The 109,063-nt window shown below is 64.2% G+C and carries 115 protein-coding genes, 2 tRNA genes, 1 other RNA gene and 1 riboswitch (2 of these 119 running past the window's edge); of the genes, 41 read left to right on the forward strand and 77 right to left on the reverse strand.

Annotation, left to right across the window (positions count from 1 at the left end):
- Window positions 1-339, forward strand: partial view of a diguanylate cyclase gene (locus FIU91_RS15735; RefSeq protein WP_172975032.1) — the end only. The gene continues 1,095 nt to the left of window position 1, outside the view; 339 of the gene's 1,434 nt are visible here — the last part of the coding sequence; its start codon lies beyond the left edge, outside the window; the stop codon is at window positions 337-339.
- 17 nt (window positions 340-356) lie between these two features.
- Here FIU91_RS15735 and FIU91_RS15740 read toward each other — a convergent pair whose 3' ends face one another.
- From FIU91_RS15740 to FIU91_RS15755, 4 genes are all read right to left on the reverse strand, one after another.
- Window positions 357-821 carry a periplasmic heavy metal sensor gene (locus FIU91_RS15740; RefSeq protein WP_152463204.1) on the reverse strand — a complete coding sequence of 155 codons (465 nt, stop codon included), beginning with the start codon at window positions 819-821 and terminating at the stop codon, window positions 357-359.
- Window positions 822-824: 3 nt separating this feature from the next.
- Window positions 825-1,187 carry a hypothetical protein gene (locus tag FIU91_RS15745; RefSeq protein WP_152463205.1) on the reverse strand — a complete coding sequence of 121 codons (363 nt, stop codon included), beginning with the start codon at window positions 1,185-1,187 and terminating at the stop codon, window positions 825-827.
- A complete protein-coding gene (locus FIU91_RS15750) occupies window positions 1,174-1,758 on the reverse strand; it encodes a sigma-70 family RNA polymerase sigma factor (protein ID WP_254701984.1) in 585 nt (194 codons plus the stop codon). Before FIU91_RS15750 ends, FIU91_RS15745 begins: the two co-directional genes overlap by 14 nt.
- Before the next feature lie 62 nt (window positions 1,759-1,820).
- Entirely contained in the window at window positions 1,821-2,264 is a 444-nt protein-coding gene (locus FIU91_RS15755; protein ID WP_172975033.1) for an EF-hand domain-containing protein, read from the reverse strand.
- Between the two features lie 218 nt (window positions 2,265-2,482).
- Here FIU91_RS15755 and FIU91_RS15760 point away from each other — a divergent pair, with 218 nt between their 5' ends.
- On the forward strand, window positions 2,483-2,875 hold the full coding sequence (locus FIU91_RS15760) for a DUF983 domain-containing protein (protein WP_152463207.1): 393 nt from the start codon (window positions 2,483-2,485) through the stop codon (window positions 2,873-2,875).
- 27 nt (window positions 2,876-2,902) lie between these two features.
- Window positions 2,903-3,613, forward strand: a complete 711-nt coding sequence (locus FIU91_RS15765; RefSeq protein WP_152463208.1) for an NUDIX hydrolase — start codon at window positions 2,903-2,905, stop codon at window positions 3,611-3,613.
- 18 nt (window positions 3,614-3,631) lie between these two features.
- Here FIU91_RS15765 and metK read toward each other — a convergent pair whose 3' ends face one another.
- The 8 genes from metK to miaB all read right to left on the reverse strand — a co-directional run bounded on the left by metK (window position 3,632) and on the right by miaB (window position 11,489).
- On the reverse strand, window positions 3,632-4,810 hold the full coding sequence (gene metK / locus FIU91_RS15770) for a methionine adenosyltransferase (protein ID WP_093015256.1): 1,179 nt from the start codon (window positions 4,808-4,810) through the stop codon (window positions 3,632-3,634).
- Between the two features lie 6 nt (window positions 4,811-4,816).
- Window positions 4,817-4,864: riboswitch (SAM-SAH riboswitch) on the reverse strand.
- 15 nt (window positions 4,865-4,879) lie between these two features.
- Window positions 4,880-6,397, reverse strand: a complete 1,518-nt coding sequence (gene lnt / locus FIU91_RS15775) for an apolipoprotein N-acyltransferase (RefSeq protein WP_152463209.1) — start codon at window positions 6,395-6,397, stop codon at window positions 4,880-4,882.
- A complete protein-coding gene (locus FIU91_RS15780) occupies window positions 6,390-7,316 on the reverse strand; it encodes a transporter associated domain-containing protein (RefSeq protein WP_093015262.1) in 927 nt (308 codons plus the stop codon). The genes lnt and FIU91_RS15780 overlap by 8 nt, the downstream gene beginning before the upstream one ends.
- Window positions 7,317-7,343: 27 nt before the next feature.
- Window positions 7,344-7,850 (reverse strand): rRNA maturation RNase YbeY, encoded by a 507-nt coding sequence (ybeY, locus tag FIU91_RS15785; RefSeq protein ID WP_152463210.1) that lies wholly within the window; start codon window positions 7,848-7,850, stop codon window positions 7,344-7,346.
- Between the two features lie 7 nt (window positions 7,851-7,857).
- A complete protein-coding gene (locus FIU91_RS15790) occupies window positions 7,858-8,832 on the reverse strand; it encodes a PhoH family protein (RefSeq protein ID WP_093015268.1) in 975 nt (324 codons plus the stop codon).
- A 151-nt stretch (window positions 8,833-8,983) separates the two neighbouring features.
- Window positions 8,984-9,307, reverse strand: a complete 324-nt coding sequence (locus FIU91_RS15795; RefSeq protein WP_093015271.1) for a hypothetical protein — start codon at window positions 9,305-9,307, stop codon at window positions 8,984-8,986.
- 14 nt (window positions 9,308-9,321) lie between these two features.
- Window positions 9,322-9,927 carry an OmpA family protein gene (locus FIU91_RS15800; RefSeq protein WP_371418193.1) on the reverse strand — a complete coding sequence of 202 codons (606 nt, stop codon included), beginning with the start codon at window positions 9,925-9,927 and terminating at the stop codon, window positions 9,322-9,324.
- Window positions 9,928-10,166: 239 nt separating this feature from the next.
- Window positions 10,167-11,489, reverse strand: coding sequence for a tRNA (N6-isopentenyl adenosine(37)-C2)-methylthiotransferase MiaB (gene miaB, locus FIU91_RS15805; RefSeq protein ID WP_152463211.1), 1,323 nt, complete (start codon window positions 11,487-11,489; stop codon window positions 10,167-10,169).
- A 109-nt stretch (window positions 11,490-11,598) separates the two neighbouring features.
- Here miaB and FIU91_RS15810 point away from each other — a divergent pair, with 109 nt between their 5' ends.
- Window positions 11,599-12,468 (forward strand): hypothetical protein, encoded by an 870-nt coding sequence (locus FIU91_RS15810; RefSeq protein WP_152463212.1) that lies wholly within the window; start codon window positions 11,599-11,601, stop codon window positions 12,466-12,468.
- A 7-nt stretch (window positions 12,469-12,475) separates the two neighbouring features.
- On the opposite strand, the gene FIU91_RS15815 is transcribed toward FIU91_RS15810, so the two are convergent.
- The 5 genes from FIU91_RS15815 to fabA form a co-directional block, all read right to left on the reverse strand.
- On the reverse strand, window positions 12,476-13,150 hold the full coding sequence (locus tag FIU91_RS15815) for an FAD-binding oxidoreductase (protein ID WP_152463213.1): 675 nt from the start codon (window positions 13,148-13,150) through the stop codon (window positions 12,476-12,478).
- Window positions 13,151-13,205: 55 nt separating this feature from the next.
- Window positions 13,206-13,631: a thermonuclease family protein gene (locus tag FIU91_RS15820; protein ID WP_152463214.1), complete on the reverse strand. Its 426-nt coding sequence runs from the start codon at window positions 13,629-13,631 to the stop codon at window positions 13,206-13,208.
- Window positions 13,632-13,805: 174 nt separating this feature from the next.
- Window positions 13,806-14,597: an enoyl-ACP reductase gene (locus tag FIU91_RS15825; RefSeq protein WP_093015286.1), complete on the reverse strand. Its 792-nt coding sequence runs from the start codon at window positions 14,595-14,597 to the stop codon at window positions 13,806-13,808.
- 25 nt (window positions 14,598-14,622) lie between these two features.
- Window positions 14,623-15,852, reverse strand: a complete 1,230-nt coding sequence (gene fabB / locus FIU91_RS15830) for a beta-ketoacyl-ACP synthase I (protein WP_152463215.1) — start codon at window positions 15,850-15,852, stop codon at window positions 14,623-14,625.
- Window positions 15,853-15,892: 40 nt separating this feature from the next.
- On the reverse strand, window positions 15,893-16,402 hold the full coding sequence (fabA, locus tag FIU91_RS15835; RefSeq protein WP_093015293.1) for a bifunctional 3-hydroxydecanoyl-ACP dehydratase/trans-2-decenoyl-ACP isomerase: 510 nt from the start codon (window positions 16,400-16,402) through the stop codon (window positions 15,893-15,895).
- A gap of 180 nt (window positions 16,403-16,582) precedes the next feature.
- On the opposite strand from fabA, the gene irrA reads away from it, so the two are divergent.
- Both irrA and FIU91_RS15845 read left to right on the forward strand, forming a co-directional pair.
- Window positions 16,583-17,005 (forward strand): iron response transcriptional regulator IrrA, encoded by a 423-nt coding sequence (gene irrA / locus FIU91_RS15840; RefSeq protein ID WP_152463216.1) that lies wholly within the window; start codon window positions 16,583-16,585, stop codon window positions 17,003-17,005.
- Window positions 17,006-17,236: 231 nt separating this feature from the next.
- Window positions 17,237-18,469, forward strand: a complete 1,233-nt coding sequence (locus tag FIU91_RS15845) for a GAF domain-containing protein (RefSeq protein ID WP_152463217.1) — start codon at window positions 17,237-17,239, stop codon at window positions 18,467-18,469.
- A gap of 25 nt (window positions 18,470-18,494) precedes the next feature.
- On the opposite strand, the gene FIU91_RS15850 is transcribed toward FIU91_RS15845, so the two are convergent.
- From FIU91_RS15850 to FIU91_RS15860, 3 genes are all read right to left on the reverse strand, one after another.
- A tRNA-Leu gene (locus tag FIU91_RS15850) sits at window positions 18,495-18,580 on the reverse strand.
- A gap of 48 nt (window positions 18,581-18,628) precedes the next feature.
- Window positions 18,629-19,168 (reverse strand): tetratricopeptide repeat protein, encoded by a 540-nt coding sequence (locus FIU91_RS15855; protein ID WP_152463218.1) that lies wholly within the window; start codon window positions 19,166-19,168, stop codon window positions 18,629-18,631.
- 31 nt (window positions 19,169-19,199) lie between these two features.
- Window positions 19,200-19,676, reverse strand: coding sequence for an Lrp/AsnC family transcriptional regulator (locus FIU91_RS15860; RefSeq protein WP_093015444.1), 477 nt, complete (start codon window positions 19,674-19,676; stop codon window positions 19,200-19,202).
- Between the two features lie 105 nt (window positions 19,677-19,781).
- Between FIU91_RS15860 and putA the strand changes: the two genes are divergently transcribed.
- From putA to FIU91_RS15875, 3 genes are all read left to right on the forward strand, one after another.
- Window positions 19,782-23,204 carry a bifunctional proline dehydrogenase/L-glutamate gamma-semialdehyde dehydrogenase PutA gene (putA, locus tag FIU91_RS15865; protein WP_152463219.1) on the forward strand — a complete coding sequence of 1,141 codons (3,423 nt, stop codon included), beginning with the start codon at window positions 19,782-19,784 and terminating at the stop codon, window positions 23,202-23,204.
- A gap of 82 nt (window positions 23,205-23,286) precedes the next feature.
- Window positions 23,287-24,066 carry a rhomboid family intramembrane serine protease gene (locus FIU91_RS15870; RefSeq protein ID WP_152463220.1) on the forward strand — a complete coding sequence of 260 codons (780 nt, stop codon included), beginning with the start codon at window positions 23,287-23,289 and terminating at the stop codon, window positions 24,064-24,066.
- Window positions 24,063-24,437 (forward strand): GFA family protein, encoded by a 375-nt coding sequence (locus tag FIU91_RS15875; RefSeq protein WP_152463221.1) that lies wholly within the window; start codon window positions 24,063-24,065, stop codon window positions 24,435-24,437. The genes FIU91_RS15870 and FIU91_RS15875 overlap by 4 nt, the downstream gene beginning before the upstream one ends.
- Here the strand turns inward: FIU91_RS15875 and FIU91_RS15880 are convergent.
- The 5 genes from FIU91_RS15880 to thyX all read right to left on the reverse strand — a co-directional run bounded on the left by FIU91_RS15880 (window position 24,434) and on the right by thyX (window position 28,025).
- Window positions 24,434-25,225: an inositol monophosphatase family protein gene (locus tag FIU91_RS15880; RefSeq protein WP_093015317.1), complete on the reverse strand. Its 792-nt coding sequence runs from the start codon at window positions 25,223-25,225 to the stop codon at window positions 24,434-24,436. The two genes, FIU91_RS15875 and FIU91_RS15880, sit on opposite strands and share 4 nt — an antisense overlap.
- Window positions 25,226-25,292: 67 nt before the next feature.
- Window positions 25,293-25,622 (reverse strand): hypothetical protein, encoded by a 330-nt coding sequence (locus FIU91_RS15885; RefSeq protein ID WP_152463222.1) that lies wholly within the window; start codon window positions 25,620-25,622, stop codon window positions 25,293-25,295.
- A 180-nt stretch (window positions 25,623-25,802) separates the two neighbouring features.
- The gene (locus FIU91_RS15890; RefSeq protein WP_254701985.1) at window positions 25,803-26,417 is read right to left on the reverse strand and encodes an outer membrane protein; all 615 of its coding nucleotides are present in this window, start codon (window positions 26,415-26,417) and stop codon (window positions 25,803-25,805) included.
- A 196-nt stretch (window positions 26,418-26,613) separates the two neighbouring features.
- A complete protein-coding gene (locus tag FIU91_RS15895) occupies window positions 26,614-27,009 on the reverse strand; it encodes a DUF2177 family protein (protein WP_152463223.1) in 396 nt (131 codons plus the stop codon).
- Between the two features lie 104 nt (window positions 27,010-27,113).
- On the reverse strand, window positions 27,114-28,025 hold the full coding sequence (gene thyX / locus FIU91_RS15900) for an FAD-dependent thymidylate synthase (protein WP_152463224.1): 912 nt from the start codon (window positions 28,023-28,025) through the stop codon (window positions 27,114-27,116).
- 198 nt (window positions 28,026-28,223) lie between these two features.
- On the opposite strand from thyX, the gene FIU91_RS15905 reads away from it, so the two are divergent.
- The 4 genes from FIU91_RS15905 to FIU91_RS15920 all read left to right on the forward strand — a co-directional run bounded on the left by FIU91_RS15905 (window position 28,224) and on the right by FIU91_RS15920 (window position 31,870).
- On the forward strand, window positions 28,224-29,252 hold the full coding sequence (locus FIU91_RS15905) for a thymidylate synthase (protein ID WP_152463225.1): 1,029 nt from the start codon (window positions 28,224-28,226) through the stop codon (window positions 29,250-29,252).
- Between the two features lie 25 nt (window positions 29,253-29,277).
- The gene (locus FIU91_RS15910) at window positions 29,278-30,633 is read left to right on the forward strand and encodes a lipopolysaccharide assembly protein LapB (protein WP_152463226.1); all 1,356 of its coding nucleotides are present in this window, start codon (window positions 29,278-29,280) and stop codon (window positions 30,631-30,633) included.
- Window positions 30,634-30,719: 86 nt separating this feature from the next.
- A complete protein-coding gene (locus tag FIU91_RS15915) occupies window positions 30,720-31,154 on the forward strand; it encodes a VOC family protein (RefSeq protein WP_152463227.1) in 435 nt (144 codons plus the stop codon).
- Window positions 31,121-31,870: a DUF1194 domain-containing protein gene (locus tag FIU91_RS15920; protein WP_152463228.1), complete on the forward strand. Its 750-nt coding sequence runs from the start codon at window positions 31,121-31,123 to the stop codon at window positions 31,868-31,870. The genes FIU91_RS15915 and FIU91_RS15920 overlap by 34 nt, the downstream gene beginning before the upstream one ends.
- A gap of 10 nt (window positions 31,871-31,880) precedes the next feature.
- On the opposite strand, the gene FIU91_RS15925 is transcribed toward FIU91_RS15920, so the two are convergent.
- From FIU91_RS15925 to FIU91_RS15935, 3 genes are all read right to left on the reverse strand, one after another.
- Window positions 31,881-32,378 carry a MarR family winged helix-turn-helix transcriptional regulator gene (locus FIU91_RS15925; protein ID WP_093015340.1) on the reverse strand — a complete coding sequence of 166 codons (498 nt, stop codon included), beginning with the start codon at window positions 32,376-32,378 and terminating at the stop codon, window positions 31,881-31,883.
- A 76-nt stretch (window positions 32,379-32,454) separates the two neighbouring features.
- The gene (locus FIU91_RS15930; protein WP_152463229.1) at window positions 32,455-32,754 is read right to left on the reverse strand and encodes a succinate dehydrogenase assembly factor 2; all 300 of its coding nucleotides are present in this window, start codon (window positions 32,752-32,754) and stop codon (window positions 32,455-32,457) included.
- Window positions 32,751-33,146 carry a helix-turn-helix domain-containing protein gene (locus FIU91_RS15935; protein ID WP_093015346.1) on the reverse strand — a complete coding sequence of 132 codons (396 nt, stop codon included), beginning with the start codon at window positions 33,144-33,146 and terminating at the stop codon, window positions 32,751-32,753. Before FIU91_RS15935 ends, FIU91_RS15930 begins: the two co-directional genes overlap by 4 nt.
- Window positions 33,147-33,240: 94 nt before the next feature.
- Between FIU91_RS15935 and FIU91_RS15940 the strand changes: the two genes are divergently transcribed.
- The gene (locus FIU91_RS15940) at window positions 33,241-34,452 is read left to right on the forward strand and encodes a pyridoxal phosphate-dependent aminotransferase (protein ID WP_152463230.1); all 1,212 of its coding nucleotides are present in this window, start codon (window positions 33,241-33,243) and stop codon (window positions 34,450-34,452) included.
- The gene (locus tag FIU91_RS15945) at window positions 34,449-34,853 is read left to right on the forward strand and encodes a hypothetical protein (RefSeq protein WP_152463231.1); all 405 of its coding nucleotides are present in this window, start codon (window positions 34,449-34,451) and stop codon (window positions 34,851-34,853) included. Before FIU91_RS15940 ends, FIU91_RS15945 begins: the two co-directional genes overlap by 4 nt.
- Window positions 34,854-34,942: 89 nt before the next feature.
- Here FIU91_RS15945 and rpoC read toward each other — a convergent pair whose 3' ends face one another.
- The 8 genes from rpoC to rplK form a co-directional block, all read right to left on the reverse strand.
- Complete coding sequence (rpoC, locus tag FIU91_RS15950; protein WP_152463232.1) at window positions 34,943-39,184, reverse strand: DNA-directed RNA polymerase subunit beta'; 4,242 nt, start codon at window positions 39,182-39,184, stop codon at window positions 34,943-34,945.
- A gap of 95 nt (window positions 39,185-39,279) precedes the next feature.
- Complete coding sequence (rpoB, locus tag FIU91_RS15955) at window positions 39,280-43,422, reverse strand: DNA-directed RNA polymerase subunit beta (RefSeq protein WP_152463233.1); 4,143 nt, start codon at window positions 43,420-43,422, stop codon at window positions 39,280-39,282.
- Between the two features lie 252 nt (window positions 43,423-43,674).
- Window positions 43,675-44,055 (reverse strand): 50S ribosomal protein L7/L12, encoded by a 381-nt coding sequence (gene rplL / locus FIU91_RS15960; RefSeq protein WP_093015361.1) that lies wholly within the window; start codon window positions 44,053-44,055, stop codon window positions 43,675-43,677.
- A gap of 72 nt (window positions 44,056-44,127) precedes the next feature.
- Window positions 44,128-44,646, reverse strand: coding sequence for a 50S ribosomal protein L10 (gene rplJ / locus FIU91_RS15965; RefSeq protein ID WP_152463234.1), 519 nt, complete (start codon window positions 44,644-44,646; stop codon window positions 44,128-44,130).
- 373 nt (window positions 44,647-45,019) lie between these two features.
- Window positions 45,020-45,199 carry a hypothetical protein gene (locus FIU91_RS15970; protein ID WP_152463235.1) on the reverse strand — a complete coding sequence of 60 codons (180 nt, stop codon included), beginning with the start codon at window positions 45,197-45,199 and terminating at the stop codon, window positions 45,020-45,022.
- Window positions 45,200-45,203: 4 nt separating this feature from the next.
- A complete protein-coding gene (locus FIU91_RS15975) occupies window positions 45,204-45,935 on the reverse strand; it encodes a glycosyltransferase family 2 protein (RefSeq protein ID WP_152463236.1) in 732 nt (243 codons plus the stop codon).
- 170 nt (window positions 45,936-46,105) lie between these two features.
- On the reverse strand, window positions 46,106-46,804 hold the full coding sequence (gene rplA / locus FIU91_RS15980; RefSeq protein WP_152463237.1) for a 50S ribosomal protein L1: 699 nt from the start codon (window positions 46,802-46,804) through the stop codon (window positions 46,106-46,108).
- A 1-nt stretch (window position 46,805) separates the two neighbouring features.
- On the reverse strand, window positions 46,806-47,255 hold the full coding sequence (gene rplK, locus FIU91_RS15985) for a 50S ribosomal protein L11 (RefSeq protein ID WP_093015372.1): 450 nt from the start codon (window positions 47,253-47,255) through the stop codon (window positions 46,806-46,808).
- 212 nt (window positions 47,256-47,467) lie between these two features.
- Between rplK and FIU91_RS15990 the strand changes: the two genes are divergently transcribed.
- Complete coding sequence (locus FIU91_RS15990; RefSeq protein ID WP_152463238.1) at window positions 47,468-48,088, forward strand: YdeI family protein; 621 nt, start codon at window positions 47,468-47,470, stop codon at window positions 48,086-48,088.
- 10 nt (window positions 48,089-48,098) lie between these two features.
- On the opposite strand, the gene nusG is transcribed toward FIU91_RS15990, so the two are convergent.
- A complete protein-coding gene (nusG, locus tag FIU91_RS15995) occupies window positions 48,099-48,632 on the reverse strand; it encodes a transcription termination/antitermination protein NusG (RefSeq protein ID WP_093015378.1) in 534 nt (177 codons plus the stop codon).
- A gap of 146 nt (window positions 48,633-48,778) precedes the next feature.
- Complete coding sequence (secE, locus tag FIU91_RS16000) at window positions 48,779-48,979, reverse strand: preprotein translocase subunit SecE (protein WP_093015382.1); 201 nt, start codon at window positions 48,977-48,979, stop codon at window positions 48,779-48,781.
- Between the two features lie 307 nt (window positions 48,980-49,286).
- On the opposite strand from secE, the gene FIU91_RS16005 reads away from it, so the two are divergent.
- Window positions 49,287-49,871, forward strand: coding sequence for a hypothetical protein (locus FIU91_RS16005; protein ID WP_152463239.1), 585 nt, complete (start codon window positions 49,287-49,289; stop codon window positions 49,869-49,871).
- Window positions 49,872-49,958: 87 nt separating this feature from the next.
- Here FIU91_RS16005 and FIU91_RS16010 read toward each other — a convergent pair.
- Window positions 49,959-50,034: transfer RNA gene (locus tag FIU91_RS16010), tRNA-Trp, on the reverse strand.
- Between the two features lie 484 nt (window positions 50,035-50,518).
- Between FIU91_RS16010 and FIU91_RS16015 the strand changes: the two genes are divergently transcribed.
- The gene (locus tag FIU91_RS16015) at window positions 50,519-50,746 is read left to right on the forward strand and encodes a hypothetical protein (RefSeq protein ID WP_152463240.1); all 228 of its coding nucleotides are present in this window, start codon (window positions 50,519-50,521) and stop codon (window positions 50,744-50,746) included.
- 56 nt (window positions 50,747-50,802) lie between these two features.
- Here the strand turns inward: FIU91_RS16015 and FIU91_RS16020 are convergent, their stop codons facing one another.
- From FIU91_RS16020 to FIU91_RS16050, 7 genes are all read right to left on the reverse strand, one after another.
- The gene (locus FIU91_RS16020; RefSeq protein WP_152463241.1) at window positions 50,803-52,041 is read right to left on the reverse strand and encodes a CoA transferase; all 1,239 of its coding nucleotides are present in this window, start codon (window positions 52,039-52,041) and stop codon (window positions 50,803-50,805) included.
- A 323-nt stretch (window positions 52,042-52,364) separates the two neighbouring features.
- Window positions 52,365-53,540, reverse strand: a complete 1,176-nt coding sequence (gene tuf, locus FIU91_RS16025; RefSeq protein WP_152463242.1) for an elongation factor Tu — start codon at window positions 53,538-53,540, stop codon at window positions 52,365-52,367.
- A gap of 98 nt (window positions 53,541-53,638) precedes the next feature.
- Complete coding sequence (locus FIU91_RS16030) at window positions 53,639-54,331, reverse strand: hypothetical protein (RefSeq protein ID WP_371418194.1); 693 nt, start codon at window positions 54,329-54,331, stop codon at window positions 53,639-53,641.
- A gap of 108 nt (window positions 54,332-54,439) precedes the next feature.
- Complete coding sequence (locus FIU91_RS16035; protein WP_152463243.1) at window positions 54,440-55,012, reverse strand: cob(I)yrinic acid a,c-diamide adenosyltransferase; 573 nt, start codon at window positions 55,010-55,012, stop codon at window positions 54,440-54,442.
- Window positions 55,013-55,015: 3 nt separating this feature from the next.
- Window positions 55,016-55,219 (reverse strand): twin transmembrane helix small protein, encoded by a 204-nt coding sequence (locus FIU91_RS16040; protein ID WP_093008766.1) that lies wholly within the window; start codon window positions 55,217-55,219, stop codon window positions 55,016-55,018.
- An 84-nt stretch (window positions 55,220-55,303) separates the two neighbouring features.
- Entirely contained in the window at window positions 55,304-56,137 is an 834-nt protein-coding gene (locus FIU91_RS16045) for an SDR family NAD(P)-dependent oxidoreductase (protein WP_152463244.1), read from the reverse strand.
- Window positions 56,138-56,174: 37 nt separating this feature from the next.
- A complete protein-coding gene (locus FIU91_RS16050) occupies window positions 56,175-56,762 on the reverse strand; it encodes an SH3 domain-containing protein (RefSeq protein WP_152463245.1) in 588 nt (195 codons plus the stop codon).
- Window positions 56,763-56,923: 161 nt separating this feature from the next.
- On the opposite strand from FIU91_RS16050, the gene FIU91_RS16055 reads away from it, so the two are divergent.
- The 5 genes from FIU91_RS16055 to FIU91_RS16075 all read left to right on the forward strand — a co-directional run bounded on the left by FIU91_RS16055 (window position 56,924) and on the right by FIU91_RS16075 (window position 63,398).
- Window positions 56,924-59,245 carry a DNA topoisomerase IV subunit A gene (locus FIU91_RS16055; protein ID WP_152463246.1) on the forward strand — a complete coding sequence of 774 codons (2,322 nt, stop codon included), beginning with the start codon at window positions 56,924-56,926 and terminating at the stop codon, window positions 59,243-59,245.
- A 70-nt stretch (window positions 59,246-59,315) separates the two neighbouring features.
- The gene (locus FIU91_RS16060) at window positions 59,316-60,425 is read left to right on the forward strand and encodes a DUF898 family protein (protein WP_254701986.1); all 1,110 of its coding nucleotides are present in this window, start codon (window positions 59,316-59,318) and stop codon (window positions 60,423-60,425) included.
- A complete protein-coding gene (locus FIU91_RS16065) occupies window positions 60,422-61,543 on the forward strand; it encodes a M48 family metallopeptidase (protein ID WP_152463247.1) in 1,122 nt (373 codons plus the stop codon). The genes FIU91_RS16060 and FIU91_RS16065 overlap by 4 nt, the downstream gene beginning before the upstream one ends.
- Window positions 61,544-61,713: 170 nt before the next feature.
- On the forward strand, window positions 61,714-62,472 hold the full coding sequence (locus FIU91_RS16070) for an electron transfer flavoprotein subunit beta/FixA family protein (protein WP_093008771.1): 759 nt from the start codon (window positions 61,714-61,716) through the stop codon (window positions 62,470-62,472).
- Entirely contained in the window at window positions 62,472-63,398 is a 927-nt protein-coding gene (locus tag FIU91_RS16075) for an electron transfer flavoprotein subunit alpha/FixB family protein (protein ID WP_093008772.1), read from the forward strand. The genes FIU91_RS16070 and FIU91_RS16075 overlap by 1 nt, the downstream gene beginning before the upstream one ends.
- Window positions 63,399-63,448: 50 nt before the next feature.
- On the opposite strand, the gene FIU91_RS16080 is transcribed toward FIU91_RS16075, so the two are convergent.
- Window positions 63,449-64,273 (reverse strand): DUF6473 family protein, encoded by an 825-nt coding sequence (locus FIU91_RS16080; protein ID WP_152463248.1) that lies wholly within the window; start codon window positions 64,271-64,273, stop codon window positions 63,449-63,451.
- 152 nt (window positions 64,274-64,425) lie between these two features.
- Here FIU91_RS16080 and FIU91_RS16085 point away from each other — a divergent pair, with 152 nt between their 5' ends.
- The gene (locus FIU91_RS16085) at window positions 64,426-65,301 is read left to right on the forward strand and encodes a 3-hydroxybutyryl-CoA dehydrogenase (RefSeq protein WP_152463249.1); all 876 of its coding nucleotides are present in this window, start codon (window positions 64,426-64,428) and stop codon (window positions 65,299-65,301) included.
- A gap of 51 nt (window positions 65,302-65,352) precedes the next feature.
- Here the strand turns inward: FIU91_RS16085 and FIU91_RS16090 are convergent, their stop codons facing one another.
- The 15 genes from FIU91_RS16090 to ruvC form a co-directional block, all read right to left on the reverse strand.
- On the reverse strand, window positions 65,353-65,940 hold the full coding sequence (locus FIU91_RS16090; RefSeq protein ID WP_152463760.1) for an MOSC domain-containing protein: 588 nt from the start codon (window positions 65,938-65,940) through the stop codon (window positions 65,353-65,355).
- A 5-nt stretch (window positions 65,941-65,945) separates the two neighbouring features.
- Window positions 65,946-66,725: a methyltransferase domain-containing protein gene (locus FIU91_RS16095; RefSeq protein ID WP_152463250.1), complete on the reverse strand. Its 780-nt coding sequence runs from the start codon at window positions 66,723-66,725 to the stop codon at window positions 65,946-65,948.
- Window positions 66,722-68,635 carry an ATP-dependent zinc metalloprotease FtsH gene (gene ftsH, locus FIU91_RS16100; protein WP_093008776.1) on the reverse strand — a complete coding sequence of 638 codons (1,914 nt, stop codon included), beginning with the start codon at window positions 68,633-68,635 and terminating at the stop codon, window positions 66,722-66,724. Before ftsH ends, FIU91_RS16095 begins: the two co-directional genes overlap by 4 nt.
- Before the next feature lie 77 nt (window positions 68,636-68,712).
- Window positions 68,713-69,975 (reverse strand): tRNA lysidine(34) synthetase TilS, encoded by a 1,263-nt coding sequence (tilS, locus tag FIU91_RS16105; protein WP_254701987.1) that lies wholly within the window; start codon window positions 69,973-69,975, stop codon window positions 68,713-68,715.
- Window positions 69,972-70,886, reverse strand: a complete 915-nt coding sequence (locus tag FIU91_RS16110; RefSeq protein ID WP_152463252.1) for a tetratricopeptide repeat protein — start codon at window positions 70,884-70,886, stop codon at window positions 69,972-69,974. The genes tilS and FIU91_RS16110 overlap by 4 nt, the downstream gene beginning before the upstream one ends.
- A 4-nt stretch (window positions 70,887-70,890) precedes the next feature.
- Window positions 70,891-71,421, reverse strand: coding sequence for a peptidoglycan-associated lipoprotein Pal (gene pal, locus FIU91_RS16115; protein WP_093008778.1), 531 nt, complete (start codon window positions 71,419-71,421; stop codon window positions 70,891-70,893).
- 152 nt (window positions 71,422-71,573) lie between these two features.
- Window positions 71,574-72,896 (reverse strand): Tol-Pal system beta propeller repeat protein TolB, encoded by a 1,323-nt coding sequence (gene tolB / locus FIU91_RS16120; RefSeq protein ID WP_152463253.1) that lies wholly within the window; start codon window positions 72,894-72,896, stop codon window positions 71,574-71,576.
- 89 nt (window positions 72,897-72,985) lie between these two features.
- On the reverse strand, window positions 72,986-74,164 hold the full coding sequence (locus FIU91_RS16125; protein ID WP_152463254.1) for a cell envelope biogenesis protein TolA: 1,179 nt from the start codon (window positions 74,162-74,164) through the stop codon (window positions 72,986-72,988).
- Window positions 74,165-74,175: 11 nt separating this feature from the next.
- Window positions 74,176-74,655 carry a protein TolR gene (tolR, locus tag FIU91_RS16130; RefSeq protein ID WP_093008781.1) on the reverse strand — a complete coding sequence of 160 codons (480 nt, stop codon included), beginning with the start codon at window positions 74,653-74,655 and terminating at the stop codon, window positions 74,176-74,178.
- Window positions 74,656-74,658: 3 nt separating this feature from the next.
- Entirely contained in the window at window positions 74,659-75,354 is a 696-nt protein-coding gene (gene tolQ / locus FIU91_RS16135; protein ID WP_093008782.1) for a protein TolQ, read from the reverse strand.
- A 126-nt stretch (window positions 75,355-75,480) separates the two neighbouring features.
- Window positions 75,481-75,870, reverse strand: a complete 390-nt coding sequence (ybgC, locus tag FIU91_RS16140; RefSeq protein ID WP_152463255.1) for a tol-pal system-associated acyl-CoA thioesterase — start codon at window positions 75,868-75,870, stop codon at window positions 75,481-75,483.
- 9 nt (window positions 75,871-75,879) lie between these two features.
- A complete protein-coding gene (locus FIU91_RS16145) occupies window positions 75,880-76,515 on the reverse strand; it encodes a hypothetical protein (RefSeq protein WP_152463761.1) in 636 nt (211 codons plus the stop codon).
- 183 nt (window positions 76,516-76,698) lie between these two features.
- Window positions 76,699-77,724, reverse strand: coding sequence for a Holliday junction branch migration DNA helicase RuvB (gene ruvB, locus FIU91_RS16150; protein ID WP_152463256.1), 1,026 nt, complete (start codon window positions 77,722-77,724; stop codon window positions 76,699-76,701).
- A gap of 4 nt (window positions 77,725-77,728) precedes the next feature.
- Window positions 77,729-78,400, reverse strand: a complete 672-nt coding sequence (ruvA, locus tag FIU91_RS16155) for a Holliday junction branch migration protein RuvA (protein ID WP_093008785.1) — start codon at window positions 78,398-78,400, stop codon at window positions 77,729-77,731.
- Complete coding sequence (gene ruvC, locus FIU91_RS16160) at window positions 78,397-78,945, reverse strand: crossover junction endodeoxyribonuclease RuvC (RefSeq protein ID WP_152463762.1); 549 nt, start codon at window positions 78,943-78,945, stop codon at window positions 78,397-78,399. Before ruvC ends, ruvA begins: the two co-directional genes overlap by 4 nt.
- Before the next feature lie 229 nt (window positions 78,946-79,174).
- On the opposite strand from ruvC, the gene FIU91_RS16165 reads away from it, so the two are divergent.
- Window positions 79,175-79,387: a DUF1127 domain-containing protein gene (locus FIU91_RS16165; RefSeq protein WP_093008786.1), complete on the forward strand. Its 213-nt coding sequence runs from the start codon at window positions 79,175-79,177 to the stop codon at window positions 79,385-79,387.
- A 76-nt stretch (window positions 79,388-79,463) separates the two neighbouring features.
- On the opposite strand, the gene FIU91_RS16170 is transcribed toward FIU91_RS16165, so the two are convergent.
- Together FIU91_RS16170 and FIU91_RS16175 are read right to left on the reverse strand one after the other, a co-directional pair.
- On the reverse strand, window positions 79,464-79,805 hold the full coding sequence (locus tag FIU91_RS16170; RefSeq protein ID WP_152463257.1) for a hypothetical protein: 342 nt from the start codon (window positions 79,803-79,805) through the stop codon (window positions 79,464-79,466).
- A gap of 101 nt (window positions 79,806-79,906) precedes the next feature.
- Window positions 79,907-80,776 (reverse strand): 50S ribosomal protein L11 methyltransferase, encoded by an 870-nt coding sequence (locus tag FIU91_RS16175; RefSeq protein ID WP_152463258.1) that lies wholly within the window; start codon window positions 80,774-80,776, stop codon window positions 79,907-79,909.
- A gap of 98 nt (window positions 80,777-80,874) precedes the next feature.
- On the opposite strand from FIU91_RS16175, the gene FIU91_RS16180 reads away from it, so the two are divergent.
- Entirely contained in the window at window positions 80,875-82,470 is a 1,596-nt protein-coding gene (locus FIU91_RS16180) for a sodium:solute symporter (protein WP_152463259.1), read from the forward strand.
- Between the two features lie 4 nt (window positions 82,471-82,474).
- On the opposite strand, the gene FIU91_RS16185 is transcribed toward FIU91_RS16180, so the two are convergent.
- Complete coding sequence (locus tag FIU91_RS16185; RefSeq protein WP_152463763.1) at window positions 82,475-83,704, reverse strand: MFS transporter; 1,230 nt, start codon at window positions 83,702-83,704, stop codon at window positions 82,475-82,477.
- Between the two features lie 145 nt (window positions 83,705-83,849).
- On the opposite strand from FIU91_RS16185, the gene FIU91_RS16190 reads away from it, so the two are divergent.
- Window positions 83,850-84,911 (forward strand): YeeE/YedE family protein, encoded by a 1,062-nt coding sequence (locus FIU91_RS16190; protein ID WP_152463260.1) that lies wholly within the window; start codon window positions 83,850-83,852, stop codon window positions 84,909-84,911.
- Window positions 84,912-84,917: 6 nt separating this feature from the next.
- Here the strand turns inward: FIU91_RS16190 and FIU91_RS16195 are convergent, their stop codons facing one another.
- From FIU91_RS16195 to FIU91_RS16205, 3 genes are all read right to left on the reverse strand, one after another.
- On the reverse strand, window positions 84,918-85,376 hold the full coding sequence (locus FIU91_RS16195; protein ID WP_152463261.1) for a cupin domain-containing protein: 459 nt from the start codon (window positions 85,374-85,376) through the stop codon (window positions 84,918-84,920).
- 97 nt (window positions 85,377-85,473) lie between these two features.
- Window positions 85,474-86,235 carry an ABC transporter permease gene (locus FIU91_RS16200; RefSeq protein WP_152463262.1) on the reverse strand — a complete coding sequence of 254 codons (762 nt, stop codon included), beginning with the start codon at window positions 86,233-86,235 and terminating at the stop codon, window positions 85,474-85,476.
- Window positions 86,232-87,173, reverse strand: coding sequence for an ABC transporter ATP-binding protein (locus tag FIU91_RS16205; protein WP_093008793.1), 942 nt, complete (start codon window positions 87,171-87,173; stop codon window positions 86,232-86,234). The genes FIU91_RS16200 and FIU91_RS16205 overlap by 4 nt, the downstream gene beginning before the upstream one ends.
- A 145-nt stretch (window positions 87,174-87,318) precedes the next feature.
- Here FIU91_RS16205 and FIU91_RS16210 point away from each other — a divergent pair, with 145 nt between their 5' ends.
- Window positions 87,319-88,293 (forward strand): DMT family transporter, encoded by a 975-nt coding sequence (locus tag FIU91_RS16210; RefSeq protein WP_152463263.1) that lies wholly within the window; start codon window positions 87,319-87,321, stop codon window positions 88,291-88,293.
- A 6-nt stretch (window positions 88,294-88,299) separates the two neighbouring features.
- On the opposite strand, the gene hemE is transcribed toward FIU91_RS16210, so the two are convergent.
- Window positions 88,300-89,334, reverse strand: coding sequence for a uroporphyrinogen decarboxylase (hemE, locus tag FIU91_RS16215; protein ID WP_152463764.1), 1,035 nt, complete (start codon window positions 89,332-89,334; stop codon window positions 88,300-88,302).
- A gap of 95 nt (window positions 89,335-89,429) precedes the next feature.
- Here hemE and hemC point away from each other — a divergent pair, with 95 nt between their 5' ends.
- Complete coding sequence (gene hemC, locus FIU91_RS16220) at window positions 89,430-90,386, forward strand: hydroxymethylbilane synthase (protein ID WP_152463264.1); 957 nt, start codon at window positions 89,430-89,432, stop codon at window positions 90,384-90,386.
- 16 nt (window positions 90,387-90,402) lie between these two features.
- Here hemC and FIU91_RS16225 read toward each other — a convergent pair whose 3' ends face one another.
- Together FIU91_RS16225 and nudC are read right to left on the reverse strand one after the other, a co-directional pair.
- Entirely contained in the window at window positions 90,403-90,867 is a 465-nt protein-coding gene (locus FIU91_RS16225; RefSeq protein WP_093008796.1) for an SRPBCC family protein, read from the reverse strand.
- Between the two features lie 54 nt (window positions 90,868-90,921).
- The gene (gene nudC / locus FIU91_RS16230) at window positions 90,922-91,884 is read right to left on the reverse strand and encodes an NAD(+) diphosphatase (RefSeq protein WP_152463265.1); all 963 of its coding nucleotides are present in this window, start codon (window positions 91,882-91,884) and stop codon (window positions 90,922-90,924) included.
- A 171-nt stretch (window positions 91,885-92,055) separates the two neighbouring features.
- On the opposite strand from nudC, the gene FIU91_RS16235 reads away from it, so the two are divergent.
- Together FIU91_RS16235 and ffs are read left to right on the forward strand one after the other, a co-directional pair.
- A complete protein-coding gene (locus FIU91_RS16235) occupies window positions 92,056-93,789 on the forward strand; it encodes a bifunctional UDP-sugar hydrolase/5'-nucleotidase (RefSeq protein WP_172975034.1) in 1,734 nt (577 codons plus the stop codon).
- Window positions 93,790-93,828: 39 nt separating this feature from the next.
- Window positions 93,829-93,925: signal recognition particle sRNA small type (ffs, locus tag FIU91_RS16240), an RNA gene on the forward strand.
- Between the two features lie 5 nt (window positions 93,926-93,930).
- On the opposite strand, the gene FIU91_RS16245 is transcribed toward ffs, so the two are convergent.
- On the reverse strand, window positions 93,931-94,440 hold the full coding sequence (locus FIU91_RS16245) for a protein-tyrosine phosphatase family protein (protein WP_093008798.1): 510 nt from the start codon (window positions 94,438-94,440) through the stop codon (window positions 93,931-93,933).
- 250 nt (window positions 94,441-94,690) lie between these two features.
- On the opposite strand from FIU91_RS16245, the gene FIU91_RS16250 reads away from it, so the two are divergent.
- Entirely contained in the window at window positions 94,691-94,933 is a 243-nt protein-coding gene (locus tag FIU91_RS16250; protein WP_093009241.1) for a DUF3253 domain-containing protein, read from the forward strand.
- A 72-nt stretch (window positions 94,934-95,005) separates the two neighbouring features.
- On the opposite strand, the gene FIU91_RS16255 is transcribed toward FIU91_RS16250, so the two are convergent.
- Window positions 95,006-95,845, reverse strand: coding sequence for a prephenate dehydratase (locus FIU91_RS16255; RefSeq protein WP_152463267.1), 840 nt, complete (start codon window positions 95,843-95,845; stop codon window positions 95,006-95,008).
- Window positions 95,846-95,964: 119 nt separating this feature from the next.
- Here FIU91_RS16255 and FIU91_RS16260 point away from each other — a divergent pair, with 119 nt between their 5' ends.
- The 6 genes from FIU91_RS16260 (at window position 95,965) to FIU91_RS16285 (ending at window position 103,797) form a co-directional block, all read left to right on the forward strand.
- The gene (locus FIU91_RS16260) at window positions 95,965-96,507 is read left to right on the forward strand and encodes a cytochrome c family protein (protein WP_152463268.1); all 543 of its coding nucleotides are present in this window, start codon (window positions 95,965-95,967) and stop codon (window positions 96,505-96,507) included.
- Window positions 96,508-96,599: 92 nt separating this feature from the next.
- Window positions 96,600-97,808, forward strand: a complete 1,209-nt coding sequence (locus FIU91_RS16265) for an MFS transporter (RefSeq protein ID WP_254701988.1) — start codon at window positions 96,600-96,602, stop codon at window positions 97,806-97,808.
- A gap of 144 nt (window positions 97,809-97,952) precedes the next feature.
- A complete protein-coding gene (locus tag FIU91_RS16270; RefSeq protein ID WP_152463269.1) occupies window positions 97,953-99,887 on the forward strand; it encodes an extracellular solute-binding protein in 1,935 nt (644 codons plus the stop codon).
- A gap of 28 nt (window positions 99,888-99,915) precedes the next feature.
- Complete coding sequence (locus tag FIU91_RS16275; RefSeq protein WP_093008802.1) at window positions 99,916-100,995, forward strand: microcin C ABC transporter permease YejB; 1,080 nt, start codon at window positions 99,916-99,918, stop codon at window positions 100,993-100,995.
- Window positions 100,996-101,059: 64 nt separating this feature from the next.
- On the forward strand, window positions 101,060-102,208 hold the full coding sequence (locus FIU91_RS16280; protein ID WP_254702118.1) for an ABC transporter permease: 1,149 nt from the start codon (window positions 101,060-101,062) through the stop codon (window positions 102,206-102,208).
- The gene (locus FIU91_RS16285) at window positions 102,205-103,797 is read left to right on the forward strand and encodes an ABC transporter ATP-binding protein (RefSeq protein WP_152463271.1); all 1,593 of its coding nucleotides are present in this window, start codon (window positions 102,205-102,207) and stop codon (window positions 103,795-103,797) included. The genes FIU91_RS16280 and FIU91_RS16285 overlap by 4 nt, the downstream gene beginning before the upstream one ends.
- Before the next feature lie 17 nt (window positions 103,798-103,814).
- Here FIU91_RS16285 and FIU91_RS19505 read toward each other — a convergent pair whose 3' ends face one another.
- Both FIU91_RS19505 and FIU91_RS19510 read right to left on the reverse strand, forming a co-directional pair.
- The gene (locus tag FIU91_RS19505) at window positions 103,815-103,961 is read right to left on the reverse strand and encodes a hypothetical protein (protein ID WP_172975035.1); all 147 of its coding nucleotides are present in this window, start codon (window positions 103,959-103,961) and stop codon (window positions 103,815-103,817) included.
- Window positions 103,958-104,095, reverse strand: coding sequence for a hypothetical protein (locus tag FIU91_RS19510; RefSeq protein WP_172975036.1), 138 nt, complete (start codon window positions 104,093-104,095; stop codon window positions 103,958-103,960). Before FIU91_RS19510 ends, FIU91_RS19505 begins: the two co-directional genes overlap by 4 nt.
- 99 nt (window positions 104,096-104,194) lie before the next feature.
- On the opposite strand from FIU91_RS19510, the gene FIU91_RS16290 reads away from it, so the two are divergent.
- Complete coding sequence (locus FIU91_RS16290) at window positions 104,195-105,076, forward strand: LysR family transcriptional regulator (RefSeq protein ID WP_093008805.1); 882 nt, start codon at window positions 104,195-104,197, stop codon at window positions 105,074-105,076.
- A 67-nt stretch (window positions 105,077-105,143) separates the two neighbouring features.
- On the opposite strand, the gene FIU91_RS16295 is transcribed toward FIU91_RS16290, so the two are convergent.
- Both FIU91_RS16295 and FIU91_RS16300 read right to left on the reverse strand, forming a co-directional pair.
- The gene (locus tag FIU91_RS16295; protein ID WP_371418195.1) at window positions 105,144-106,709 is read right to left on the reverse strand and encodes a D-alanyl-D-alanine carboxypeptidase family protein; all 1,566 of its coding nucleotides are present in this window, start codon (window positions 106,707-106,709) and stop codon (window positions 105,144-105,146) included.
- Between the two features lie 243 nt (window positions 106,710-106,952).
- Entirely contained in the window at window positions 106,953-107,648 is a 696-nt protein-coding gene (locus tag FIU91_RS16300; protein ID WP_152463272.1) for an HAD family hydrolase, read from the reverse strand.
- A 99-nt stretch (window positions 107,649-107,747) separates the two neighbouring features.
- Here FIU91_RS16300 and clpS point away from each other — a divergent pair, with 99 nt between their 5' ends.
- Together clpS and FIU91_RS16310 are read left to right on the forward strand one after the other, a co-directional pair.
- Window positions 107,748-108,113, forward strand: a complete 366-nt coding sequence (clpS, locus tag FIU91_RS16305) for an ATP-dependent Clp protease adapter ClpS (RefSeq protein WP_093008806.1) — start codon at window positions 107,748-107,750, stop codon at window positions 108,111-108,113.
- Window positions 108,114-108,138: 25 nt separating this feature from the next.
- Window positions 108,139-109,063: the 5' portion of a class I SAM-dependent methyltransferase gene (locus tag FIU91_RS16310; protein ID WP_152463273.1), read on the forward strand. It continues 65 nt past the right edge of the window; only the first 925 of its 990 coding nucleotides appear in the window; its start codon is at window positions 108,139-108,141; its stop codon lies off the right edge, out of view.

A 109,063-nucleotide genomic window follows, 5' to 3' on the forward strand; every position in this document is an offset into this window, starting at 1 on the left:
GTTGCGCGGCTCGGCGGAGAAGAATTCCTTATCGCAATGCAGGATACCGGCAGCGCCGAAGCGATTCAGGCTGCCGAAGGCCTGCGGCGTGCCGTCGATGCATGCGGTGTGCTTGCCGATTTCGGAGCCGAGCCGGAGGTTGTGCGAGTGAGCGTCTCTATCGGATGCGCGATTTTGACAGTCTCTGACGCAGCCGACGTCGACACCGGAACGTTGATCTCGCGCGCGGATGACGCGCTTTACGCGGCAAAGGATGCCGGGCGCGGGCGCGTCGTCTGCATGTCGATGGCGGATGCGCGCGACCGGGCGTTCAGGCGGCTGCCGACGGGCACGGGCTGAGGAGGCGAACCCAATACTCATTTCCGTCGATCGCGCCGCGCCTCCATCGCTGCTTCCAGCCGGTCGGCATATTCGTTGCGTTCTTCCGCGCTCATCGCCGAGATCCTGTCGATCAAGGCCGATTGGCCGATCTCGCGCAATTGGTCGCCGCGGGCATTCTGCGCCTCGATGACGTCCGCGAATGCCGCGGAGTCGAACGGCTCCGCTCGCAAGATCGACAGCGCGCCGGAGGCATCGCGGATCGACGGACCGTCGATCTCGCGCCGGGCGGCCCGCAGTTCGCTGAAGATCGCGCGTCGATCTGCATGATCCAGCGCACGCGCATAGGCGAAACTGTCGAGCCGGTCGCTCGGGCCTGGCGGGCCGCGCTTGGCGAACGTTCCGACGACGGTGCCGACGATCAGGAGGTTGAGCCCCAGTGACAGCACGAGCAGGACTTTCATCCAGCGCGGCACCGAGCGTGTTTTTTCCGTCCCTGCCATCGCTCAGCCCTCCTGATCCAGGTCGTCGAACCCGAGCGCCGGATCGAGATAAACGGCCATATCGGCCTCACCCCACCACAGCGCATCAACCGACGGCGCCAGCGTGGCGGGCGGGGACACGCCAATCCAGAGCCCCACCACAACCGTCGCACCAAGTGCCGCCACGGCACGCCAGCCGCCGAGCGCCTCGAGGACGCGCTGGAGGAACGGCTCACGCGGACCGGGTCTCGGGCGCGTCAGAACCTCCCGCTCGGCGTCGTCCGTGAGCCGCGCGAGGAAATCGGGATCGATCTCGGGCGGCGTCGCGCGGGCGGCCTCGAGATGGTCCTCGAAGAGATCGTCATCGGGCGTCTCAGTCGTCTTCATACCCCAACTCCTTCCGCCGTCCTGCCAGGCGCGCGGTCAGCGCTTTACGGCCTCGCGCAATCAGACTTTCCGCAGCCCTCGGGCCTATGTCCATGATCCGCGCCACCTCTCCGGTGGGCATGTCGTCCAGATGCTTCAACACCATGGCCTGCCGCTGCCGCGCGGGAAGCGTTGCGAGTGCCGCCTCGAGCGCGGCAACCCGCTGTGCGTCGGTCATCCGCTCCCCGACAGGGGGTGCATCGTCCGAGATCTCAGACGCGTCCTCGAGATCCGCGCTGCGCCGTCGGCGGATGCGGTCGATGCAAAGATTGGCGGTCACGCGGTAGAGCCAGGTTCCGACCTGCGCCCGTCCCGGCTCCCAATCTGGCGCGATGCGCCAAAGCTTCATCAAGGCATCCTGCGTAGCATCCTCCGCCTCGGCCCGGTCGCCAAGAAGCCGGACCGCATGGGCGAAGATCCGGGGGGCGAGACGCAACGTCAGCGCGCGCGCTGCCGAAGCATCGCCAGAGGCGACCCGCGCCATCAGCTCGTCTTCGCTCTCGTCGTTCATCGCGTCCAGTGCCACGGGCAAAGATCCGGCCTTGGGATTAGAGCGCCCTCACCCGCCGGGCAAGGGCGCTTGGCGTGCGCGCTTCAGTTGCGACGCGGGCCACGCTTACGGAGCTCGGCGAATTCTTCCGCCGAAACCTCGCCGTCGCCGTCACGGTCAAGCCGCTCGATCATGCGGTCGGGGTTGGCACGGGCAGATATTTCCTCGAGGCTGATCGCGCCGTCTTTGTTGGTATCGAGGCGGGTCATCATCCGCGCCTGCCGCTTGTCGGCGCGATCGGCGCGTGCAGCCTCAAGCTCTGCCGCGGTCAGCTTGCCGTCACCGTCCGTATCGGCGCGCGCGAAGCGTTCGGTGCCAAAGCGCTTCAGCTCCTCCGCGCTGAGCCCGCCGCTGCCATCGGTATCGAGTGTCTCGAAGGCGGGCATCGTTCCGCGCGGGCCGTCCTGGGCCGTTGCGATCTGCGGTACGACGAGGCCGAGTGCGATGAAGGTTGCCGTCAGAGCGGCGGGGGCTGCGATGCGTTTCATGCCTGTTTCCTTGAGTTTGAACCAATCCGCGACGCCACTTCCGAGCGGCGCATGTTCGTTACACGCACCGCCCCCGCGCAATCCGTCGATTTTTTTCGGCGCCACGCGACCCGCCAGCGGCATTGCGCGACATCCAGCCGCAACAACGGAATGGCACCTTTATATAGCGACGCCGACAGTCCATCTTGTGCAGGTCACACAAGCCCGAAGGAGCGCGCATGTCTGCCGCGCAAGACCACGCCCAGGAACGCGATACGATGCCGGCCCTCATCAAGGGATGGCGCCGGAAATGCCCGAGTTGCGGCAACGGCCCGCTGCTGTCCGGCTACCTCAAGGTCCGTCAGAGCTGCACGGTCTGCCGCGAGGAGCTGCATCATCATAGGGCGGATGACGGGCCGGCTTACCTCACGATCCTGATCGTCGGGCACCTGATGGCACCGCTGCTGCTCATCGTGTTCGAAACCTGGCGGCCGCAGCCGCTCACGCTCTTCACCATCTTCGCGGTTGGCTGTGTCGGGCTTTCCCTCTACCTTCTGCCCCGGCTAAAGGGGGCGATCGTCGCCTTCCAATGGGCGCGCGGGATGCACGGTTTCGGACAGGATCCTGTCTGAGGGCCGAGGCCGCGCAGACAGGGCAGAATGAGCGACAGCAGCACGACCGACCGAACCGACAAGACCGCTATCCGCGACGCCGCCACCGTGATCGTGCTGAGAGACCGCGCGACACGGCCGAGCGTCCTGATGGGACAACGCGGCGCGAAGGCAGCCTTCATGCCGTCGAAATTCGTCTTTCCGGGCGGCGCGCAGGATCCTGGCGACCGCGACGTCCCGCTTGCGGAAGACCTGCCCGCAGGGTGCCGCGCCCGGCTTCTGGAAGATACCGAGCACGCGCATGTCGCCGAGGCACTTCCGCTGACCGCCATCCGCGAGCTCTTCGAGGAAACCGGTCAGGTTCTTGGCACGCCAGCCCCGTGGGAATCCCCGCCGCCCGACTGGCAGGGCTTCGCCGCGACGGGGCATCGGCCATCCGCCGCAGGGCTTCAATTCGTCTTTCGCGCGATCACGCCGCCGGGCCGGCCCCGGCGCTTCGATGCGCGGTTCTTCCTGGTGGACGTGGATGCGCTTGCGAGCGATCCCGATGATTTCTCCGCGGCATCGGACGAGCTCAGTCATCTCAACTGGGTGGCGCTCGACGAGGTTCGGGCGCTCGATATGCCCTTCATCACCGAGGTGGTCCTGGCCGAGATCACAGCGCGCGTCCATGACACCGCGCCGCCCGCGTCAGTGCCGTTCTTCCGCAATGACGACGAGGAGAGCCTCTTTCTGAGGCTGAGGGGCCGCGCGCTCTAGCCCGCGGCCCGTCTCAGTTCAGATTTCCTTGGCGAGCGCGTCCGCGAGATCCGTCCGCTCCCAGGAGAACCCGCCATCCGCATCGGGCTCCCGCCCGAAATGCCCGTAAGCCGCGGTGCGCTCGTAGATCGGTTTGTTGAGATCGAGATGCGTGCGGATGCCACGCGGGGTCAGGTCCATGACCTTCGGGATCGCGCGCTCGATCGCGGCGGCATCCACCTCGCCGGTGCCGAACGTGTCGCAATAGATCGAGAGGGGCTTCGCGACGCCGATCGCGTAGGAGAGCTGGATCGTGCAGCGCTCCGCGAGGCCCGCAGCCACAACGTTTTTCGCAAGGTATCGCGCCGCGTAGGCCGCCGAGCGGTCCACCTTGGTCGGATCCTTGCCCGAGAACGCGCCGCCGCCATGCGGGGCCGCGCCGCCATAGGTGTCCACGATGATCTTGCGGCCCGTCAGGCCCGCATCGCCGTCGGGCCCGCCGATGACGAACGTGCCGGTGGGGTTCACCCACCATTCGGTGGCATCGTCGATCCAGCCCTCGGGCAGAACCTCGCGGATATAGGGCTCCACGATGGCGCGGATGTCCTCGGAGGTCTGCGCCTCGTCCGCATGCTGGGTCGAGAGCACGATCTGCGTCACGCCAACCGGCTTGCCGTTCTCGTAGCGCACCGACAGCTGCGACTTCGCGTCGGGCCGCAGGAGCGGTTCCGCGCCCGATTTGCGGGCCTCGGCCAGCCGCTTCAGGATCGCGTGGGAAAAGAGGATCGGCGCGGGCATGAGCGCGTCGGTCTCGTTCGTCGCGTAGCCGAACATGATGCCCTGATCGCCCGCGCCCTCGTCGCCGCGCTCGCCGGTCACGCCTTGCGCGATATGCGCCGATTGCTCGTGCAGAAGATTGGTGATCTCGCAGGTCGCGTGGTGGAACTTGTCCTGCTCGTAGCCGATGTCCTTGATGCAGGCCCGCGCGATATCGGGGATGCGGGCCATGTATTCGGTGAGCTTGGCCTGATCGCTCAGTCCGATTTCACCACCGATCACGACGCGGTCAGTGGTCGCGAAGGTCTCGCAGGCAACGCGAGCCAACGGATCCTCGGCCAGAAGCGCGTCGAGAATGGCGTCGGAGATGCGGTCGCACACCTTGTCCGGGTGCCCCTCGGATACGGATTCCGAGGTGAAGATGTAGTTATTTCTGGCCATGAGAAGTGCTCCATTATGGTCTGCTGCCACGCCAGGAAGCCGTTGTGACAGGGTATAAGACGCAACCTGCTAGACCGGACCCGAACCCGCGTCAATGCGATTGCGCCCCCGGGCCAGGACACCCGCACCACAGAGTCCGATGAGCAACAACAGGACCGGCCAGTCATGGGTTTTCGCATAGAGGGTCGGTGCGCGCGGCGCAGGGATAGGCGCATCGACGAACCCCGTCTCCCCGAGCCCGAGCGACGCGGTGATGCGCCCCCACGGATCGATCGTCGCCGAGACGCCGGTATTCGCGGCGCGTAGCACAGGAAGCCCCTGCTCGATCGCGCGCATTCGCGCCTGCATCAGATGCTGATACGGACCTGACCATGTGCCGAACCATGCATCGTTCGTCAGTTGCAGGATCATGGCAGGCCGCGCCTCTGTGCCGCGGGTATCTTGTGGGAAGACCGCTTCGTAACAGATGAGCGGCAGGGCCTGGCCGAGCGGACCAAGATCCAGAAGCCGTGGGCCGGGCCCCGCAGAATATCCATACTCGGCGCGCTGCGCGAGGCCCGAGACATTGATATGCCGGAAGAGCCATGCCGCCGGCATGTATTCTCCGAACGGAACGAGGTGGTGTTTGTCGTAGACATCCGCGATCCGGCCCCCCGCATCGAGAACGACGGCGGAGTTGTAGTAGGCGCCGTCCGCCTCGCGCTGGATCCCGAGGACAATCGGCGTATCGCCCGCCGCCCGCGACGCCACGGCCAGCGCCTCGCCCGCCTGGTTCAGCAGCATCGGCACCGCCGTCTCGGGCCAGAGGATGAGATCGGGCGTGCCGTCCGCGCCAGTGGCCCGGATCAGCCGGTCGAAGAAAAGCCGGGCATTCTCGCGCTGCCATTTCTCGTCTTGCGGCGCGTTGGGCTGGACCAGACGGATGACGGGGCGATCCTCGGCAGTCTCAGCCGCCGGAACGAGCCACGCGCCCCCGAGTGCCAGCGCGACGCAAAAGGCGACGGGCGGCGCGGCGAGGCGTACGCTCCGCTTGGCCAGACCTCGGCCAGCGACCGCCGCAAGCGCGAGGGTAAGAAGCGTCAAACCGTAAGGCCCGATCCAAGCAAGCGATTGCACTGCGCCTGTCGGTGCCCAGACATAGGCCACGAGGCCCCAGGGAAAGCCTGTCAGGATGTACCCGCGCGCCAGCTCGGACAGCGCCCAGAACGGCACCATCAGCCACGGAGCACCAAGCCGCAGCGCCGCCCATGCGGGCCAGGTCCAGAACAGGGCGAAGCCGGCGGCAGCCAGAGCCAGCGCGAACGGCGCCATCCACCCCGTCACAGCGGCATCGATCATGAAAGGTTCGACGAGCCAGCTGAGCGAGAGGCCGAAATAGCCAAGGCCGAAGGCCCAGCCCGTCCAGCCTGCCTCTCGAGCACCGGCGGCGCGAAACAAAAGCCAGAACAGACTGGCGAGCGCGGGAAGCGCGAGATACCACAGATCCAGCGGCGCTTGGCCTGTCGCGAAGACGAGCCCGGCCATGAGCCCAAGCGCCACGCGCCGCTTTCGCAGGGCTGCGCGCTGCACCGCGGACGTCTCAGCCATTGCGGTCGGCCTGAACCTCCGAAGATGCGCGCACACTCGCAGCGGCCGCCGTGCCCGTGGCGCCCGGCAGTCGAACCCTCAAACGCTTGATCCGGCGCGGATCGGCGTCCACCACTTCGAATTCGAGGCCAGCGGGATGCGGCACAACCTCGCCCCGCGCTGGCACATGCCCGGCAAGGACGAAGACGAGCCCGCCCAGCGTCTCGATTTCCTCGCCATCGATCTCCTCGTCTTCGGTGAGGTCGATGCCGATCTCTTCCTGGAATTCGTCAAGCTGCGTCTTGGCGAGCGCGAGGTAACAGCCGGACTTCTCAAGCCGCCAGTTCTTGCCCTCTTCGGTGTCGTGCTCGTCCTCGATCTCGCCGATGACCTGCTCGATCAGGTCCTCGATCGTGACGAGCCCGTCGACACCGCCATACTCATCGATGACGAGTGCCATATGACGCCGTTCCGTCTGCATCTTGGTGAGCAGCACGCCTATCGGCATCGACGGCGGCACGAAAAGAAGCGGACGGAGCATTTTCTTGAGGTTGAACTGCGTGCCCGAGCCGTTGAAACCGTGCATCAGAGCAAAATCTTTCAGATGCGCCATGCCGACCGGCGTGTCGAGCGTGCCGGAATAGACCGGCAGTCGGGTCAGCCCGCTTTCCCGGAACACCTTGACGAGATCGTCCCGCGTGATCGTGTCGGGAACCGCGATAATGTCGGCCTTCGGGATCGACACGTCATCCACGCGCATGCGGCGTAGATTGGCGAGCCCATGCCCGCCGCCAGTCGCCGGGTGCTGCATATCGCCCCCGTCTTCGTCCTCGTAGCCGCTGAATCCTTCGAAGAGCCTTCTGAAGAATCCCGGCCGTTCACTGTCGTCCGTATCGAGCGCGCCTTGCGCGGCGCTAGACGATGCGTCGCTGTCACCCATTCCTTTTCCCGTCTGTGCTGGGCCTTGTCATGCCCGTCCCCGTGAATATGGGTCCGGCAGGCCCAATGTGCCAAGTATTTCGACTTCACGCCGTTCCATCAATGTGGCGTCACCGTCACGAACATGGTCGTATCCCAAGAGATGTAACACGCCATGAACCACAAGATGAAGAACGTGTTCCTCGGCGGGGATCCGCTCTTCGGCGGCCTCGCGCAGGCAGGTCTCGCGCGCAATCGCGATATCCCCGAGGAAATGCGGCGCCTCTTCGGGCTGCGGCAGGTCAGGCGGCTCGCCCTCGGTCTCGGGGGCGAGATCTTCCTCGGGCCAGGACAAGACGTTGGTCGGCTGCGGCTTTCCGCGAAAATCGCCGTTCAACTCCGCGATCCGATCATCGTCGCATCCAAGGATCGCGATCTCGAACGCCTCGGGCGAGAGCCCCAGATGCTCGAGCGTCGACACCGCCCCGCGCTCGGCCAGAGCCGGCAGATCCAGCGCCAGCCAACCTTCGTCTTCGAGGATCGTCTCGGTCAGCATACGTTTCTCAGCCGGTCTCGGCGTCCTTGTCGTAAGCTTCGATGATCGCGGCCACGAGCGGATGCCGCACCACGTCCTTCGCCGTGAAATAGTTGAACGATATCTTCGGGATGCCCGTCAGAAGACGTTCGGCGTCTTTCAGCCCCGACTGCACTCCGCGCGGCAGGTCCACCTGGCTGCGGTCGCCGGTGATGACCATGCGGCTGCCCTCCCCAAGACGGGTGAGGAACATCTTCATCTGCATCGAGGTGGCGTTCTGCGCCTCATCCAGCACCACGAACGCATTGGCAAGCGTGCGTCCGCGCATGAAAGCCAGCGGTGCGATCTCGACGGCCTTTTCCTCACGCAGGCGCGCAAGCTGCTTGCCCGGCAGGAAATCGTTCAGCGCGTCGTAGAGCGGCTGCATGTAAGGATCGACCTTGTCTTCCATCGCGCCGGGCAGGAAGCCGAGCTTTTCGCCCGCTTCCACCGCCGGACGCGAGAGAATGATCTTGTCCACGAGCCCGTTGATGAACATGTTCACGCCCACCGCGACGGCGAGATATGTCTTGCCCGTGCCCGCAGGGCCGATGCCGAAGGCCAGCTCATTGGCGTAGAGAGAGCGGACATAGGCCTTCTGAGCTTCCGTCCGCGGCTCGATCAGCTTCTTGCGGGTCTTGATCTCGACCTTGCCGCCCGAGAACATCTCGAGCTGATCCTCACCCGGCTCGTCCTGGCTCATGCGAAATTCGCGGTCGATGTCGCCGCGGCCGACCTCCTTGCCCTGCTCGAGACGGTTGTAGAGGCTCGTCAGCACCTCCACCGCCTCTTTCTGAGCGTCGGGCTCGCCGTGGATCGCAAGCTGGTTGCCGCGGCGCAGGATCTGGACGCCGAGGCGGCCTTCGATGTCTGTCAGGTTTCTGTCGAACTCGCCGCAAAGCTCGATCAGGAGACGGTTATCGGGAAATTCGATGGATGCGTCGGTCAGGGTGCCGGTCGTCACGCAAGGCTCCGTATCTGCGAGTCTACCTCCACTGTCCCAGCAGGGCGGCCAAAGGGCAAGCGCATTAGGGGCTCTGTCCGGGCGTCCACGCAGGAAAACGCCGCGCGAAGTGGCACTTCGCACGGCGTCGTGATCAATCGGACGTATCGGATCAGAGCGGATCGCCGATGATATTGGTCGAACCCTGCTTGAAATCGCCGGTCGCAACGGTCGGCGGAGCCACGCCCGAGCAGACCGGACGACCATACTTGTCGATCCGTGCCGAGAGGTATCCCTCGACGCCGTCGTCGATGATCCAGTGATCGCAGCCATTGGGATCGACCCAGATGCCTGCGCGCATGGTGGACAGGTCATCGGAATCGATGCCGCGGTCGATGGACTTGTCAGGGCCATAGGCGCCGACACCGTCGGCCAACTCGCAGCCCGCAAGCGCGATGCCGGCAAGACCGATGAGGGCGAATCTCGTGAGTTTCATGTTATGCGCCCCTTTCAGCGGATGCAGACAATTTCGACGCGGCGGTTCTTCGCCATGCCGGTCGCCGTGGCGTTCGATGCGACGGGCATCCGCTCACCGTAGCCGCGAACGTCGGTGATGCGCGCGCCGACCGACGACCCGATCGCTGCGACCGCGTTCGCGCGGTTGTAGCTCAGGCGCATGTTGTACTCGTCGCTCGCCCGGCTGTCCGTATGACCCGTGATGACATAGGCCGTCGCGGTGGATTGCTGGAAGAACTCGGCCAGGCGCTGTCTGCCGGCATGGCTGATCTTCGCGCTGTCGGTCGCAAAAAACTGGTCGGAATTCATGACGCCGCAGACATTGCCACGCCGGCAGACCGGAATGCCCTTCCGATTGACGTGGGGGCTCATGTAGCCCTCGACGCCGTCATCCATGACCCAGTGCTCGCAGCCATCCGGATCGACCCAGATGCCCGGGATGTATCGCTCACCGCGGATCGTCGTCGTGTTCTGGGTCGAGATGACCGGCACGCGCGCCTCTGCGGTGTCGGCCGATGCCGCGCCAGGCAGCGCCAGAGACGCGGCGACGGCCACACTCAGGATCGCTGTCTTGGCGATGTTGAAAACGGAATGCGCCACAGCTTCGTTCCTTAATCTTTATTCATTGCCCCACGCTTTGCTTCCGGACGCTGGCAGCGAGGAAATGCAAAGCTACTATAATCAACACTTTAGCAACTAAATTGGCCCTGTGAAGCAAAAACACGCCGATATTGTGCGACAGCGGGAAACAATCGCAGGGATGCCGCAAGGCCGCGAGGCGCGACATATTTTGGCCGCAATTTCAGGCAGATGGCTGCGTTTTTACCAGGTGCGGAGGGCTACAGGACTGTTCCCATAAGCGAATTCGGCCCGCTTTCGAGGACACGAACGCGCCGCAGATCGCCCGGAGCCACATCGGCTCCGGTGACGTGGACGGCATGAAGGTATTCCGATTTACCAACCATTTGACCGTCCATCCGGCCCGGTTTCTCGAAGAGGACCGACACGTCGCGCCCGACCATCGCATCCTGCAGCGCGCGCTGCTGACGGGTCAGCAGGGACTGGAGCCGTTGCAGCCGTTCGGTCTTCTCGTCTTCGGGCACTTGGGCGCGCTCCGCCGCCGGAGTACCGGGCCGGGTCGAATACTTGAACGAGAAGGCCGAGCCGTATTCGACCGCCTCGACCAGATCGAGCGTCGCCTGGAAATCCGCCTCGGTCTCTTCGGGGAAGCCGACGATGAAGTCGCCCGAGAGGTGCAGATCGGGCCGTGCGGCGCGCAGGCGCTCGATGAGCTTGAGATAGCTCTCGGCTGTGTGCTGGCGGTTCATGCGCTTGAGGATCTTGTCGGAACCCGCCTGCACCGGCAGATGCAGATAGGGCATCAGCTTGTCGCAATCCCCATGCGCCGCGATCAGATCGTCATCCATGTCGTTGGGATGAGAAGTCGTGAATCGGATGCGCTCGAGACCGTCAATCCTGGCAAGCTCCCGGATGAGCCGGGCCAGCCCCCAATCGGCGCCTTCGGGCCCGACACCGTGATAGGCGTTGACATTCTGGCCCAGAAGCGTGATCTCGCGCACCCCGCGTTCAACAAGGTCGCGCGCCTCCGAGACAACGCGGTCGACCGGGCGCGACACTTCCGCCCCGCGCGTGTAGGGAACGACGCAGAAGGCGCAGAACTTGTCGCAGCCTTCCTGCACCGTCAGGAACGCAGCCGGCGCCCGGCGTGCCTTGGGCCGGGCTGTAAGGTGCTCGAACTTGTCTTCTTCGGGAAAGTCGGTGTCGAGGGCCCGCGCGCCCGTCTTCGCCTTCGCCAGAAGATCCGGCAGGCGATGATAGCTCTGCGGGCCGACGACCAGATCGACCATCGGCTGACGCCGCACGATCTCTTCGCCCTCGGCCTGCGCGACACAGCCCGCCACACCGATCTTGAGATCCGGCTTTTCGGCTTTCAGACCCTTGTAGCGCCCCAGCTCCGAATAGACCTTCTCCGCCGCCTTCTCTCGGATGTGGCAGGTATTGAGGAGGATCATGTCCGCGTCATCGGGACTGTCGGTGGGCACGTAGCCCTCGCCGCCCAGCGCCTCGGCCATCCGCTCGCTGTCATAGACGTTCATCTGACAGCCATAGGTCTTTATGAAAAGCTTCATGGGCGCGGTCATGCCGGGCCTCCCGGTGTCGCAGTTTGAGCGCGGCTCTTAACTTAGAATCTCCGCATCTTGCAATGGATACGAAATTTCAGGACTTTTCTCGCAAAACATTCGGGCACATATGCATTTCAACTCGCTCTCCGCCTGTCTTTCAAAGACCGACCTTGCCAAAGGCAAGCTTCCTCTGGCGATGATCTTCGCAGAGGACACGGTGGAACTCGACACCACGATCCGCCATCACCAGCATTCGGGCTTCGGCACGGTCCTCGTCTTCATGGCCGATATCATGCCGCTTGCCCCGGACCTGCAGGACAGCGTGATCCGCATCGATTACGACATGACCGCGGTCGATGCCGTGCCGAATGCGGTCAATCGCGTTATCGGCGCCGCACCGGGCCGGTGGATGTTCTACTGCTACAACGCCGAATACCTGTTCTATCCGTTCTGCGAGACGAGGACGGTCGGGGAACTCCTGGCCTTCCATACAGAGGAGCGGCGCGAGTCCATGTTGACCTACGTGGTCGACCTCTACGCCGCCGATCTCAGCCGCTACCCGAACGCGGTGTCCCTGGATCAGGCGTATCTCGACAAGTCAGGCTATTACGCCCTGGCGCGGAACGATCCCGACAACCACAATTACCCCAAGGAGCGGCAACTCGATTTCTTCGGTGGGCTGAGATGGCGCTACGAGGAACACGTGCCTGCCGCGCGGCGCAAGATCGACCGGATTTCACTTTTCCGCGCCAAGCCGGGACTGGAGCTAAGCGCGGATCACACGTTCTCGGACGAGGAATACAACACCTATGCCTGTCCGTGGCACAACAACCTGACCGCCGCGCTCGCCTCGTTCCGAACGGCCAAGGCGCTCAAGAAGAATCCGGGCTCCACCTTCGATATCCGCACCTTCACCTGGCACAATTCGACGCCCTTCGAATGGCACTCACGGCAGTTTCTGGACATGGGGCTGATGGAGCCCGGTCAGTGGTTCTGAGTGCGGCTCAGTCGAATTCCTCGGTGATGATGTCGTCTTCCGGCACACCGATTTCTTTAAGGCATGCCGAGATATCGTCGAGCATCGCGTCGGGCCCGCAGACATAGCATTTGCCGTCGCCCGGCGTGACGTGCTGGGACAGCATCTCTTTCCCGATCTCGCCGGTATAAAGCGGGCTGTCTTGCTGGTCGGTCACGGTGAAGACGCATTCGAGGCCTTTCATGCTCTCGAACGTGTCGCGCAGGATAATGTCCTTCTCGGTCTTGTTCGAGAAGATCAGCTTGCAGCCTTCGAGCGTGCCGTTGTCCTTCAGACGCTGTTTCAGGATCGCGATGAAGGGCGTCACGCCCGCGCCGCCGGCGATGAACCAACCCGGCCCCTTGTCCTCGATCGCGCCCCAGGGATCGTCGACGAGAACCTTGTCACCCGCCTTGAGCTGCCCGATCTGCTCGGTCACGCCGTCATGGTCGGGATAGGACTTGATGACGAACTCGAGCGTGTCGTCCTCGGGCAGCGACGTGAAGGTGAAGGGACGTTTCTCGTCGCGCCAGCCCTCCTTGTCGAGCGCAAGATCGACCGCCTGCCCCGGCTTGAACTCGATGCCTGAGGGCTTCTCGAAGACGAGGTGGTTGGTGTCGTGCGTAACGGGTTCGATGGATTTGAGCGTGAGGCTGTGCGCCATGAATGACCTCCTGTCGGTGTTCGGAGGACAACGACAGCGGGCAAGGGCGGTTCCCTCAGCTGCAGATCCCCTTGGCTCGCATCGCGTCCCGGATCCGGGTTCCATCGTCGCGCGTGCAGGCTCCAAGGTGGCGATCATAGCTCATCTCGCCGGTCAAGCGGCACGAGAGCGCCCTTCCCCTGGCGGCCCAGACCAGGTGCTGTTTCGCGGTCTCGCCAGCGGACGTTCCCAGCTCGGGACAGTCCAGATCGGTGAAGCGAACGGGAACACCGCCGATCTCAAGCGTGTCACCATCGCGGATATGGCTGACGCGCCCTGTCAGCACGGCATCACTGCCCGGTGCGACGAAAGGGATTTCATCGGGCAATCGGTCGAGCAGCTTTTCCGCGGTGACGCGAACGGTTTCGACCGCCAATTCGATACGCGCATCGGGTGCCGCAGCAAACAGTCCCACGGAGAGAGCCGCGATCAACAGCAGCAACCGCCGACCTGGTCCTCGCCTGCGCCCGCGCCGTCTGAATGGGATCACCTTCTGCATGCGATCAGTATCAAAACGAAATCGGGCGCTAATTTGGCGCATGTCGCCGGGTCGTTTGATGATCCAAAACGCCTGCCACCTGTGCCGCGTGCGTCTTGGACCCAAGCGGTCGCCAGTTCAGATATTATCGTATTGCGGCATGCCGAGGACGTGGAAGCCGCCGTCGATATGGATGATCTCGCCCGTCGTGCAGGCGCCGGCATCGGAGGCGAGCCAAACGGCCGTGCCGCCCACCGCTTCCAGCGTCGCATTGGAGCCGAGCGGCGCGTTCTGGTCAGTGAACTTGAAGGTCTTCCGTGCCCCGCCGATCGCCGCGCCCGCCAGCGTCTTCATCGGCCCCGGCGACAGCGCATTCACGCGGATGCCATCCCGGCCGAGATCATTGGCGAGATAGCGCACGCTCGCCTCGAGCGCCGCCTTGGCAACGCCCATCACGTTGTAATTGGGAACGACCTTGTTCGACCCCTGATAGGTCAACGTCATCAGCGTGCCGCCGGTCTCGGCCATGAGTGGATGCGCGCGGCGCGCCAGTTCGATGAAGGAGTAGCAGGAAATGTCGAGCGAGTTCTTGAAGTTGGCCCGGCTCGTGTTCATGAACCTGCCTTGCAGCTCGGACTTGTCCGAATAGGCAACCGCGTGGACAAGGAAGTCGAGCCCGCCCCAACGCTCCGAGATCATCTCGAAGGCGGCGTCGAGCGATGCCTCGTCGGTCACATCCATGTCAACAAGCATGTCGGAGCCAACGCTTTCGGCAAGCGGTTTGACCCGCGCGCCGAACGCCTCGCCCTGGTGTGTAAAGGCCAGTTCAGCACCGGCCTCGGCGCAGGCCTTCGCGATGCCCCATGCGATGGAGCGCTCGTTCGCGACCCCGATGATCAATCCGCGCTTGCCGGCGAGTTGTCCGCTCATTGTCCTGTCCAGTTCTTCTTTGCGCTCAGCCCTCGAAGCGCGACAGCAGCATCGAGCCGTTCGTCCCGCCGAAGCCGAAGGAATTGGTCATCACCGTGTCGAGCCCCGCGCCTTCGCGCAGCTCGGTCGCGATCTCTTCGGATTTCAGTGCCGGATCGAGCGTCTCGACGTTGATCGAAGGCGCGATGAAATCGTTCTGCAACATCAGAAGACAGTAAACGGCCTCCTGCGCGCCGGTCGCCCCCTGGCTGTGACCGGTCATCGACTTGGTCGAGGAGACGGGCGGCGTTTGGCCCTCGCCGAAAACGCGACGAACCGCCTCGATCTCACCGACATCGCCGACGGGCGTCGAGGTGCCGTGCGCGTTGATGTAACCGACGCGGCGGCCCTCGGGCAGCGTCTGAAGTGCGATCCGCATCGCCCGCTCACCGCCTTCCCCGGACGGGGCCACCATGTCATGCCCGTCAGACGTCGCACCATAGCCCGTGACCTCGGCATAGATCTTGGCACCGCGCGCCTTGGCGTGCTCGAGATCCTCGAGCACGAGAATGCCGCCGCCGCCGCCGATCACGAAGCCGTCTCGATCCGCGTCGAACGCGCGCGAGGCTTTCTCGGGCGTGTCGTTGAACTTCGAGGACATCGCGCCCATCGCGTCGAAAAGGCACGACAGCGTCCAGTCGAGCTCCTCGCCGCCGCCGGCGAACATCACGTCCTGCTTACCCATCATGATCTGCTCGGCCGCATTTCCGATGCAATGCAGGGACGTCGAACAGGCCGAGGTGATCGAGTAGTTGATGCCCTTGATCTTGAACGCGGTCGAGAGGTTGGCCGAGATCGTCGAGGACATGCATTTCGGCACCGCGAAAGGACCGATGCGCTTGGGCGAGCCCTTTTCCAGCACGATCTGGTGCGACGCGAGCATCGCCGAGGTAGACGGACCGCCCGAGCCCGCGACGAGCCCCGTGCGCGGGTTCGAGATGTCGCTTTCCTCGAGCCCGGAATCGGCGATGGCCTGGGTCATGGCGATATGCGCGAAGGCCGCGCCCGGCCCCATGAAGCGCAACGTGCGCTTGTCCACATGCTCGGACACGTCGAGCTTGATGTCGCCCGCGATCTGGCTGCGGAAGCCATGCTCTTTCATGGCCTCATTGGCGGTGATGCCCGAGCGGCCGGCCTTCAGTGAAGCCAGCACCTCTTCGGCGTTGTTTCCGATGGACGAGACGATGCCCAATCCCGTGACGACGACGCGGCGCATGGCGCTCTCCTCTGCTCGATTTGCCTTGTTCGGGATGACGTCAGGTTTCCGACAGCGCCACCTTCATGTCCTTGACCTGGTAGATGGTTTCGCCGTCGGCCTCCACGCGCCCGTCTGCGACGCCCATCGTCAGGCGGCGAGTCTGCACGGCCTTTGTGAAGTCGACGTAATAGGTAAGCATCTTGCGGTCGGGCCGAACCATGCCGGTCAGCTTCACCTCACCGACGCCCAGCGCGTAGCCACGCCCCTGCCAGCCGCGCCAACCGAGGTTGAAGCCGGTCAGCTGCCAGAGCCCGTCGAGACCGAGGCAACCCGGCATGATCGGGTTGCCCGGAAAATGGCATTCGAAGAACCACAGGTCCGGGTGGATGTCGAACTCGGCACGAACGTGGCCCTTGCCGTTCGGACCGCCATCGCCCGAGATGTCGGTGATGCGGTCCATCATCAGCATCGGCGGCTCCGGAAGCTGGGCGTTGCCCGGTCCGAACAGCTCGCCCCGCGCGCATTTCAAGAGGTCATCCCTGTCGAAGCTGGTCGGGTAGTCGGCCATTCGTGGGGCACCTTTTTCTGTCAAATGTCCAAACTCACGCCCCACTATCACCGGGCCAGCGCGCCATGCAAGCCTGCCACGCCTTCGCGCGCATGGCTCACGTCACTGGAAAGCGATTGAAATCAGGCGACCTGAACCCCTATATTCAAGACATTGGACGCAACGGAGGCGCCACATCTCATGACGCTCACGGCTACAGAACGCGGCACCGCATGGCTGACCGAGGCCGGCGTGCGCCCGACACGGCAGCGTGTGACACTCGCCGCGCTGCTGATGGGCGACGGGCATCATCGCCACGTGACCGCCGAGAGCCTGTTCGCCGCGGTCGAGCATCAGGGCGAGAAAGTCTCGCTGGCGACCGTTTACAACACGCTGCGCGCCTTCTGCGATGCGGGCCTCATCCAAGAGGTGACCGTCGACGGATCGAAAAGCTATTTCGACACCAATACGCATGATCATCCGCACTTCTTCTGGGAAGAGGATGGCAAGCTGACCGACGCGCCGGCAGAGGCGCTCGAGATCGCGCGCCTGCCCGATGCTCCTGAAGGAGCCGAGATCGCAAGCGTGGATGTCGTGATCCGCCTCAGACGGAAAAGCGTCTAGCACCGCAAGCCTACGGCACCCGGACGTCAAGTCTGCTTTCACAGTATGTCGCTCGTCCCGTTTGGCGTCTTCAAAGAAGCCCGATGCACGGCACCCGGGTGCGAGAGCGCTTCTGCAATCGTGTCACTTCCCTGCCCTTTCAGGCTTGAACCGCCACTGACATCCCGCAAGGGGACCACAATCTCGACAAAGTCCTGAACCCTTATGGGGCTGTCAGGAAAGAGGTGTGCCGTGCGTAACTATCCGATTCCCTTCAACGAGACCGAGCGCCTTGCAGCTTTGGCAGAGGTCGCAGGTTTGCGCGACGACAATTCCGCGCTCTTCGACCACCTGTCCGATATGGTCCGGCAGCTTTTCGATTGCCCGATCGGGCATATCAGCGTCGTCGAGGATGAGGGGCAATGGTACAAATCCGTTGTCGGCATGGAGCTTGGCCCGATGCCGAAGGAGCACTCCTTCTGCGTGCATACGATCATGTCCGATGACGTTCTGGTCGTTCCAGATCTTTCCAAGGATCCGCGCTTCGCGGACCATCCGATGGTTGCCGAAGGCGGACCGGGCGCGCGTTTCTACGCGGGCGTGCCGCTGGTTCTGAATTCCGGCTACCGGATCGGCAGCATCTGCGCGCTGGACGTGACGCCGCATGAAGCTCCGACTCCGCAACAGCTCGATCTTCTCAGAACCCTCGGAAAGACGGTCGTTGCGGCACTCGAGAAAGCACCCGCCGAAGGCGCGAGTGACGCCCCACCCTCGGGCCCGTCGACCTTTATCGACCTTGTCGGACATGAGCTCAGAACCCCGATCACAGTCATGCTTGGCGGCCTGCGGCTCATCGAGGCGACAGGTGCGGCGAGCGCGGCCAGCGCCTTGGCGAAATCTGCCCGCCGATCGGCAGAGCATCTCGATCAGCTCGTCGAGACCATCATCCGCTATTCCAACGCTGCAACGCACGAGCTTCTGCTTCACGAGCAAACGGCCGGGTTGAAAGCCCTGCTGGAAGAGGTTGTCGATATTCACCGCCCCTCCGCGGAGGACGCGGAAAAGTCGCTCGTACTCGATCAGGACGTGCCCGACATCGACCTGCAGATCGACACCGACCAGATCAAGCTCGCGCTGACCGCGCTTTTGCTCAACGCGCATGTACATGGCGGGCGCTATATGACTGTGCGAGCCGCGTTCGATGCAGACGGACATCTCGAGATCGTTGTGACCGATGACGGCAAGCTCGATGACAAGCTCGATCTTCAGGAACTTTACAAGCCGTTCGTGGTCGGCTCGCGTCTCCCCCAGCGCGGAACGCAAGGCGGCCTTGGCCTCGGATTGCCCCTGACCCGCAAACTCGTCGAGCTGCATGGCGGCGAATTCGAGGTCAGACCGCTTGCCCACGCGACCGAAGCCGTCATTCGCTTGCCGAAATGGCGGATGGAACTGGCAAAATGCAACGAGCTGCTGGCTGCCAGCTAAGAGGCGCGCGAGGCGCCCAGAATTGTGGTACCCGCGGCCGGACTCGAACCGGCACGGCCTTTCGGCCCAGGGATTTTAAGTCCCATGTGTCTACCATTCCACCACGCGGGCCCGTGATCCGGCCCTGTCTAGCGGCATGATCGCGAAAGGAAAAGCGGATCAGAGCTCCTGACCCGGAGGTTCGCTCAGAAGATACCGCTCCGCGAGCCAGGGATTGAGATCGAGTGCTGCGCGAAGCGCCGCTTGCGCCTCTGCATCCCGGCCGAGGCCCATCAAGGTCAGCGCCTTCCCGGACAAGGCGGCCACGTGGCGCGGGTTCAGCTCGAGTGCGCGCTCGAGATCGGGAAGCGCGGCCGCGAAATCCTCGCGCAGAAAACTGACGAAGGCGCGCTGATTGTAGCCTTCAGCATAATCCGGGCAGTATTCGACGAGCCGGTCGAACGCGTCCATCGCGCGCAGGAAGTCGTAACTGCCCCGAGCGCGCATGCCTGAGTTCAGCAGCTCCTGCGCGGGCTCGTCCGGCGCATCCGTCCACAGCTCCCAAAGCTCGTTCGACAGGACTTGCGCGTCCATCTCGCGATCAACGGTCTGGATGCGGTCAAGGATCGCCGAGATCTCTTCGGAATGGTCCGGTGGCGGCGGACAGTCAGCTAATGCCGCGACGGGCGCTAGGGTGGCGATAAGGAAAACCAGGATCATGTCGAAGCGTCACCCAAGCAGCCCTGCCCGATCAAGTCACTTCGGCGAGACCGTCTTCCTTCACCGCTTCCATCGCGACATAGGTCGAGGTCGAGGCGATATGCGGCAGTTTCGAGATATGGTCGGCCAGAACCCGGCGATAGCGGCGCATATCCGGTGTGCGAACCTTCAGAAGATAGTCGAAATTCCCTGCAATGAGATGCGCCTGCTCGATCTCGGGTATCCGAGCGACTGCCTCGTTGAACGCGGCGAGCGCCGCTTCGGACGTGTCGTGCAGCCGCACCTCGACGAACGCGACGTGATCGAGGCCCAGTCGGATCGGATCGAGAATCGCGCGGTAGCCGAGGATCGTGCCGCTTTCCTCGAGCCGTTTAAGGCGGGCTTGCGTCGGTGACTTCGACAGGCCGATCCTGCGGGCTAGCTCGGTAACAGAGAGGCGTCCCTCGGAGGCAAGCGTCGTGAGAATCGCACGATCGAAGCGGTCCAAATCATCCAGATCGGATTGCATCGCATAACCTCCGTTTTTCAGGCGCATTGACTGACAATGATGCGGTCAACAGTCCGCTTTCCCGCTGAATACGCTATAGCTTAGGCCAAACCGACGGAGGACACCATGCCCAGAGACGCCACTTCCGAGCTGCGCCGCGAAATCGACGCACTGACCTACGCCGATGAGCGCAAGCTGGTCGAAGAACTGCGCGGCGAGGCCGGGCTCTCCGAGGCCGATCGCAAGCGCATCTCCGAGGCGGGGGCCGAGCTTGTTACCAAGATTCGCAACCACGCGCGTCCGGGCCTGATGGAGACATTCCTCGCCGAATACGGGCTCTCGACCGATGAGGGCATTGCGCTCATGTGTCTGGCCGAGGCGCTCCTGCGCGTGCCCGACGCCGAGACGATCGACGCGCTGATCGAAGACAAGATCGCGCCCTCAGACTGGGGCAAGCACATGGGCCATTCGACCTCGTCGCTAGTCAATGCCTCGACCTGGGCGCTGATGCTGACAGGCAACGTGCTCAAGGATCACGAGCCCGGCCCCGTCGCGCATCTGCGCGGCGCGATCAAGCGGCTCGGCGAGCCGGTCATCCGCCGCGCGGTCGGTCAGGCGATGCGCGTCATGGGTCAGCAATTCGTTCTGGGCGAGACGATCGAAAGCGCGATGAAGCGCGCCGCGAAGCAAGAGGAAAAGGGCTATACCTATTCCTACGACATGCTTGGCGAGGCCGCCCGCACCGAAGAGGACGCACGGCGCTATCACCTTTCCTATTCCAAGGCGATCAACGCCATCGCGGGCGCTGCGAAATCCAAGGACATCCGCGATAACCCGGGTATCTCGGTCAAGCTGTCGGCCCTGCATCCGCGCTATGACGAGCTGCAATACGAGCAGGTCATGGAATACGTCGTCCCACGTCTGCGGACGCTCTGCGGCATCGCGCGCTCGGCGGGGATCGGCCTCAACATCGATGCCGAGGAGGCGGACCGGCTCGCGATCTCGCTCGATGTGATCGAAACGGTGCTCTCCGATCCCGCGCTCAAGGGCTGGGGCGGCTTCGGTGTCGTCGTGCAAGCCTACGGCAAGCGCGCGGGTCCGACGCTCGACTGGCTCTATGACCTGGCTGAGCGGCTCGACCGCAAGATCATGGTGCGTCTCGTGAAAGGCGCCTATTGGGATACCGAGATCAAGCGCGCGCAAGTCATTGGCGTCGACAGCTTTCCGGTCTTCACTTCTAAATCGGCGACCGACATTTCGTTCATCGCCAATGCGCGGAAGCTGCTCGGCATGACCGACCGGATCTATCCGCAATTTGCCACGCATAACGCCCACACCGCCGCCGCGATCATCGACATGGGCGCCGATCCGGGCGTCTACGAGTTTCAGCGGCTGCACGGCATGGGCGAGGCGCTGCACGAGATCCTGATGCGCGAGAACGGCACGCGGTGCCGGATCTACGCCCCTGTGGGCGCGCATCGCGACCTTCTGGCCTACCTCGTGCGCCGACTTCTGGAAAACGGGGCGAACTCGTCCTTCGTGAACCAGATCGTCGACGAGAACGTGCCGCCAAAGGTCGTCGCCGCCGACCCGTTCGAAAGCGTCGAGTTTCCCGACCTCGCGACCGGGCCGGAGCTGTTCGCGCCCGAGCGCAAGAATTCCCAAGGCTGGGACACGCGGCACCGACCGACGCTCGCAAAGATCGAAGCGGATCGCGGCGCATACAAGACCCAGAGTTGGGACGCGAAGCCGCTCCTGGCCGTCGAGGCCGAGGCGGGCGACAAAGACCCGATCCTGAACCCGGCAAATCGCAACGATCAAGTCGGCACGGTCACATGGGCCACGCCCGAAACCGTGACCGCCGCCGCGGGTGCGGCGAAAGTCTGGGATGCGAGCCCGGAAGAACGCTCGCGCATCCTCAACAAGATCGCGGATCTCTACGAGGCGCGGTATGGCGAGCTTTTCGCGATCCTGCATCGCGAGGCGGGCAAGATGCTGTTCGATGCCGTGGCCGAAGTCCGCGAAGCGGTCGACTTCCTGCGCTATTACGCCAACCGGACGGCAGGCGATCCGCCGGTCGGCACCTTCGTGTGCATCTCACCGTGGAACTTCCCGCTCGCCATCTTCACCGGCCAGATCGCCGCGGCGCTCGCGGCGGGCAACGCGGTTCTCGCGAAACCGGCCGAGCAGACGCCGCTCATCGGCTGGCGCGCGGCAGAGCTGATGCACGAGGCGGGTGTGCCACGCGAGGTTCTGCAGCTCCTGCCCGGTGCGGGAGATGTGGGTGCGGCGATGACGTCCACGCCCGGCGTGAACGGCGTCGCCTTCACCGGCTCGACCGAAACGGCGCGGCTGATCCACGCCTCTGTCGCCAAGCATCTGGAACCCGGCGCGCCGCTGATCGCGGAGACAGGCGGGCTCAACGCGATGATCGTCGATTCCACCGCCCTGCCCGAACAGGCGGTCGCGGCCATCGTCGAATCGGCCTTCCAATCGGCAGGCCAGCGCTGCTCCGCTCTGCGCTGTCTCTACGTTCAGGAAGATATTGCAGAAAGCTTCCTCGAGATGCTGACAGGCGCGATGGAGGCCCTGCAGATCGGCACGCCTTGGGATGTGTCGACCGATGTCGGCCCGGTGATCGACGCCGAGGCGCACAAGGACATCACCGGCTATATCGACGCGGCGCGAAAGGACGGGCGCATCCTGAAGGAATGCGCCGTGCCCTCGGACGGCTACTTCGTCCCGCCCGCGCTGATCCGGGTGAAGGGGATCGGCGATCTCGAGCGCGAGGTCTTCGGACCGGTCCTGCATGTCGCGACCTACAAGGCCGAAAAGCTCGACCGTGTGATCGACGACATCAACGGCACGGGTTACGGGCTGACCTTTGGCTTGCAGACCCGGATCGACGACCGTGTGCAGCACGTCTCGGAGCGGATCGAGGCCGGCAACATCTACGTCAATCGCAACCAGATCGGCGCGATCGTGGGCTCGCAGCCCTTTGGTGGCGAGGGATTGTCGGGTACCGGACCGAAGGCGGGCGGGCCGCTCTACGTGGATCGCTTCCGCCGCCACACGGCCGATATGTCGGGCGAAAGCTGGTCCGGGAGTGACGATGCCAAGCGGATCGAAAAAGCGCTGACCACTTCAAAGCCTGCAAAGACGCTGGATCGGCAAGAGCTGCCGGGACCGACGGGCGAGTCGAACATGCTCTACACCATGCCGCGGGACACGGTGCTTTGCCTCGGCCCCGGCAAGGAGGCAGCAGCGGCGCAGGTCAAGGCGATCGAAGCTCTTGGCGGCAAGGCCGTGGCTGCGGAAGGCAGCATCGAGGCGAAGGTTCTGACCTCGCTCAACGGTCTTTCATCTGCGATCTGGTGGGGCGACGAAGAGACGGCACGGACTTATCGCTCCGCGTTGGCAGATCGCGACGGACCGATCGTGCCGCTCATCACCGGGGCCCCCGACACGGGTCACGCGCGGATGGAGCGACATGTCTGCGTCGACACGACCGCCGCGGGCGGTAACGCCAAGCTCCTGAGCGGGGTCTGATCCCTGCGGCCGCACGACCTTTTGCCGGATCGTGCGGCCGTCTGCGCTTGACGCCGCGCTGCCGCATGCCAAGCTCCCTGCCATGTTTCCGATCCGCGATCACAACCCGTCCGGCGTCACGCCTTTCGTCACCTACGGGCTGATCGCGGCGAATATCCTGATCTTCATCGGATATTACGACCTTTTCTCGGATGTTCGCGCGCTCAATGTCTTTTTCTGGGACTGGGCGCTCATCCCGGCACGCATGTCGGCCGGTGAAGGCTATGGCGGCCTTTTGACCTCGATGTTCCTGCATGGCGGCATTCTGCACCTTGCGGGCAACATGCTGTTTCTGTTCATCTTCGGCGACAACGTCGAGGACGAGCTCGGCCATTTGGGCTATCTTGGTTTCTACCTCGCCAGCGGCATCGGGGCGGGCCTCGCGCAATACGTCACCGCGCCCTTCAGCCAGGTGCCGATGGTCGGGGCATCCGGGGCCATCGCGGGAGTGATGGGGGCGTACCTGCTGCTGTTCCCTAAAGCGCGGGTCGATATCCTCGTGATCCTGATCATCATCTTCAAGATCATCACCATTCCCGCCTGGATCATGCTGGCGCTCTGGCTCGGCATGCAGTTCCTCGGCGGGTTTGGCACGCCCGCCGATGCGGGAGGCGTCGCGTACTGGGCCCATGCGGGCGGGTTCGTCATCGGGATGCTGCTGGTCCTGCCGCTCTGGCTCAAACGCGGCGGTCCAGCCTTTTGGGAAAAGACCCACGGCCACCCGCCACATCCAGAGGCGCGCTATGCCTTCGTGCGCTCCAACGTGCCAAGCGCGGGCCGGAGCAGACGCAGCCAACGCAGGAAGGGGCCTTGGGGACGATGAGCCAGCAGCATGAAACCCGACTGACCTGCCATTGTGGCGCGATCGAATTGCGCGTGACACTATCGGACGGGCTGAACACGGCGCGGCGCTGCGATTGCTCCTATTGCCGCAGGCGCGCCGTGCCTGCCGTCTCGGTGCCGATGGGGGAGCTGGAGGTCGTCAAAGGCGCGGAGACGCTGACGCTCTACCAGTTCGGCACGATGACCGCACAGCACCACTTCTGTTCGGTCTGCGGGATCTACATGTATCACCGCCGTCGTTCGAACCCGAACGAGTATGGCGTGAACATGGGCGCAATCGACGCGGTGAATCCCGCCGAACATGAGCCCATTCCCTGGAACGACGGGGTAAACCACCCCTCGGACCGTTAAACCTCGCGGATCAGACGGGCGAACCCGTCATAGAGCTGTCCGTTGGCGCACAGGATCGCGCCGCTTTCGAGCGGATCCTGACCTTCGCGCACACCCGACACGAGCGCGCCGCCCTCGAGCGCCAGAAGCGATCCCGCAGCGAGGTTCCAGATGTTCAGCTCGCGCTGCCAGAACCCATCGAACCGCCCGGCCGCCACGTAGGCGAGGTTGAGCGAGGCCGCACCCCAGTGGCGCACGCCGCCGCAAGCGGGCATCAGCTTTGCAAGATCCTTCAGGGTCGCCGGCAGCGTATGCTTGGCCGAGAAGGGCACGCCGGTGGCGAAGATCGCCTCGTGCATGCGCGAGCGGCCCGAGACGCGCATCCGCTTGTTGTCGTTGAGCCAGGAACCCGCCCCGCTCTCGGCATAGAACATCTCGTCCTTGGCGGCGTCGTAGACCACGCCAGCGACGATGCGGCCCTTGTGCTCGAGCGCGATGGAGATAGCCCAATGCGGCAGGCCGTGCTGGAAGTTGGCCGCGCCATCGAGCGGATCGACGATCCAGCGGCGGGTCGGGTCTTCGCCCTCGATCTCGGTCTCACCCTTTGCCAGCCAGCCATAGGTGCCGCGAGCGGTCGTCAGTTCTTCCTTCAGAACCTTCCCGGCGGCAAGGTCGGCGCGCTGCACGAAATCCGCGGCGCCCCGGGCCGAAGCCTGCAGGTTCTCGATCTCGCGAAAGTCTTTCACGAGCGATCGCCCGGCTTTCCGCGCGGCCTTGATCATGATGTTGATATTCGCGCTGCCCTGCATGTGCCCGGCCCTCAAGTCTTGTCAGGCCGGGCGTATACGCGGGGCGGCACGGGATGTGAAGGGCCGCTTAGTAGCGCGTCACACCCTTTTCGCCCTCGGGCGCATAATAGGTGCCTTTCACGCCCGCATGGCTCTGCGCGGGGCGATGATACACCTTACGGACGGCACCGGCGCGGTCGACATAGGGGGCGGCGTTCGGCTTGCCGCAGCAGATCTCGCCGCCGATCTGGACCGGCTGAAGACCCGCCGGGCAGTAATTCGCGACGCCTCGCACCTCGTGATAAAGAAAATTGGAATTAGGATCGTTATGGGTGCCCGTGTAGGCATCGCTGGCCAAGGCCGCGCTGCCCGTAAGGCACAGCGTGGCAAGGCCCAAAGCTGCGGATCTGATGAACATGATTGACTGCCCCCCGGCAAAAAAATGATCGGATGCCAAGACCTTGGCCCCTGACAGGGATTTAGTCAATTTCTATCGCCGACGCGGCCGCGTTCCGGCCGGTGCAACTCAGCGTTTCCAAAGCGCAAACAAAAACGCCCGACCCAATGGGCCGGGCGCTTTGACGTTTAGAGGCAGACCTCAGAAACGGTAGTTCAGCGAGACGTTCGCGGAGGTCGCATCAAGCTCTGCGTCGTTGTCGAATTCGTTGAATTCCTGGTACACGACTTCGGTGCCGACGGTCACGTTCTCTTGCAGGAAGACCTCGTAGCCGACGCCTGCGAAGTAGCCATCGGAATCGCCGAGATCGTCATCCGCGCCGGTTGCCCGCGCGTAGCCGCCGGTGCCGTAGAAGAAGTTACGGCCGGAATCGACGCCGAGACGGCCGCCGAGGCGCATGATGTTGTCGAGCTCGCCCGAATTGTCGAGTTCGATGTTGGCTTCGTCATACTGAAGGCCGACACCCGCGATGATGCTGTTGCCGAGGCGGAAGTCGTAGTTGCCGCGCACACCGATGCTGCCGCCTTCTTCTTCCTCGTCACCGAGGTCGGAGTCGAGGTCGAGGTCGTTGTAGCCGAGCTGCACACCAACCGACGGGCCGGTGAAGTCATAGACCGGCGCCGGAGCGGGCGCCGGCGTCGGGGCGGGTGCCATCGGCGCGGGCTCGGCCTTACCGGCCATCGGGTCGCCTGCGAATGCTGCGGTTGCGGTGGCGGCGCTGAGCGCCACGGCTGCGGTCATGGTTTTTGCGAACATGTATCTGCTCCGATTTTGTCACTGTTCAGGCGCCCTCGCTCCTGAGGGCGTCGCAGCAGAAATGGGTATGAAAGCCGCTTCGTTCCGTCACGGAGCGGTCACGAATTTGTTCCGTTGCGGATGAGGAACACAGGCTGATTTCCGCTTCCTTTCCCGAGGCTTATCGGCGGAAAGCAGCGGAGTTCCGCCCGTGATCTCAGGACGTGAATCGCAGCACGAGCCAGACGCCAGCAAATGCCGAGAACCCGGTCAGCACGGTCCCCCAGAGCGTATCGGTGACAACCATCTGCCAGGACCAGTCCCGCATCACCGCCATCGAGGTGAACTCATAGGTGCCATAGGCCATCGCGCCGATGATCGCGCCGTGCAGCCCCGCTCGAAGCGGCACCGCATCGCGCAGCGCCGGGGCGGAGACCAGGAACACCAGCCCCGCGACATAGGCGAGGTAGAATGCCGCTGCCGGAAGAAGCATCGGGCTCTCGCGCATCGCATCGCCAAGGTGCCGCGAGAAGATCGGCTTCATCACGCTCGTGAGCATGATCGCGTCGAGGACCAGGAAAATGAGCGCGGTGAGGATATAAAGAAGGAGCATGGCGGGGCCTCTCTGCCGTGTATCGCAGAGGTAGCGGCGCCAAGGCAGGAGGAAAGGACCCAGCCTTTGAACGGCTTGGCGCTTCACGCTTCGAGCGCAAGCTCTTATTGGCCGCCGATCACCCCCTGAAACTCCCGCCATTCGCCCTTGGACATGCCGGAGTTTTCCTGCGTCACCTCTTCGCCGTTGAGCATGCGGCGCACGCAATCGAGCGCGCCGGCCGACAGTGTCGCGCCGCCCATGCGGTAATCCTCGAACGCCTTGTAAGCGGCGGGCACCCAGTCCTTGACCATCTCGCAGATCGCCTCGGCATAGACGCGGATCTCGTATTGCGCGTGGGCATCCGCACGCAGGCGCAGGAAATGCAGAAGGTTGTGCAGGTCCACCTTCCAATACCATTGCGTGTAGATGTTCGCCGGCAGGTTCATCCGCGCCAATTCCCGCGCGAGCCCCTGCTGCCCTTCGTCCGAGATCATCTCTTCGTAATGGTCGTAGGCGCGCATCGCGTCGTCCCGCAGGTAGCGCAGCACGCGGTCCGCCTCCTCCCCCGAGAGCGCCTCGCCCCGCCCCTGGTTGTTGACCGTCGATTGCGCGGCCAGCGCCTCGGGTGCGGGGATGTAGAATTCCCGGTCGAGGATCGAGTATCGCGCCGAGTATTCGTTCACGTTGGCCGTGCGGTGCCGGATCCACTGCCGCGCGACGAAGACCGGCAGCTTCACATGAAGCTTGATCTCGCACATCTCGAACGGCGTCGAATGCCAATGGCGCATGAGGTAGCGGATCAGCCCCTCGTCGTTCGACACGCTCTTCGTGCCCCTCCCGTAGGAGACGCGCGCGGCCTGACAGATCGCGCTGTCGTCGCCCATGTAGTCGATCACGCGGACAAAACCGTGATCGAGCACGGGCCGCGCATGGTAGAGATGCTGCTCCATCCCCGGCACGGTCGCGCGCAGCGTCGTTTGCGTCTGCCCGCGCAGGGCGTCGATTTCGGCCTGTTGGTCCGGGGTGAGGGTCATGGAGGCACTCCGCCGCTAGATGAGTCGCTTTTGACTATATCTTGCAGAGTATGCGGCAGAAAACCACCATATGAAGTCGTGCAAATCCGCCGCACTCTTTGCGCTTTCTGCGCCCGGCCTGCGCGACGGAATTGACTTGCCGCGCGGCTCTGACAACCAATTCAGGCAAAAGAGCAGATAAAAACCGAGGCAGGACACATGACCCGCATTCTAGCGATGCTCATCGCATTGGCGATGCTATCGGCCTGTGGCGATGGCGGATCCAGCGGCAACCCGATTTCGCGCAGCGCAACGGACGACGGAACCGATGACGGGACGGATGATGGGACGGATGACGGCACGGATGATGGCACCGAGGATACCGATCCCGGGGAAATCGCGCTCGAGGATGTCACACGGATCACGCTGGAAGGCGACACGCTACTGGTCGAAGGGCTGAGCCTCGATGGCGGCGCCCCTGTGACTGCATATGCGCGCCGCGCCGATCTCGATCAGAACGGCTTTCTGGCCTACGTGATCCAGGACGACCCGCTCGATCGCTATTCGCGCGCCTATTCCGCCGCTGACAACAACAGCGGCTCTGTGCGCGGCTCGGTCGTGGCAACCGGCGGGCAGTTCAACAAGATCTTCAACGGCGTCTTTGTCGCGCGCGACGGCGATTACGACCCGCCCGAAGCCACCGAGACGACAGGCCTTGTCAGCTATGCCGGCGGCTACGTCGGCATCATGAACATCTTCGGCCCGACCCCCGATCTCGTTCCGATCGACCCCGATACGCCGATCGAGGTTGTGCCTGGCGGCGTCGTTCTGACCACGACCGGCGAGGTCTTCATCAACGCCGATTTCGCGGACAACATCGTGAATGGCACGGTGTATGACCGGGTCATCGTCGAGACCGGCGACGATCTGCCGTCGCTCGTTCTTGCGCCGACCGATATCAGCGAGAACGGGGAGTTCTCCGGAACGGTCGAATACAGCGAGGTCCAGCCCGTCTATTCCACCGAGGATGTCGGCAATGGCAGCCCCGGCACCTATGAAGGCGTCTTCGGCGGACCTGACGCGGAAGCGGTGGCCGGTGGTCTGGTGCTGAACAACAACGATGGACAGGCCGACGTTCTGGGCTTCGAAGACGAGCTCGAGGTCGGCACCTTCGTGCTCGACAAATGCGGGACTGCGGGTGCGACGGATCCGATCTGCGATCAGACCAATCCGGATTTCTCGAGGTAACGTGCGGCCCGGGGTCATCAGTCTATTGGCGAGCGCCGCTCTGGCGCTCGCCGCCGGCTCTGCAGCCAGTGCGCAGGAACAGACGCTGACCCTGCCCGAGGCGCGCAGCCTGGCCTATGACCTCGTGCGTTTCGGGCACCTGCCCGCTGCCGAAGACCTTCTGACCGAGATCCTTGCGAAAAACCCTGACGATAGCGGCTCTCTTTTCCTACGCGCCCGCATCGCCGAAGCCAAAGGCGATCCGGCTGGCGCGAAGCGGGCCGCGGCGCGGGTCTTTCGCCTGGCCGAAGATGACCGCGCGCGGTTCGCCGCCTCGGAGATCGCCGCGCGGTCGGCCTTCCGGTCGGGCAGTTACACGAACAGCCAACTCTGGTTGCGCCGCGCCTACGAGGCCGCGCCGGACGAGGTCACGCGCAATGCGGTGGCCGACGATTACCGTCAGGTCCGTGCGATCAATCCGCTGTGGTTCTCGCTCAAGGCCTCCGTCGCGCCGTCGTCGAACGTCAATGACGGCTCGTCGGACGATTTCAACGAGATCGCGGGCGTCGATGCCGTGGGGCTTCTGTCGGGGTCGGCCAAGGCGCTCGAGGGGGTCGAGGCACGGCTGCAATTCGATCTGCGCTACCGGCTCGTGCAGGGTAGGCAGTGGCGCAATTCGGCGATATTCCGTCACTACGAGCGCCGGGTCGAGCTGAGCGCGGATGCGCAGGAACAGGCCCCCGATCTGGAGAATGACGATTTCGACCAGACGACGATGGAGGCCGGGCTCAGGCACGAAGTCGTCTCTGCATCCGGCCGAACGGGCGCGGCTCTCACGCTGACCGGCGGGCGGACATGGTACGGGCAGGACTCGCAATTCGATTTCGCGCGAGGCGACACCCGCGGCTGGATCAAGCTGACCGACGCGCTGCGTTTCAGCGCGGGCTATGGCCTTGAGCTGCGACGGCTCGAGGATCGCCCAGAGGAGACCGAACGCTACGACCGGCTGAGCCTCGGGCTGAGCTACGGCCTCTCCGTCGGGACGATCAGCGGCACACTACACGGCCAGATCAGCGATCCCCGCGCCGAGTTCCAGGACGGCCACTCGATCGGGTTCAGCATGGGCTACGCGCATGAAAAGCCGATCCTCGGAATGGAACTGGCCGGCCAGCTCGGCGTGAGCGAAGCGCATTATTCGGACTATGTCGTCGGCATCATCGAAGTGCCGGGCGGTCGTCAGGACACCTCCTATTCGGCTGGGCTGACGATGAGTTTCTCGGCGCTCGACTATGCCGGATTCGTGCCGGAAGTCGCGGTGACCGCCGAGAGCCGCTCGTCGAATGTCAGCCGCTTCGACACCGAAGAAGTCAGCGTTCGCTTCGGGATTTCTTCGGCCTTTTGACCGCTTCGGGCGCGGCGGGCATCTCGACAGCGGGCGGAAAGCCCCTACCCTGTCACCGCAGACTGAACAGGAAAGGTGCGGCATCCATGTCGATCGAATATCTGCACACGATGGTCCGGGTGAAGGATCTCGAGAAATCCATGGCATTTTACGAAATGCTCGGCCTGAAGGAGCGGACGCGCAAAGAGGTCGAGGCCGGCCGCTTCACGCTGGTCTTCATGTGCCCTCCGGGCCAGGAAGACGGGCACAACGATGTCGAGCTGACTTACAACTGGGATGGCGACGACCAGCTTCCCGACGACAGCCGTCATTTCGGCCACCTCGCCTACCGCGTCGATGATATCTACGCGCTCTGCCAGAAGCTGATGGATAACGGCGTGACGATCAATCGCCCGCCGCGGGACGGACACATGGCCTTCGTCCGTTCGCCCGACAACGTGTCGGTGGAGCTTTTGCAGAAGGGCGACGCGAAGGAGCCGCAGGAGCCGTGGGCCTCGATGGAGAATACCGGGCATTGGTGAGGCGCGCCCTCTCCGCCGCGGCCCTTGCGGGGGCTGCGGTGTGGGCCGCGCCTCCGGTCGCGGCGCAGGAAGGCTGCCGGCTCGCGCTCGTGCTCGCGCTCGATGTCTCAAGCTCGGTCGATGATCGAGAGTATATCCTGCAACGGGACGGCGCGGCGGCCGCGCTGGACGACCCGGACATCCGCCGCGCGATCCTGTCGGGGCCCGGTCACGTGGCGCTGTCCATCTATGAATGGAGCGGACGTCAACAAAACGAAATCGTCATGGACTGGACCGAACTGCGCCAGGGTTCCGATCTCGACGCGGTCATCGAGCGGCTGAGGGGCTTTCCGCGCAGCCAGAGCCGCTTTCCGACGGCGATGGGCTATGCGCTGGGCTTCGGCTCGACGCTGCTGGCGCGCGGGCCTGACTGCACCCGCCGGGTGATCGACATCTCCGGTGACGGTATCACGAATGACGGGTTCGGGCCGCAACTGGCCTACAAGCACTTCCCCTTTTCCGGCGTTACGGTGAACGGGCTTGCTGTTCTCGGGGCCGATCCGATGGTCGCCGATTATTACGCCTCGAACGTGGCACATGGGCCAGGGGCTTTTGTCGAGCTGTCGGACGGCTACGAAGGATATCGCCGCGCCATGACCCGCAAGCTCTTCCGCGAAATCAACAACATCGTCGTCGGTGGACACGTCGGTGGCGGGCGTGGCCCGCATCCGGGCTGACGACGCGACCTTAGTAGATATACCGGATCTGATCGCTCCAGTACCGCTCCACCCGTTTGAGGGTATGCGTGAGATCGGCAAATCCGTCCTCGCCGATCACCCCCTTGTCCCGCATTCCATCGGCGTGGTTGGCAAAGAGCCTGGCGATGACATCCCGAATGCCCCGTCCCTTCTCGGTCAGGCGCACGCGGACGGAACGCCTGTCGATTTCGCATCTTTGGTGGTGCATATACCCGGCATCGACCAGCTTCTTGAGATTGTAGCTGACATTCGAACCCTGGTAATAGCCACGCGATTTCAGCTCTCCCGCAGTGACCTCGTTGTCGCCGATATTGAACAGCAAGAGAGCCTGCACCGCGTTGATCTCAAGGACGCCGACGCGTTCGAACTCATCCTTGATGACGTCGAGAAGCAGCCTGTGCAGCCGTTCGACCATCGCCAGCGTTTCGAGATAGGACCCCATGAAGCCCGTACCGTCGATGCGGCCGATCTGGGACTGGATACTCATGCCTGTGCTCCGCACTTTTGCGATTGGCAGGCAGAACACCTCAAAAGATCGAAAAAACCGTTAAGCCGGCCCAGCGTTATCGGTCGGACGCCGCGTATCCTTCGGCAATGGCATCCCGGATCTCGCTTACGATCGCCTCATGACGCGCGGGCGGCTCGATTTGACCGGTCACCCACTGGTAGAGATCCTGGTCGTTCTCGGACAGGAGCGCATCATAGGCGTCGAGGCCATCCTCCTCCATCGCCGCGAGCTTGGCCGCGGCGAAGCGCATGAGGATCAGGTCCATTTCCTTGATGCCGCGCCGCATCGAGCGCATGGTCAGGCGCTTGACGCGATGCTCGCGGGTCTCGTCGGGATTGCGGCTTTCCTCGATCATGCGGTTTCGGTCTGGACGGCCGTGCGAAGGCGTTTCTCGACCCGTCCGGCCCGTTCGGCGAGGGTCTTCATCTCGGTTCGGATCGCCCGCAACTCGGCCAGCGCGTCGCGGATATCCGCAGTCTGAGAGATCTCTTCGGAGGGCGCGGAAACACCGTCTCCCTCGCCCGTCAGCAGCCAGATCATCGAGACGTTGAGCAGGCCCGAGATCATCGACAATTTGTTGGCGCGCGGTTCAGAAAGATCGTTCTCCCAGTTCTGCAGCGTCCGCAGCTTCACGCCGAGACGGCGAGCCAGTTGCTCGGGCGTCATCTGGGCCGCGTCGCGGGCTGCCGCGATCCTGTCGCCGAACGTGGCGGCCTCGGGTCCGTACCAATCGAAATCGCTTGTCACGTCTCACTCTCCTCCAGTTTCCCGCGCCGGACTTGCCTTTCCGTCGCAGCTTTCATTACACCATTGCAAATCATTGTTTGCCCATGGTCCAGAGATGTCTTTCCTGTCGCGATCCTTAGATCGGGTGGCCCCGTCGCCCACTGTTTCCGTGACCCAGCTCGCGCGGGAGCTTGCGCTGGCCGGTCGCGACATCATCGGGCTCGGGGCCGGCGAGCCTGACTTTGACACGCCCGAGAACATCAAGGCTGCAGCCATTGCGGCGATTCATGCTGGGAAAACGAAATATACCGCGCCGGACGGCATTCCAGAGCTGAAGGCTGCGATTTGCGAGAAATTTCTTCGCGAAAACGGGCTGAGCTACACGCCGTCGCAAGTTTCGGTCTCGACGGGCGGCAAGCAGATCTTGTTCAACGCTGCCCTCGCGACCCTCAATCCGGGCGACGAGGTGGTGATCCCCGCGCCTTACTGGGTGAGCTACCCCGACATCGTGAAGCTGGCCGGCGCCGAGCCGGTGATTGTGCCGGCGGGCAGCGAGACGGGCTTCAAGATCACGCCCGAAGCGCTCGAGGCCGCGATCACACCGCGCACGAAGTGGTTCATCTTCAACTCTCCGTCGAACCCGACCGGCGCGGGGTATTCGCGCACCGAGCTGCGGGCATTGACCGACGTGCTGATGCGTCATCCGCATGTCTGGGTCATGTCCGACGACATGTACGAGCACCTCGCCTATGACGGGTTCGACTTCTGCACCCCAGCCGAGGTGGAGCCGGGCCTCATGGACCGCACGCTCACTGTGAACGGCGTCTCCAAAGCCTACGCGATGACCGGCTGGCGCATCGGTTACGCGGCCGGCCCCGAAGAGCTCATCACCGCGATGCGGAAGGTGCAGTCGCAATCGACCACCAATCCATGCTCGATCAGCCAATGGGCGGCGGTCGAGGCGCTGACCGGGCCGCAGGATTTCCTGGCCGAGCGGAACGCTGCCTTCGCAAGACGGCGCGATCTGGTCGTCAGCGCGCTCAACGATGCGCCGCATCTTTCCTGCGAGGTGCCGCAAGGGGCATTCTACGTCTATCCGTCCTGCGAGGCCGCGATAGGCAAGACAAGCGCGGGCGGCACCCTGATCGCCGATGACGAGACATTCGCGCGTGCGCTTCTGGAAGAAGAAGGGGTCGCCGTCGTGTTCGGCGCGGCTTTCGGTCTTTCTCCGCATTTTCGCATCAGCTACGCCACCTCGGAAGATGATCTGCAAGAGGCATGTCGGCGGATTCATCGGTTCTGCGACGGCTTGAGAGAGGCGACATGACAGGCACATTGCCCGACTATTACTTCCGCATCCGCGAGAACGGCGCGCTCGTCTTCCGGATCGATACCGAGAACCGGCAGCGGCGGATCGAAATGGATCCGATCGCCGTCGCCAATATCCGCAACGGAGAGATCAAGCCGCAGGGCGACAGGGTTCTGTCGGATGAGGATTACGAGGAGATCCGGCGCTGGATGGCGAAGCGGAAGGCGCTTCTGGCGCTGCGCGACATCGACGACATCCACCGCGCGATCGACCACATGAATCTGACGACGCATTGGGCCCAGACCCGCGCGACGGACGAGCAGCTCGAGGAAGTAACGGACGCGCTGCTTCTGGCGATGCACGATCTGCGGACGGTGCTGGTCCGGAAGAAGGCGGACCGGATGACGACCAGCGACTGACGCCTGATCCCTGTACCGATCTCGACTGCACAAAGAAAAACCCCCGGCCGCTCGGCCGGGGGTCTTTTTTCAACATATGCGCCAGAGGCTTATTCGCGGCTCTCGGAGGTGTCCTCGATCACCGTGTCGAACTCGCCGCCACCGACCACGTCCTCGGCGGGCGCGGCGAGGCGGGCGGCCTCTTCGGCCTCGCTCCGGCGCGCTTCGATGACGACGTTGTCGCGATCGCTGGCGATCTTCTCGACGCGGTTGATCGCGCCGCCGGTGCCCGCCGGGATGAGGCGGCCAACGATGACGTTCTCCTTCAGACCCTGAAGGCGATCCACCTTGCCCTGCACCGACGCTTCGGTGAGGACCCGCGTCGTCTCCTGGAAGGAAGCGGCGGAGATGAAGGAGCGCGTCTGCAGCGATGCCTTGGTGATCCCGAGAAGGATCGGCTCACCCTTGGCGGGGCGACCGTTCTTCTTCTCGGCCTTGGCATTGGCCTCGTCGAACTCGAGCTTGTCCACGTGCTCGCCCTTGAGAAGCGTGGTGTCCCCGCTGTCGAGGATTTCCCACTTCTGGAGCATCTGCCGAACGATGACCTCGACGTGCTTGTCGTTGATCTTCACGCCCTGCAGTCGGTAGACCTCCTGGACCTCGTTGATCATGTAATTGGCCAGTGCCTCGACGCCCATGATCGACAGGATGTCGTGGGGAGCGGGGTTGCCGTCCATGATGTAGTCGCCCTTCTGGACGTAGTCCCCTTCGACGACCGGGATGTGCTTGCCCTTTGGGATCATGTACTCCTTGGGCTCCAGGCTGTCGTCGACCGGCTCGATCGAGATGCGGCGCTTGTTCTTGTAGTCCTTGCCGAAGCGCACGTAGCCGTCGATCTCCGCGATGATCGCGTGATCCTTGGGCCGGCGTGCCTCGAAGAGTTCGGCCACACGCGGCAGACCGCCGGTGATGTCCTTCGTCTTCGCACCTTCGCGCGGAATACGCGCCACCACGTCACCCGCGGCGACCTCCTGGCCGTCCTCGACCGAGAGGATCGCGTCGACCGACATCGGATAAGTGATCGGGTTGCCCGCCTCGTTGCGCACAGGCTCACCGTTTTCATCCTGAAGGATGATCTCGGGCTTGAGCTCGTTGCCCTTGGGCGCGGCCCGCCAATCCATGACGATCTTCTGCGACATGCCAGTGGCATCGTCGGTCTCTTCTCGTACAGCAACGCCGTTCACGAGGTCGACGTGACGCGCGACACCCGCCTTCTCGGCGATGATCGGCAGCGTATAGGGGTCCCACTCGAAGAGTTTCGCCCCGCGCTCGATCTTGTCGCCTTCCTTGACGAAGAGCTTGGTGCCGTAGCCGACCTTGTGGCTCGCGCGTTCGGCGCCGTGCTCGTCCATGATGCGGAGCTTCATGTTCCGCCCCATCACGAGCGTGTCGCCCGCCGCGTTCACCAGGGTGTTGGCGTTCTCGTACTCGATGATGCCCGATTGCGACGCTTCGAGGAAGCTTTGCTGGCCACCCTGCGCGACGCCGCCGATGTGGAAGGTCCGCATCGTCAGCTGCGTGCCGGGCTCACCGATGGACTGTGCCGCGATGATGCCGACAGCCTCGCCGGTGTTGACCATCGTGCCGCGCGCGAGGTCACGCCCGTAGCACATGGCGCAGACGCCCTCTTCGGCATCGCAGGTCAGCGGCGAGCGGATGCGCGCGGTCTGCACCGCGGCCTCCTCGATCGCATCGGCAGAGCGCTCGTCGATGATCTGGCCTTCCTTGACCAGAACCTCGTCGGTGCCCGGCTTCACGATGTCCTCGGCAGCCACGCGGCCGAGAAGCCGCTCGCCGATGGACGCCACGACTTCGCCGTCGCTGATCGCCGCCTCGGCGGTGATCGAACGGTCGGTGCCGCAATCGTGCATGCGGACGATGCAATCCTGCGCCACGTCCACGAGACGACGGGTCAGGTAGCCCGAGTTCGCCGTCTTCAGAGCGGTGTCCGACAGACCCTTCCGCGCACCGTGCGTCGAGTTGAAGTACTCGAGAACGGTCAGGCCTTCCTTAAAGTTCGAGATGATCGGCGTCTCGATGATGTCGCCGTTCGGCTTCGCCATCAGACCGCGCATCCCGCCCAGCTGCTTCATCTGGGTGACCGAGCCACGCGCACCGGAATGCGCCATCATGTAGACCGAGTTCGGTTCCGCCTCGGCCCCGTTCTCGTCGGTCTTGGCCGCCGAGATCGTGGACATCATCGCTTCGGTGACCTTGTCGTTACACTTCGACCAGGCATCGACGACCTTGTTGTACTTCTCACCCTGGGTGATCAGGCCGTCCATGTATTGCTGTTCGAAGTCCTTCACCTGTTCGCGGGTGTCTTCGACGATGGCCCACTTGTCCTCGGGGATGACCATGTCGTCCTTGCCAAAGGAGATGCCCGCGCGGAACGCCTCCTTGAAGCCCATGGACATGATCTGGTCGCAGAAGATAACCGACTCTTTCTGACCGCAGTAACGATAGACGGTGTCGATGACGCGCTGCACGTCCTTCTTCCGAAGAAGCGTGTTCACGAGCTCGAACGGTGCCTTGGCGTTGAGCGGCAGAAGGCCGCCCAGGCGCACGCGGCCCGGCGTTGTCTCGTAGCGCTTGAAGACCTCCTGGCCCTCGTCGTCGATCTGCTTGATGCGGCACTCGATCTTGGCGTGCAGATGCACCTCGCCCGCGTTGAGCGCGTGTTCCACTTCCTCGACGGAGCCGAAGACCATGCCTTCGCCCTTCATGCCGTGACGCATGATCGAGGTGTAGTAGAGGCCGAGGATCATGTCCTGTGACGGCACGATGATCGGCGCGCCGTTGGCCGGCGACAGAACGTTGTTCGTGGACATCATCAGGACGCGCGCCTCAAGCTGCGCCTCAAGGCTCAGCGGCACGTGAACGGCCATCTGGTCACCGTCGAAGTCGGCGTTGAACGCCGCGCAGACGAGCGGGTGCAGCTGGATCGCCTTACCTTCGATCAATGTGGGCTCGAAGGCCTGGATGCCGAGACGGTGCAGCGTCGGCGCGCGGTTCAGCAGAACCGGATGCTCACGGATCACCTCGTCTAGGATGTCCCAGACTTCCGGGCGCTCTTTCTCGACCAGCTTCTTCGCCTGCTTGACGGTGGAGCTCAGTCCCTTCGCCTCGAGCCGCGAGTAGATGAACGGCTTGAACAGCTCGAGCGCCATCTTCTTCGGAAGACCGCACTGGTGCAGCTTGAGTTCGGGGCCGGTCACGATGACCGAACGGCCCGAGAAATCGACGCGCTTGCCGAGAAGGTTCTGACGGAACCGGCCCTGCTTGCCTTTCAGCATGTCGGACAGCGACTTCAGCGGACGCTTGTTCGCGCCCGTGATGACGCGCCCGCGACGGCCGTTGTCGAAGAGCGCGTCGACCGATTCCTGCAGCATCCGCTTTTCGTTCCGGACGATGATGTCCGGTGCGCGCAGCTCGATCAGCCGCTTGAGACGGTTATTGCGGTTGATGACCCGGCGATAAAGGTCGTTGAGGTCGGACGTCGCGAAGCGGCCGCCATCGAGCGGCACCAGCGGCCGGAGTTCCGGCGGAATGACCGGAACGACGGTCATGATCATCCACTCGGGGCGGTTGCCGGACTCGAGGAAGTGCTCGACGACCTTCAGGCGCTTGATGATCTTCTTGGGCTTCAGCTCGCCGGTGGCTTCCTTCAGCTCCTCGCGCAGCTGCTCGGCATCGGCCTCGAGGTCGATCTGGGCAAGCATCTCGCGGATCGCCTCGGCACCGATATTGGCGGTGAACGCGTCCATGCCATACTGGTCCTGCGCGTCGAGGAATTCATCCTCGGTCAGGAGCTGGCCATAGGTCAGATCGGTCAGACCCGGCTCGATCACGACGTAGTTCTCGAAGTAGAGAATGCGCTCGAGATCGCGCAGCGTCATGTCCAGCATGAGGCCGATGCGCGAGGGCAGCGACTTCAGGAACCAGATATGCGCGCAGGGTGCGGCCAGCTCGATATGGCCCATCCGCTCACGGCGGACCTTCTGGAGCGTAACCTCGACACCGCATTTCTCGCAGACGACGCCGCGATACTTCATGCGCTTGTACTTGCCGCAGAGGCATTCGTAATCCTTGATCGGACCGAAGATGCGCGCGCAGAACAGACCGTCACGCTCAGGCTTGAACGTGCGGTAGTTGATCGTCTCGGGCTTCTTGATCTCGCCGAAGGACCAGCTGAGAATCCGCTCCGGGGAGGCCAGCGAGACCTTGATCTCGTCGAACGCCTTGGGCGGGGTCAGCGGGTTGAACGGGTTGTTGGTGATTTCCTGGTTCATCTCATGTCCTCAGAGTTCAGAGGGTGCGGGGAAGGAACAACCCACAGATTTTTAGGTAAAAATCTGTGGGTTGCGCGAGGTGGAGGCGTTCTGCCTCACTCCGCGTCTTCCTCCTCCGCATCCAGGAGTTCCATATTGAGGCCCAGACCCCGGACCTCCTTGACGAGCACGTTGAACGATTCCGGCACGCCGGCCTCGAAGTTGTCCTCGCCTTTGACGATCGACTCGTAGACCTTGGTCCGGCCCGCCACATCGTCCGACTTGACGGTGAGCATCTCCTGAAGCGTATAGGCCGCGCCATACGCTTCGAGGGCCCAGACCTCCATCTCGCCGAAGCGCTGACCGCCGAACTGCGCCTTGCCGCCGAGCGGCTGCTGCGTGACGAGGCTGTAGGGCCCGGTCGAACGCGCGTGGATCTTGTCGTCCACGAGGTGATGCAGTTTCAGCAGGTACTTCACGCCCACGGTGACCGGCCGTGCGAATTGCTCGCCCGTGCGCCCGTCGAAGAGGATCGACTGGCCGCTTTCGTCAAAGCCGGCGCGCTTGAGCGCGTCGTTGACGTCAGGCTCTTTCGCACCGTCGAAGACCGGGGTGGCGATCGGCACACCGCGGGTGACGTTGGACGCCGCCTCGACCAGACGATCTTCGTCGAGATCCTTGAGGCCCTCTTCGTAGACGTCGTCGCCATAGGCGTTCTGCAGCGCTTCGCGGACCGGCGTCAGATCACCCGAACGACGGTATTCCTGCAGCGCCTCGTCGACCTTGATGCCGAGGCCGCGCGCGGCCCAACCCATATGGGTCTCGAGGATCTGACCGACGTTCATCCGGCTCGGCACGCCGAGCGGGTTGAGGCAGAAGTCCACCGGCGTTCCGTCTTCGAGGAACGGCATGTCCTCGATCGGCACGACCTTGGAGATGACGCCCTTGTTGCCGTGACGGCCGGCCATCTTGTCGCCGGGCTGCAGCTTGCGCTTCACCGCCACGAAGACCTTGACCATCTTCATCACGCCCGGGGGCAGATCGTCGCCGCGGCGCACCTTCTCGACCTTGTCGTCGAACCGTGCATCGAGCGCGCGCTTCTGCGCCTCGTACTGCTCGTTCAGCGCCTCGACATGCTTGGCGTCCTCTTCCTCGCCGAGGGCGAGCTGCCACCAATGGCTGCGCGGCAGCCCTTCGAGCAGCTCTTCGGTGATCTCCGAGTTCGCCTTCACGCCCTTGGGCCCCTTCACCGCGGTCTTGCCGAGGATCATGGACTTCAGACGCGCGTAGATGTTGCGGTCGAGGATCGCGAGCTCGTCGTCGCGGTCGCGCGCGAGGCTCTCGATCTCTTCACGCTCGATCTGCAGCGCGCGTTCGTCTTTCTCGACACCGTGACGGTTGAAGACGCGGACTTCCACGACGGTGCCGTAATCGCCCGGCTTCACCCGCAGCGAGGTGTCGCGCACGTCCGAGGCTTTCTCGCCGAAGATGGCGCGGAGGAGCTTTTCCTCCGGCGTCATCGGGCTTTCGCCTTTTGGCGTGATCTTGCCCACGAGAATGTCGCCCGGCTCCACGTCGGCGCCGATATAGACGATGCCCGCCTCGTCGAGGTTACGAAGCGCCTCTTCACCAACGTTCGGGATGTCGCGGGTGATTTCCTCGGGCCCGAGCTTGGTGTCACGGGCCGCGACCTCGAACTCCTCGATATGGACCGAGGTGAAGACGTCGTCCTGCGCGATGCGCTCGGAGATGAGGATGGAGTCCTCGTAGTTGTAGCCGTTCCACGGCATGAAGGCGACGATGACGTTCTTGCCGAGCGCCAGTTCCCCCATATCCGTGGACGGACCATCCGCGATAACCTCGCCCTTCGACACTTCCATGCCCACCGTCACCAGCGGACGCTGGTTGATGCAGGTGTTCTGGTTCGAACGCTGGAACTTGCGGAGGCGATAGATGTCCACGCCCGGATCGCCCGGCTCCAGATCCTCGGTCGCACGGACCACGATCCGGGTTGCGTCGACCTGGTCGATGACCCCGCCGCGACGCGCCATGATCGACGCGCCGGAATCGCGGGCGACGATGCCCTCGATGCCGGTGCCAACCAGCGGCGCCTCAGAGCGCAGCGTCGGCACGGCCTGCCGCTGCATGTTCGAGCCCATCAGCGCGCGGTTCGCGTCGTCGTTCTCGAGGAACGGGATCAGCGAGGCCGCGACCGACACGAGCTGCTTGGGCGAGACGTCGATGAGATCGACATTCTCGGCAGGCGCGAGCGTGTAATCGCCGGACTGGCGGGTGTTCACCAGCTCGTTGATGAAACGGCCGTTTTCGTCGAGCAGCGCGTTCGCCTGCGCGATCGTGTGGCGCATTTCCTCCGTCGCGGACATGTAGCGGACTTCATCCGTCACCGTTCCGTCCTTGACGAGGCGATACGGGGTTTCGATGAAGCCGTACTTGTTGACGCGTGCGAAGGTGGCCAGCGAGTTGATGAGACCGATGTTCGGGCCTTCCGGCGTCTCGATCGGGCACATCCGGCCATAATGCGTCGGGTGCACGTCGCGCACCTCGAAGCCGGCACGCTCGCGGGTCAGACCGCCGGGCCCGAGTGCGGAGAGGCGGCGCTTGTGCGTCACTTCCGACAGCGGGTTGGTCTGGTCCATGAACTGCGACAGCTGCGAGGAGCCGAAGAACTCGCGCACGGCAGCCGCGGCGGGCTTGGCGTTGATCAGATCCTGCGGCATCACCGTGTCGATCTCGACCGACGACATACGCTCCTTGATCGCGCGCTCCATCCGCAGCAGGCCAACGCGGTACTGGTTCTCCATCAGCTCGCCGACCGAGCGCACCCGGCGGTTGCCGAGGTGGTCGATGTCGTCGATGTCGCCGCGACCATCACGCAGATCCACAAGCGCCTTGATGCAGGCCACGATGTCTTCGCGGTCGAGCGTGCGCTGGGTGTCGGGCTTCTCGAGGGCGAGACGCATGTTCATCTTCACGCGGCCGACGGCAGAGAGGTCATAGCGCTCGCTATCGAAGAACAGCGTGTCGAAGAGCGCCGAAGCGGCTTCGACGGTGGGCGGCTCGCCCGGACGCATGACGCGGTAGATGTCCATGAGCGCGGTGTCGCGGTTCATGTTCTTGTCCTGCGCCATGGTGTTGCGCATGTACGGACCGACCGTGATGTTGTCGATGTCGAGGACCGGGATCTCGGTCACGCCGGCATCCACGAGTTCCTTGAGCGTTCCGCCGGTGACTTCGCCATCCTTGTCGACGTTCCAGGTGAGCTCATCGCCCGCCTCGACGTAGATCGCGCCGGTTTCCTCGTTGATGATGTCCTTGGACACGAAGCGACCGACGATGTGGTCGAACGGAACGAGCAGGTTCTCGACCTGACCGTCGTCCTTCAGTTTCTTCACCGCGCGGGGCGTGACCTTCTTTCCGGCCTCGGCGATGATCTCGCCGGAATCCGCATCCACGAGATCGTAGGTCGGCCGTGTGCCGCGGACGCGATCGGGGAAGAACTTGGTGACCCAGCCCTTGCCCTTCTCGAGCTTGAAATCGACCGTGTCGTAATACGCATCCATGATCGCTTCCTGGTCGAGACCCAGGGCGTAAAGAAGCGTGGTGACCGGCAGCTTCCGGCGGCGGTCGATGCGCGCGAAGACGAGATCCTTGGCATCGAATTCGAAATCGAGCCAAGAGCCACGATACGGAATGATGCGGCAGGCGAACAGGAGCTTGCCGGAGGAATGCGTCTTGCCCTTGTCGTGATCGAAAAACACGCCGGGGCTGCGGTGCATCTGGGAGACGATGACCCGCTCCGTGCCGTTCACGATGAACGTGCCGTTATGCGTCATCAGGGGCATGTCGCCCATGAAGACGTCCTGCTCTTTGATGTCCTTGACCGATTTCGCGCCGGTATCCTCATCGACATCGAACACGATCAGACGCAGCGTGACCTTCAGCGGAGCCGCGTAGGTCATGTCGCGCTGCTGACATTCGTCGACATCGTATTTCGGCTTTTCGAGCTCGTAATCGACGAATTCGAGGACGGCCGTCTCGTTGAAATCCTTGATCGGGAAGACGGACTGGAACACGCCCTTGATCCCCTCGCCGTCAAGCGGCTGGGGCTCGTCGCCGGATTTCAGGAACAGATCGTAGGACCGCTTTTGGACCTCGATCAGGTTCGGCATCTCCTGCACTTCGCGGATTTTGCCGTAATACTTACGAAGACGTTTCTGGCCAAGGTAGGATTGCGCCATGGTCGCTTGTCACCTTTCAGTGTCTCTTCCGAGCGCGCGGCCGTCGGGCCCCGGGCGCGTGCTCAACCGAGAGGGCTTGCTCCGATCTATTCTCGGCCTCTGTCCCACCAGAGGCCTTCCCGATCATGGAGCCTTGCCTGAGAAAAGCCCTGCTCTGTCAGGGCCTCTCTGAGACAGGCTCGGCTGGACCCGGATTTCTCCGGATCCAGCCTTGAATATGCTCATCCAGGCCGGGCTTGCCCGACCAGTGGATTACTTGAGCTCGACTTCGGCGCCAGCCTCTTCGAGCTTCTTCTTGATCTCTTCGGCTTCTTCCTTCGGGCACTGCTCTTTGACAGCCTTGCCACCGGCTTCGACCAGTTCCTTGGCTTCTTTGAGGCCAAGACCGGTGATGCCGCGGACTTCCTTGATCACGTTGATCTTGGATGCGCCTGCCGACTTCAGGATGACGTCGAATTCGGTCTGCTCTTCAGCAGCCGCGCCGCCTGCGTCGCCTGCCGGACCGGCCATCATCACTGCGCCGCCGGAAGCGGGCTCGATGCCGTATTCGTCCTTGAGGATGGTCTTGAGTTCCTGGGCTTCGAGAAGCGTCAGGTTGACGATGTCTTCTGCGAGTTTCTTCAGATCAGCCATTGTGACTTCTTTCCGTTACTAGATGTGTCCCAACGCGCGGTTTGCAACCCCACGATGATCTCCATGGATGCCTTAGGCCGCCTCGGCCTTTTCCTCGATGGTGGAAAGGATGGAGGCGATATTCGAAGCGGGCGCGCCGATCGCACCGGCGATGTTCGAAGCGGGTGCGCCGATGCAGCTCGCGATCTGAGCGATGAGCTCGTCGCGCGAGGGCATTTTCGACACGGCTTCGACACCGGCCCGGTCCAGAGGGTCGGTACCCATTGCCCCGCCGAGGATCTGCAGCTTGCTGTTATCCTTGGCGAAGTCCTCAACCACCTTGGCGGCTGCCACGGGGTCTTCGGAATAGGTGAGGACCGTCATGCCCTCGAGATAGGTCTTGATGCTTTCGCACGGACGACCCTCGAGAGCGATCTTTGCGAGCCGGTTCTTGGCGACGCGAACGGACGCCCCGGCGTCGCGTGCGCGACCCCGAAGATCCTGCATCTCGGCAACCGTGAGACCCTCGTAGTGGGCAACCACCACGACGCCAGAGCTTTCGAAGATCTGGCCGAGTTCCTCGACCACTTTCTCTTTCTGGGCTCTATCCACAGTTCTACTCCAAGTATTGGAGGGTCTCCCCTCCGGCTCTTTTTGCTGAGCCTCCGAAGAGGCACGGCGATAAAGTCCGAACGGGGTGTCGCAATCGCGGATCCAACGCTTCACGAAGCGCAGGAAAAGTATGCTCTTCCCGTCTCAGGCAGGATTTAGCGGCACTGGGCCAACCCACCGTCTCGGACGAAACGAGGGCTCTCGCGAATCGCACGAGTGCCCTCAGGAAATGGACCTAGATTATCGGAGGGACATTGCCAAGGGGTCCGGGGAGCAAAATGCGCCGGACAGGTCACTCGAAACTCTGCCCGCTCGGCTCGGATCGGTCAAGCCTGCACGCACCCGCAGCTGGTCGGCCGTCGATCGGCCCCGCTCAAGCGGCAATGGCCCCCGCCACCGTGCCAAACCGGACCGCAGGTACGCTCACCAACTTGCCCGCCCGATCCAGCATGGCCAAACGCTCGGGTCCAAAGACATGCAACTCGGCATAAAGCGTCCAGAGCGCTTCCTCAGGTGTTTCTGACGCAAGCGCATTCTCTAGAAGGACATTCATGCGACTACCATATCCGCGGGACGACATTCGCCAGTCCAGCTTGGACCGCCAGGTGTCGAACCCGCGATCGACGAAGTGCAGAAGATGCGCGCCGTCCGCCGGGCCCATCACGCGCGACGCCAGACGCCACCTGCGTTCGCCCTTGAACCGCCGCCCAATGCTGGCGGATTCGGACCCGGCTTCCAAGACCGACGCGCGTGCAACTTTTCCCCACAAGATGCCCCGCCAGCCCGTCACGGCTGCGCGTCACAAGTGATAGGGTCGGATACACACTCTGGCGTAGCCAGCGCGGCATCGGCAGTCGGAAATGAAACTGCTCCGGATCGTGCGGGGTCTGCACATGCTCTGCGGTGCGGAATGTGACGCTCACCGTTTCTGGTTCCTGCGCGTCCAGCTCTTCGGCGAGGCTGCGCCCTTCGAGATGAAAGAACTCATCGCCGTCGCATGCCGCGAACCAGCCTGCGGGCGCGGCACGGTAGGCATAAGTCAGAAAATGGTTCTGGCGCATCGGAAACGCCTTATTCGCGGCAATCCCGCAGACTGACCAGAACTCGGACGTCCCACGCTCGACAACGACATCAGGCGCGCCCAAGAACAGATCCGCCGCAGGATCGGACGGGTCGTCGAAACACAGGTGAAACCGCGTCACGCCCTGGCTGCGGTGCCAATCGACGAAACTCAAGACGCTATCCGCCGGCTCTTTCAGGATCGCGGCAAGCGTCAGTTGGACGGCCATGAAAACGGTCTCTATGCATCTGCCGGTTCGGCACGACGCCCCCGGATCTGCACGCGAATTTACCTACGCATCCGGAGCCTCAAAGTAAAAACGGGCCGCCACTCAAGGCCGCCCGTCTCTTTGTTTTCAAGGTGATGCACCGCGGACTCAACCGCTGGCCATCAAATGTGTCAGTTTCCCGTCGCGTTCGAGATATCGACCGTGATGCCAGGGCCCATGGTCGAGGACAGGCAGACCCTCTTCATGTAGGTGCCTTTCGCGCCGGCGGGCTTCGCCTTTGAGACCGCGTCAACGAACGCGCGGATGTTCTCAGCAAGCTTGGCCTCGTCGAAGGAAACCTTGCCGACGCCCGCGTGGATGACGCCTGCCTTCTCGGCCTTGAACTGGACCTGACCGCCCTTCGCCGCCTCGACGGCTTCCTTGACGTCCATCGTCACCGTGCCGACCTTGGGGTTCGGCATCAGGTTCCGCGGGCCGAGGATCTTACCCAGGCGACCGACAATCGGCATCATGTCCGGCGTCGCGATGCAGCGGTCAAAGTTGATCTCGCCGTTCTGGATCGTCTCCATCAGGTCTTCGGCACCGACGATGTCGGCTCCGGCGGCCTGCGCCTCTTCGGCTTTCGGGCCGCGGGCGAAGACGGCGACGCGGACGGTCTTGCCGGTGCCGTTCGGCAGGCCGACGACGCCGCGGACCATCTGGTCGGCGTGACGCGGATCGACGCCGAGGTTCATCGCGATCTCGACGGTCTCATCGAACTTGACGTTCGCGTTCGACTTGATGAGCGACACGGCCTCTTCGACGGTCACGTTTTCCTTGCCTGCGAAGGCCTCACGAGCGGAGCGGGTGCGTTTTCCGAGCTTTGCCATCTTACTTCACCTCGATGCCCATGGACTTCGCGGAGCCCAGAACGATCTTCATTGCCGCTTCGACGTCGTTCGCCGAAAGGTCCTTCATCTTGGCCTCGGCGATTTCGCGCACCTGCTTGCGGGTGACGGTCGCGACGGTCTCACGGCCCGGCGTGGTCGCGCCCTTCGGGCGGTTCCGCTTGCCGACCGGCTTCAGGCCGGCTGCCTTCTTCAGATAGTAAGACGCGGGCGGCGTCTTGATATCCATCGTGAAGGACTTGTCCTGGTAATAGGTGATGAGCGTCGGGCACGGTGCGCCCTGCTCCATCTCCTGCGTCTTGGCGTTGAACGCCTTGCAGAATTCCATGATGTTGATGCCGCGCTGACCCAGTGCCGGACCGACCGGCGGGGAGGGGTTCGCTTGGCCTGCAGGAATCTGCAGCTTCATCGTGCCAGCAAGCTTCTTGGCCATCTGGCGTCTCCTTTCTTCCAACAGCCGGGGAACGCGATCCGCCGGCATTTTTCGTTGTGTGGTCAGGTCCGGACAGCGCGCCGCCCTCGCCTCCCACATGAGATCTGGTCCGAACGGGTCGGAACAGGCGCTGCGCGTACACCTCACGGGCGCGCTTGGCAACCCCCGGACGCACCGACTACCCTTGGGAGTCGGAAGAAGAGGTGAGACGCATGATCACCGAGGCCGAGATCTACTTCGCACAGGGCTGCGGGCGCTGCGATCGTTTCGCGACGCCGGATTGCTCTGCCGTGCGTTGGCAGCCTGCCCTCGATGCGTTGCGGGATCTCCTCCGCGCGGAAGGTCTGAGAGAGACGGCGAAGTGGGGCCACCCTTGCTACATGCATCTTTCGAGGAACATCGCGATTATCGGTGCATTCCGCGCGGAGTTCCGGCTGAGCTTCTTCGATGCCGCGTTAATGGAAGACCGCGACGGGGTTCTGGAGCGGCAAGGCCAGAATACCGCGCAGCCCGATGCGGTGCGCTTCACCGATATCGGTGATGTCGCGCGGAAAGCCGACTCTGTTCGCGCACTCATAGCCCAGGCAAAGCGGCATGCGGAGACGGGAACCCGAGCGCCGAAGACGCAGGTGGAACTCGACTGTCCACCCGCCCTCATCGACGCGCTGGATAGCGATCCGGATTTCGCAGAAGCTTTCGCTGCGCTTACACCGGGCCGGCGCAAAAGCTACGTCTTGCATGTGAATGGCGCCAAACATCGAGACACCCAGGACGCAAGGATCACCCGCTTCCGTGAGAAGGTCTTTGCTGGGAAGGGCTTCAACGAGCGCTAGGGCCGCGCCATCAGCCTTGCTTGGTCACCTGGGTGAACTCCAGCTCGACCGGAGTTTCGCGACCGAAGATCGAGACCGACACGCGCAGGCGCTGATTGTCTTCGTCGACACCCTCGACCATGCCGTCGAAATCCTCGAACGGCCCGTCGTTGACCTTGACTTTCTCGCCGACCTCGAAGTGGATGAGCGTGCGCGGGGCTTCTTCGCCCTCCTGCACGCGTCCGAGGATCGCCTGCACTTCGGCGTCGCGCATCGGCATCGGCCGGCCTTGCGGCCCGAGGAACCCCGTGACGCGGTTCATCGAGTTTATAAGATGATAGCCTTGGTCGGACATTTCCATCCGCACGAGAACGTAACCCGGCATGAAGCGACGCTCGGTATTGACCTTCTTGCCGCGGCGCACCTCGATGACCTCTTCGGTCGGAACCAGAACCTCTTCGATCTGGTCCTCGAGGCCCTGCTCGGCCACCGCCGTCCGGATCTGTTCGGCGACTTTCTTCTCGAAGTTCGAGAGAACGCTAACCGAATACCACCGCTTCGCCATCTGGCCCTGTCCTCATCTTGGGTCCGGGAAATGCCCCGGGGTCTGCAAAGAAAAGCGGCGTGCAACGCGACTCATTGCACGCCCGATCCCGAAAGTGCGCGTCGTCTACAGTTCCGCCGGAGCGAATTCAAGTCGTCAGTCGCGGGTCAGCCCGCAAAGACGGAAAGGATACCCTGGAGCCCCGACCGGATGCCGAGATCGACCAGCGCAAAGAAGATCGCGGTCAGAGTCGCCATGATGAAGACCATGATCGTGGTCAACACCACCTCGCGGCGCGTCGGCCAGACGACCTTCGCCACTTCGGCGCGGACCTGCTGAACGAACTGCATCGGATTGGTTTTGGCCATGACGGACCCTTTTCTCGCGTGATCGTCGGGCAGATACGGCGAAGCGCGCCGGACTTCAAGAGAAGACCGGAAGTCAGCGTGCCGCGACGCTGCCTTTACCGCCGCGTTTAATAAAGCACCCGCGCGATGTGTCGCGCACGATGCATTTCAACGCTCCATCACCGCTATGTGAGATTCTCTGGCGTTTTCGCGAGGTTGGGGAACGGGGTCGCGCCTCGTGCTGTTCTTCACCCATACCGATCGCGGCACGTGTCGCATCGGCCGGATGAAAACCGGATGAACAAACGAGACGAGAAAGGATACGATTATGAAACGCTTTATGACCGCAACCGCACTGACATTCGCAATGGCCGGCACCGCGTTCGCCGCAACCGAGGCAGAGCGTGTGCAGATCCAGTCCTACCTGCCGAACGCGGATGTTTCCGGCTGGAGCGACACCGAAGTCGCCACGGCGATGAACATCATTAACTCGAACGACCGTCGTTCGGACATCGTCGGTCAATTGAACGCGCTTTATGACGGCGAAGACTATGTCTCGACGCCTGCGACGATCACCGAGGCGGAGATGGCACTTCTTGACCAGTACGTTGATGGTGTCGATTACTCCATGATGCCGCAGGCGCGCGTCGATGCAGCGATCTCCGCCGCTCAGAGCGGCATGTCCGAGAGCGACAAGTCTTCCGAGATCGTCGCACTCCTGTCGGACGACGCAACGCCGATGAGCGACATGAATTCCGCATCGGCCGGCGAGATCGCGTTGATCCGCCAATACGCGCCGGACGCTGATGTCTCCACGCTGAGCGATCAGCAGGTGCAGTCGGTGCTCGCGATCATCTACTCCAGCGAAAACGCGGGCGATGTGCGCGGTGATGTCGAAGCATACTTGAACTAAGGTCGCCACCAGAGACACGCCTCTCTCAGGCACGGAAAGGGCCCGCTTTCGAGCGGGCCTTTTTGCATTCCGTCGCTGTCGGGAAACTGGCAGGGGCAGCAGGGCTCGAACCCGCGACCTACGGTTTTGGAGACCGTCGCTCTACCAACTGAGCTATACCCCTATCCAGCGCAGCGGATACCCCGTGCCTCGCCGGGTTTCAAGAGTGGATTGCGATCACGGCAGGCCTCACGCGGATCTCTTGCCCATCCCTGAAATGTTGCACCCTTCAAGACATTGCTCCGCCCTGCGTGAGCGCGCAGCTTCAGGTGCGTGAGGTATATTACGGTGCATCAACGCACAGAATCTGTGACACTTTCTGGCGAACAGCCTTTTGTTGCAATTGGCTGCCTCCAGACGCGTACGCGTGAGCCGTGAAACTACATAAGAATTTGATATTAATAACTTTTATATACCGCACCGCGGCGAGCTGACACACCTTCTGTCAAGGGCAAAACGGCGTGATCGGCCGTGACGATTTCCGTGATTGGCAGGAATTCGCGGGCTTCCTTACGTCTCACTCACCGGGCAGCAACGCCCTGACACTCAAGCGCCCCACCGGGCATATCTAAAGCCCCACCGGGCAAATGGACGAAAGGAGAAAGATCATGAAAACTGCAGCAACTCTCACCGCCCTCGTTCTCGCAACTGCAACCGGCTCGGCAGCATTCGCCGCGACCGACGCGCAAATCGCGCAGATCGAGAACTTCGCCAATGTCGACGCGTCCGGTCTGACCAACGCCGAAGCGGCCTCGGTCCTGAACGTCATCCACGGCGGCGGGAGCATCTCCGAGAAGCGCTCCCACGTCGAGAGCCTGGTCGGCAAGTACCAGTAAACGCGCGCTGCCTTAGCGCCGAAAGGCCGCCCCCACCCGGGGCGGCCTTGTTCGCGTCAAGCGGCGGTCGCGCGCGCCTGACGCGTTGAATCTCCCACGATTCCCCGGTCGAAAAGCTGCTGGATCTCGGTATCGTCGAGGCCACCGACCTCGGCCAAAACACCTTCGGTATGCGCGCCAAGCTCAGGCGCAATGACCGGTTCTTCGCGGGCAAAGCCGGTATAAGTCGTAACGTGTCCCGGCACAGGATAACGACCAAGTCCCGGCTGATCGAGCACCGAGAAAACCGGGTTGTCCGGCCCAAGATCAGGATCGTCCCGCAGCGCCTCGGCAACGTTGCGAAACGGCCCCCAGGTCACACCGGCCGCATCCAACTCTCGCGCCACGGCATCGCTACTCCGCGCGGAGAACCACGGCGACAGGATCGCGGTGATCTGCTGACGCAGCGCGAAGCGCACGCCTTCATCGGAGAGAGACTTGCCGGCACGGGCCGCGAGCCGCTCCATCTGCGCTTCGGTTCCCGTAACGCGCACGAGCCCCTTCCACTGCCGCTCCGTCAACCCGATCACCATCACCCGCCGGCCATCGGCACATCGGAAGTCCTGACCGTATGCGCCGTAAAGCGCGTTGCCGCATTTGGCGCGAGGGCCCTGGGTCGCCGCCTCTCCGATCATGCCGAGATGGCCGATCGTCGCCGCGGCGATATCCTTCAGGGACAAGGTCGCGCCCTGCCCTTCGCCAGTTCTGAGGCGATGTCGCTCTGCCGCCAGAAGCGCCTGCACGACATGACCGCCCGCCGCGATATCCCAGGCGGGAAGCGCGTGAGACACCGGCGCCGAGAGACCCTCGGGCCCCGTCATGTCCGGGATACCGATCGCGGGGTTCACGGTGTAGTCGACCTGCGGGCGTCCATGCCGGTCGCCTGTCAGCGTGACCGAGACGAGATCCGGCCGCGCGCGGGAAAGCGTTTCGTGGTCGAGCCACCCCTTCACGGCAAGATTGGTGATGAAGAGCCCCGCATCCTCGCCGGGCGCGGTGATAAGCCGCGTAATGAGCTCCCGGCCCTCAGGGGTGCGCATGTCGATGGCGACCGACTTCTTGCCCTTGTTCAGACCGGCCCAGAAATGGCTGCGACCGGTGGGTGCGACCGGCCAGCGCGACGCGTCGAGACCGCCCTCCAGCCGGTCGAAGCGGATCACCTCCGCCCCCATCTGCGCGAGGGTCATGCCCGCGAGCGGCACGGCCACGAACGCGGATCCTTCGATCACACGCATGCCCTTGAGGATCGCAGTCATTGGCAGCCTCCCATTCCGACGGTCAGCGCGGTACTGCGCTGCACCTCTCGAAAGAAAGGCGGAAATCAAAATTTATCAAGTAAAATCATATACTTGACTGGATACAACGGTATACAGCGCCAATGCATGTGCGGCATTTCGAGGCTATCGCATTGATCGAAAGCCGCAATCCCGATGCTGCGGCTGCATCGCCCTCGAGACGGTTTTTCAACGCGGCGAAGCCCTTTCACGGCATGCGGCGGGATACGGAATCACCGAAACGAAAAAGGCCGCCCCGAGGGGCGGCCTTTTCGATCTCCAGAGCGCGGTCAGGCGCGGCGCGATTACTCGACGATCTTCGAGACGACGCCGGAGCCGACGGTGCGGCCGCCTTCGCGGATGGCGAAGCGCAGACCGTCTTCCATCGCGATCGGTGCGATCAGCTCGACGGCGAACTTCAGGTTGTCGCCGGGCATGACCATCTCGGTGCCCTCGGGCAGCGTCACGGTGCCGGTCACGTCCGTCGTCCGGAAGTAGAACTGCGGGCGGTAGTTCGCGAAGAACGGCGTGTGGCGGCCGCCTTCTTCCTTGGTCAGGATGTAGACCTCGGCTTCGAACTTGGTGTGCGGCTGAACCGATTTCGGCTTGCAGAGCACCTGGCCGCGCTCGACCGCGTCACGGTCGATGCCGCGCAGAAGCGCGCCGATATTGTCGCCCGCCTCGCCGCGATCGAGCAGCTTGCGGAACATCTCGACACCCGTGCAGGTCGTCTTCTGCGTGTCCTTGATGCCGACGATCTCGAGCTCGTCGCCCACGTTGATGACGCCGCGCTCGACACGGCCGGTGACCACGGTGCCGCGGCCGGAAATCGAGAACACGTCCTCGATCGGCATCAGGAACGGCTGGTCGACGGCGCGTGCGGGCTGCGGGATGTACTCGTCCACAGCGGCCATCAGCTCGCGGATCTTGTTCTCGCCGATCTCGGGATCACGGCCTTCCATCGCCGCCAGAGCCGAGCCCGCGACGATCGGAATGTCGTCGCCCGGGAAGTCGTAGGCGGACAGAAGCTCGCGGACTTCCATCTCGACGAGCTCGAGGAGCTCCTCGTCGTCGACCTGGTCGACCTTGTTGAGGAACACGACCATCGCCGGGATACCGACCTGGCGGCCGAGCAGGATGTGCTCGCGCGTCTGCGGCATCGGGCCGTCGGCCGCGTTCACCACCAGGATCGCGCCGTCCATCTGAGCGGCACCGGTGATCATGTTCTTCACGTAGTCGGCGTGACCCGGGCAGTCGACGTGCGCATAGTGCCGCGCGTCGGTCTCGTATTCCACATGCGCCGTCGAGATCGTGATCCCGCGGGCCTTCTCTTCGGGCGCGCCGTCGATCTGGTCATAGGCGCGGAAGTCGCCGAAATACTTCGTGATCGCAGCCGTCAGCGTGGTCTTGCCGTGGTCAACGTGACCGATCGTGCCGATGTTGCAGTGCGGCTTCGAGCGGTCGAACTTTTCCTTTGCCATCTTGTCAGACGCCTCGTCTTTCTGGGGCCGCCTGCGGCCCGGTTTGCATCGCGGGCGAAATATTGAGTCGCGACAGGAAAATCAAGCCGATGTTCGGCTCAGCCGCCCGGAGTGGTGATCTCGGGCTGGAGCGTCGGATCGAAGACGCTCGCCGATCCTGGCGCGGAGGCGGCGGGCGGCGCCTCGGCAGCCTCCGCCTCGGGTGCCTCCTCGGCGTCGGGAACGATCGGCCGGCCTGCATCGGGACCGCCGAACCATCCCTCTTCTCGCTGCTGACGGCGCATCCAGTTCTCGATCACCAAGGCGATATTGGCCGAGAGATTGCGCATCTGCTCTTCCTTGCTTTGCGTGACGCCGGAGCCGATCACCGTTTCGGCCGAGGGCGCCTCGAGCGCGGTGAGCTGCTCGGCCTCCTCGTTCAGCTTCTGGCCGGTCGCGTCCTCGAAGACCGTGACATTCACGATCAGCACCGATTTCGGTGAGAAGACCAGCGGGATGCCCGGCTGCGCCAGCACGTAGCCCTCGATCGAGATCCCGAGGTGATAGAAGTTATCGCCCTGGTAGCGGCGAAACCGCTCCTCGATCGCCGCGTCGAGCGTTTCGATCCATTCCTCGTCCGAGGCATCGCGCGAGGCGGGCCCTTTGACGATGTTCGGAGCGACGACAATGCCGTGGCCCATCTTGAAATTGCCGATCGGCTCGACCGGCTTTCGGAGTTCCCGGGCCCCGTCGGCACATGCAGACAGGGTGAACGCGAAAGCGAGAAGAGTAAGAGCGCGCAGGATCGTCACGGGCAGCGGCCTTTCCTTAAGGTCGGATCGCAACGACACCTACGATAAGCGGCGGCTCAGGGCAATCTGAGCCGCCGCTTGCAATTTACGCAGAAGACCTCGCCGCGTTCAGCGGTTCGCACCCGGAACCCAGAGCACGTCTGCGCGGCCTTCGTCGTTGGCGATGCGCGCGGCGACGAAGAACCAGTCGGACAGGCGGTTGAGATATTTCACCGCGGCCTCGTTCACGCCTTCGACCGCCGCAAGCTCGATGGTCTTGCGCTCGGCCCGCCGCGCCACCGTCCGGCACTGATGAAGATGCGCGGCAAGCGGCGAGCCGCCCGGAAGGATGAAGCTCCGCAGAGGCTCGAGCCGCTTGTTCATCGCGTCGATCTCGGACTCGAGCCGGTCGACTTGGCTGGGCACCATGCGAAGGACGGGATATTCCGCCTCCTCGTCCTTGTGCATATCCGGTCGGCAGAGATCGGCCCCGAGGTCGAAGAGATCGTTCTGGATCCGCGCCAGCTGTCCGTCGAAGTCATCCTCGGCATGAAGCCGCGCGACACCGAGGACCGCGTTCAGCTCGTCGACCGTGCCGTAGGCCGCGACCCTCGGTGAATGCTTGGCCACCCGCGTGCCGTCACCGAGCGCGGTTTCCCCGGCATCGCCGGTGCGGGTGTAGATACGATTGAGAACAACCACAGTTCAGCCTCCCCTGCGAACCCAGACAAACAACAGGATCAGAAGCACCGCCACGAACTGCGCCGCGATCCTCAGACGCATCACCTTGTTGGCGTGCTTGCGATTGAACTCGCCACCTTTGGCGAAGCCGCCGATCCCAACGAGAAGGATGACGACGACGGCGAGCATGACCACGGCCATGACAATGAAAAGCGGATCGTTGAGCATCGGGGCTCCTTTCCGGCAATGTTCCCTTGTGAGGCCATGAGCTAGGTGACGCGCCCACGTGATCCATCACTTTCTTGGCGGAGATCACCCCTTGTCGACCACCCAGTCAAGGGCGCGGGTCGGGAGCGCGCGGCGCAGGGCCCCAATGATGTGCGTCGGCTTGGTGACGTAGTAGCGCGGCCTGGGACGCGGTGCGGTCAACGCATGGACGAGCTTTTCCGTGACTGCCGAGGCGGGCAGCTCGAAACGGTTACCGCCCGATCCCTGGTAGAGCTGATCCAGAAGCTCTGCGCGATACTGATCGGCGCGGGGGCTCGCCTTCCAGTCGACCCAACGCTCGAACTGGCGAATGGCGTTCTGGCGAAACTCCGTGCGGATCGGGCCGGGCTCGATCAGGCTGACATGGATATTCTCTGGCGCCATCTCGAGGCGCAGCACATCCGCCCAGCCTTCAAGCGCGAATTTGGTCGCGCAATAGGCCCCGCGATACTTCATGCCGACAAGCCCGAGAACCGACGAATTGAGCACGATACGACCATGTCCCGCCGCGCGCATCGCGGGCAGGATCTCGCGGGTGAGGCCGTGCCAGCCGAGGAAATTGGCACGGAAGATCGCCTCCATCGCCTCCGCGGGAACGTCCTCAAGCGGCGCTGGGATGGCGTAGGCACCGTTGTGGAACACCGCATCGATCGTTCCGCCGGTCGCCTCGAAGACACGCGCAAGCGCGGATGAGAACGTCGCCGGCTCTTCGTAATCGAGGCGCGGACTGACAAATCCTTCAGCCTCGCGACGGGCGCAATCCTCATCTCGGCGGCAGCTGGCGAAGACCTGCCACCCGAGATCCCGGAGGCGATGCGCCGCATCACGCCCGATACCGCTCGAACATCCGGTAATCAGTATGGACTTGCCGCCGCTCATGCGCCGGTTCTGCCCGCGCAGAGCGACTTTGGCAATGTCACTCAGCCGCAGCCGTAACGAGGTAATCTGCCATCCAGCCGATGCGGTTCGTTTCGGCCACACGGAGCTTCACCCAGCCGCCTTCCTGACGCAGCACTTCGACCTCGGTCCCGCCAGTCAGCTGGGTCAGCACCGAATGGCGCGTGCCCGGGCCCTGACGCAGGTTCACGCGGCTTCCGGATACCTCGCGCAGATCGGGCGCGGGCGCGGCCTCTTCTGTGCGCGCCGTCTCGGGCGCGATGGCGCGTTCGGGGTCGCGGCGGGCGATGTCGAGACCGAGCGTGCGCGGCTCGGGCCGTGTCGCGACGGCCGTCAGCGCGGCGTCGGTTACCGAAGTTTCGAGACTGGCGAGCTCTATGGTATTGCCCTCGGCGCTCGCGTCATCCGCTGGCGCTGCGACCTGCGTCAGCTCTGCCGCGCCGCTGGCCGCGCGGGCGACAAGCTCCTCGGTCTCGGCAGCATCGCCCGGCGCCGTGGTCGCAGCCTCGGCTTCAAGCCACCATCCCGGCTCGAAATCGGTGCCGCCGGACATCTCGAAATACGCCCAGCCCAAAAAGCCGAATGTCAAAAGTATGAATTTGGGCATGGCGCCCACCCCCCGAAAAAGGAATCACTCTGAAACAAAGCCGACAGCAGCATCGGCAAGTTTCAGCTTACTCGATTCTCAACTCGGGCCTAAGCCAAAAGGTTTCATCGCGGCTGGTTCGTCGCTTGCCGCAGCCCGATCCCGGCGGTATCACCGGATCTATGGATGATGACGCGCTCGACCCCAATATGAACCCTCGCGATGTGGCCGAACCGCTGCGGCGCGCGATCGGCGAGCGGTATCTGACCTACGCGCTGTCGACGATAATGAACCGTGCGCTGCCCGATGCGCGCGACGGGCTAAAGCCCGTGCACCGGCGGATTCTCTTTGCCATGCGGGAGCTGCGCCTGTCCTCGACCGGGGGATTCCGCAAATCAGCGAAGATCTCGGGCGACGTGATGGGCAATTATCACCCGCACGGCGATGCCGCGATCTACGATGCGATGGCCCGTCTCGCGCAGGATTTCGCGGTGCGCTACCCCCTGGTCGACGGACAGGGCAATTTCGGCAATATCGACGGCGACAACCCGGCAGCCTCGCGCTACACCGAGGCGCGGCTGACGGTCGTGGCCGAAGCGCTGCTCGACGGGCTCAACGAGAACGCGGTCGATTACCGGGCGAACTATGACGGCACCCTGACCGAGCCCGTTGCCCTGCCCGCCTCCTTCCCGAATCTTCTGGCCAACGGGGCGAGCGGCATCGCGGTCGGCATGGCGACGAACATCCCGCCGCACAACATCTCCGAACTGGTGGATGCCTGCCTGCATCTCATCAAGACGCCGGATGCGCGCGACGACACGCTCCTCAACTACATTCCAGGGCCGGATTTCCCGACCGGCGGCACACTCGTGGAGCCGCCCGAAAGCATCGCGCAGGCCTATCGCACCGGTCGCGGCTCCTTCCGGCTGCGCGCCAAGTGGAACGTCGAGCGGCTCGACCGAGGCCAGTGGCAGATCGTCGTGACCGAGATCCCCTACCAGGTGCAGAAATCGAAGCTGGTGGAGCGGCTGGCCGAGCTTATCCAGACCAAGAAAGTCCCGATCCTCGCCGATATCCGCGACGAAAGCGCCGAAGACGTGCGAATGGTTCTCGAGCCGCGCTCCAAGAACGTGGAGCCCGAGATCCTCATGGGGATGCTGTTCAAGCATTCCGATCTCGAGGTTAAGTTCAGCCTGAACATGAACGTGCTCATCGACGGGGTCACGCCGCAGGTCTGCTCGCTCAAGGAGGTGCTGCGCGCCTTCATCGATTTCCGCCGTGAAGTTCTGATCCGCCGCTCGCAGCACCGGATGGAGAAGATCGACCACCGTCTCGAGGTGCTCGAAGGCCTGATCGTCGCGTTCCTGAACCTCGACCGCGTGATCGACATCATCCGCTACGACGACGATCCCAAGGCCGCGCTCTGCCGCGAGGACTGGGGCAAGGATCACGTGCGCGCCACGTCCGAGAAGGACTACGTGCCGCCACCGCCGAGCAGCGAAGGAGACGAGCTGGGCCTCACCGAGGCGCAGGCCGAGGCGATTCTCAACATGCGCCTGCGCTCCCTGCGCCGTCTCGAAGAGATGGAGCTGGTCGCCGAGCGCGATCGCCTCATGGAAGAGCGCGCCGGTCTCGAAGACCTGCTCGAGAGCGAGGATCTGCAATGGTCCCGCATTTCCGACCAGCTGAAAGAGACCAAGAAGGCGTTCGGCAAGGACTATCCCGGCGGCGCGCGGCGCACAGATTTCGCCGAGGCGACGTCTGTCGAGGACGTGCCCATCGAGGCGATGATCGAACGCGAGCCGATCACGGTCGTCTGCTCCCAGATGGGCTGGATCCGCGCGATGACCGGCCATATCGACCTCGCCCGCGAGTTGAAGTTCAAGGATGGCGACGGGCCGCGCTTCACCTTCCATGCCGAGACCACCGACCGGCTTCTGGTCGCGGCCTCCAACGGGCGCTTCTACACGATGCAGGCCTCTGCCCTGCCCGGCGGTCGCGGCATGGGTGAGCCGCTGCGCCTGCAGGTCGATCTGCCGAACGAAGCCGAGATCCTCGATATTCTCGTCCACAAGCCGGGGCGGAAACTGCTGGTGGCCTCGTCGGCGGGCGATGGGTTCGTGGTCCCCGAGGACGAGGTGGTCGCGCAGACCCGCGCCGGCAAGCAGGTGCTGAACGTGCGCGGCGATGTCGCTGCGCGGATCGTCCGACCCGTCGAGGGCGACGCCGTCGCCGTCGTCGGCGAGAACCGCAAGGTTCTCGTCTTCCCGCTGGACGAGCTTCCTGAAATGGGACGTGGCAAGGGCGTCAGGCTCCAGAAATACAAGGACGGGGGATTGTCGGATGCCAAGACCTTCACCCTGGGGGAAGGCCTCGCATGGCGCGACCCCGCCGGACGCACCCGCACCGTCGAGCGGCCCGAGCTTGACGAGTGGATCGCCAAGCGCGCCAGCGCCGGGCGCATGGCGCCGCGCGGCTTCCCGAGAGACAACAAGTTTACCTGACGGCGCGCTGAAGACGGATTTCGTCGGGCGGCGCGGCCCGCTTCTCTGGCTTGCGGTCAAGACAGGCCTTTTGACCGTCCTCACGCTCGGCATCTATCGCTTCTGGATGAAGACGCGCCTGCGCCGCTGGTATTGGTCGGCGATCCGTCCGGGCGGGCACCCGCTCGAATATGTGGGCGACCCGTGGGAGAAACTGCTCGGCTTCCTGATCGCGGTGGTGATCCTCGCCTTCTATATCGGCATCGTGAACCTGATCCTGATGTTCCTGAGCTTCTCGCTCTTCCAGGGGAACGTCGCGGCCTATGCGCTGAGCCTCGTGGGCGTGATCCCGCTCTGGTTCTACGCGCAGTACCGCGCGCGCCGCTATGTCCTCGCGCGCACCCGCTGGCGGGGGCTGCGCTTCGGCCTCGAACCCGGCGCATGGGGGTACGCGTTTCGCGCCCTCACCCACTGGACGCTCACGATCCTCAGCCTTGGCCTGCTCTGGCCGCGGATGACCTTCTGGCTCGAGAAATACAAGACAGACCGGACCTTCTACGGGAATGCCCGCATGGTGCAGGAGGGCCGCTGGACGATGCTTTACCCCGCGCTGCGCTGGATCGCGGTCGCGCTGGCACTGGCACTTTGTGCGGCAGCGGCGTTCGCCTCGGACGCGCAACTCGGCGCACCGCTGGCAGCAGCGGCATTTGCGTCGGGACTCTACGGCCTCGTCTTCTACAGGATCGAGAGCCTGCGCCTTCTGACCGAAACCAAACGGCTTGGCGATATGCGCCTCGCCTTCGATCCGAGCGCCATGCGCGTTCTGGTGATCCAGGGTCTGGGATACGCCGCGACGGTCGCGATCCTTCTGATACCGTTCAGCGTACTCGGCATCGCGCTTCTCGGCGTCCAATCTCTCGAATTGCTGGCCGAGATGGATATCGACGCCCCGATCCCGGAACTTGGGGCTGTGCCGCGCGTGGCGCTGGTGGCGATTTCGCTCGCGCTCTATTTCACCATTTTCCTGATGTGGTCCGCCTTCACCCATGTCTTCGTCACCATGCCGACGATGCGGCATTTCGCGCTCAATCTCGCCATCCTGAACGCCGATGACCTGCGCGCGCTGCGTCAGCGTCCGCGCGACGACGCGGAGCAGGCCGAAGGCTTTGCCGAGGCGCTCGATGTGGGGGCATCGCTATGAGCACGATCCTCCGGGTCGGCCCGACACCTGACAGCTGGCGCAGCGAGGCGACGTTCTTCGACGGCATCACGCCAGAGCCGCGCCCCGTTCAGCTAGGCATCGACGAGCCCGCGCAGGCGCTCTGGATCGACGGCGCAGGACCACGCCTGTCCTGGCCGTTCCGAGACATCCGCCACGTGCCCGACCAGGCGGGCGGCGACATCATGGTACTGCGTCTGAAGGACGACCCGGTGACGCGGCTCGTCCTGCCCGACCAGAGTCTTGCCTCGCGCCTGCCCTATCGCCACCGCCGCGCGCCGGTGACCAATCGCGGCCGCATCGCGGGCTGGGCGGTGGCCGCTCTCGCGTCGGTCGCGCTCATCATCTTCGGGCTGGTGCCGCTCATGGCCGATCAGCTCGCCCGATTCATTCCGCCTGAAGGCGAGCGGGCTCTGGGCGAAGTGACGCTCGAACAGATCCGCGGTGCGCTCGATCCGGGCGCCCCGGGGCCGGTCGCCTTCTGCGACGATCCGGCCGGGCTGGCGGCGCTGAACACGATCCGGGACCGTCTGGCCGAAGGGGCCGAACTGCCGCAGGAGCTGTCGGTGCATGTTCTCGACCACGAGATGGTCAATGCCTTTGCCTTGCCCGGCGGTTTCGTCGTTCTCTTCCGAGGTCTGATCGAGGAAGCGGGCAGTGCCGAGGAGATTGCCGCCGTCCTCGCCCATGAAGTCGGGCACGTGGTCAGTCGAGACCCGACGCGGCACGCCTTGCGCTCGGCGGGCTCAATCGGGGTTCTGGGGCTGATCTTCGGCGATTTTGCCGGTGGCGCGGCCGTGTTGTTCCTCGCCAACCAGCTGATCGAGGCCCAATACAGCCAGGCCGCCGAGATCGGCGCGGATGCCTATGCTCACGACATGCTCGCCAATGCCGGGATCGCGCCGAACGCGCTTGGCGCGATGTTCGAGCGCTTTCGCGAAATGGGCGGTGAGCCGCCCCGGATCATGTCTCATTTCATGTCCCATCCCGAGCTCGACGACCGCATCGTGGCCGCGGACGAGGCCACGCCGGACGGGTTCGAACCACGCCCCCTGCTGAATCCCGATGCGTTCCGCGATCTCAAGCGCATCTGCGACTGAACCTTGCGCGGAGTGCAACGAAACAGGGCCATTTCGGCTAAAAACGCGACGTTCAGCGGCACCGATGTGTCGATTTCCCCCTGTCAGAGCGCGTCACGAGGCGCTATCTCTCACCGGGAAGTCACAGGGCATGGGCTCGTCCATGCCGTCACCAAGGGAGTTTCACGCCGATGAAGGTACTCGTGCCTGTCAAACGTGTGATCGACTACAACGTGAAGGTTCGCGTCAAAGCGGACGGATCGGGTGTCGATCTCGCCAACGTCAAGATGTCGATGAACCCGTTCGACGAAATCGCGGTCGAAGAGGCAATCCGCCTCAAGGAAGCCGGAACCGCCGAAGAGGTGATCGTCGTCTCCATCGGCGTCAAGCAGGCGCAGGAGACGCTGCGGACCGGTCTCGCGATGGGCGCGGACCGCGCGATCCTCGTCACCGCGACCGACGACGTTCACAATGACATCGAGCCGCTGACCGTCGCCAAGATCCTCGCCAAGGTGATCGAGGAAGAAGAGCCCGGCCTCGTGATCTGCGGCAAACAGGCGATCGATAACGATCTGAACGCCACCGGCCAGATGCTGGCCGCGCTCACCGGCTGGGCGCAGGCGACCAATGCCAACTCGCTCGAGATCGACGGCGATCACGCCACGGTCGCGCGTGAGGTCGATGGCGGCCTGCAGACCATCAAGGTCAAGCTGCCCGCGATCGTCACCACCGACCTGCGCCTCAACGAGCCGCGCTATGCGTCGCTTCCGAACATCATGAAGGCGAAGAAGAAGCCGCTCGAGGAGAAGACGCCCGAGGATTACGGCGTCGATGCCGCGCCTCGCCTCGAGGTCGTAAAGACCTCGGAGCCGCCGGAGCGCGCCGCGGGCGAAATGGTGGGTTCGGTCGACGAGCTCGTGACGAAGCTGAAAGACAAGGGGGTCGTGTAATGGCCGTTCTTCTGCTTGCTGAAATCAACGACGGCACGCTGTCGCTCGACGCGACCTCGAAAGCCGTCACCGCTGCCAAGGATCTGGGAGACGTGACGCTTCTCGCGGTCGGTGCGTCGGCCAAAGCAGCCGCCGAAGAGGCCGCCAAGATCGAGGGCGTCGCCAAGGTGCTCGTCGCCGAGGATGACCTCTATGGTCACCGTCTCGCCGAGCCGGTCGCGGCGCTCATCGTCTCTCTCGCGGGCGATTACGACCACATCGCCGCGCCCGCGACCACGGATGCCAAGAACATTCTGCCGCGCGTCGCGGCGCTGCTGGACGTGATGGTGCTGACGGACGTGACCGGTGTTGTCGATGCCGACACCTTTGAACGCCCGATCTACGCCGGCAACGCGGTGCAGACGGTGAAATCCAAGGACGCCAAGAAAGTGCTGACGATCCGCACGTCGACCTTCGACGCCGCCGGCGAGCAATCCGCCGCGCCCGTCGAGGATGTGGCGAAAGCGGACGATCCGGCGCTGTCCGAGTGGGTCAAGGACAAGGTTGCCGAAAGCGACCGCCCCGAGCTTACCTCGGCGGGTATCGTCGTCTCGGGAGGCCGCGGCGTCGGCTCGGAAGAGAACTTCGCGATCGTCGAGAAGCTCGCCGACAAGCTCGGCGCGGCGGTCGGCGCATCGCGGGCCGCGGTCGACTCGGGCTTTGCCCCGAACGACTGGCAGGTCGGCCAGACCGGTAAGGTCGTCGCGCCCGATCTCTATATCGCGGTCGGCATTTCGGGGGCGATCCAGCACCTTGCGGGTATGAAAGACAGCAAGGTCATCGTCGCGATCAACAAGGACGAAGAAGCGCCAATCTTCCAGGTGGCCGATTATGGCCTCGTCGGCGATCTCTTCGATGTCGTGCCGGAACTGACCGAGAAGCTTTGATCCGCGCGATCACTCAAGCTCGAAGGCCCGCCTCACCTGGCGGGCCTTTTTCATTGCGAGACCGTCTCGATCATGGCCGCGCTCAGCGCGTCTGCCGCGCGCTCATGCGCCGCCACGCCGAGCATCTGCCGCGCGATCACCGCGTCGAATTCAGAGAACACCATACCCTCGGTCGACGCGTGATCGGGCGGCTCGACGACCTCGATGCAGCCCCGGATTCGCCGCTCCAGTGCATCCAGCATGTCGCGCGTGATGAATGCAGGCTCACGCCCGATCCCGTAGTCGAGCGGCATCGCCTCGGGCGGCGGCGCCGTGCCCATCCACAAGAGCCATGCAGGCCCACTGAGGCTGTCGAGCAGCTTCTTCATCCGCGCGACCCAGGCAGTCTGAACCTCGCGCATCACGAAGCCGAACCGCTCCGCATCCGCCTCGATCAAGGTGGCGATGAGCGCGCCGACAAAGCTGATCTGGCTGAAATCCACCTCCGGATAGAGGCGCTGCAAGGTATCGGAGGCTTTCACGAAGCGATCGTTCCGGCGCGGATGCACCGAATAGAACCGGTTCGACATGTTCGCCGCACCCATCACCTGCAGGACCGCCGCATCCGCCGAGGCTGCGAGCCCAGCGATGACAGCATCGTTCAGGTATAGATCGAGCCCGGCATTGATCTGCCCGAAATTCGCGATCGGCCGTTCAAGACCGTCGCCGAGAAGCACAGGCCAAGGATCGGGTACGAAGCGCCCGAATGTTTCCGTACCGCCGAGGCAGGCGATATAGCCCGTCTCCGGCGCTTTCGGCCCTCTGCAGGTCACGCGGCTTTTGCCATAACGGCACGGGGCATAGTCCAGCCCGCCCCGAATCTCGGTGGCATACATATCTCACACCCATTTCTCACCCGATACGCAGGCTGCGCCGATTCCCTTGCGGATCGGTTAAAGCTCGAATGCGCGCGAATCCCGGTTGCACCGCCCTTGTGATCCGGGCGAGACGGGGCCAAGCTTCCACCGGTCAGAGGGAAAGGCAGTCCATGGAAATCAAGAGTGTCGGCGTCGTGGGCGCGGGTCAGATGGGCAACGGCATCGCGCATGTCATGGCCGTGGCTGGATATGACGTCCTTCTGAACGATATCAGTGGCGAGGCGCTGGAAAAGGCGGTCGCGACGATCCGCAAGAATCTCGACCGGCAGGTCAGCCGCGAGAAGATCGCCGCCGAAGACCGCGACGCGGCGATGGCGCGGATCCGCACGACCGAAACCCTCACCGATCTCGGAGAGACCGATCTCGTGATCGAGGCCGCGACCGAGCGCGAGGAGTTGAAGAACAAGATCTTCGAAACGCTCGTGCCATCGCTCAAGCCGGAGACGATCCTGACCTCGAACACGTCCTCCATCTCGATCACGCGGCTCGCATCGAAGACGGACCGGCCGGAACGCTTCATGGGCTTCCACTTCATGAACCCGGTGCCGGTCATGAGCCTCGTGGAGCTCATTCGCGGGATCGCCACCGATCAGGAAACCTACGAGGCTTGCCTGGCCGTGGTCGACAAGCTCGGCAAGACGGCCGCCAGCGCCGAGGACTTCCCCGCCTTCATCGTCAATCGCATCCTGATGCCGATGATCAACGAAGCCTGTTACACGCTTCTGGAAGGCGTCGGAAACGTCCGCTCCATTGACGAGGCGATGAAGCTGGGCGCGAACCATCCGATGGGCCCGCTCGAGCTTGCTGATTTCATCGGGCTCGATACCTGCCTTGCGATCATGAACGTGCTGCATGACGGGCTCGGCGATACGAAGTACCGCCCCTGCCCGCTTCTGTCGAAATACGTCGAGGCGGGCTGGCTCGGCCGGAAGACGAAGCGCGGCTTCTACGATTATCGCGGCGACGAGCCCGTGCCGACACGGTAAAGACCGTCTTCCTCAAGCTCGCCCCGAGGATCGCTCCACCTTCGCCGCGCGCTACGTCGCGCGGCCCGCCCAGGGCCGCTGGTCCGGCACATGCAGGCGCAGGCTCTCACCGAGCCGGAGCACGCCCGGCCGCTCCACCCAGGCTGTCACGCCGCGCCGACCCTTCGCCGCAGCCTTGAACCTCTTGGCCTCGCCCGGATGATCCTCTGCAATCTCGCGCGCGGGAAGCTGACAGGGGCGGTTTTGCATGTCGACGACCAGCATACCGCCATCCTCGAGCTGCAGCCGGGACGACGGCGGCAGATGCGAGAAATCGGGCAGACCGGACACAACGAGCGATGCACCGAGCCATTCGGGCTGTAAGGTCTCAAGCCCCATCTCCTGCGCGATCTCGGCCACTTCTTCTTCGGACATGATAGCGAGCTGCCGCACGTTCCGGATCTCCGTGCCGCGCGCGTATTGCGACAGAAGGCGCGAACAGGACGGCCGGTTGAGCCCAGAATGGGTGTCGCCCGGTATCCCGTCCCAATCGAGCGCGATCTCGGTGTTGGGCTCCGAACGGATGCGTTGTGTTTCGGACGTGACACGCCCGAGCCAGACGATCCGCGCGGAAAAATCGGTGGGTGCGAGCGCGGGCATCGCCATCAGACCTCGAGCGTCAGGAACAGGCGGCGGAAGGGGAACAGCACGGTGCCGCGTGCGCTTTCGGGGTAGGCCTTGCTGATCGCGCTCTCATAGGCGGTGATGAGCTGTGTGCGCTCTTCCTTGGACAGGGCCGAAAGGATCGGGCGCGCGTAAGTCCCCTCGGTGAAGCGGCGGACCGGATGGCCTTCGGCGTCAGGCGCAAGCTCCTGGTAATATTCCGTCTCCCAGATCGTCACTTGCCCGAGAGGCCGCAGAAGGCGGTGGTATTCGGCGGGCAGCATGATCGAGGGAAGCCGGTCACGGTCGATCCGGTCAGGGAACATCTCGTCAGCGATCTGCAGCCAGAGCCGATGCGAGGGCGCGCGATTCTGGTTCGGCAACTGTACCGCCAGCACGCCACCCGGCGCGAGTTGGCTGGCGAGCCTGTGCATCAAAGTGTCGTGATCCCGCACCCAGTGCAGGACGGCATTGGCGAAGATCATCGCGGGCGGCGTCTCCGGCTGCCATTCCGCCAGATCCATTTTCTCGGTCGCGGCGTAACAGCCCGTGCGTTGCGCGTGATCGAGCATGGCCGGACTCGTGTCGACACCGATAACGCGGCGTCTCAATTGCCCCAGCGCGGGGCCCACGGCCCCGGATCCACAGCCGAGGTCGATCACGTCGCCCTCTGGCAACGGCCCGACGGAGCGCAGAAGGTCGAGAGCGGGTCGCAAACGCAGACCCCGAAACCTGTGATAGGTTCCGGGGTCCCAATCGCCTGTATCGCGCGGCGCGTTCATGCAGAGGGTTCGGGTTCCAGATCGCCCGAGGGCTTGGCCTTGGGTTTGGTCTTCGGGATCGCCGTGACCGAGGGCTTGTCCTCCTGAGCGGCCGCGCCGCCTTCGTCGTCACCCTTGTGCGGCGGCTCACCCTTGATGACGCGCTGGATCTCTTCGCCGGTCAGTGTCTCGTATTCGAGAAGACCCTCTGCAAGACGCTGCCATTCTTCCTTGCGGTCGGTCAGGATCTGGTACGCCCGCTCATAGGCTTCGTGAATGAAGCGGCGAACCTCGTCCTCGATCAGTTCCTTGGTATGGGCGGACACCGACAGACCGGCAGTGTTACCTTGGTAACCCTCGTGGGCTTCTGCGTAGTCGATATTGCCGACCTTGTCCGACATGCCCCAGCGCAGGACCATCGCCCGTGCAAGCGCGGAGGCTTGCTGGATGTCCCCGGCCGGGCCGTTCGAGACGTTGCCGTCACCATACTTGATGATCTCGGCCGCCTTGCCGGCCATCGTCATGGCGAGCTTTTCCTCGCATTCCGACTTGTGCCAGTTCAGCCGGTCGATCTCGGGCAGCGAGACCACCATGCCCAGAGCGCCGCCACGCGGGATGATCGTCGCCTTGTAGACCGGATCGCATTGCGGAAGCGTCAGGCCGACGATGGCGTGACCGGCCTCGTGATAGGCGGTCTTTTCCTTCTGGTCGGCGGTGAGGACCATGGAGCGGCGCTCGGCACCCATCATCACCTTGTCCTTGGCGTTCTCGAAATCGACCATCGTGATGAAGCGGCGACCGACGCGCGCCGCCATGAGCGCCGCCTCGTTCACGAGGTTGGCAAGATCCGCGCCGGAGAAACCGGGCGTGCCGCGCGCGATGATCCGCAGATCCACGTCCGGCCCCAGCGGTGTCTTGCGGGCATGAACGCCGAGGATCTTCTCCCGGCCCTTGAGGTCGGGATTCGGCACCGTCACCTGGCGGTCGAAGCGGCCGGGACGCAGAAGCGCGGGGTCGAGAACGTCACGGCGGTTCGTCGCCGCGATGATGATGACACCCTCGTTGCTCTCGAAGCCGTCCATCTCCACCAGAAGCTGGTTCAGCGTCTGCTCGCGCTCATCGTTGCCGCCACCGTAGCCGGAGCCACGGTTGCGGCCGACCGCGTCGATCTCGTCGATGAAGACGATGCAGGGCGCGTTCTTCTTGGCCTGCTCGAACATGTCGCGCACGCGGGATGCACCCACCCCGACGAACATCTCGACGAAGTCAGAGCCCGAGATGGTGAAGAAGGGCACGCCTGCCTCGCCCGCGATGGCGCGCGCCAGCAGTGTCTTACCCGTGCCCGGAGGGCCGACAAGCAAGGCGCCTTTCGGGATCTTGCCGCCAAGACGCGAGAATTTCTGCGGGTTGCGGAGAAACTCGACGATTTCCTCGAGTTCTTCCTTGGCCTCGTCGATGCCCGCGACTTCGTCGAAGGTCACGCGGCCATGCTTTTCAGTCAGGAGCTTTGCCTTGGACTTGCCGAAGCCCATCGCGCCGCCGCGGCCACCACCCTGCATCCGGTTCATGAAGTAGATCCAGACACCGATCAGCAGCAGGAACGGCAGGAGCGAGATCAGGAAGGACTGGAAGCCCGATTGCTCCTGAGGCTCCGCGCGCACCGGCACGTTGTTGTCGACAAGCAGGTTCGTGACCTCTGCATCTTCGGGCTTGATCGTGACGTGATCGGTGCCGTCCGACGTGCGGTAGCGCACCTGTTCGCCGTCGATCGTAACCGACGAGACCGAGTTGTCCTCAACCGCCTGCACGAATTCGGTATAGGTCGATTCCCGGCTTTGAAGCGTGGAATTGCCTCCCGAGAAGAGGTTGAAGAGCGCCAGGACGAGCAAGAATAGCACGACCCAGAAGGCGATATTGCGCGCGTTGTTCAAGGATAATCTCCCACGAAACCTTGGCGCGGCTCTATCACAGCCGCGTTGCGTGTAACATAGGCATGTCGCCTATTCGTTCAATGCGCCGAGATGAAGGCGGCGAAGCTGTGAGCAGGGGCAATGGCGCGGCAGACATGTGCCGGTCCGAAGGACAGGGCGGCACAGGCGACAAGCCGGCCCTCGTCGAAGATCGCAGGCAGCGTCAGCGCGTCGTGGAAGCGCGGGCCGTGTTCCGGCTTGTCGGGAACCTGCGACCATCCGAGCGAGCCGAGTGCGCGCACCTCAAACCCTTGCAAATCCAGGCTTTCCACATGCCATCGCCCATCCCAGAGCGCACCGTCCCCGACGCGCGTCGCGAGGCTCTCGAGCCGGGCTGGTTCGCGCTGGATACGCAGCGCCGCACCATCGATCCGCAAAAGCGCCCCGCCGAGCGTGCCGCCCCTCCCGCCGAGGCACGAGTCCAGAAGCGCTTCGAGAGCTTCGGCGCGCGGGCGATATTCCGAGCCCGCGACAAATTGGAGCGCGGCGGCGAGAAGCCGCATCTGCGTGTCCCGTTCGATGTCGGCGAAGCCGTCGCGCGCGATCACGACCTGCCCCCACTCCTCCGTCGCGATCCGGCTCGCCACCTCCGCTGCCCGCGCCCGGAGCGCGGCACGCGCGCGCTGCATCCGCGCCGCCGTCCGCGTCAGCGCCTCCACGCCAAGTCCTTCCTCGTCGAGCGCCGCCAGCAGCTTCCGGAGGCGCACCCGCTCAAAGCGATCGTCATCGTTGGAAGGATCGTCCGCGAAAGGCATCCTCAGCACGCGCAAATGGAAGCGCAGGGTCTCCCGGCGCTCGTTCAGGAGAGGGCGCAAGATTCGCATGTCGCTCGCCTGGCGGACCATCGCCATGCCCGAGAGCCCCTCGACACCGGATCCGCGCCTGAGGCGCATCAGGATCGTCTCGGCCTGGTCGTCAGCCGTATGGGCGAACAGGACATCGCGCATTCCGCCGCGCCAGGCATCGATCAAGGAAAGCCGCGCACGGCGGGCGGCATCCTGAAGGTTGCCCTGCCCGTCCCAGCCTTTCCATGTCAGCACATCGTGCGGCCAGCCCAGAACCCGACATTCCTCCGCAACGAGGCGGGCTTCGTCGGCGGAGCCCGGCCTCAAGCCATGATCGACGGTGACGACCCGAAGGCCCACGCCCCAGGCCCGTGTCCAATTATGCGCGAGCGAGAGCATCGCCATGCTGTCGCCACCGCCAGAGACGGCGAGCCCGATCTCGCTCGGGAAATCCGGCCCGAGGAGCTGCCCCATCGCCGCGGCGAACCTATCGTCGAGCGACGGGGCGTGATTCACTGGCAGCCGAGGGATTGGCGTTCCTGCTGGGCGCGTCCCACCGCGTCGCTACCAGGATAGCGCGTCGCAACTTCGGACAGCGTCACGCAGGCTTCCTGGGTGGAGCCCAGCCGGCCAAGCCCGCGTCCGAGAAGGAACAGGGCTTCCGGCGCGGTCTGCGCGTCGGGATAGGTGTTCCAGGCTTCGAGATAGGCGCGCGAGGCCTCGCGCGTGTCCCCCAGCCCCTCGAGCGCTCGCCCCCGGCCCAGAAGCGCCGCGGAATCGAGCGGGCCGCCAGGATAGGTCTGGCGGAACGATGCGAAGGCATCGGCCGCCGCCTGCCAGTTCTGCTCGTTCAAGGCCGCTTGCGCTTCGCGGAAATCGGCCTCTTCGGCGGCGGCAAGCTGTGCGCCGCCTGCAATCGGAAGGCTGTCGCCGCCCGATGCCGCGCTGCCTTCCGCCGGCGCGGGGCCCGGGCCCACCTCGATATCGGAGGGCGTCGCCGTGCCATCGGTGGGCACATCGCCGAGATCGCCGGAGCCGCCTGTGGCGGGCGCGGTGCCTCCGAGCGACGGTGTCTCCCCGAGGCTGCCGATATCGCAGTCGTCCTCGAGCTCGCAGAGACGAAACTCCAGATCGCCGATCCGGTTCGTGCCGTCCTGCACCACGCGGTCGATGCGAAAGGTCAGCTCCTCGGTCCGCGAGGTCAGACGCTGAAGCTCGGCCTCGATCGTGTTCACCCGGTCGATGGTGCCGCCGCCGACCTGTACGTCCGAGCCCGAGGTCGTGGACAATTCGCGCCGGAGCTTCTGCAGCTCGAAATTCAGGACCGACAGGTCCTGCCGGATGTCAGCCAGCGTCTCGCCGTCCTGCGCCTGTGCGGCGACAGGCGTGGCGAGAAGCGCGAAGGAAAGGAAGACGGCGCGGATCATCGGATCAGCTCAGCGCGCCGCCGGCGATGACGGTCACCGCGCGCCGGTTCTGCATGTAGCAGCTCTCGGTCGAGCAGACCTCGATGGGCCGCTCCTTGCCGTAGGAGACGAAGCGCAGACGGCTTTCCGCAACACCCTGGGCGACAAGGTATTCCATGACGGCATTCGCGCGCCGCGCGCCGAGCGCGAGGTTGTATTCGCGTGTACCCTGCTCGTCCGCGTGGCCCTCGATCACCGCCTGGTAGGACGGGTTCGACGTCAGCCATTGCGCCTGCTGGCGAAGCGTGTCCTGCGCCGACGGGCTCAGCGTCGACTGGTCGACCGCGAAGAGCACGCGATCGCCGATCGTCTGGTTGAAATAGGCCGCCGAGGTGGGATCGTTCGCGCTGCCCGGAACGACGCCCGCGTTGGCACCGGCCATTCCGCCAGCCCCGCCGGCGCCATCGGCCCCCTCGCCGAAACGGTCCGCGCGGGTGCAGCCGGCGATGGCGATCGTCGCAATGAGCGCAAGGCTCGTGAATGTCGTGATACGCATGTTCTAGGTCCTGCTCTTTGTTTGCCGGAAGGCTACCACAGCCACCGGCCCAAGGGAATCGTCGGCCGCTTCGGCTCGCGTTCTTTCCCCATGATCTGGCCAAAAATACTCCGGGGAGCGCGAGGGGCTGGCCCCTCGCTCCGCCAGTGACGTCATTGAAGCGGTCCCCAGTTGGGATCGGACCCGCCCGACGGCGTCGTCACCCGCTTGAGGTTCCGCCCGGAAATGTCCACCGAGTAGAGGGCCGAGGAGCCGGTTTCCCCTTGCGTCTCGCGGCTGAACATCAGAACGCGCCCGTTCGGCGCCCAGGTCGGGCTCTCGTCGAGGAACGAAGCCGTCAGGAGGCGTTCCTCCGAACCGTCCGTCCGCATCACGCCGATGTGGAAACGGCCCGCATTCTGCTTGGTGAATGCGATGAGATCGCCGCGCGGCGACCAGACCGGCGTGCCGTAACGCCCTTCCCCGAACGAGATCCGTCGCGCCTCGCCGCCGCCAGCGGGCATGATGTAAAGCTGCTGCGTGCCCGAGCGGTCGCTCTCGAAAACGATCTGGCTGCCATCCGGCGAGAAGCTGGGCGCGGTTTCGATCGAGGGCGCCGTCGTGATCTGCGCCGCCTGTCCGGTCGCGATTTCCATCGAGTAGATGTCTGTGTTCGCCCCGTTCGTCGCAGAATAGAGCAAACGCTGACCGTTCGGCGCGAAACGCGGCGAGAAGCTCATCGTGCCTGATTGCGAGGGCAGGATGCGGCTCTGGACAGAGCCCACGTCGAGCACATGCACCCTCGGCTCGCCGCTCTGGTAACTCGTGTAGAGCACCCGGTCTCCGTTCGGTGAGAACCGCGGCGCGAGAACGATGGACGAACTGTCGGTCAGGTATTGCAGGTTCGCGCCGTCGTAATCCATGATCGCGAGCCGCTTGGCCCGATTATCCTTGGGCCCGCTTTCCGAAACGAAGACCACACGGCTATCGAAGTAACCACCTTCGCCGGTGATCCGCGAATAGACCTGGTCGGCGACCTTGTGACCCATCCGTCGCAGCCCGTCCGCGGTGCCCGCGAACTGCATCCCCTGGCCGAGCTCGGTTCCGGCGAAGACATCGTAGACGCGGAACTTCACGACGACGCGCCCTGCCCCGTCCGTGCTGACCGCGCCGGTGATGAGCGCCTGCGCGTTGATCGCGCGCCAATCGGCGAACTGCACCGGGCTTTCGAAACTGGTGATCTGGCTGATGAACGCATCCTGAGAGATCAGTCGAAAAAGCCCTGTCCCCGTCAGATCGTTGCGCACGACCTGCGTGATCTCCTGGGCGTATTGCTGCGCCTGCGCGCCTTCGGCCACGAAGGTCGGCGCGGCGAAGGGCAAGGGCTCGATCAAGCCTTCGGTGATCTCGATCCGGAGCGGGCCGTCCTGGGCTTGGGACGGGGCGCCAAAGATGACAAGCGTCAGCGCCATGAGACAGGAGAGAATGAGTTTCATCGGCGTGCCTTTCCTCGGGAGGGATGCGCTCGGGCGACCATATCGCGCGGGCGGAAGGGACAAAACAGACAAAGACGCGAGGCCGCCCATCAGCGCAGCCTCATGCCGGATGGATCGAAGACCATCTCGATCTCGCGCCATTGCGCGTATTTCTCGGGAGGCAGCGGGAAGCCATCTCCCTGGCAGCGCAGAATCGCGCGTCGGGCGGCCTGGTAGGCAGTTTGCGCGGCCTGGTTGTCGCCGCCCGACGACTCGATCATCCGCAGCGAGTCGCTCACGACCTGGCCCGATTGCTCCATTCGCATGGCGACCACGACCGTCACGTTCGCGGCCTGGCTGCCGACATCGACCACCCAGCAGCGCTGGACCGCCACCCGAAGCGCGTCGCGCTCGCCGCCAGTGAGAGGTGGCCCGGTCGGCAGATCCGGCTGCGGGTCCGTCGTGCCGCCGCCAAGCGCCTCGGCGAGCGCGGCTTCTACCCCATCGGGGCTTTCAGGCGCGGGCTCTGGATCGGGCGCCGGTTCGGGGGCGGGTTCGGGCTCGGGCTCCGATGTCTCGGCCGTCTGCGTTTCGGGCTGCGTTTCGGGCTCCGGTTCCGGAGCCGGCTGCGGCGTCGGCCTGTTCGGCCGGGTCTGCGGGCGCATCGAACTGTCGGGCGCGCGCGCAGGCTCTTCGGCCTCGGTCACGATCTCGCTTGTCGCGGCCTCGGGCTGCGTGGCTTCCTGCTCTTCCACCTCTGCCGTGTCAGGCGAGTCCGCATCGGGGGAGACGCTGTCCTGCACGTCTTCGGCAACCTGTGCATCCGGTTCAGGCTGCGGCACGGGATCGGGCGCGACGCGCGGGGCGAATTCGGGTGTCGGGGTGTCGGCGACGTCCGGCGCGGTGCTTTCAGGTTCGGGCTCGGGCTGAGGCAGCTCCGGCACGCTGTCGGTCACCTCGGCTGGCGGCGTCGGCTGCACAGGCTCAGGCGGCGTTTCGGGTTCGGGCTCGGGTGTCGGCTCGGGACGGGCCTGCGGCGGGCGCACGCTTTCCGGCGTCGGCTGCTGCGGCGGAGCTTCCTCCGTCTCGGGCGCGGGCGGCGCGTCGATCTCCTCGGCGGCCTCGGGCGGCGCGGACGGCTGCGAGAGCGCCGCGAAATCTTCTTCGGACAGGACAGAGACGTCCTGAACCCGCACGGGGTCCGGGTTCGGTCGGAACAGCCCGCCGAACAGAACCCACAGGATCAGGACCCCATGGCCGATACCCGAGATGATCTGACCCGTGGTCACGGGGCCTCTCCTCAGTTTCCGGTGCCGTCGAGCGCAGGTCCGCCGATATCGGTGACAAGCCCGATCGAACTGAAGCCGCCCGCATTGAGCGCGCCCATGATCTGCGCCACCGTGTCATAGGGCACCGCCCCGTCGGCGCGCAGATAGACGCGATCGTCGGAGCGTTCCTCTGCGATGGCGCGAAGCCTGCCGACCAGCTCTTCGCGCGCGACCTCGGTGGTCTGGATCGTCACGGTCCCGTCGCCCGAGATGGTGACGGTGAGCGGCTCCTCGTTGTCCGACGGAAGCGCGGTCGCGGCCGTTTTCGGCAGCTCGACCGGCACGCCGACCGTCAGCAGCGGCGCGGCGACCATGAAGATGATCAAGAGCACCAGCATCACGTCCACGAAGGGCGTGATGTTGATCTCGGACATCGGCTGCGCGCGGCCCGAACGGCGCCGCCGCCTGCGGCTGCCGCCGCTGCCTCCCGCCTGTCTGACCCCTGCGCCCATGGCTCAGCTATCCAGTTGCCGCGACAGGATGGTGGAGAACTCGTCCGCGAAGGCCTCGTAGCCCGCGATCAGACGTTCCGCATCCGTCGACAGCTTGTTGTAGAAGATCACCGCCGGAATTGCCGCCAGCAGGCCCAGACCCGTCGCGAGGAGTGCCTCGGCGATCCCGGGCGCGACCACGACAAGCGAGGTGTTCTGCTGCTGGGCGATCTCGACGAAGGCGTGCATGATGCCCCAGACCGTGCCGAAAAGACCGACGAAGGGCGTGACCGACCCCACCGTGGCGAGAACCCCGAGGCCCGCCTGAAGCTCTTCGGCCTCTTTCTGGATGGCGACGTCCATCGACCGGTCGATCCGGGCCTGCGCGCCTGCAATAAGGTTGCCGTCATCGCGGTGCGAGCGGCGCCACTCCATCATGCCCGCGGCAAAGACGCGCTCGGACCGGCCCGAAGGATCCATGCCGATCTGGTCGAACAGCTCGTCCAGCGGCTCGCCCGACCAGAATGCCCGGTCGAAACGGTCGGCCTCTGCCTTGGCCGCGCGGTAGGAGATGATCTTCTGGACGATGATCGACCAGGACCAGAAGCTTGCGAGGATAAGCGCGAGCATCACCAGCTTGACGGTGAAGGTGGCGCGGGCGAACAGCGCCCACATGGAGAAATCAATCTCCGACGCGAGCGCGAGGGTTTCCGTTTCCATGAGCCTGCTCTTTACTGCCATGCGGCCTCTTTCCGGGCCGCCTTTACAGGCAGGCATACGCGATGTCGCCTCTCAAGGCCAACACATTAGGGTGACAACGCGCCGAAACCGCGGTGAAAGCGGTATTCAGTGCAGCTTTTGGCGGATATTCGCCGGCAGACGGGCCGCGCCGCCCGCCTCGTTCACACAGACGACCAGCACTTCTGCCTGAAAGAGCAGCGTATCGCCGCGCCAGACCTCCTGGTGCATGACGAGCCGCACCCCGGTCACCGATTTCGTCTCGGTGCGGACAACAAGCTCGTCGTCGAACTTGGCCGGCGCGATGTAATCGGCCTCGACGCGTCGCACGACGAAGACGATGCCGTCCTTCTCGCGCATCGCGTTCTGATCGACCCCGAGCGCACGCACCCAGTCGGACCGGGCGCGTTCGATGTAGCGCAGGTAATTGGCGTAATAGACGATCCCCGCCATGTCGGTGTCTTCGTAATAGACCCGGATCGGGAAGGTATGGATCATCGCGCTTTCCTATTGGCTCGGGGCTTGCGTCGAAAGACGCGCATGCAGGCGCAGTGCGTGGCTCGGAACATCGGCGAAGGAGGGCATCACCGGATCGTAGGCCGCGCGGATGAGGCCGGCGATCTCGGGCCGTAGCACCACGCGCCCGTCGTCGAGCTGACCGAGCGCGGATCGCTTGGTGAAGGCAAGATCGGACCATAGCAGCACCGATTGCACAACCTGGCTCAGTGCCAGTGTCTCGGCGGGCAATTGGGACAGCTCATCGTCCATGCGGATGAAGATGAAACAGGCCTTTATCGCACCTGCCTCGTCGAAGCGGAAAACGCGGTATTGGTTTGCCTCGATGGATTTCAGCCGCTCCAGAAGCGGTGCCAGCCCCTCGATCAGGCGATCGAGGTCGGGCACGGCGGCCAGCTCGTCCCAGTCGCGCAGGAAGAAGACCATCGTGTTCGAGCCAAGCTCGGGATCGGTCTCGGCCATCTTGTGACCAGAGAGCGCCATCACCGCCTCGAACGCGCCCTTGATCGTGGAGAGCGTCCGGTCCTCGACACCGAAGACGATGGGCGCAATCGGCCGCCCCCAGCGGGCGAAGACGTAACTTCCATCCGCGCGCGTGAACAGCGCTTCGATATCCTCGGGCGTCATCATGGGCGCGGGTTTGGCATCCCGCGCGCTTCGGGGCAAGCGGCTTGCACGTGAGACAGGCGTGCGGGCGGCAAGGCCGCCCGCGCATGTCTGGCGGGCTGATCGTTCCGATCATCCCGCGGGCGAGGGGCGCGGCCCCTCGCGCTCCCCGCGGTATTTCAGCCAACCCAAGAACAGTGGCGACTATTCAAAGAGCGCGCCTTGTCCCGGCGTCTGCGGCGCCGGCAGACCGAGATGCGCCCAGCCTTTCTGCGCGAGCATCCGTCCTCGCGGCGTGCGGGCGATGAGGCCTTGCTGGAGAAGGTAGGGCTCGATCACCTCCTCGATCGCGTCGCGCGCCTCCGAAAGCGCCGCGGCGATCGTCTCGATCCCCACCGGGCCACCGGCATAATTCTCGGCGATGAGCGAGAGATACCGGCGATCCGCCCCGTCGAGGCCCAGCCCGTCGACACCGAGGCGGGTTAGCGCGTTGTCGGCAAGAGCGCGCGTGATCGTCCCGTCGCCCTCCACCACCGCGAAATCGACGACCCGGCGCAGGAGCCGCCCGGCGATCCGGGGCGTGCCGCGTGCCCGCCGCGCGATCTCCCGCGCGCCCTCGGGGTCGGCGCGCACGCCGAGCTTTTCCGCGTTGCGGCTGACGATGACGTCGAGTTCCTCGACCGTGTAGAACTGAAGGCGCGTCGGGATCCCGAACCGGTCGCGGAGCGGCGTCGTGAGAAGCCCGAGCCTCGTCGTGGCCCCGACCAGCGTGAACGGTTGAAGCTCGATCCGCACGGTGCGGGCGGCCGGGCCCTCGCCGATCACGAGATCGAGCTCGTAATCCTCCATCGCCGGGTAGAGCACTTCTTCGACGGCGGGATTCAGGCGGTGAATCTCGTCGATGAAAAGAACGTCGCGCGCCTCGAGATTAGTCAGGATCGCGGCGAGATCGCCCGCCTTGGCCAGAACGGGCCCCGAGGTCATGCGGAAATTGACGCCAAGCTCACGCGACATGATCTGAGCCAGCGTCGTCTTGCCGAGGCCGGGAGGCCCGTGAAAGAGCGTGTGGTCCATCGCCTCGCCGCGGGTGCGGGCCGATTGCAGAAAGACGCGCAGGTTCGCACGCGCCTCCGCCTGCCCGACGAAATCGTCGAGAACTTGCGGACGCAGCGCGCGGTCGCGATCCTCTGGCGTGCTTTCGGGGCGGAGAATGGGATCGGGATCGCTCATCGCGTCATGCCGGCGCAAGAAGTTTCAGCGCCGCGCGGATGAGCGTGCTTGTATCCGCCTCGGGCGTGCTTGCGGCGGCTTCGGCGACAGCGGAGGCGGCTTCGCCCGGCCCGTAGCCGAGATGTCCGAGCGCGGAGAGCGCTTCCGCCTGCGCGGTCTGGCTGGTCGCGGGGCGCGGCGCCGGAGTGCGCGGTGCGGCCGTATCGCCGGGATCGAGCACCTCGTCCTGAGCGGCGGGAGAGGGAGCGCTCACCTGCGCGCCCATGGCCATGATCGTCGGCGCCTTGTCCTTGAGCTCGATGACCACGCGTTGCGCCGTCTTGGGGCCGATGCCCTTGGCGGCCTTCACCGCGTTCCAGTCGCCGAGCGCAATCGCGCGGCTGACCCCGTCCGGCCCGAGCGTGCCCAGAATGGCCAGCGAGGCTTTCGCGCCGATCCCCTGCACAGACATCAAAAGGCGGTGCCATTCCTTCTCGACAAGACTGAGAAACCCGAAGAGCTGCAGGATATCCTCCCGCACGAGAAGGTCAGTGAAAAGCGCAACCGCCTCCCCGGGACCGGGCACCTGGGCGAGAGTCCGGTCGGAGCAGTAAACGACGTAGCCGACCCCGCGCACATCGACGAGAACGTGATCATCGGCCTTGTATTCGACGCGGCCCGCGATGCGCCCGATCATGCCGCGCCTCCGGCTTCTTTCAGACGCGGGGCGAGGGAGTAATGCGCGTGGCAGATCGCGATGGCGAGCGCATCGGCGGCGTCCGGAGAGGCGATCTCCACGCCTGGCAGCTGCATCCGCACCATGTGGTCGATCTGCTGCTTCTGCGCGTGGCCGACGCCGACCACCGTCTTCTTGACCTTGTTCGGGGCATATTCGCCGACCTCGAGGCCGAACTCCGCCGGAACGAGCAGCGCGATGGCGCGGGCCTGGCCAAGCTTCAGCGTGGCGACCGCGTCCTTGTTGACGAAGGTCTGTTCGACGGCGGCGGCGTCGGGCGCATAGCGGCGCACGACCTCGGAGAGCTGGCGGTAAAGCGAGAGGAGCCGCGGCGCCAACTCGCCCGGTTCCGAATGGCAGGTGCCGTTCGCAACATGGCGCAGACGCCCGCAATCGGCGTCGATCACCCCCCAGCCGAGGTTGCGTAACCCCGGATCGATTCCCAGAACTCGTGCCACTGCCGCCCCGTTTGTTGTTTGCACTGGGTTAGCACGAAAGGCGAACATCCGCCAAGTGTGATTGCCGAGCCACTCCATTTGCGACACGCGATGTCGCTTTCGTGCGAAGGCTTCGCAGGGCTGGGCGATTTGCGACGTTTGACGCGGCGTTTCCGGCAGTTTTCATTCTGCACAATTAGCATGCGAGCTATGCATTTTTTGCAGCTTGTCCGGGCATTTACGAATCCTTAGTTGCCCTGTGCGACACGGCAAACTCCTCCTTCGTACAGGTCTTTCAATGGCGTCCATCGACACACACAACCCGCTCCTGGGGCCCGCCGACATGGCTGGCCGCATCGGCTCCGTCCTCACGGCTGCTACTCGCGTTGCCACGGACTGGCAAGAAACCCGCCGCACTCACAAGGCGCTGTCCGCACTGACGGATCGCGAACTCGACGATATCGGGCTGACACGCGCCGATATTGCACGGGTGTCGCGTCGCCGCTGGTGACAGTCTCCGCCCCGTGCGAACACAAAAAACCGCGCCCTCGGATCGAGAGGCGCGGTTTTTCTTTGTCGCAATGGGCTCAGACGAGCTGCGCGGCGATATCGGCGAGGAACTGCGTAACGGGATCGAGCGACATCAGGCGCGCGCCGACCTGCTCGGTGAGGTTACCGGTTTCCAGCGCGGCAAGATGCGCCAGGTAATCCGCGTCGCCGAGATGCGTCAGCAAGAGCGCTTTGAATGCAAAGAAGAACGCCACGAGGATCACGAAGGGTGCGAGCGTCAGGCGCAGGTAATCGCGGCTCGGACGATGCTCGATCACGCCGTTCTCGTTGAGACGATTCACATATCCCGACGCAAGGCGACGGTGTTTCTTGTTCAGCTTCTTCTGACGCTGAATGAAAGACTTGTGTGCGGTATCCATGGCAGAACTGGTACCTCGATGGCAGGCCCCCACCTGCACTCCCGCATTTAGTATCAGATTAAGGCGAAATTTAGACAAGTCCGACGGGTCTGGGCGCGCGTCTAGTCCCGGGTGAGCGTCAGCGTGGTCCATTCGCCGATTTCCTCGCGATGCGCGAGGCTGAAGCCGGCTGCAACATAGGCCGCCACGACCTCGTCCGCTTGCGGGTTCAGGATGCCCGACAGGATCGCGTGGGCCCCTTTCGACGTGTGCCGCGCCATGTCGGGCGCAAGGTCGATCAGCGGCGCCATCAGGATATTCGCGAAGACGAGGTCGAACGGCGCAGCCGCCGCGATGTCGTCATGGTCAAAGCCCGTCGCCTCGAGACAGCGGACCCGGCCGACAAGTCTGTTCGCCGCAACATTGGCTTCGGCCACTTCGACCGCAACCGCGTCGATATCGGAGGCAAGCACCGTTTCGGGCCAGATCATCGCGGCAGCCATACCAAGAACGGCGGTGCCGCAGCCGACATCGATCGTGTTGTGCTTGGTCTCGCCTGCAGCGATCAGCCGGTCGAGGGCCCGAAGACACCCGAGCGTCGTGCCGTGATGTCCCGTCCCGAACGCCATCGCCGCTTCGATCAGGAGCGGAATGGAGGTGCTTGGAACCTTGTCCGCGTCGTGACTGCCATAGACGAAGAACCGCCCGGCTTCGACCGGGCTGAGATCCCGCCGCACCTTCGCGACCCAATCGGTCTCGGGCAGCTCCGAGATCACGAAGGGCGTTGCCTCGTAGGCGGCGGCGAGGAGCGCGAGCTCGATCTCGTCCGGGGCCTCTTCGAAATAGCCGCCGATCTCCCAGCGCCCGGACCCGTCTTCGATCTCGAATACCCCGACGCCGGTCGGTGCGGGATCCATGTCCTCGAGGGCGTCGCCCAGCGCTTCCGCCCCGGCTTTGCCTTGCGTCGTGGAAAAGGCGGTGAATGTGGGCATCGGGCGATCGATCCTCGGCTTGGCGAAAAGATGTGGGAACAAAGCGGATTTTCGCCGGTTCCATGTTCACGGGCTGAAATTTCCAGGGAGGTTGTTCCATGGAAGGCAATGCGTCGCAAGCGGTCCAGAGTGCGATCACGTCGCTCGATCTCTGGGTTCTCGCCGCCTACTTCCTAGTGATCATCGCGATCGGTGTGTGGGTGAGCCGACGAACCGAGAGCGGCGAGGATCTTTTTCTTGCCGGACGCACACTGACCTGGGGCATTGTCGGCTTTTCGCTCTTCGCATCGAACATTTCCTCGACGACGCTGATCGGCCTGACAGGCGCAGCCTACACGACCGGGATTGCGACCTCGGCCTATGAATGGATGGCGGGTATTCCGCTGATCCTGCTCGCGTTCATCTTCGCGCCGCTGTTCTTCAAGTCGCGCGTCACCACGATCCCCGAATGGCTCGAGCGACGCTTCGACCGCCGCGCGCGGCTCTACTTCTCGGCGGTGACCATCGTTCTGACCGTGATCGTCGACACGGCAGGCGGGCTATATGCGGGCGGCGTCGTGGTGAAGACCTTCTTCCCCGATATTCCGATCTGGCAGACCTGCGTCGGTCTCGGCATCTTCGCCGGCGTCTACACGGCTGCGGGCGGCCTCAAGGCCGTGGTCTATACCGACGTTCTGCAGGCGGTCGTGCTCATCATCGGCTGCGCGACGATGACCTTCATCCTCTTTCAGGGCAACGGCTTCTCCTGGGCGAACGTCAAGGAGAGCATGCCGAACGAAGACCAGCTCAGCCTCGTGCTGCCGCGCGACAACGAGACCCTGCCCTGGACGGGCCTGTTCTTCGGCGTGCCGCTCCTGGGCTTCTGGTACTGGGTGACGAACCAGTACATCGTGCAGCGCGTCCTCGGCGCACGCGATCTGCGCGAGGCCCAGCGCGGCGCGATCCTTGGCGGTTTTCTCAAGATCATTCCGATGTTCATCATGGTCCTGCCGGGAGCGATGGCGATCTCGGTCGTGCCGGATCTCAGCAATGCCGACATGGTGTTCCCCACCATCACCACCACCGTGCTGCCCGCCGGCCTGACCGGCCTCGTGCTCGCGGGCCTTGTCGCCGCCATCATGTCGAGCGTCGACTCCACGCTCAACTCGTCCTCGACGCTGATCGGGCATGACTTCATGAACATCGCCGACCGCGAACCGTCCGAGCAGCGCCGGATCGGCCAGATCACCACGCTTGTGCTGATGACGATCGCGATCCTGTGGGCGCCGTTCATCGACGATATGGGCGGGCTTTGGGATTACCTGCAGCAGGCCTTCTCGGTTCTGGTGCCGCCTGTCGTGGCGATCTTCATCCTGGGCGCGCTCTGGAAGCGCGGCACCGATACCGCAGCCTTCACGACGCTCTGGGCCGGGCACGGCATCGCCATCGCGGTCTTCATCGCGACGCAGCTCGGCTACTGGCCCATCCACTTTACCGCGAATGTGGGTCTGATGACGCTCGTCTCCTGCGTGATCTTCACCGCCGTCAGCCTGTCGGGCACACACGGACAGGGTGAAGACGTCGAAGGTGTCACCTGGACACGCGAGATGGCGACGGAAGCACTGCGGGACGATGCGCCGATCTGGGCCAATGTGAAGCTCTGGGCGGTGCTCCTCGGCTTCGCGATGCTGGGTATCCTGATCGGCTTCTGGTGAGGCATCACTCTGCCGGGGCTGGCGCGAGGCGGGCGAAGATCGTCTCATGCCCCGGCTCGGGATGGCGCGGGATCAAAAGCGCAAGGCCGAGCGAGGTCATCGCCATGCAGGCCGCAAGGGTGAACACCGCCTGGGGTGAGATGAGCCAGAGATACCCGAGCGCCGCGGGCAGAAAGACCGCCGCGATGTGGTTGATCGTGAAGGCAACCGCTGCGGTGGGTGCGATGTCGCCCGGATCGGCGATTTTCTGGAAATAGGTCTTCAGCGCGAGGGCGAGCGCGAAGAAGATGTGGTCAACGACGTACAGGAACGCCGCCAGGATCACGCCCCAGCCGAACCAGTAGAGCCCGCCATAGGCCAGGAAGACGAGTGTCAGACCGACATATTCGAAACTGAGCGCGTTGCGTTCCCCGAACCGGCCAACCGCGCGCCCCATGAGCGGCGCGAAGATCATGTTGGCGACGAGGTTGATGAGGAAGAGCCCCGTCACCTCGTGGACCTCGAAGCCGAACTTCTCGACCATCATGAAGCCAGCGAAGACGACGAAGATCTGCCGCCGTGCGCCCGACATGAATTGCAGCGCGTAGTAAAGCCAATAGCGGCGGCGCAGGATGAACTTCTTTACCTGAGGGTTCGGCGCTTCGAATTGCGGAAAGGCGAACCAGCAATAGGCGACGATCACCAGCGTCAGCCCGCCCGAGACCATGTAGACGAAGGCGTAGGACAGATTGAGCGCCTCCCAGGTCATGACGATGGCGATATAGGCCAGCAGCGTTGCGCCCGAGGCCGCCGCGAGCAAGAGGCCGAGGACGCGCGGCGCGTCCGCCTTGGGCAGCCATTGCAGTTGCAGCGACTGGTTGACCGTCTCGTAGTAGTGGAAGCCAATCGACGAGAGCATCGTCACCGTCAGGATCCCGCCCATCGTCGGGAAATAGGCGGTGATCGCGGTCGCGACCGCCAGAAGCGCCAGCGAGACGAGCGCCAGCACCTGTTCGCGCACGAAGATGATCACGGCGATCACGCCGACGGCCAGAAAGCCCGGGATCTCGCGCACCGTGTGCAGCCAGCCGATATCGGCACCGTCGAATCCCGCCGCCTCGATGACGAAGTTGTTCAGCAGCGCCGACCACGTCGCGAAGGACAGCGGCATGGCGATCGCCATCAGGAACAGAAGCGTCACGGGACGCCGCCAGATCGGCAGGGTCCGGGCTTCGGAAAGAGGCACGACTTTCATGGTCAAGCGGTTACGCCGATTTGGAGGGCTTGGCGAGATGGCAAATCATGTGCCTGAAGATCGTGGGCGGGTCGGCACATGATCCAGATCAAGGTCGCGCGCGACCGTCCGGTGCATATCCTCCCGGAAACTCGGGATGCCCATCATGGACCTTATCGCACTTCTCGACTGGATCGGAGAGCCGAGGACAGCAGCGCTTTTCGGTCTCGTGACCGGACTTGTCTTCGGCGTCGCAGCGCAAAGATCGCGTTTCTGCCTGCGCGCGGCCGTGGCCGAATTCGCCGAGGGCCGCCTGGAGGACCGGGTCGCGGTCTGGCTTCTGACCTTTTCGACGGCTCTGGTCTGGGTGCAGGGCGCACGGGCGCTCGGTCTTTTCGATCCGTCCCAGGCCCGCATCATGGCCGTGCCCGGAAGCTGGTCGGGCGCGATCATGGGCGGTGCGCTGTTCGGTGTCGGCATGATCCTGGCCAAGGGCTGTTCCGGCAGGCTGCTCGTCCTTGCCGCGACTGGCAACCTGCGCTCGGTCGTCTCGGGCCTGATCTTCGCCGTCGTCGCGCAGATGAGCCTTTCGGGATGGCTCGCACCTTTGCGCGACAGCATCGCGCGGGCCTGGACCACCGAAGGAGGCCGCAACCTCGACCTTCTGCCCGCGCTCGGACTGCCGAGCGGATCAGGCCTCGTCCTCGGATGCCTCATTGCGCTCGTCGCGCTTGAGTTGTCGCGGCGGCGGCGCATCGGTGCTTGGCGGCTGGCCTTCGCCTCGGGCGTGGGTTTCGCAGTCGCGCTTGGCTACGGCTTGACCCATGCGCTGTCCCAGGTCGCGTTCGAGCCGGTTGCGGTGACATCGGCCACCTTCACCGGGCCCTCGGCCGATACGCTCATGTTCTTCCTGGAGCGCAGCCCGGTTCTCGGCTTCGATGTCGGACTCGTGCCGGGCGTGTTCCTCGGGGCTTTCATCGCGGCAGCCCTGACGGGGGAGCTGCGCGTTCAAGGTTTCGATGGTCCCGCGCCGATGCGCCGCGCGATGATCGGCGCGGCTCTGATGGGGTTCGGAGGCATGCTTGCCGGCGGCTGTGCGATTGGCGCGGGAGTGACCGGCGGGGCGATCTTCGCCGGTACAGCCTGGGTCGCTCTCACGGCCATGTGGGTCGGCGGCACGGTCACGCACATGGTTCTAAAGGCGCGGCCTGAAGCGGCCGCAGCCTGAGCCTTATCAAGCCTGGACGGTCGAACTCTCGCCGACCGAGGCCGTGAACCGGTAGTCAACGTCAGCAAAGCGGTCTTTCGGGAACCCGTAGAGAAACCGCAGCCCCTCTTCGCCCGCAATAGTGCCATGCTCGGCCTCTGCCGGGATGAAGATCGCAACGCCCGGCGCGATCTCGTGGGCGACGCCGTCGATCGTGACAATCCCCGAGCCCGCGAGACCGAAATAGAACTCCGCCGGGCCGTGCCGGTGCGGCCTGAGCGTGCCGCCCGCGCCGAATTCCGCAACGCCTAGTGTCATGCCAGAGGTTGCCGTCCGGTCAGCCGAGAACAGCGTGCGCCACCGCACAGTGCCGAAGGCGGGGTCTTCACCGCCTTCGAGTGGGGCGTGGTCGGCATTCGCCACGACCGGCAAGGCCCCGAGGTCGATCTGGTCGAAATCGCCCGTGGTCAGTTCCGCGAAGTCCATGATGCGCCTCCTCCTGACGCTGAATTTCGGACGGAGTGCCATAAGACGAGGAGGCCGTCTGTCTCACGTGCGACTGACGAAAGGTCGATTTTGAGCCTTAGCTGCGGATCCGCCAGCCGGTGCGGAAGATCCACCAGACCGCGAGCGTGCAAAGAAGCGTGAAGCCCGCGATGGCCAGAAGGCTGACCGCGACCGGCACATCGGCCATGCCGAAGAAGGACCAGCGAAACCCGGAGACGAGGTAGACGACCGGGTTGAACAGAGCCACCGTCTGCCAGGCCTCGGGCAGCATCGAGATCGAGTAGAACGAGCCTCCGAGGAAGACGAGCGGCGTCACCACCAGAAGCGGGACAAGCTGGAGCTGCTCGAAATTCGAGGCCCAGATCCCGATAATGAACCCAAAGAGCGCGAAGCTGGTGCAGGTCAGGACCAGGAAGGCCAGCATCGCGGGCAAATTCTGGACCTCGAGCTCGACGAAGAAGGACGCCGTCAGCAGGATCATCAGCCCGATGAAGAGCGATTTCGTCGCCGCCGCGCCGACATAGCCGAGGATCACCTCGAGAAAGCTGATCGGGGCCGAGAGAAGCTCGTAGATCGTGCCGATGAACTTCGGAAAGTAGATCCCGAAGGACGCGTTGGAGATCGCCTGCGTCATTACCGTGAGCATGATGAGCCCCGGCACGATGAATGCGCCGTAGGACACGCCTTCCACCTCGTCGATCCGGCTGCCGATCGCGGCACCGAAGACAACGAAGTAGAGCGAAGTCGAGATCACGGGCGAGATCAGGCTCTGCAGAAGGGTGCGAACGAACCGCGCCATCTCGAAGCGGTAGATCGACCAGACAGCCGTCCAGTTCATGCCGCATCCTCCTTGTCGTTCTTGCGTACGAGTCCTACGAAGATGTCCTCGAGGGAGCTTTGCCGCGTTTCCACATCAGAGATGACGACGCCAGCCTCGGCCAGCGCCGCGACCAGCCGGGCGATTCCCGTGCGCTCGGCGCGCGTGTCGTAGGTGTAGATCAAAAGCGCGCCATCCTCTTCGAGCGTCAGCTCGTAGTCGGATACCGACGCGGGCACCTCCGTCAGTGGCTCGGCGAGGCTGATCCGCATCTCTTTCTTGCCGAGACGCGCCATCAGCGACGCCGTCTCCTCGACGAGCAGCAGCTGGCCGTCCGAGATGACGCCGATCCGGTCGGCCATCGCCTCGGCTTCCTCGATGTAATGGGTGGTCAGGATGATCGTGACACCCGTTTCCTTGAGCGCCGAGACGATTTCCCACATGTCGCGGCGCAGTTCCACGTCGACGCCGGCCGTGGGCTCGTCGAGGAACAGCACCTTCGGATCGTGGCTGAGCGCTTTGGCGATCAGCACCCGCCGCTTCATCCCGCCCGAAAGCTCCTGAAGCTGGCTGTGCTTCTTGTCGAAGAGCGACAGCCGCTTCAGCAGATCGTCGAGATAGGCCTCATCGGGCGCCGCACCGAAAAGCCCGCGCGAGAAGCGGACCGCGCTCCAGACCGTCTCGAACGGCTCGAGCGTGAGCTCCTGCGGCACGAGGCCGATCAGCGCGCGGGCCTTGCGGAATTCGGTGACGACATCGTGCCCGCCAACTCGGATCGTCCCGCCCGTCGGCATGGTGATCCCGCAGATCGTGGAAATGAGCGTCGTCTTGCCCGCACCGTTCGGACCGAGGAGCGCCAGGATCTCACCCTCGCGGATCTCGAGATTGACGCCCTTCAAGGCCTGAAAGCCGCCCTTGTAGGTCTTCTCGGCATTCGTGATTTCGACCATCGCCGGCATCGGCACACTCCCTCTGCTCGCCTCGCGGGCAAGCTAGGCGGCCAAGCAGCGTTCGGCAATGTGCGCTGGCGCAGGGGGAGCTTCGCGCATGTCGTGCGGACCGCGCCCCATTCCCTTGGCGCGCGCGCCGGTCTAAGGGCTTTGCATGTCCACAACCGACCGCCCCGCCCTCGGCATTGCCCTCATCTGTCTCGGCGTCACCGCGATCTCCGTGAATGACGTCCTCATCAAGGGCCTCTCCGGTGCCTATCCGCTGCACCAGATCGTCGGCATCCGCTCGGCCATCGCGCTGGCGATCACGCTCGTGATCCTGCAGTTCGAAGGCGGGTGGGCGCGCCTGAAAACGAGTACGCCTGGACTGCACCTGATGCGCGGACTTCTGGTCGTCTCCGCGAACATGACCTTCTATGCTGCCGTGGCGGTGCTGCCGCTAGCACAGGCAACGGCATTGTTCTTCGTAGCGCCGCTTTTCATCACGCTCCTGTCGATCCCGATCCTGCGCGAGAAGGTAGGGCCGGTGCGCCTTTTCGCCGTTCTCGCGGGGTTCTCGGGCGTCGCGCTGATGCAGGTTCCAGGCAGCGCCGTGGCCGCGGACGTGCCGCGAGTGACCTACCTGTTGCCGGTGATCGCGGCTTTCCTCTACGCGATGCTCCAGGTGCTGACGCGAAAGCTCGGTGCGACGGCGCCTGCCGCCGCGCTCGCGGTCTATATCCAGACGACCTTCCTCGCGGTCTCCATGCTGTTCTTCCTGATCGCGGGCAGCGGCAGATTCGCCGACGGGGTCGAGAGCGACAGCCTCGTGTTCCTACTGCGCGCCTGGGTCTGGCCAGCGCCGGGTGATATCGCGGTATTCGCGGGGCTCGGGCTTGCCTCGGGCCTGGTGGGCTATTGCCTGTCGGCGGCCTACCGGCTCGCGAACGCGTCCATCATCGCGCCCTTCGAATATCTCGGGCTGCCGCTCGCCATTCTCTGGGGCTGGATCTTCTTCGCCGAATGGCCGGTCCTGCCGACCTGGATCGGCTCCGCGATCATCATCGGCGCGGGTCTGACGGTGTTCCTGCGAGAGCGCGCCAAGACGCGTCCCCTCACGCCGCCGCGCGGACGCGGGCGGCTGCGCTGAGAGGCCTCAGCCGCCGCGCACCGCGTCGATCATCCGCTGAACGTTGTCCGGGTCCGCGTCCGGGGTAATCCCGTGGCCGAGGTTGAAGATGTGCGGCCCACCCTTCAGCGCCTCGACGATGCGGCGCGTCTCGCGCACGAGATCCTCGCCGCCCGTCACCATGTGCGACGACTTGAGGTTGCCCTGAACGCAGCCCGACGGCTGGACGTGTTCGGCCACCCATTCCGGCTCGACACTGTCGTCGACCGCGACGCAATCGGCTCCTGTCGCGGCGTGGAAGCCGACATACTTATCACCCGCCTGGCGCGGGAAGGCGATGACGGGCACACCCGGATGCCGCCGCTTCAGCGCTTCGGTGATAATCCGCGCAGGCTCGGTCGCGTAGCGGTCGAAGTCTTCACCCGAGAGCGATCCGGCCCAGCTGTCGAAGATCTTCACGACCTCGGCCCCGGCCTCGATCTGCTTGGACAGATATTCGATCGTCCCCTCGGTGATCTTGCCGAGAAGCTGCTCGAAGAGCGGCCGGTTCTCGTCCTTGAGCGCATGGGCCGGACCCTGATCCGGTGTGCCCTGGCCTGCGATCATGTAGGTCGCCACCGTCCACGGCGCACCGGCGAAGCCGATCAGCGTCGTCTCGGACGGCAACTCGCGCGAGAGGATGCTCACCGTCTCGTAGACCGGCGACAATGTCTCGTCGATGGCGTGAACGGGCTTCAGTTTCTCGAAATCTGTCTCGGTCGTCACGGTCGACAGGCGCGGCCCCTCGCCCTTCACGAACCACAGATCCGCGCCCAGCGCCTGCGGCAACAGCAGGATATCTGCAAACAGGATCGCGCCGTCGAAGCCGTAGCGGCGGATCGGCTGCAGTGTCACTTCGGCGGCAAGTTCGGGATTGTAGCAGAGCGACAGGAAATCCCCGGCCTTCTCCCGGGTCGCGCGGTATTCGGGCAGGTAGCGGCCCGCCTGGCGCATCATCCAGATCGGCGGTGTGGACTGCGCCTCACCGGCCAGAGCTCTCAGGATCGTCTTCGTCATCGCCAGTCCTTGCCCTTCATCAATCTCTCCGGGTGTCCCTTGCCGCGCGCTGAGTGTCAAGTTCGCTTGTCAGTGCCGCGCGCCACGTCTAATCAGGGCGCATGACCGAGGCACTTCCCACCCCCGACGCACCCCTCAAGATCGGCACACGCGGATCGCCGCTGGCTCTGGCACAGGCGAACGAAACCCGCGACCGGCTGGCGGAGGCGTTCAACCTGCCGCACGAGGCGTTCCAGATCGTCGTCATCAAGACAACCGGCGACAAGATCATCGACCGGCCGCTGAAAGAGATCGGCGGCAAGGGCCTGTTCACCCGTGAGATCGAGGCGGACATGCTGTCGGGCAAGATCGACATCGCGGTCCATTCGATGAAGGACATGCCGACGCTGCAGCCCGAGGGACTGGTGCTCGACACGTACCTGCCCCGCGAGGATCCGCGCGACGCGTTCATCTCGCCCGAGTTCACGGCCATCTCAGAGTTGCCCGAGGGATCGACCGTCGGCACGTCGAGCCTGCGCCGACGCGCGCAACTTCTGGTGCGGCGGCCCGATCTCAACGTGGTTGAGTTTCGCGGCAACCTGCAGACACGTCTGAAGAAACTCGATGACGGCGTGGCCCGTGCGACGTTCCTGGCGCGGGCCGGACTCAACCGCCTCGGCATGAGCGACGTGCCGCAGCACCCGATCGAGACCACCGACATGCTGCCCGCCATTGCTCAGGGCGCCATCGGCATCGAGCGACGCGAGGACGATATGCGCGTGGCCGAGATGCTGGCCGCGATCCACGATCCGGCCACGGCAGATCAGCTCGTGGCCGAACGCGCCTTCCTTGCCGCGCTTGACGGCTCTTGCGAGACGCCCATTGCAGGGCTCGCTGTCGTCACCGGCGACCGTCTGCACCTGCGCGGTGAAGTCTTGCGCCCCGATGGCAGCGAAGCCCATTCGGGCGAACGGGACGGCGCGGTTTCAGACGGGCCGGAAATGGGCCGCGACCTTGCACGCGAACTTCTGGATCTCGGCGGGCCGAATTTCTTCGACTGGATCGACAACCGCGTCTGACGAGGGAGGCGCGCCGTTAGGTCCGTTTCAGGCGGCGCTCCAGCTCCGTCGCGGCGGAGGCCACGCGATCCTTGAACTTCCGGTCGATGCGCCCCTTGGCAAGCTTCATCGATTGCAGGATCAGCCGCGCCGAAAGGGTCTTCGCGGTGAGCGTCGTGTCGATCCCGACCCGTGTGCGGCTCCGCGACAAAGCCACGCATTCCACGATGGTTCGCGTCTCGAGTCCGCCCGAGACGCTGTCGAACACCATCAGCGTCGGCGGCTCGAACCGGCTCAGCACGACCTCGGCATCGCGGCTCTTGCCCCGGAAAGAGAATGTCGCGCGCCACGTCATCCCGGCGCAGGGGCCCGCGAGCCGATCGGTCCGCGCGACCTCGACCCCGCGCCGCAGGATCGAGCGTTCGATCGTGTCGAAATCGCTGAGCGCCGCGAAAACCTCGTCCAACGGGGCCTCGATATCCTCTTTGTGGGAAAATTGCATGTTCCGCTCCCTGCACACCCTGGCCGTGCCGCCAGTTTTGCGCGAACTCTTCCCTCAATCGAGCCTGTCTGCAAGCCAATTGGTCAACAGAAAATGCGCGATGGCGCCCTCGCGCGCCGGCATGAGGCCAGTGTCCTCTCCGGCACGGGTGGCGACCAGGCGTTCCTTCGTCACCCATTGCGCGTCCTCTATTTCCACCGGATCCAGAGTCAGCTCGTTGCTGAGCGCCTCCGCATGGCACCCGATCATGAGCGAGTTCGGAAAGGCCCAAGGCTGGCTCGCAAGATAGCGCACCCGGCCCGTCCTGACGCCCGTTTCCTCGAAGACCTCGCGGCGCACGGCGGCCTCGACGGTCTCTCCGGGCTCCACGAACCCCGCAAGGCAGGAATACATGCTCTCCGGCCAGAACGGCGCGCGCCCGAGAAGCGTGTGAGGGCCGTGGGTGACCAGCATGATCACCACCGGGTCGGTGCGTGGAAAGTGTGACGCGCCGCAGGATGGGCATTTGCGCTGCCACCCCGCCATCGCGATCTCGGAAGGCGCGCCGCACTTGCTGCAGAACGCATGCGTCCCGTGCCAACTGAAAAGCGCGCGAGCGGTCGCCGCGATCTCAGCCTCGCGGGGCGTCAGCCACGTCATGACCCGCCGCAGTTCGGCGAAGCGTCCTTCGGGGCAGTCGGGATGCACCTGCTCGCTCGTGTCCGCGAAGCGGCGCAACGCTTCCTCATCGATATCTTCCGGCTCCCACCCCGAAAGATCGGCCGCAAAAAGCGGGCCAACGTCGTCACGCCCGATGAAGATCTCGGGCCCGCTGTCGCGCATCACCGGGTGATCGGTCGGGAGCAACAGAAGTCGCGCCGGATTCCCCGCGCTGAGCAACGGTTTGCCGCGCCAGAGCAAAGCAAACCGCGCGCTTTTATGCGAGCGCAACCGTGCGATGCCCCCGGTATCCGCGCGGCATTCCGCCGCACGATCCAACCCGGAGCCGCCAAACGTCACGGTTTCCGCATGATCCATCGTATCCAACCCAACTACAAAAAGGCGACACTATTCAAAAATATACAACCCGAGATTGCACTAATCGTCTGCCGCCCGTATCGTCTGTCCGGCACACTCAAGGGGATGAGATTGCCCGGCGCAACCAGCAATATGCCAGCCGGTGACACGGAGCACGGCCGCATACGCCTCATGGCCATCACCGACCTGCATTCTTGGCTCCTGCCCTTCGACTACGACAGGGATTGCCCGAATGTCGGTCTCGGGCTGGCCAGTCTCGCAGATATCGTCGCGGATGCGCGTTCCGAGGCCGAAACGTCCTTCCTGTTCGACAACGGTGACACTTACCAGGGCAACGTTCTGGCAGAGCATGTGGCGAACAGCGCGCTTGGTCTGACGCCGCACCCGGTGGCCCGCGCGCTCGGAGATCTCGGCCTGGACGCCGCCGTGCCCGGAAACCACGATTTCGATTTCGGCGTCGACAGGCTGACCTCCATAGTCGCCTCGGCGCCCTTCCCGTTCATTCTGACCAACCTCGTCACGGAGCTTGCTGAAGACCCGATCGCGGACACATCGTTCCTGCGCCCATTCGCCCTTTGCGAGAAGGAGGTGCGGACCGGGCCGGACCGCGTGCGGACCATTCGCCTGGGCGTCCTGGGCTTCATTCCGCCGCGCATGCCGCTCGCCGCAAACTGTCGGCCGGTCGCCCGGCTGAAGGGGCGCGATATCACCGAGACGGCGCGGGCCTGGATCCCGGAACTTCGCCGCCACGGGGCGGATCTCGTCGTGGCGCTCTGTCATTGCGGATTGGGGTCCGACGCCTCGGACGCATCCGGGGACGATCACGCGCGCAAGGTTGCCCGGCTGGACGGCATTGACGCGGTCGTCTCGGGTCATCGGCATCAGGAAGCTGCAGAAGCCGGGGCCGAAGGCGTCGCACCGATCGTCGCGCCCGGCGCCTTCGGCTCGCATCTCGGGCTCATTGACCTCGATCTGACGTTCTCCGAGGAGACAGGATGGAAGATCGTCCGTAAGCACTGCGAATTGAGACCGGCGAGGCGCGAACCCGGACCTGCGGCGAGGACCGTCTCCAACCTCGCAGCGCCGCTGCACGATCGCGTCCGATCGATCCTATCCGAACGGATCGGCGAGACATCCCTGACGCTGGAGACCTGTCTTGCAGGGATCAGGCCGCTCGCGGCAACGCAGCTCATTGCCGATGCCATGCAACGCGAGGCGCGCAAGCGGCTGGGCGAAAGGTGGCGCGACACGCCGCTCTTTGCCTCGGCGGCGCCCTACCGGACCAGCCATGACGGCAGCCCGGACAATTTCGTGCAGATCCCTCCCGGCCCCCTGCTGCTGCGCCACGCCCATCTGCTTTACCCGTTCGCCAACCGCCTCACGATCCTGAAGATGACCGGCTCTGAATTGCGCGACTGGTTGGAACGGGCCGCGCGGTGTTACCGCCCAATGCCGGCGGAGACAGAGGACACGGACATCCTAGACCCGTCGGTACCGGGCTACGGATTCGATCTGGCGCACGGGATGCGGTTCGCCATCGACCTCTCAGCCGCGCCCGGTCGCCGCATCCGCGAGATGGCGCTGCCCTGCGGACAGCCGATTGGCCCACATGACGAACTCCTTCTCGCCGCAAGCAGCTATCGCGCCCGGATCTGGGCGGATCTCGCGGACGACCGCATCATCTATGAAAGCCCCGGCCTTATCCGCGACATGCTGATCCATCATATCCAGACGTCCGGTCCCGTTCGGCCCGCGCCCGAACCCGGATGGCACTTCCTGCCCCAGCCAGGCAGAACGGCGCTCTTCAGCCTGCCAGGACGCGCGAGAGCCGTCGCAGAGGCCGCGGGCCTCCAGTGGGAGGAGTGTCCCGGCGAAGATCGGGGCCGCGTCCGCATCGCGCTCTGAGGGTTGCGAATCCGCCGCGCGGCGCCTAAGTCCTCCGTTGAGAGGTTGGCGCGGGCGAGCGCCTCGCCAACCCGGTCAGGTCCGGAAGGAAGCAGCCGTAACGAGTCCCGCTTGGGTCGCGTTCCAGCCTCTCACCTCCCCTCAGGAATGCCTCACGAAGCGTGATGGCTCGGGTTTCGCCGCGAGCGCCCAGCGCATCTGCGCCTCGGTTTCGACCGCGCAGGGCCGCACGGCCCTCAGCCGCGGCAACGCCTCGTCCGGCGCCTCGCCCATCTCGATCATCAGCCTCAGCGCGGCCATGCCCGAACGCCCGCACCCAGCCTTGCAATGCACCAGCACGCGCCCCCCGCCGAGGAGCGCGCGCCGCGCGAAGCCCGAGACCGCGACCCACCTCGTATCGAAGGCGGCATCGGGCGCCTGACCGTCCTCGATCTCGAGCTGGTCCCAGCGCGTGCCCCGCTCCATCATGTCGCTTCCGAAACGCTCCGCGCCGGCCATGTATAACTCGAGCCGCGTGACCAGGGACAGAACCAGCGCGGGCCGCCAGTTCTTGACGTGTTCGAGATCGTCCGCGTAGCTGCCGCTCGCACCCGGCATCGGCGCTATGGCGAGGATACCTCCGCCCACGGGAAGGGCATGGATCACGTCCATCCGCGGCCTCCTCTCAAAGCCGACCGGCCGCGGCGGTTTTGAACCGCGTCACGCTGCCGACCGAACGGCGAAATATCTCGATATCGTCGCTGCGCCGCACCCCTCGGAGCTGCATGGCCGTCCCCCCGAACTCAAGCCCGACTGTCATGATACACCGCGACAACCGGAGGGTAAGGCATAATTCGCGCCGCTTGCCATTCAAGCCGCCGCGTTTGCGGGAAAATTCTGCAATCCCGCTAGATTGATGGCGATGACACCCGATGATGCGACACTCCGCAGCGAAATGATGCGCCTCGCCCGAGCGCGCGGACCCGACAAGAGTTTCTGCCCGTCCGAAGTCGCGCGCAGCCTCGCGGAGGACTGGCGCCCGCTTATGCCAAGAATCCGCGCCCTCGCGACCGGGCTACCGCTCGCGGCGACGCAAAAGGGACGCCCGGTCGACCCCGCAGAGGCGAAAGGCCCCATCCGCTTGTCGCTCGGGAAGGATGCCTAGCGACACGCGCCCTCTTTGGGTTGGCCCAAATACCCGCGGGGAGCGCGAGGGGCTGGCCCCTCGCTCCCGCCTTCAGGGCCTGCGCGGATCGCGGGGATAGGTGCCGAGGATCGTCATGCTTTCGGTGAAGTAATCGAGCTCGTCGAGCGCGCGGGCGACAGCGGGATCCTCGGGATGGCCCTCGATATCGGCGTAGAACTGGCTCGCCTCGAAGGAACCGCCGATGAGGTAGCTCTCGAGCTTGGTCATGTTCACGCCGTTGGTCGCGAAGCCCCCCATCGCCTTGTAGAGCGCGGCGGGAATGTTCCGCGTCTGGAAGACGAGCGTCGTGAGCATCCCGTGATCGCCGCGGCGGCTGTCATCGGCCTCGGGCGACATCACGAGGAAGCGCGTGGTATTGTTGCCCTCGTCCTCGATATGGCGTGCGAGCACGTCGAGCCCGTAGATCTCGGCCGCAAGCTCGGCAGCGAGCGCACCACGATGCGCGATTCCGCCCTCGGACACAGCCCGCGCCGACCCTGCGGTGTCCGCCCCGGTGATCCGGTGGATGCCATGCTCCTTCAGGAACCGCCGGCACTGGCCCAGCAGAACGGTATGGCTTTGCGCCTCGGTGATCTCTTCAAGAGACGTGCCCGGCAGCGCCAGAAGGTTGATGTGCACCCGCACGAACGCCTCGTCGATGATCCTCAGACCCGATTGCGGCAGCAGCGAGTGAATATCGGCGACGCGCCCGTAGGTGGAGTTCTCGACCGGCAGCATCGCCAGCTCCGCGGCACCGGTCTTCACGGCCTCCACGGCGTCCTCGAACGTCCGGCATGGCAGCGCTTCGTGATCGGGCCGAGCGTGCCGGCAGGCCTCGTGACTGTAGGCTCCGGGCTCTCCCTGGAAGGCGATGCGTTTCGTCTCGGTCATGAGCGGTCTCTGCAACTCTTGCGGCTTGGGCGTTTGGTCGCGGTCAGTATACCTTGCCTCTCGGAATGGGAACCAATAGATAGCGGCGCAAATCTTCAGGTACGACGGACACGCACCCCATGTTTGACACGATGACCTTCACCAAAATCATTGGTGGCTTCTGCGGCGCATTTCTTGTGTTCCTTCTCGGCGGCTGGGCGGCCGAGACGGTCTATCACGTCGGCGGCAGCCACGGCGGCGAACATGCGGAAGGCGAGGAAGAGGTCGCACGCGGCTTCCCGATCGAGGTCGCCGAAGAAGGCGGTGAGGCCGAAGAGGAAGAAGAAGTCGATTTCGCCACCTTGATGGAAAACGCCGATGCCGGCGCGGGCGAGCGGGTCTTCAGCGCATGCCGCGCCTGCCACCAGCTCGAAGAGGGCGCGAACGCTGTCGGTCCCTATCTCTATGGCGTCGTCGGCCGCGACATCGGCGCCGCTGACGGCTATGGCAGCTATTCCGGCGCGCTCTCCGAAGCGGGCGACGTCTGGACTCCCGAGAACCTCAACGCCTTCCTCGAGAACCCGCGTGGCTGGGCGCCCGGCACCTCGATGTCCTATAACGGCCTGTCCGACCCTGAGGATCGCGCGAACCTGATCGCCTATCTCGATCAAACCGACGACTGATCCCGGATCACGCTAGTCCCTAAGGGCGTGCGGCAATGCCGCGCGCCCTTTTTCGTTCAGGAACGCAGCGGGATGCATCGCGTTTTTCGGGCATGAGCGGTGGACGCGTTTCCTTTTTCACTTCCCTGTCCGCCGCCGGCTTCGCCGCGACGGCGATCAGCTACGGCCCCGCGCGCATGGGTTTTGGGCTTTTCGCCTTCGAGTTTCGTGACGCCTTCGACCTCTCGACATCGCAAATCGGTCTGATTTCGAGCCTCGGCTTTCTCGGTTTCTTCCTTGGCCTTCTTGCCGCGCAAGAGACGCTGACGCGGTTCGGGCCGAAGACACCGATCCTCACGGGGCTATTCGCCGCCACACTGGGGCTCGGCATCGCGGCGCTGGCCACGGGCCTGTGGGTCCTCTGTCTCGGCATCTTCCTTGCGATGTCGAGCGCGGGCTTTGCCTGGACACCGTTCAACGATGCGGTTCACCGCAAGGTCATCGACCCGTGGCGCCCGACCTCGCTGTCGGCGATCAGCTCCGGCACCGCGGCGGGTATCGCCGGCGCAGGACTTGCCGCCTTCGTAATGGTGGCGACGGGTTTTTCCTGGCGGATCGCCTGGGGAATCTTCGCCGCAGCCAGCGCTCTGGCCCTTGTCGGGAACTGGGCCGCGATGCGCGACATGGATCGCGACCCCGATAGCGAGCGCGGCCGCAACTGGCGACTGATGCTGCATGTCGCCGCGATCCCTCTCTTTGTCGTGGGATTTGTCTACGGTACGACCTCGTCGATCTTCATCTCGTTCGCGGCGGACCGGATGGTCGAGCAAAGCTCTCTCGACTCCGTTCCCAAACGCGCCATCCCGGCCCTTGTCTACATCGTGCTGGGTATCTTCGGGCTGGCAGGACTTGCGACGCAGAGCCTCAAGCAAGCCATCGGCCTGCCCTTGCTCCTGCGCCTCGTGCTGGGCACCGGCGCGGCATCCCTCGCTTTCGTTGCTCTGCTCCCTCAAAGCTGGGCCGGGATCGTCGCGGCGGCAGGCCTCCAGGGCCTGCACATCATGATGACGAGCGCGATCCTGGCCTTCTGGTCGGACCGGTTGTTCCCAACGGTTCCCTCGCTCAGCTTCACCGCAGCGCTGCTCGCGACGGCGGCCGGGAGCATTCTGGGTCCGGCGCTGGCAGGGATGGCCTCGGGCGCCGTCGGCCCGGTCGTGATGTTCCTCGGAGCGGCGCTTCTGCCCGCCGCGACCGCCCTTTTGATCCCCTCCGCCTATGCCAGCGAGATCATTCCCGCGGCAAGTGGCGAGACAACTCCATGATGGGGCGCGTGCAGGATTCCTGCTCTCCGGCCAGGCGAGACGCTTTCTCACAGCCTGATTACAGGCACTTCACGCAATAGAAACTTGAACATCGCCGGATCCCGCTCTTAGCCTATGTCTCAACTCAAAGACAGGGAGGAGCCGATGGCGCTGATCCGCCGTGCTCAGGACGACAAGTCGAGATCCGACGCCAAGGTTCGCCGGGAGGACCGCGACAGACCGCTCCGCCTGTGGCTCGCGGGCGCGCTTGTCACAGGACTGACCCTCGCGGCGACCTTCGCCTCGGCGCAGGACACCGGCGAAGAGACGATCACCGCGCATGGCGTCTCCTCCTTCGGGGAGCTGAAATACGGCCCCGACTTCGAACATTTCGACTACGTGAACCCGGACGCCCCCAAGGGCGGAGAGTTCTCGACCTGGGCCTTCGGCACGTTCGACAGCCTCACGCCCTACACGCTGCGCGGCAATCCCGCCGCGCTGTCGACGGTGTTCTACGACAGCCTGATGACCGGCAATCTCGATGAGCCGGACGCGATGTACGGGCTCGTCGCCGAAAGCGTCGAGTATCCCGAAAACCGCGAATGGGCGATCTTCAACATGCGCCCCGAGGCGACGTTCCGGGACGGCACGCCGGTCACTGCCTCCGATGTGGTCTTTTCCTACAACATCCTCGTGACCGAGGGACGTCCATCCTATCGCGTCTCGCTCAAGGACTTTGAATCCGTCGAAGCCTTGGACGACCATCGCGTGAAGTTCACCTTCAACCCTGACGGTCCGCTGCGCGAGCTTCTGATGACCGCCGCCGGTCTGCCGATCCTCTCCGAGGCCTATTACGCGGATCGCGACTTCGCTGAATCGAGCCTCGAGCCGCCTATGGGGTCGGGGCAGTATGATCTCGAAAGCGTGGATGCAGGCCGGTCTGTCACCTATGTCCGCCGAGACGATTACTGGGGCAAGGATCTGCCGGTGAATGTCGGGCAGAATAATTTCGACCGCATCACCATCGAATACTTCGCCGATTACACGACCGCTTTCGAAGCGTTCAAGGGCGGGGCGTACCTGTTCCGGCAGGAATACCAGTCTCGGATCTGGGCGACCTCCTACAACTTCCCGGCGGTCGAAAACGGCTGGGTCGAAGTCGAAGTGCTGCCAGACGGACGTCCCTCGGGCACGCAGGGGTTCTGGTTCAACCTGCGCCGCGACAAGTTCCAGGATCCGCGCGTGCGCGAAGCGATCGGCATGGCCTTCAACTTCCAGTGGTCGAACGAGTCCCTCTTCTACGGGCTCTATAATCGCACGGACAGTTTCTTCGAGAACTCCGATACGCTTCAGGCAGAGGGCATGCCGTCCGAGGCCGAACTTGAACTGCTCGAGCCCTATCGCGATCAGCTACCGGACTCGGTCTTCACCGAAGAGGCCTTCAGCCCGGCGGAATCCTCGTCCACAGAACTCGCAGACCGCCGCGCGCTACGCGAGGCCGGACGGCTTCTAAACGAGGCCGGCTGGGAAGTGGGCGACGATGGCTTCCGCTACAAGGACGGAGAGCGGTTCACCATCTCGGTCCTGAACGACAGCCCCTCCTTCGATCGGATCATCAATCCCTATATCGAGAATCTGAACCGGCTTGGCATCCAAGCGGACGCGACCCGCGTCGATGCCGCTGAATCGCTCGAGCGCGAAAAGCGGTTCGATTACGATATCACCACGCGGCGCTATGCGATGTCCTCGACGCCGGGCGACGAGCTGCGCGGCGTGTTCGGCTCGGACAATGCCGATGTCGAAGGCTCGAACAATGTCGCGGGCCTTGCGAACGAGGCCGTCGACGGCCTCATCCAGCGCATCGCCACGGCAGAAAGCCGCGAGGAGCTCGAAGTGGCGACCCGCGCGCTCGACCGCGTGCTCCGCGCGCTGCACATCTGGGTGCCGCAATGGTACAGCGGTGTGCACAATATCGCGTATTTCGACGTGTTCGAGCGCCCCTACGAGGACACGCCGCCGCGCTTCGGCATTGGCGAGATATCGATCTGGTGGTACTCGGAGGAAAAGGCCGAGGCGCTGCGCGAGGCGGGCGCTCTCTGAGCGATAACAACACCGGACCGGAGCAGTCATGGGCGCCTACATCCTTCGACGCCTGCTTTTGATCATCCCGACGCTACTCGGGATCATGATCATCAATTTCGCGCTCGTTCAGTTCGTGCCCGGCGGGCCGATCGAACAGGTGATCGCACGTGTGCAGGGCGATGGCGACGTCTTCCAGGGCTTTGCCGGCGGCGGCGATGCGGGCGGCGGAGGCGGCGGCAGCGAGGATTACGCCGGTGCGCGCGGCCTGCCGGCCGATTTCATCGAAGAGCTCGAGCGTGAATTCGGCTTCGACAAGCCGCCGCTGGAACGCTTCTTCTCGATGCTCTGGGACTACATGCGGCTCGACTTCGGCGAGAGCTATTTCCGCTCGATCTCGGTGATCGATCTCATACTCGAAAAGATGCCGGTCTCGATCTCGCTGGGTCTATGGTCGACGCTGATCGCGTATGTTGTCTCGATCCCGCTCGGCATCCGCAAGGCGGTGAAAGACGGCACGAGCTTCGACACCTGGACCTCGGCGGCGATCATCGTGGCCTATGCGATTCCCGGCTTTCTCTTTGCGATTCTCCTGCTCGTTCTCTTCGCCGGCGGATCCTATTTCCAGATCTTCCCGCTAAGGGGCCTGACCTCGGACAACTGGGACCAACTCTCGTTGATCGGCAAGATCGCGGATTACTTCTGGCACATCACCCTTCCGGTGCTCGCATCCACTATCGCCGCATTTGCAACGCTGACGCTTCTGACCAAGAATTCCTTCCTCGACGAGATCAAGAAGCAATACGTGATGACGGCGCGCGCCAAGGGCCTCGAGGAACGGCGCGTTCTTTACGGCCACGTCTTCCGCAACGCGATGCTGATCGTGATCGCGGGCTTCCCGGCGGTCTTCATCGGCGTCTTCTTCTCGGGCAGCATCATCATCGAGACGATCTTTTCGCTCGACGGGCTGGGGCGGCTCGGCTTCGAAGCGGCGGTCGCGCGAGACTACCCGGTGATCTTTGGCACGCTCTTCATCTTCGGCCTCATCGCGCTGGTGGTGAACATCCTGTCGGACCTGATGTATGTCCTTGTCGATCCGCGCATCGACTTCGAGAAGCGGGAGGGCTGAGATGTCGCAGATGCCCGATCCCCACAAGACCGAGCCCGGCGTGAGCACGGCTGCGCCCGAGCCGATGCCCGGCCAGACCGTCGCGCCGCAGCCGCCCAAGGGCCGTTTCGCGCTCTCCCCGCTCAATCAGCGCCGCTGGCGGAATTTCAAGAAGAACCGCCGCGCCTTCTGGTCGCTCTGGATCTTTCTCGTCCTCTTCGGGCTGTCGCTGTTCGCGGAGTTTCTCGCAAACGACAAACCGATCCTCGTGAGCTATCGCGGCGAGATCCGTATGCCGATCTTCTCCTTCTACGCCGAGACGGATTTCGGCGGCGATTTCCGCACCGAGGCGGCCTATCGCGACCCAGAGGTGCGCTGCCTCATCGCGACGGGCGGGCTGGTCGACTGTTTTGACGATCCGGACGGCTTTATCGAAGCCGCAGAAGCCGGCACGATCGAAGACCCGGACTTTCAGAAAGGCTGGATGCTCTGGCCGCCGATCCCTTACAGCTACGACACGCCCGTGGACCGGCCCGGCGCGGCGCCGCTCCCGCCCAGCGCGGAAAATTGGCTGGGAACCGACGATACCAAGCGGGACGTCGCGGCGCGGGTGATCCACGGCTTCCGGCTGTCGATCCTCTTCACGCTGATCGTCACCACCGCATCGTCCATCATCGGCATCGTCGCCGGTGCGGTGCAGGGATATTTCGGCGGCTGGACGGACCTGATCTTCCAGCGGATCATCGAGATCTGGGCATCGACCCCGTCGCTTTACATCATCATCATCCTTTTCGCGATCCTGGGGCGAAGTTTCTGGCTTCTGGTCATATTGACCGTCCTGTTCGGATGGATCGCGCTCGTCGGCGTGGTGCGCGCCGAGTTCCTGCGCGCCCGCAACCTCGAATACGTGCGCGCGGCAAAGGCGCTCGGGGTGTCGAACGGCAAGATCATGTTCCGCCACATGCTGCCGAACGCGATGGTGGCGACGGTCACGATGCTGCCCTTCATCGTCACCGGCACGATCTCGACGCTGGCGGGCCTCGACTTCCTGGGCTTCGGTCTGCCCTCCTCCGCGCCGTCCCTCGGTGAGTTGACATTGCAGGCCAAGCAGAACCTTCAAGCGCCATGGCTCGGCTTCACGGCCTTCACCGTCTTCGCGGTGATGCTCTCGCTCCTCGTCTTCATCTTCGAAGGGGTGCGGGACGCGTTCGACCCCAGAAAGACATTTTCATGAGCCGCCTTCTCGATGTGACCGATCTGCGGGTGAGTTTCACGCAAGATGGCGTGACCATACCAGCTGTGCGGGGCGTGTCGTTTCACATTGCGCCGGGCGAGACGGTCGCGCTCGTGGGCGAGTCCGGGTCAGGCAAGTCGGTCACGGCGCTTTCCACGGTTTCGCTCCTCGGCCCCTCGGCGCATGTCGAGGGCTCGGCAGTCTATGACGGGCAGGAAATGGTCGGCGCGGAAGACAAACTCCTGCGAAAGGTTCGGGGGAACGACATCTCCTTCATCTTCCAGGAGCCGATGACCTCGCTCAACCCGCTGCACACATTGGAAAAGCAGCTCTCCGAAAGCCTTGCGATCCATCAGGGACTGGTGGGCGATGCGGCCCGCAAGCGCATTATCGACCTTCTGACCCGCGTCGGCATCCGCGAGCCGGAAAGCCGCCTTGGCGCCTATCCGCACCAGCTATCGGGCGGGCAGCGCCAGCGCGTGATGATCGCGATGGCGCTTCTGAACGGACCGGAGCTTCTGATCGCTGACGAGCCGACCACCGCGCTCGATGTCACGATCCAGGCCCAGATCCTCGAGTTGCTGGCCGAGATCCAGCGCGACGAGAACATGAGCCTCCTGTTCATCACCCACGACCTTGGCATCGTCCGTCGCATCGCCGACCGCGTCTGCGTGATGAAGAACGGTGAGATCGTGGAGAGCGGCCCCACGAAGGAGATCTTCGACGCTCCCTCGCATTCCTACACGCAGATGCTTCTGTCGGCGGAATCCACGGGCACGCCCGACCCGGTCAAGGATGGCGCGGAAGAGGTCGCGCGGACGGACAACCTCAAGATCTGGTTCCCGATCCAGCAAGGCCTTCTGAAGCGCACGGTTGGGCACGTGAAGGCGGTCAACGACGCCACGATCAGCGTGCGGGCCGGCGAGACCGTTGGCATCGTCGGGGAATCCGGCTCGGGCAAGACGACGCTCGCGCTCGCGATCATGCGGCTCATTCAGTCCGAAGGCGGGATCACCTTTCGCGGCCGCGACGTACGAAGCTGGAAGACGAAGGAGCTGCGTCGCCTGCGCTCCGAGATGCAGATCGTGTTCCAGGATCCCTATGGCTCGCTCAGCCCGCGGATGACATGCGAGCAGATCATCGCCGAAGGTCTTGGCGTGCACGGCTCCCCGGACGGGCGCCCGCACCGCGAGCTGGTAGAGGAAGTGATGCGGGAAGTGGGGCTCGATCCCGCCACGATGCATCGTTACCCGCACGAATTTTCCGGCGGTCAGCGCCAGCGCATCGCCATCGCACGCGCAATGGTTCTGCGTCCGCGTCTCGTCGTGCTGGACGAGCCGACCTCGGCGCTCGATATGACGGTGCAGGTGCAGATCGTGGATCTCTTGCGCGAGCTTCAGCGCAAATACGACCTCGCCTATCTCTTCATCAGCCACGACCTGAAGGTCGTGCGGGCGATGTCACACAAGGTCATCGTGATGAAGCAGGGCGACGTGGTCGAATACGGGGCCACGGAAGACATCTTCGAGGCCCCGCAAACCGAGTATACCCGGACTTTGATTTCGGCCGCTTTCGACCCGATCGGATAGCGCATCGCGCTCAGGGGTCATCGCGACCCTTTATCTTCGTGCCAAGGCCGGTCGGGACGTCCTTCGGACCAGAGTGACGGCGGCAGGTAGGCATTGATCTGCTGCACCGTCGGCAGGCGGTTCCAGAGGCTTTGACCGGTCTTGCGGATGTGGTTCAGGCTCATTTGCTGACCTCCTTTGGAGCACGGAAGCGAATCCGCTCCTGCGTGGGGGTTTCGATGCGGCGCTCCCAAGGCGTGAAGTCGCTCTTGTGATTGCCGGCTGCCGTCATCAGGCTTTTTGCAAGAATATCCAACATTGATACGCATCCTTTCCTTCGCTGCGTACCTTCCATATCGTGCTTTCAATGCCGGAACGCCAATCAGGAATTCTCACTACATGTAAGCTGGAGTGACATATGGAATGGAACGGCCTACCGCCGCTCTCTGCCTTGCGCGCCTTTTCGGCCTATACCGAGACTGGCTCTGTCACCGAGGCGGGGAGACGGCTCAACGTCAGCCACGCGGCGATCAGCCAGCAGTTGCGCGCACTCGAGACGCATCTCGGCCTCAAGCTTCTGGATCGCAGCGGGCGCTCACTGTCTCTGACCTATGAGGGGCACGAGCTGGCGGGTGCGCTGTCCGAGGGGTTCGGCCTTATCGCCCGGACGATCGAGGCGCTGACCGGGGCGGATGCCGCGCGGCCTTTGCAGGTCACCACGTCACCGACCTTCGCCGCCAATTGGCTGATGCCGCGCCTTGCCGGGTTCGCGGGAGAGCACCCGGACGTCGAGGTCATGATCGCGCCGACGCCGCATCTCGTGCCGCTCGAACCCGGCGGCACCGACATCGCGATCCGGTATGGCGACGGGAATTGGCCAGGCATGGACAGCACCGAGCTCATGCGCTCGCCCATCAACATCGTCGCCGCACCGAGCCTCGTCGGCGATGGCCCGATCCCGGACCTCAAGGAGCTTGCCGGCTTGCCCTGGCTCCAGGAGCTCGGGACGACCGAAGCAACCGAGTGGCTCAAGAGCCGTGGCCTCGAGGATGCGCGGATCCGGGGCATCCACGTGCCGGGCAACCTCATGCTCGACGGGGCGCGGAACGGTCAGGGCATCGCGGTCTCGACGCGCGTCGCGGTAGAGGAAGACCTGCGCGCCGGTCGCCTCCGGCTGCTCTTCGAGGAGCGCCGCGACGCCGGTTATCACGCCGTCACCCTGCCCGGCGCCAAGCGCCCGCCGGTCAAGGACTTCCTGCGATGGGTGATCCGCGAGGCGAAACGGGATCAGCGCACATGAAAACGCCGGGGGATGTGATCCCCCGGCGCTCTCGTTGCCTTACGAGCTGTCCCTCGTTCTTTTCTTGTCAGCTCGGGCCGATGGCCGTGCATTCGATCTGCCGCGCCGCGAGGCGCTGACAGGCGAGTTGCGCCGTGTCCTGGGAAAGCCCCATGAAATTCGCGTCGAATCCGTTGCCGCGATTGACCACCTTGCGGAGCGATCCGCCAAGCGTCCCGGTCTCCTGCAGCGCGGTCTTCAGAAGGATGCGCTCTGCCGAGTACCGGCTCGGATAGGTCCCGATATTGATGCCCCAATGCCGCCCACCGGAGGTGGAGATACGGCTGACGACTTCACGCTCGGGTGCGGGGGCTGCCGTCGCGGCCTCGGCCATCGCGGTCTCTCCGCCAAGAGAGGCCAAGACGACGCCTTCGGGCCGCGATTTCGGCGCGAGCGATGCGGCAGGCGCGCCCTCGCTCGCCGCGGCAACTGCCGCTACGATCTCGTCGGTATCGAGCGAGGCAACCTCGGGCATCTTCGCGATCTCGTCCTGGCTGGGCGCGCTGTCGGTCGCAGCGGCCTCGGCGATGGCAAGCGCCTGAGCTTCCTCGACCACGGCCTGGATATCCGCACCGACCTCGGCGACGAGAAGCGGCGCAGGCTCGGAGCCCGGACGCAGCGCGGGCCGCAAAGAACGTGTCACGGCAGCCGATGCCACACGGATCGACTTCGCGCGGTGACCCGTCGACGGATCGGCATCCTTGGCAATCTGAATATCGCCCATCTTTCCCATGTAAGCGGGTCGCTTGGGAGCGTTGAAGGCCACCCGCGTCGGCGCTTTGGAGAAGCCCAGATCGAGCAGCTTTTCCACCTGCGCGTTCCGCGTCGCGGTGGAGCGGCCGCCAAAGACCGTGGCGATCACCCGCTCGCCGCCGCGCTCGGCGGAGGCAACGAGGTTGAAGCCTGCCGCGCGGGTATAACCGGTCTTGATGCCGTCCGCGCCGGAATAGCTTTGCAGGAGCCGGCGGTTGGTGTGGGAGACCGTGTGCATTCCTGCATCCGCCGTGATGCGGCTGAAGAGGTTGTAGTACTCGGGATAGTCGTAAAGCACATGCCGTCCGAGGATCGTCATGTCCCGCGCGGTCGAGAGGTGCCCGCTTTCGGTGAGCCCATGCGCGTTCTTGAAGTTGGTGCGCGTCATGCCCATCGCTTTGGCGGTGCGGTTCATGCGCCGGGCAAAGGCCGCTTCAGACCCTTCGATCGCCTCACCGATCGCGGTCGCGGCATCGTTGGCCGATTTCACCGCCGCCGCGCGGACGAGATAGCGCAGCGCGATCTTCTGGCCTGAGCGCAGCCCGAGCTTGGACGGCGGCTCAGCCGCGGCGTTGCGGGTGATGGTCACCTCGGTGTCCATCGACAATTCGCCGTTCTTCACCGCCTCGAAGGCAATGTAGAGGGTCATCATCTTCGTCAGGGACGCCGGATGAAGCTGGGTGTCGGCATTCTCGCTGTAATAGACCTCGCCCGTCCGCGCATCCATCACCATCCCCGCATAGGGGGCGGCCATGGCGCTCAGCGGAAGGAGCACGAGGAACCAGAATGCGGTGAAAAAATACAGGCCTGGATGGCCCGCCTGCCTGCGCGGTACCTTCACGATTCTCGCCTTCTCTGCCTCTCAACCCCCGGTGTTCCGGTTGGGCCTTGTTGTATGGCTATTTGCCTTGATTACAGAAAAGGTAGCACATGAAGGGTGCCGCGCAAAGCCTTCATATCAGGCATTTTTTCAACGCCGTGGCTCACACGTCGCGCTACATCTAGACGCAGGCAAGCGCCGCTCCACAACTGGCTGCGATTGTGGCGCAAATAAGGCGGGATCACGGCAGCGGTGTGGCGACTCTCAGCCGATGGTTTCCACGAGCTGCGGCAGCTCTCCAAGATCTGCGATGTGTCGGTAGCGCGCGGAACCGGGTGTCTCCGCTTTCTCGAAATCCCATTCGAGTTCATGCGGAACGAAGACGCCCCAGCCGCCCGCCTCGATGGCCGGCACAACATCGGATTTCATCGAATTGCCCACCATCATCGCCCCGGCCGCACCGCCCGGCACGTGCTCGAAGATGCGAGCGTAGACCGGCCAGGTCTTGTCCGACACGACCTCGACCCCGTCGAAGAAATTCCCAAGACCCGACTGCGCGAGCTTTCGTTCCTGGTGCAGAAGATCGCCTTTCGTCACCAGCATGAGATAGTGACTCTCCGCGAGCGCCTCGATCGTCTCGCGGGCATGGGGCAGAAGCTCGACCGGATGGGTCAGCATCTCTCGCCCGGCATCCAGCAACTCGCGAATGACCTGGCCGGGTGCGCGGTGCTCCGTAACATCGAGCGCGGTTTCGATCATCGACAGGGTGAACCCCTTCACCCCGAAACCGTAGCGCCCGAGATTGCGCCGCTCGGCCTCCATCAGCCGCTGGCCCAGGTCTTCGGGATCGGCGTAGTCGCCCAAGAGTTCTGCGAACCGCTGCTGAGTGAGCTTGAAGAACCGCTCGTTGTGCCAGAGGGTGTCGTCCGCATCGAAAGCCAGCGTCCTGAGATTTCGCATCGGATCGATTTCCACCTTGTCTTGGGACTTTTTTTAACGCGGACGTGGGTTATATACTGCCGGAGCAGGCCCGAGCAAAGCAGACAGAATTTCCTTCGTATGACCGATTTGCCCCAAAGCGACACGCCCCTCCTCCAGGCGGCCCGTCCGCCCGGCGACGGCGATGATGACGGCGACGCGGGCGTCGTTGTCGAAACGAAGACCAAGACGAAGCGTCCGCCGCTCTACAAGGTTCTTCTTCTGAATGACGATTACACGCCGATGGAATTCGTCGTGCATGTACTCGAGCGGTTCTTCGGAATGAACCACGCCCAAGCCTTCGAGATCATGCTGACCGTGCACAAGAAGGGCGTCGCCGTGGTCGGCGTCTTCAGCCACGAGATCGCGGAGACGAAGGTCGGCCAGGTCATGGATTTCGCGCGCCGCCACCAGCACCCGCTGCAATGCACCATGGAGAAAGAGTGATCGCGCTCCGCCCGGTCGCCGCACGATGAGCGTCTCCCGCCTCTCTCACGCCCTGTCATCTGGCGGCATCGCCTTACCCAGTGACGGACGCATCGCGCTCTTCAATCCGCGGGCCGAAACCGATCTTGCCGCCCTGCCGCAGGATCGCCTCTTCGCCATTCAGCGCCATTACCCCGATCACGCCGCCCTGTCGCGCCGGGGCATGGCCACGGCAACCGAGCCCGAGGGCCGCTTCGCCGCCGCCATCGTTTTCCTGCCGCGCGCCCGTGCCGAAGGCGAGGCGCTGATTGCCGAAGCCGTAGCGGTAACGGACGGGCCGGTGATCGTCGATGGGCAGAAAACCGATGGCGTTGATGCGATGCTGAAGGCGCTCCGCAAGCGCGGCAATGTTTCGGATGCCATCGCGAAGGCGCATGGCAAGTGTTTCCAGATCGCACCCGGAAGCGACCTGACGGACTGGGCCGCACCGGCACCGACGCGCACCGAGGATGGTTTTCTGACGGCACCGGGCGTCTTCTCTGCCGATGGCGCGGATCCCGCCTCGCGGCTTCTGACGCAGCACCTGCCGACATCGCTCTCGGGCCGCGCGGCGGATTTCGGCGCGGGCTGGGGCTATCTCTCGGCCGAACTCGCCCGCCGCGATGGCATCACCGAGCTTCATCTCGTGGAGGCGGATCATACCGCCATTTCCTGCGCGCAAGGCAATGTCACCTCGCCGGTGGCACAGTTTCACTGGAACGACGCCACCACCTGGACCGCACCGAGCGCGCTTGATGTGATCGTGATGAACCCGCCCTTCCATAAGGGCCGCGCCGCCGATCCGGCCCTGGGCCAGGCCTTCATCGCCAATGCCGCGCGCAATCTCGCCCCGACGGGCCGGCTATATCTCGTCGCGAACCGGCAATTGCCCTACGAGGCGACGCTCGAAGACGCCTTCGCCGATGTCGACA

Origin of the sequence: Roseivivax sp. THAF30 (assembly GCF_009363575.1) — a bacterium.
GTDB lineage: Bacteria > Pseudomonadota > Alphaproteobacteria > Rhodobacterales > Rhodobacteraceae > Roseivivax > Roseivivax halotolerans.

What these genes read in the sequence shown, in the direction of transcription:
- FIU91_RS15740 (WP_152463204.1), bottom strand. Translation starts at nt 821, where the DNA reads ATGGCAGGGACGGAAAAAACACGCTCGGTGCCGCGCTGGATGAAAGTC.
- FIU91_RS16170 (WP_152463257.1), bottom strand. Translation starts at nt 79,805, where the DNA reads ATGGATACCGCACACAAGTCTTTCATTCAGCGTCAGAAGAAGCTGAAC.
- FIU91_RS15890 (WP_254701985.1), bottom strand. Translation starts at nt 26,417, where the DNA reads ATGTTCGCAAAAACCATGACCGCAGCCGTGGCGCTCAGCGCCGCCACC.
- FIU91_RS16210 (WP_152463263.1), top strand. Translation starts at nt 87,319, where the DNA reads ATGTCCACAACCGACCGCCCCGCCCTCGGCATTGCCCTCATCTGTCTC.
- FIU91_RS15765 (WP_152463208.1), top strand. Translation starts at nt 2,903, where the DNA reads ATGAGCGACAGCAGCACGACCGACCGAACCGACAAGACCGCTATCCGC.
- ybeY (WP_152463210.1), bottom strand. Translation starts at nt 7,850, where the DNA reads ATGCTGACCGAGACGATCCTCGAAGACGAAGGTTGGCTGGCGCTGGAT.
- FIU91_RS15810 (WP_152463212.1), top strand. Translation starts at nt 11,599, where the DNA reads ATGCATTTCAACTCGCTCTCCGCCTGTCTTTCAAAGACCGACCTTGCC.
- secE (WP_093015382.1), bottom strand. Translation starts at nt 48,979, where the DNA reads ATGGCCAAAACCAATCCGATGCAGTTCGTTCAGCAGGTCCGCGCCGAA.
- FIU91_RS16175 (WP_152463258.1), bottom strand. Translation starts at nt 80,776, where the DNA reads ATGCCCACATTCACCGCCTTTTCCACGACGCAAGGCAAAGCCGGGGCG.
- FIU91_RS16255 (WP_152463267.1), bottom strand. Translation starts at nt 95,845, where the DNA reads ATGACCGAGACGAAACGCATCGCCTTCCAGGGAGAGCCCGGAGCCTAC.
- FIU91_RS16040 (WP_093008766.1), bottom strand. Translation starts at nt 55,219, where the DNA reads ATGCTCAACGATCCGCTTTTCATTGTCATGGCCGTGGTCATGCTCGCC.
- FIU91_RS16005 (WP_152463239.1), top strand. Translation starts at nt 49,287, where the DNA reads ATGAAACGCTTTATGACCGCAACCGCACTGACATTCGCAATGGCCGGC.
- tuf (WP_152463242.1), bottom strand. Translation starts at nt 53,540, where the DNA reads ATGGCAAAGGAAAAGTTCGACCGCTCGAAGCCGCACTGCAACATCGGC.
- FIU91_RS16300 (WP_152463272.1), bottom strand. Translation starts at nt 107,648, where the DNA reads ATGCGAAATCTCAGGACGCTGGCTTTCGATGCGGACGACACCCTCTGG.
- tolB (WP_152463253.1), bottom strand. Translation starts at nt 72,896, where the DNA reads ATGAAACTCATTCTCTCCTGTCTCATGGCGCTGACGCTTGTCATCTTT.
- rpoB (WP_152463233.1), bottom strand. Translation starts at nt 43,422, where the DNA reads ATGGCGCAATCCTACCTTGGCCAGAAACGTCTTCGTAAGTATTACGGC.
- FIU91_RS15905 (WP_152463225.1), top strand. Translation starts at nt 28,224, where the DNA reads ATGACCCGCATTCTAGCGATGCTCATCGCATTGGCGATGCTATCGGCC.
- FIU91_RS16200 (WP_152463262.1), bottom strand. Translation starts at nt 86,235, where the DNA reads ATGAACTGGACGGCTGTCTGGTCGATCTACCGCTTCGAGATGGCGCGG.
- FIU91_RS15860 (WP_093015444.1), bottom strand. Translation starts at nt 19,676, where the DNA reads ATGCAATCCGATCTGGATGATTTGGACCGCTTCGATCGTGCGATTCTC.
- FIU91_RS15755 (WP_172975033.1), bottom strand. Translation starts at nt 2,264, where the DNA reads ATGAAACGCATCGCAGCCCCCGCCGCTCTGACGGCAACCTTCATCGCA.
- FIU91_RS15930 (WP_152463229.1), bottom strand. Translation starts at nt 32,754, where the DNA reads ATGATCGAGGAAAGCCGCAATCCCGACGAGACCCGCGAGCATCGCGTC.
- FIU91_RS16055 (WP_152463246.1), top strand. Translation starts at nt 56,924, where the DNA reads ATGGATGATGACGCGCTCGACCCCAATATGAACCCTCGCGATGTGGCC.
- FIU91_RS16190 (WP_152463260.1), top strand. Translation starts at nt 83,850, where the DNA reads ATGGACCTTATCGCACTTCTCGACTGGATCGGAGAGCCGAGGACAGCA.
- rplK (WP_093015372.1), bottom strand. Translation starts at nt 47,255, where the DNA reads ATGGCCAAGAAGCTTGCTGGCACGATGAAGCTGCAGATTCCTGCAGGC.
- FIU91_RS16165 (WP_093008786.1), top strand. Translation starts at nt 79,175, where the DNA reads ATGGCGTCCATCGACACACACAACCCGCTCCTGGGGCCCGCCGACATG.
- ybgC (WP_152463255.1), bottom strand. Translation starts at nt 75,870, where the DNA reads ATGATCCATACCTTCCCGATCCGGGTCTATTACGAAGACACCGACATG.
- FIU91_RS16065 (WP_152463247.1), top strand. Translation starts at nt 60,422, where the DNA reads ATGAGCACGATCCTCCGGGTCGGCCCGACACCTGACAGCTGGCGCAGC.
- FIU91_RS15760 (WP_152463207.1), top strand. Translation starts at nt 2,483, where the DNA reads ATGTCTGCCGCGCAAGACCACGCCCAGGAACGCGATACGATGCCGGCC.
- FIU91_RS15795 (WP_093015271.1), bottom strand. Translation starts at nt 9,307, where the DNA reads ATGAAACTCACGAGATTCGCCCTCATCGGTCTTGCCGGCATCGCGCTT.
- miaB (WP_152463211.1), bottom strand. Translation starts at nt 11,489, where the DNA reads ATGACCGCGCCCATGAAGCTTTTCATAAAGACCTATGGCTGTCAGATG.
- ruvC (WP_152463762.1), bottom strand. Translation starts at nt 78,945, where the DNA reads ATGTTCGCCTTTCGTGCTAACCCAGTGCAAACAACAAACGGGGCGGCA.
- FIU91_RS15970 (WP_152463235.1), bottom strand. Translation starts at nt 45,199, where the DNA reads ATGAATGTCCTTCTAGAGAATGCGCTTGCGTCAGAAACACCTGAGGAA.
- FIU91_RS15855 (WP_152463218.1), bottom strand. Translation starts at nt 19,168, where the DNA reads ATGATCCTGGTTTTCCTTATCGCCACCCTAGCGCCCGTCGCGGCATTA.
- FIU91_RS16110 (WP_152463252.1), bottom strand. Translation starts at nt 70,886, where the DNA reads ATGATCCGCGCCGTCTTCCTTTCCTTCGCGCTTCTCGCCACGCCTGTC.
- ruvB (WP_152463256.1), bottom strand. Translation starts at nt 77,724, where the DNA reads ATGAGCGATCCCGATCCCATTCTCCGCCCCGAAAGCACGCCAGAGGAT.
- FIU91_RS16050 (WP_152463245.1), bottom strand. Translation starts at nt 56,762, where the DNA reads ATGCCCAAATTCATACTTTTGACATTCGGCTTTTTGGGCTGGGCGTAT.
- FIU91_RS15915 (WP_152463227.1), top strand. Translation starts at nt 30,720, where the DNA reads ATGTCGATCGAATATCTGCACACGATGGTCCGGGTGAAGGATCTCGAG.
- tolR (WP_093008781.1), bottom strand. Translation starts at nt 74,655, where the DNA reads ATGGGCGCAGGGGTCAGACAGGCGGGAGGCAGCGGCGGCAGCCGCAGG.
- FIU91_RS16245 (WP_093008798.1), bottom strand. Translation starts at nt 94,440, where the DNA reads ATGGACGTGATCCATGCCCTTCCCGTGGGCGGAGGTATCCTCGCCATA.
- irrA (WP_152463216.1), top strand. Translation starts at nt 16,583, where the DNA reads ATGACGCTCACGGCTACAGAACGCGGCACCGCATGGCTGACCGAGGCC.
- fabA (WP_093015293.1), bottom strand. Translation starts at nt 16,402, where the DNA reads ATGGCCGACTACCCGACCAGCTTCGACAGGGATGACCTCTTGAAATGC.
- clpS (WP_093008806.1), top strand. Translation starts at nt 107,748, where the DNA reads ATGACCGATTTGCCCCAAAGCGACACGCCCCTCCTCCAGGCGGCCCGT.
- FIU91_RS16205 (WP_093008793.1), bottom strand. Translation starts at nt 87,173, where the DNA reads ATGCCGGCGATGGTCGAAATCACGAATGCCGAGAAGACCTACAAGGGC.
- FIU91_RS16090 (WP_152463760.1), bottom strand. Translation starts at nt 65,940, where the DNA reads ATGCCCGCGCTCGCACCCACCGATTTTTCCGCGCGGATCGTCTGGCTC.
- FIU91_RS19510 (WP_172975036.1), bottom strand. Translation starts at nt 104,095, where the DNA reads ATGTTGGATATTCTTGCAAAAAGCCTGATGACGGCAGCCGGCAATCAC.
- rplL (WP_093015361.1), bottom strand. Translation starts at nt 44,055, where the DNA reads ATGGCTGATCTGAAGAAACTCGCAGAAGACATCGTCAACCTGACGCTT.
- FIU91_RS15885 (WP_152463222.1), bottom strand. Translation starts at nt 25,622, where the DNA reads ATGTTCATCAGATCCGCAGCTTTGGGCCTTGCCACGCTGTGCCTTACG.
- FIU91_RS16265 (WP_254701988.1), top strand. Translation starts at nt 96,600, where the DNA reads ATGAGCGGTGGACGCGTTTCCTTTTTCACTTCCCTGTCCGCCGCCGGC.
- FIU91_RS16085 (WP_152463249.1), top strand. Translation starts at nt 64,426, where the DNA reads ATGGAAATCAAGAGTGTCGGCGTCGTGGGCGCGGGTCAGATGGGCAAC.
- FIU91_RS16280 (WP_254702118.1), top strand. Translation starts at nt 101,060, where the DNA reads ATGCCCGGCCAGACCGTCGCGCCGCAGCCGCCCAAGGGCCGTTTCGCG.
- FIU91_RS16070 (WP_093008771.1), top strand. Translation starts at nt 61,714, where the DNA reads ATGAAGGTACTCGTGCCTGTCAAACGTGTGATCGACTACAACGTGAAG.
- FIU91_RS16250 (WP_093009241.1), top strand. Translation starts at nt 94,691, where the DNA reads ATGACACCCGATGATGCGACACTCCGCAGCGAAATGATGCGCCTCGCC.
- FIU91_RS16080 (WP_152463248.1), bottom strand. Translation starts at nt 64,273, where the DNA reads ATGTATGCCACCGAGATTCGGGGCGGGCTGGACTATGCCCCGTGCCGT.
- FIU91_RS15895 (WP_152463223.1), bottom strand. Translation starts at nt 27,009, where the DNA reads ATGCTCCTTCTTTATATCCTCACCGCGCTCATTTTCCTGGTCCTCGAC.
- FIU91_RS16285 (WP_152463271.1), top strand. Translation starts at nt 102,205, where the DNA reads ATGAGCCGCCTTCTCGATGTGACCGATCTGCGGGTGAGTTTCACGCAA.
- FIU91_RS15870 (WP_152463220.1), top strand. Translation starts at nt 23,287, where the DNA reads ATGTTTCCGATCCGCGATCACAACCCGTCCGGCGTCACGCCTTTCGTC.
- rplA (WP_152463237.1), bottom strand. Translation starts at nt 46,804, where the DNA reads ATGGCAAAGCTCGGAAAACGCACCCGCTCCGCTCGTGAGGCCTTCGCA.
- FIU91_RS16275 (WP_093008802.1), top strand. Translation starts at nt 99,916, where the DNA reads ATGGGCGCCTACATCCTTCGACGCCTGCTTTTGATCATCCCGACGCTA.
- FIU91_RS15875 (WP_152463221.1), top strand. Translation starts at nt 24,063, where the DNA reads ATGAGCCAGCAGCATGAAACCCGACTGACCTGCCATTGTGGCGCGATC.
- FIU91_RS15940 (WP_152463230.1), top strand. Translation starts at nt 33,241, where the DNA reads ATGTCTTTCCTGTCGCGATCCTTAGATCGGGTGGCCCCGTCGCCCACT.
- FIU91_RS15990 (WP_152463238.1), top strand. Translation starts at nt 47,468, where the DNA reads ATGATCACCGAGGCCGAGATCTACTTCGCACAGGGCTGCGGGCGCTGC.
- FIU91_RS16270 (WP_152463269.1), top strand. Translation starts at nt 97,953, where the DNA reads ATGGCGCTGATCCGCCGTGCTCAGGACGACAAGTCGAGATCCGACGCC.
- nudC (WP_152463265.1), bottom strand. Translation starts at nt 91,884, where the DNA reads ATGGATCATGCGGAAACCGTGACGTTTGGCGGCTCCGGGTTGGATCGT.
- FIU91_RS15945 (WP_152463231.1), top strand. Translation starts at nt 34,449, where the DNA reads ATGACAGGCACATTGCCCGACTATTACTTCCGCATCCGCGAGAACGGC.
- FIU91_RS15825 (WP_093015286.1), bottom strand. Translation starts at nt 14,597, where the DNA reads ATGAGCGGACAACTCGCCGGCAAGCGCGGATTGATCATCGGGGTCGCG.
- FIU91_RS15745 (WP_152463205.1), bottom strand. Translation starts at nt 1,187, where the DNA reads ATGAAGACGACTGAGACGCCCGATGACGATCTCTTCGAGGACCATCTC.
- FIU91_RS16260 (WP_152463268.1), top strand. Translation starts at nt 95,965, where the DNA reads ATGTTTGACACGATGACCTTCACCAAAATCATTGGTGGCTTCTGCGGC.
- thyX (WP_152463224.1), bottom strand. Translation starts at nt 28,025, where the DNA reads ATGACCCTCACCCCGGACCAACAGGCCGAAATCGACGCCCTGCGCGGG.
- FIU91_RS16020 (WP_152463241.1), bottom strand. Translation starts at nt 52,041, where the DNA reads ATGACTGCGATCCTCAAGGGCATGCGTGTGATCGAAGGATCCGCGTTC.
- hemC (WP_152463264.1), top strand. Translation starts at nt 89,430, where the DNA reads ATGACCGAGGCACTTCCCACCCCCGACGCACCCCTCAAGATCGGCACA.
- FIU91_RS16015 (WP_152463240.1), top strand. Translation starts at nt 50,519, where the DNA reads ATGAAAACTGCAGCAACTCTCACCGCCCTCGTTCTCGCAACTGCAACC.
- tolQ (WP_093008782.1), bottom strand. Translation starts at nt 75,354, where the DNA reads ATGGAAACGGAAACCCTCGCGCTCGCGTCGGAGATTGATTTCTCCATG.
- FIU91_RS19505 (WP_172975035.1), bottom strand. Translation starts at nt 103,961, where the DNA reads ATGAGCCTGAACCACATCCGCAAGACCGGTCAAAGCCTCTGGAACCGC.
- lnt (WP_152463209.1), bottom strand. Translation starts at nt 6,397, where the DNA reads ATGGCTGAGACGTCCGCGGTGCAGCGCGCAGCCCTGCGAAAGCGGCGC.
- rpoC (WP_152463232.1), bottom strand. Translation starts at nt 39,184, where the DNA reads ATGAACCAGGAAATCACCAACAACCCGTTCAACCCGCTGACCCCGCCC.
- FIU91_RS16045 (WP_152463244.1), bottom strand. Translation starts at nt 56,137, where the DNA reads ATGAGCGGCGGCAAGTCCATACTGATTACCGGATGTTCGAGCGGTATC.
- FIU91_RS16095 (WP_152463250.1), bottom strand. Translation starts at nt 66,725, where the DNA reads ATGAACGCGCCGCGCGATACAGGCGATTGGGACCCCGGAACCTATCAC.
- FIU91_RS15780 (WP_093015262.1), bottom strand. Translation starts at nt 7,316, where the DNA reads ATGGGTGACAGCGACGCATCGTCTAGCGCCGCGCAAGGCGCGCTCGAT.
- FIU91_RS16185 (WP_152463763.1), bottom strand. Translation starts at nt 83,704, where the DNA reads ATGAAAGTCGTGCCTCTTTCCGAAGCCCGGACCCTGCCGATCTGGCGG.
- FIU91_RS16145 (WP_152463761.1), bottom strand. Translation starts at nt 76,515, where the DNA reads ATGACGCCCGAGGATATCGAAGCGCTGTTCACGCGCGCGGATGGAAGT.
- FIU91_RS16235 (WP_172975034.1), top strand. Translation starts at nt 92,056, where the DNA reads ATGGCCATCACCGACCTGCATTCTTGGCTCCTGCCCTTCGACTACGAC.
- FIU91_RS16225 (WP_093008796.1), bottom strand. Translation starts at nt 90,867, where the DNA reads ATGCAATTTTCCCACAAAGAGGATATCGAGGCCCCGTTGGACGAGGTT.
- FIU91_RS15880 (WP_093015317.1), bottom strand. Translation starts at nt 25,225, where the DNA reads ATGCAGGGCAGCGCGAATATCAACATCATGATCAAGGCCGCGCGGAAA.
- nusG (WP_093015378.1), bottom strand. Translation starts at nt 48,632, where the DNA reads ATGGCGAAGCGGTGGTATTCGGTTAGCGTTCTCTCGAACTTCGAGAAG.
- fabB (WP_152463215.1), bottom strand. Translation starts at nt 15,852, where the DNA reads ATGCGCCGCGTCGTCGTCACGGGATTGGGCATCGTCTCGTCCATCGGA.
- FIU91_RS15975 (WP_152463236.1), bottom strand. Translation starts at nt 45,935, where the DNA reads ATGGCCGTCCAACTGACGCTTGCCGCGATCCTGAAAGAGCCGGCGGAT.
- FIU91_RS16075 (WP_093008772.1), top strand. Translation starts at nt 62,472, where the DNA reads ATGGCCGTTCTTCTGCTTGCTGAAATCAACGACGGCACGCTGTCGCTC.
- pal (WP_093008778.1), bottom strand. Translation starts at nt 71,421, where the DNA reads ATGCGTATCACGACATTCACGAGCCTTGCGCTCATTGCGACGATCGCC.
- FIU91_RS16290 (WP_093008805.1), top strand. Translation starts at nt 104,195, where the DNA reads ATGGAATGGAACGGCCTACCGCCGCTCTCTGCCTTGCGCGCCTTTTCG.
- FIU91_RS15815 (WP_152463213.1), bottom strand. Translation starts at nt 13,150, where the DNA reads ATGGCGCACAGCCTCACGCTCAAATCCATCGAACCCGTTACGCACGAC.
- FIU91_RS15925 (WP_093015340.1), bottom strand. Translation starts at nt 32,378, where the DNA reads ATGAGTATCCAGTCCCAGATCGGCCGCATCGACGGTACGGGCTTCATG.
- putA (WP_152463219.1), top strand. Translation starts at nt 19,782, where the DNA reads ATGCCCAGAGACGCCACTTCCGAGCTGCGCCGCGAAATCGACGCACTG.
- FIU91_RS16195 (WP_152463261.1), bottom strand. Translation starts at nt 85,376, where the DNA reads ATGGACTTCGCGGAACTGACCACGGGCGATTTCGACCAGATCGACCTC.
- FIU91_RS16180 (WP_152463259.1), top strand. Translation starts at nt 80,875, where the DNA reads ATGGAAGGCAATGCGTCGCAAGCGGTCCAGAGTGCGATCACGTCGCTC.
- ruvA (WP_093008785.1), bottom strand. Translation starts at nt 78,400, where the DNA reads ATGATCGGGCGCATCGCGGGCCGCGTCGAATACAAGGCCGATGATCAC.
- metK (WP_093015256.1), bottom strand. Translation starts at nt 4,810, where the DNA reads ATGGCCAGAAATAACTACATCTTCACCTCGGAATCCGTATCCGAGGGG.